The following is a 115,343-nucleotide window of genomic DNA, read 5'->3' as shown; positions in this document are numbered from 1 at the left end:
TAAAATTGCTTTACCAACTATTTATCCGCCAGTAGAAACTAAAAAATAAGCATAATTTTTAATTAAAGTGATAACTAAAATCTATTTTACAACTTCAGCTTTAATTATAAAAATATTTTTTTTAGGCCAATCTCCTTTGTCAACAGGTTGTCTGTTAATTAAATCTACAACATCCATACCTTCTATAACACGACCAAAAGGAGTGTAGTCTTTATCTAAATGATAAGACCCAGGTTTTGTTACCACAATAAAAAACTCATAAGGAGAGGCTAATTTATGCGGGTTATCATTTTCACTGCTAGGCATAGATATCACTCCTCTATGGTGTTTGTGTCCTTTTTTTGTATCAGGAGGTAATAAATATCTGCCAATTTCTCCTCTTTTTTTAGCTGTTTTTATATTATCTGCATTACCACCTTGAATAATAAAATTTTTGACTACTCTATGAAAATAGGTGTCATTAAAATAGCCTTTTTTTGTTAGGTAAATAAAATTAGCTTTGTGGTAAGGTACATTATCAAATAATTGCAAAGTAAAGCTACCAAGGTTTGTGGTAATTTTTACTTTATCTTCTTTTAATGTTTTATTGTATTCATAAAAAAAAGGAATAGCATTTTCCTCGGTAAGTACAAACTTTTCTTCTTTTTTAGTAACTTTAGAACTGTCTATTGCAAGAGTGTCTGTTTTTACTTTAGCATCCTCTGTTTTTTGCTTTTGTTTTGCTGCGTTGTTGCAACTGAATGTTAAAATTAGTAGTAATAGTATAGTGTAAGATAGTACCTTTGTATTCATGAATTTTGATGATTTTACCAAGAGAATTTCAAAAATAAAGAATCTTCCTTTACTAGGTGAAGAATCTCATAATAAAATGGCTCCATCTATTAGAATAGATGAGTTAAGTAGAATGAAAAATCAGCGTGATAAAGCACGTAAAGCAGCTGTTATGGCTTTGTTTTACCCAACAGAAGAAAACAGTACCAACTTGTTGTTAATGCTGCGTAAAACTTATAAAGGTGTGCACTCTAACCAAATTGGTTTTCCGGGTGGTAAGGTAGAAAAAGAAGATAAAAATCTATTAGCTACAGCATTAAGAGAAACGTATGAAGAAGTGGGTGTACCACAACAAAAAGTACAGGTAATGGCAGAGCTATCATCTATATACATACCACCAAGTAATTTTGAAGTGCAACCCTATATAGGATTATACCCTAATCCAGCTCCTTTTGTTATTCAAGAGTCAGAAGTAGAGCATTTAGTAGAGGTTTCTTTGCTAGATTTTATGGATGATAGTAAAATTAGTACTCAAAATTTAACAACTTCTTATGCTGTAAATATAGATGTACCAGCCTTTAAATTAGATGGTTATGTTGTTTGGGGTGCAACTGCAATGATAATGAGCGAACTTAAAGAGCTACTAAAACAATTGTTATAGTTATATAAATTTGTAGATTTGGCAACACAATATTAATTATGGGTTTATTTAAAAAGAATCCTTTTGGGCATATACTATTTTTAAAAAAGTGGTTAATAAGAATTGCGGCTTTATTTACACACCGCAGGTACAAAGGATTTAATAAATTAGAAATAGAAGGATCACAAATACTAAGAGACTTGCCAGACAAAGGCGTACTATTTGTATCTAACCACCAAACATACTTTGCAGATGTAGTTGCAATGTTTCATGTTTTTAATGCCAGTTTAAGTGGTAGAGAAGATAATATTAGAAATATTGGTTACATCTGGAAGCCTAAGTTGAATATGTACTATGTAGCTGCTGCAGAGACAATGAAAAAAAGTCTTTTAACTAAGATTTTGGCTTACGCTGGTTCTATTAGTATACAACGTACGTGGCGTGCAGACGGGCAAGATGTAAAAAGGCAAGTAAAAATGAGCGATATTAGTAATATTGGTACCGCTTTAGATGATGGTTGGGTTATTACATTTCCGCAAGGAACAACCACTCCTTGGAAACCTTTACGTAAAGGAACTGCACATATTATAAAAAAATATAAGCCTATTGTTGTACCTGTTGTAATAGATGGTTTTAGACGTTCTTTTGATAAAAAAGGACTGAGAATAAAGAAAAAAGGTATTTTACAGTCTATGGTTATAAAAGAACCTTTAGATATAGATTATGAAAATGATTCTTTTGAGTCTATTATAGATAAGCTAGGGCACGCTATAGAGCAAGATCCCTCTTATTTAAAAGTAATTTCTAAGGCAGATTTGAAAGCCCTAGAAGAAGAAAATGAACTTAGAAAGTGGAAACTAGATTAATTATTTAGTATTTCATTTTTGTATAAAAAAAACCATCTGATTAATCAGATGGTTTTTTTTGGTTGTATAACAGGGTAGTTTGTTTAAATCTCCATTTTTTTTAATTCGTAGTAGTTTCTGTTTAATTTTTTAAGTAATAACCCGTACAAGAGAAAATAAATTAAAGCAAATACAACAGTAGTTACAACAGCTACAATAACAAATGTTATTGTCATTATGGTTTTAAATTTTTCTGCAGATACGTTTGTAGGCAATTCTTCAGGATAAATTGTGGTGAGCATTACAGGATCAAAATAAACACAAACTGCTTGTGCAAGCATTGTAAACATTAAGGTAGCTAAACTAAAAATAACATAGTGTTTTACCGTTTTTCTAGTCCGTATAATATTTTTCATTAAAGTCTTAGAGTTATCTAAAACAGAAATCTCTTTATATCTTTTATAAAACTGATAAATAAAATAGAATATAACAGTGTATTGTATAACAGACAATGCTATAAAAAATACACCATATGTGTTACCATAATACATTTTAGCAATATGTTCTCTTGTACTAGGGAAAATAAAGAGTAAGTTGGGGAGTACAAATTCCAAAATACTAATTATAAATATCCACTTAACAATAGAGGAAGACTTCTTCCATATCATTTTGTAAATATCATTGTAAGACAATTTAGGAAGTTCGTCTCCCTTTTTTTGCCAATCTTTTTTTAAGATATCCAATTCATCCATACAATTAAGGATTTAAAATGGTTTTTAATTTTTTCTTTATTCTGTTCATCTTTACCCTAGCGTTTACTTCGCTAATACCTAGTGTTTCAGATATTTCTGTATAATCCTTATCTTCTAAGTAAAGAAAAACCAATGCTTTATCTATGTCTCCCAACTGCTTTACAGCTTTGTACATAAGTTTTAGTTGTAATTCTTGTGTTTCATCATATTCATCAGCCTTAATTTTAAAAATTACAGACTCATAACTTTGTGTGCTAACTTTTCTTTTAGATTTTCTATAAAGTGTAATAGCAGTGTTTAAAGCCACTCTATACATCCAAGTACTAAATTTAGAATCACCTCTAAATTTTGGGTACGCTTTCCATAGTTGTATAGTTATTTCTTGAAACAAGTCGTTATGAGCATCCTTGTCATTAGTGTACAGCGTACAGACCTTGTGAACAATATTTTGGTTGTTCTCTAGTTCTGTTACAAATGCATGTTCTAAGTCTTTGCTCACTTTTTTGGTTGGTAGTTGTACTTGTTAGTAGTGGTTATTTATAATTTGTTACATTATAAAGTAAAAATATTATTTTCTAGGATGATAGTTAGCAATTACGCTTGCCAAGTGTGTACGGTCTACGTGTACGTAAACTTCTGTAGTTGTAATACTTTCGTGACCCAACATTTGTTGTATTGCTCTTAAGTCTGCTCCATTTTCTAGCAAATGTGTTGCAAATGAGTGACGTAAGGTATGCGGACTAATTGTTTTTTTTAATTCAATGGTTTCTGCTAATTGTTTAATAATAGTAAAAATCATAGCACGTGTTAATTGTCTTCCTCTGCGGTTTAGAAACAAAATATCTTCAAACCCTTTTTTTATATCTAAATGATTTCTAATTTCATCTTTATATATAGTAATGTACTTTTTATTTATATTACTAATAGGAACAAAACGTTGTTTATCTCCTTTTCCTGTAACTCTAATAAAATCTTCATTAAAGAATAAATCTGATAGTCTCAAATTTGTAAGTTCGGACACACGTAGACCACAACCATATAACGTTTCTAGCATTGCTCTATTACGTTCGCCTTCAGGCTTGCTTAGGTCTATTGCGTCTATCAAAGTGTTAATTTCCTCAACAGACAAGGTATCTGGCAGTTTTCTGCCAATTTTTGGAGCCTCTATTAAATCCATAGGATTGTCTGCTCTATAATCTTCAAAAACTAGGTAATTAAAAAAACTCTTTAGACCAGATAATATTCTTGCTTGTGACCTTGGGTTAATACTGGTAGATATCTCGTATACAAACCTTAGTGTAGTTTCTTTAGTAATAGTAATGGGAGTTTCTGTTATATTTTTTTGCTCTAAAAAGGAAATTAACTTTTCTACATCTAATACGTAATTAGTGATAGAATTCTCCATTAATCCTCTTTCTATTTTTAGATAGTGCTGATAATCAGTTAGTCCCTGTCTCCATTTCATATAGGTTAAAATTAAGTTAATAATTTGGTTAAAAAAAGAGTTTTTTACCGGTCTTTTTTCTTCACAACTGTTTGTTGTTGGTTTACAACAATTACTTACATTTACACAACAAACATTGTAAGTGAACAAGATTAACAATCTATGTTTACTGCATAATTATAAACTAAAAATTAAAATTATTTTTATGAAAAAGTTATTTATTGTAGCTATCACAGCTCTAGGATTTACTTTTGCTGCACAAGCACAAGATGCAGCTACTTCTACTAACGGTGGTCAAACTGCTCAAGGTAAATGGTTAATTGAAGCTAATACTGGTTTTGGTGGTCAAGCTGGAACTCAAGCGGCTAGTACTTCTTTTGGTTTAACATCAGTAGATGGTGAAACAAGATGGTCTTTAGGTGCTGAAGGTGGTTACTTTGTTGCTGATGATTTAGCGGTAAAAGTTGGTTTAGGTTACCAAGACTTAGGGGATGATTCAAGTGCATTTTCTTATAAAGTAGGTGCTAAATATTACATCGCTAGTATGATTCCTGTACAAGTTGATTATACAGGTACTAGTATTAAGGATGCTGACGAAAACCCAAGCTTTTTAGGTTTACAAGGTGGTTATGCTATTTTCTTAGGAGAAAATGTTAGTATTGAACCAGGTTTACGTTATAACATAGCTTTAAATGATGATTCATTTGCTAATGAAGATGTTTTCCAATTAAACATAGGTTTTGCTTTACATTTCTAAATAAAACTTGCTAATAATATTAAAGGCTACCTAATTTAGGTAGCCTTTTTTATTATCAACTGATATTGTTAAATAATCTATAAATTAATATAAATACTACTTTTTCTGTAGGTCGATTAAATTATTTAATTAAGTTTATACTATAATTATAAACTAAAAATTAAAATTATTATTTATGAAAAAGTTATTTATTGTAGCTATTGCAGTTTTAGGATTTACTTTTGGAGCGCAGGCTCAAGAAGGTTTTGGAGCAGGTGTTAATTTAGGTATTCCAATGGGAGATTTGGATGATTTTTATGGCTTTAATGCAGGTGTGGATGTACAGTATTTGGGAGCTGTTTCAGAAACTTTTTACGCAGGTGGTACTATTGGGTATTCTCACTATTTTGGTAAAACTTATGATGCAGGTCCTGGTATTGAAATAGAGCAAGATGATATTCAGTTTTTGCCAATTGCTGCCGTAGCTAAATTTATGATTACAGAAGATTTTTCTATAGGTACAGATTTAGGTTATGCTCTTGGCCTTAAGGAAAATGTAGATGGTGGTTTTTATTACCGTCCTAAATTAGGGTACAGAATTGCAGATTCAATTGAGCTTAATTTATCATATGCCGGTATTAGTTTAGAAGATGATATAAATGCATCTACTTTTAATATAGGATTTATGTTTCAGTTGTAAAAATAACTGATATAGATTATTTAAAAGGAAGCCAATTGGCTTCCTTTTTTTATGCGTAATATTTAGTATTTTTACCATATGAAAATACTTATAATTAACGGGCCAAACCTAAACCTTTTAGGTAAAAGAGAGCCAACAATATATGGTAATACTACTTTTGTAGATTATTTTTCAGGCTTACAACTAACTTATAAAAATATAGAGTTAAGTTATTACCAGTCTAATATCGAAGGTGAGCTTATATCTAAAATACAAGAAGTGGGCTTTAGTTATGATGGTATTGTTTTAAATGCTGCTGCATACACGCATACATCTATTGGTATTGGTGATGCAATAAAAGCTATAGAAACCCCAGTTGTAGAGGTGCATATTTCTAATACATTTGGGCGTGAAGAATTTCGCCATCAATCTTATATATCTCCTGTTGCTAAAGGCGTAATACTTGGTTTTGGCTTACAGAGTTATGATTTGGCTATACAGAGCTTTTTAGCATCAAAATAAATATTCTTAATGCATAAAACATATTTTAACTGGAGTAGTGGTAAAGACTCTGCCTTGGCACTGTATAAAATGCAACAGTCTAAAACACATAAAGTAGATAGACTTGTAACTTCTGTAAATGCTAGTTTTAACAGAGTGTCTATGCACGGTTTACGTTTGCCGCTTTTAGAGGCGCAAGCAAAGGCTATTGGCCTGCCTTTACAGACTATTAAGTTAAATGCAGATGTATCTATGTCTGCCTACAATAAGGTTATGAAAACCGCAATGCAAAGCTTAATTACAGAAGGATATACACACGCAGTTTTTGGAGATATTTTTTTAGAAGATTTAAAAAAGTATAGAGAAGAGAAACTCCAAGAAGTTGGTGTAAAGGGCGTTTTTCCGCTTTGGAAACAAGATACAAAAGAGTTACTAAAAGAGTTGTTGCAATTGGGGTTTAAAGCAATTACAGTTTGTGTAAATGCTAAGTTACTAAATGAGTCCTTTGTTGGTAGAGAGGTAGATGAAAGTTTTTTTAACGATTTACCAGAGAATGTAGATCCTTGTGGAGAAAACGGAGAGTTTCATACGTTTGTGTATGATGGTCCTATTTTTAAAAATCCTGTACGTTTTACAGTAGGGGAGAAAGTACAAAAAGGATATACGCCAACGACTAATAAAGATGACAATTGCTTTAAAAAAGATGAGGATACTACTTGGGATACTTCCTTTTGGTATTGTGATCTTCTTCCTAATAAATAAAAAAAAGCCCTACGCTTTTAATGCTTTAGGGCTAAAATATTTTTCTTCAATATAAAATGTTCCAAAGGGTAGTAGGGAGGCTATAAATAGTATAGCGTATCTTTTTATACCCCATTTTAATTGTCTGCATACAAAAAATGCCAATATAGCGTATGCTATAAATAGTATGCCGTGTGCATTACCAATGTATATGTTAGGATCTTTAATCCCTGCCATATATTTTAAGGGCATACCAACACCAAATAGTAATAAGTAAGATATTCCTTCTAATATTGCAATAAGTCTAAATGCTTTAATCATATTTTAATATTTAAAAAGCCTAAAACCTAAGTGTAAAATACGCTTAGACTTTAGGCTTTGTATAAGTAAGTTTAATTACTACTACAAGTGTATTACCTCGTCATAAGCATCTGCTACGGCTTCCATAACAGCTTCACTCATTGTTGGGTGTGGATGTATAGCTTTTAGTATTTCATGACCTGTAGTTTCTAATTTACGAGCAACAACAGCCTCAGCAATCATATCTGTAACACCAGCACCAATCATATGGCAACCTAGCCACTCACCATACTTAGCATCAAAAATAACTTTAACAAAACCTTCTGGAGTACCAGAAGCTTTAGCTTTACCACTAGCAGAGAATGGGAACTTTCCAATTTTTAAATCAAATCCTTTTTCTTTTGCTTGTTTTTCTGTTAAACCAACAGAAGCAATTTCTGGAATACAGTAAGTACAACCTGGTATGTTACCGTAATCTATAGGCTCTACGTGCATACCTGCTATTTTTTCTACACATAAAATACCTTCTGCAGAAGCAACGTGTGCTAAAGCTGGCCCAGGAGTAACATCTCCAATTGCGTAGTAACCAGGTATGTTTGTTTGGTAATAATCATTTACCATAATTTTATCTCTGTCTGTAGCAATACCAACATTTTCTAAACCAATGTTTTCTATGTTAGTTTTAATACCTACCGCAGATAAAACAACATCTGCCTGTATAATTTCTTCTCCTTTACTAGTTTTAACGTGTACACTAACACCGTTACCAGCAGTATCTACTTTAGTAACTTCAGACGAAGTCATTACTTTTATACCTGCTTTTTTAAAGCTACGCTCTAATTGTTTAGATATATCTTGGTCCTCTACAGGAACTACACTTGGTAAATATTCTACCACTGTAACCTCTGTACCAATAGAGTTGTAGAAGTATGCAAACTCCATACCTATAGCACCACTACCAACAACAACCATTTTTTTAGGTTGTTCTGGTAAAGACATTGCTTCTCTATATCCTATAATTTTTTTACCGTCTTGTGGTAAACTTGGTAATTCTCTACTACGTGCACCAGTTGCTACAACAATATGGTCTGCACTATATTCGGTTTCTTTACCGTCTGCATCTTTGACAGATACCTTTTTGCCAGACTTTAAAGTTCCATAACCGTTAATGACTTCAATTTTATTTTTTTTCATTAAAAACTGAACCCCTTTACTCATACCTTCAGCAACACCTCGGCTACGCTTAATAATAGCACCAAAGTCCTTGTCTACATTATCAGCATTTAAACCGTAGTCGCCCGCGTGCTTTAAATACTCAAAAACCTGAGCAGATTTAATTAATGCTTTGGTAGGGATACAACCCCAATTTAAACATACACCGCCTAAACTTTCTTTCTCTACAATAGCTGTTTTTAAACCTAATTGTGAAGCTCTAATTGCAGTTACATAACCACCTGGTCCACTACCTAAAACAATAACATCAAAATTGCTCATATATATACTTTTTTTGTCTCTAATTTTAATCACACAAATGTACAAAACCAATTATCAATTAGCAATTACCAAAATCTATAAATATGAATAATAACATATTGCTAACTTTTTAGTACTTATCTTTATATTTTACACATAAAAACAATCAATTTTTAAGGGAGAGAATAATAAAATTTAGTTTTTTACGACCCTTTTTTATGTTATAGAAAATTAAACAATTATAATTTCTGATTTATTGTAGTTGGCTTGATGCTGCTTATACCTTTAGTTTTATAACTGCGGATAAAATAAAAACAACTTTTTATACAAGTTTAACAAGTAAGTAACAGTTACTTGCTAAACATTTGTTTGTTAAATTCATCAGATTTTCCTGCTGGTATAGAGAGAGATTGCCATTGCTTACCTTTTAGCATTCTGCCAACGTAAGCAATTTGTGCAATATGCCCAGCGTAGTGAGCTAATTGCCTGCTTACAGCTGCCATAACAGAATGCTCTACAGCTCTAATTTTAATTTTATTGTTAAAATTATCTTCATTAATACTATCTATTGCAGCAAATAAGCAATCCCAGCCTTTGTTCCAATGTACTAGCATTTCTTCTTTATTTTGGTAAGGAGCAACAAACTCGGACTCTCTATTGCGCCATTCTTTTTCGCCATCTTCAGTAAAAAAGTTTGTCCATCTGCTTAACATATTGCCAACCATATGTTTTACAATAATGGCAATGCTATTATCAGCTTCACCATAAGTCCAATGCAAATCTTGGTTGGTAAGTTGGTTAAATGTTTTTTCTGCCATTGTTTTGTTTCGGTGAAACTCAAACAGAATACTTTCTTTATAGTCATCAACAAAACTCATAAATTACTTTTTTAAGACGGATTAAAATTTAAACTAGCAGAGTTTATGCAGTAGCGCTGTCCTGTTGTTTCTTGTGGTCCATCATCAAAAACGTGACCTAAATGTCCGCCACAATTAGCGCAAACAGTTTCAACTCGTGTCATTCCGTGGCTTGTATCCTTTATATATTCAACAGAGCCTTCTATAGCTTTATCAAAAGAGGGCCATCCACAACCACTTTCAAACTTGTGGTCTGCTTCAAAAAGTTTAGCGTTACAACCTTTACAATTGTAGCTACCATCTTTAAAGTGCAGGTTAAATTCACCAGTATGCGGGTATTCTGTCCCTTTATTTCTTAAAACGTTGTAAGATTGCGCGGGAAGTTCAGCTTTCCACTCTTCTTCTGTTTTTTCTACAGTATATTTTTTACTCATTGTTTTGTAGGTGTAAATTTTAAAGCAGCACCGTTAATACAGTGTCTTTCTCCTGTTGTTTTTGGTCCGTCGTTAAAAACGTGACCTAAATGTCCGCCGCAAACAGCGCAATGTTCTTCTGTACGCTTGTATCCAATTTTATAATCAACATCAAAAGCAACATTGCCTTCTATTGTTCTATCAAAACTAGGCCATCCGGTACCAGACTTAAATTTATGTTCACTTTTAAACAAAGGAGTGTCGCAAGCAGCACAGCTATAAATTCCTTTTTCTTTAATTTCTAAAAGATTGCTAGAAAAAGCACGTTCTGTACCTGCTTTGCGTAATACGTTATATTGTAAAGGTGTTAATTCTTTTTTCCACTGAGCATCTGTTTTTTCAATTTTTGCTAAGTCTTGTTTTTTTGTAGCTTCTTTAGTTTTTTGCGAGTTTCCTTTGCAACTTATAAATAGCGCTACTACACTTAAAATTAGTAATTTTTTATACATCATCTTTATATTTTAAGGTTATTCAAATTTAGTCGATTTTAAACGCAATTCCTATCAAATTAAAGACATAAAAAAAGCCCCTACTAGTAATAAGTAGAGGCTTATAATATTGTAAGCTATTCTTATTTTAAAGAAACCTGTATAACATCTTCTTCTTTGGTATCTAAAATACCCATAACATCATTAATATTGCTAGTATCTAATTTGCCGTTAACAGCATCTGCAGGTAAAATAGCAACTCTAAATGTTTGATTGTCTGTGTCACCAGTAGCTAAAGTAGATAAGTCAAAATCAGACTCTAAAAAGAAATTTGCATCTACAAAAGTATGGTCATAATTATAAATTAAAGTACCTCGGTCTAACAATCTAGTTTGGGGCATTAAGCGCCATACATTTATAGGTTGCCCATCAGTACCATCAACTTGTTCCCATAAAATATAAACTAAAACAACATCAGACTCAAAAACTTCTACAGCAGTAGGAAATTCAAAAGTTAATGTGTAATTGTTTCCAATGTTAAAATCTCCAGTAACCTGGTAGACACTGCCAATTGCATCAACTCCGTCTTGTCCGTCAATTCCATCTCTTCCGTCAGAGCCACTGCAAGCTGTTAATACTAATGCAAATATTGCTGCTATTGTTAAGGTAATTTTTTTCATAAGATATCTGTTTTATTTCGTTTTCTTTTTTGATGTTTCAAAAAGCGTTCCAAATTTAAAATTAGAAAATTTATTTTGCATATCAACTAAAGAATTAAGATTATATCTATGATATTATAGCAACATAGAATATTTTTGTATTTTTAAAAGCACACTAAACACATTACTATTATGAAGAAGATATTATTAGTATTAACTATTTTTTTAGCAGTTTCTGCTTGTAAAACAAATCCGTTTACAGGAAAGAAAACATTAAATATGTACCCAAACAGTTCAATATTTCCTACTGCTTTTGCGCAATATGATCAGTTTTTAACTGAAAACAAAACAATAACAGGTACTAGTGAAGCAAGGATGATTGCCTCTGTAGGGCAACGTATAGCTTCAGCAGCAGAACGTTGGTTAACAGCAAATGGGTATCCTGGGTATTTACAGGATTACAAATGGGAATATAACTTGGTAGATGATAATACGGTAAACGCTTGGTGTATGCCAGGAGGTAAAATTGTTTTTTACACAGGTATTTTACCAATTTGTCAAGATGAAACAGGTATAGCTGTAGTTATGGGGCATGAAGTGGCGCACGCGTTAGCAGATCACGGAGCGCAACGTATGTCTGCAGGGCAGTTACAGCAAATAGGTGCTGTTGCAGGTAATGTTTTAATTAAGGATGAAGGAGCAAAAAATACATTTAACCAGGCATACGGTGTAGGATCTCAAGTAGGGGTAATGTTACCTTTTAGTAGGGGTCATGAAACAGAAGCAGATCGTATTGGTTTGCAAATTATGGCAATTGCAGGTTATAACCCAGACGAAGCAGCAGAGCTTTGGAAAAGAATGAAAGCCAATAGTGGAGGACAATCTCAGCCAGAGTTTATGAGTACACACCCATCTAACGATACTAGAATAAGTAATTTAACAGCTTGGGCACCTGCAGCTAAAGAAGAAGCTAAGAAATTTGGTGTAACTACTTTTAAGTAATTGTAGTATAAAAGTAAAATTCATTTATAATTGTATATTAGAGCTGTTCAAAACCAAATTTGAACAGCTCTAATTTTTTTATATGACCAGTATTGCATTAGTAAAAGGAAGTAAAAAGCTATTAAACGCCTGGGCTTTTTATGATTGGGCAAACTCAGTTTACAGTTTAGTAATAGCATCTGCTATTTTTCCTATTTTTTATGGAGCACTTTTTAGAGCAGCAAACATAGAAAAAGTAACCATTTTTGGTGGCGAAATTGCTAGAGCTCCTTTAATTAGTTATACTACATCTTTAGCATTTGTATTTATTGCCATTATTACACCTTTAATTTCTGGCGTTGCAGATTATCTAGGGAATAAAAGAATGTTTATGAAATTCTTTTGCTATTTAGGCGGAGTTTCATGTATTGGTTTGTATTGGTTTTCATTAGATAATTTATACTTTGGTTTGCTTTGTTTTTTTATGGGGTTAGTTGGTTTTTGGGTGAGTTTTGCTATAAACAATTCTTATTTGCCAGATGTTGCCCACCCAGAGCAGATGGATGCTATTAGTGCCAAAGGTTTTTCTATGGGCTATGCAGGCAGTGTTATATTATTGCTTTTTAATTTGTTGATGGTGATGAAACCGGAGTTTTTTGGAATTGAAACAGATTCTGAGGGTATTGCAGAGCTAAAAGCAATGAAATATTCTTTTGTTACTGTTGGTATTTGGTGGATTATTTTTAGTCAATATACATTTTACTACTTGCCTAAAGGAAATAAGCAGGAGGGCGACCGTAAAAATGTAATTTTAAATGGTTTTAAAGAGTTAAAAGGAGTTTGGGGGCAACTTGGTAGTCAGGTAAAATTGAAGCGTTATTTAATAGCTTTTTTTGTATACAGTATGGCTGTGCAAACAGTAATGCTAATTGCTACTTATTTTGGAGAAGAAGAAATTGCTTGGGGGACAGATAAGGAGCGTACAACAGGCCTAATAGTAAGTATTTTAGTGATACAAATAGTTGCTATTCTTGGAGCATTAGTGACAGCAGCAGCATCTAAAAAGTTTGGTAATGTAAAAACACTTGTAGTGGTAAATATATTATGGGTAGTAATATGTATTTATGCATTTTATATGATAACGCCTATAGATTTTTACATAGGAGCTGGTTGTGTAGGCTTGGTTATGGGAGGTATACAAGCGTTGTCTAGGTCTACTTACTCTAAGTTTTTGCCAGATACTAAAGATACTACCTCTTTTTTTAGTTTTTATGATGTTGCAGAGAAAATAGGAATTGTAATAGGAACCTTTTTATATGGTTTTGTAGCACAAGTAACAGGTAGTATGCGTAATGCTATTGTGTTTTTAGCCATATTTTTTATAGCAGGTGTAGTATTGCTTTTACGAGTAGATAAAAAATAAATATTTTAAATCTATTGATTTTAAATAAAAAGGAGGTTGCAAAACGCAACCTCCTTTTTTGTATTATTATTATTATTATTATCCTTTAGAAATACCACCAGAACCAGAAGTTTTACTTTCTATTTTTTTAGGATTCCCTCGGTACCTAATATCACCAGAACCAGATACTCTAGCGTCTATAGTTTCTTTAGCGGTAACTTTAATATCTGCAGAACCAGATACTAATGCTTTTACATAGTCTGCTTCTAAATCATATGCAGAGATATCACCAGAACCAGATACTCTAACAGTAAAGTCGGTTGCAGAGCCACTTAAATTAATATCTCCAGACCCAGACATAGATGCTTTTAGTTCTTTTGTTTTAACTTTTAGGCTTATGTCACCTGAGCCAGAAATACTAGTTTCAAAAGTATTGCTAACTAAGGTTGTTTTGCCAACTATATCGCCAGAGCCAGATAATGTTGCTTCATTTATGTGTTCTACAGGTACAGTAACTAACAATTTGCTGTTTCTAGACGGAGTTAAATTCATTCCTTTTTCAGCCTTAATTACCAGTTTTCCGTTTTTAACTTCTGTTTTAATATGATTAATAATGTTTTCATCTCCTTGGATAGTAATTTTTCCTTCTTTACCATCTATAAGCTCTACATCAAAAAAACCAGATAAAGAAATTGCTTCATAATCTCCAACGTTTCTAGTATCTGTAGTAATATTTCCGTTTCCTTTTACACGTTTTCCCCACTGTGCATTTGCTGCAAAAGTTAAGGTTAGAGCTAGACTAAGTGTTATTATTTTTTTCATTTTAAGTGTTTTTTAGTTTTTATGTATTGATATGCTTCCGTATTCGGTAGCTATGTATACAAAGTTATTGCTGTTTTCTGATCCGCAAGAGCCTTTATAATATTTTTGTGAGTTTTTAACTTCTTTAACATTTATGTTACAATTGTCTACACCGTTTATTCCCCCGTATGAAGATTTAAGTTCAAACTTAAAGTTGTAATTAGGGTTGTGTCCAATTTTTACTCCAGTATAATCAGCATTAATAGTAATGTTGCCAGCGTTTTCTGTGAGCTCAGCAATTTTAATAGAGCCATAGTCTGCATTTAAAGATACGTTGCCATTAATTTTACCTAGCTTAATACTAATATAATCGCCATTACCTTCAATATTTTTTGCCTCGCTTACAGATAAACTCCCGTAATCACTATTGTAAACTAAATTTTCCATTTTGATTATAGAGGCGCTAGTGTAATCTGTATTTAAATCTAAATTACCAGCTTTTGTAATGGTAAAGCCAGAGTAATCTGCATCAATTTTAGCACTATTAATATAATCTATTTCAGATTTAGAAGTGTAATCAAAATTTAAGTTGTTGTTACGCCCTCTAAGTTCGCCAATATCTAGTCTGCCATAATCACAGTTTATAGTTGCGTGCCCATCAATTCTATCTAAAGTAATAGAACCATAGTCATTAGTTAAGTCAATATTATTTTTAACAGGTAGTTTAATGGTGTAGTTAATTTGCATATTAACATTGTTGCTATTACCCCAACCCCAACTACTGGTTTTATTTATATTAGTTTTTGCAGATACGTTGCTACTAGAACCTTTAAAACTAATTGTAATATCATCTAATTTACGCTGTACTTTTTCCTCATTATTTCCACTGGTTTTTATGTGTACTTCTATTTCTATACGGTTTTGATCCCAAGAGGTAATATTTAGGTTGCCGTACTTATTATTTACTTTTAAAAATGCATTTGTATTTACACTAAATTCTTTTTTAATGGTTTTTTCCTTAGTGTATTTTCCCTTGTCATTGTTAGCAATGCTTAAAATAGGAATAGTAAGTAGTAGTAAAGTTATAAACTTATAGTGTAGAGTTTTCATCATTATATTTCTTTAAATTTTTAATAGTATCAATTTGTGCCATTACATCTTTTATAAGATCTATTCTGGTTTGGTAATTGGTAATTATGGCGCTTAGTATTAGTTTGGTGTTACCACCATTTAATAGGTTTTTTTCTAGCTTTTTATAGTCGCTCTCTAATTTATTTAGTTGTATAAGAGTATCATCTATAATTTTTTTTGTGCTAGGGGATGTTTCTTTTTTTAGTTCGTTTACTTGGGTGTTAATTAAGCTGGCAAAATAAAATTTAGTTTCATTTACCTCTGGAGCTATTTCTGCAATTTGCTCGTTAGTGGTTTGCTTTTGGTAAAATAGTGTAAAACCTATTGCACATAAAAATGCTATAGATGCTGCAATTGCAAATAGTTTCCAAGAGAATTTTTTAGGTGTTTTTTTTGTAGCATTAAGCTTCTCTATAAAATTAGCAGTATGTGTAGTACTAGGTTCTTGAGTGTCAAAACTACCTTTTAACTCTTTAAATAAATTATCTATGTCTGTATTGTTTTTCATATGCAAGCGCTAGTTAATTGTTTACGCAAACTTTCTTTAGCTCTAGAAATTGTAGTTCTACAATTTGCATAACTAATATTCATTATTTCACTTATTTCTTCATAGTCATACCCTTCAATTAAATGTAAGGTCAAAGAAATTCTATAGTTGTCTTTTAAATGTTGCATGGCATCCATCACTTTTTGAGCCTTCAACTGTGTTTCACCATCATCTTTTGTACTACTATCATTATCTTTGACCCTGTACATAATATCATCTAAAGCAACTACTGTGTTTTTTTGTTGCTTTCTGTATTGGTAAATACTATTGTTAATTACTATTCGTTTTAACCAAGCACCAAAAGCTACTTCACCTTTATAGGTATGTAATTTTGTAAATGCACTTAAAAACGATTCTTGCATAATATCCTCTGCTTCGGCGCTATGTTTTACAATTCGGTATGCGGTGTTGTGCATTGCTTTATAGTACCGGTTATAGATCTCTAGCTGTGCACTTTGCTTACCTTGCTTGCATTGTAGCAATAAAGTATTGATATGTTCTTTTTGTTGGCTCAAAAAAATGTATGGTTTGTTTTATAGATGATAGATTGATTTAATTGTTACAATTTTTTTTCAATCTGCTTGGTATTGGCATAAGAATTGACTTTATATAAAGGATTAAAGTACGGTACAAGCTACGTTATATAGGCTTTTACTTAGTATTGATAAAAATAAATAAAATTTAATAATAGATTTCTGTTTTTATTTTATGACAGAATGACTGAAATATAACTATGCGAGATTCAGAATTTGACAATTTGGCGCTGCAAGGTATTAATGAGGAGGCGGAGCTTATACCATTATTAACACCTGAAGACGAGGAGGAAATGAGTAAAGAGCAATTGCCAGAAACATTACCAATATTACCATTGCGTAATACGGTATTATTCCCAGGAGTTGTTGTTCCCATTACTGCTGGTAGAGATGCGTCTATACATTTAATAAAAGATGCTAATAACGGATCTAAAGTTATTGGTGTTGTTGCACAAAAAGATGAAGAAACAGAAAATCCAGGTGTAGATGATATACATACTCTAGGTACTGTTGCCAGAATATTACGTGTTTTAAAAATGCCAGATGGCAACACTACGGTAATAATACAAGGTAAAAAAAGGTTTGAGGTTGCAGAAGTATTAACCGAAAAACCTTATATGACCGCTACAGTGCGCGAAACTAAAGAGGTTAGAGGAGAAGAAGAAACTCCAGAGTTTAAAGCTATTATAGAGTCTATTAAAGAGATGGCTTTAAAGGTAATATCAGAAAGTCCAAATATTCCTAGTGAGGCTTCATTTGCTATTAAAAACATAGAAAGTAACTCTTTTTTAATAAACTTTGTATCATCTAACTTAAGGTTACCTGTAAAAGACAAACAAGAGTTGTTAGAGATAGAGAACTTAAAAGAAAGAGCATTAGCTACTTTAAAGTTTATGAATGTTGAAATGCAGAAACTGCAATTAAAAAACGATATTCAGTCTAAGGTACGTACAGATATGGACCGCCAGCAAAGAGAGTACTTTTTGCACCAACAAATGAGAACCATACAAGAAGAATTGGGTGGTGGCGCTACGGCAGAAGATGAGTTGGCAGAATTAAGAGAAAGAGCTAAAAATAAAAAGTTTACTAAAAAAGAAAGAGAGTATTTTAATAAGGAAATTAGTAAAATGCAACGTATGAATCCGCAAGTAGCGGAATATGCCATACAGCGTAATTACTTAGACTTTTTTGTTGATTTACCTTGGGGAGATTACTCTACAGATAAGTTTGACTTAAAAGAGGCTCAAAGAATATTAGATAGAGATCATTACGGGTTAGAAGATGTTAAAAAGAGAATTATAGAGTATTTAGCAGTTTTAAAGCTAAGAAATGATATGAAATCTCCTATTTTATGTTTGTACGGACCTCCAGGTACAGGTAAAACATCTTTAGGTAAATCTATAGCAGAAGCCTTAGGTAGAAGCTATGTTAGAATGTCTTTAGGTGGCTTGCGAGATGAGTCTGAAATTAGAGGACACCGTAAAACATATATTGGCGCTATGCCAGGTAGAGTTTTAAAAAACATTAAAAAGGCAGAGCACTCTAATCCTGTTTTTGTTTTAGATGAAATAGATAAGTTATCTAATAGTCATCAAGGAGATCCTTCTTCTGCAATGTTAGAAGTTTTAGACCCAGAACAAAACAACGAGTTTTATGACAATTTCTTAGAAGTTGGGTACGATTTGTCTAAGGTGATGTTTATAGCAACTGCAAACAACCTTGGTGCAATACAGCCAGCGCTTAGAGATCGTATGGAAATTATAAACGTGTCTGGTTATACTATTGAAGAAAAAGTAGAAATAGCAAAAAGACACTTGTTGCCTAAGCAATTAAAAGAGCACGGTTTAAAAACCAAAGACTTAAAAATAGGTAAGGCGCAATTAGAGAAAATAGTAGAAGGTTATACAAGAGAGTCTGGTGTACGTTCTTTAGATAAGCAAATAGCTAAAATGGTACGTTTTGCCGCAAAATCTATAGCAACAGAAGAAGAATACGAGGTTAAAGTAACCAACGAGATTGTAGAAAAAGTTCTTGGCCCAGCAAGGTTAGAAAGAGATAAGTACGAGAATAACGATGTTGCAGGTGTTGTAACTGGCTTAGCTTGGACAAGTGTTGGTGGAGATATTTTATTTATAGAGTCTATTTTATCTAAAGGTAAAGGAGCTATGAATATTACAGGTAACCTAGGAAAGGTTATGAAAGAGTCTGCTACCATTGCTCTAGAGTACATAAAATCTAATTCAGATTATTTTGGAATTAAAGACGATATTTTTGACAAGTATAATGTTCACATACACGTGCCAGAAGGTGCTACTCCAAAAGATGGTCCTAGTGCAGGGGTAACAATGTTAACTTCCTTAGTTTCTTTATTTACACAACGCAAGGTTAAAAAGAGCCTAGCAATGACAGGTGAAATTACATTACGTGGTAAAGTATTGCCTGTAGGTGGTATTAAAGAGAAAATTTTGGCAGCCAAAAGAGCAAGAATTAAAGAAATAATTTTGTGTGAAGACAACCGCAAAGATATTTTAGAAATTAAAGAAGATTATCTAAAAGGACTTACTTTTCACTATGTAACAGATATGAGTCAGGTTATAGATATTGCTGTAACAGACCAAAAAGTAAAAAACGCAAAGAAAATCTAGTATACCAAAGGCTATTTAATTAAATTTAGATAGCCTTTATTTTAAGCATATTAATATGAAAAAAATTACAATTGCTATAGATGGGTATTCATCAACCGGAAAAAGTACCATAGCAAAACAATTAGCTAAAGCACTGGGTTATGTGTATGTAGATACAGGAGCAATGTATAGAGCAGTAACACTTTATGCAGTAAAAAAAGGTTTTGTGTCAGAAACAAGTGATGATTTTGCTGCATTAATAGCAGATTTGCCTAACATCAATTTAAAATTTGTGCATAATGAAGATTTAGGATTTTCAGAAATGTATTTAAATGATGAAAATGTAGAAAAAGAAATTAGAACTCTTGCGGTTTCTAAATTGGTAAGTAAAGTTGCAGCTATAAAAGAAGTACGTGTAAAGCTTGTAGAAATGCAACAAGCAATGGGTAAGGAAAAAGGTATTGTTATGGACGGCAGAGATATAGGTTCTGTTGTTTTTCCTGATGCTGAGTTTAAAGTTTTTATGACAGCGTCACCAGAAACAAGAGCTCACAGGCGTTACAAAGAATTAATAGACAGGGGAGATGACGTAACATATGATGATGTTCTTAAAAATGTACGTAGCAGAGATCATATAGACTCTACCCGTAAAGAATCTCCGCTTATATTATCTAAAGACGCAATAGAGTTTGATAATAGCGATATGGGATTAGCAGAACAGTTTGAGCGTATGCACAATTACGCATTACGAGTAATAGAAAAACAATAAGCATAAAAAAACGGCAATCTAAATTTAGATTGCCGTTTTCTTTTAAACCGCTGTATTTTATAAATTTGGTATTACCAAAACTTGGTCAGGGTGTATAACATCAGGATTTTTAAGAAGACCAGTATTAGCTTCAAAAATCTGCTTGTATTTCATTGGGTCACCGTAGTAATGCTTTGCAATTTTACTTAAAGACTCTCCACCTTGTACAGTATGTCTGTGGTATACAGATTCATCTGCTACAGTAATGTTAGCTTTAACATCTGCAGGACTATCACCACCAACTTCTTTAATTTTATCCCAAATTAAGTTTTTTTCGTACTGTGTTGCAGCTTGTCCTTTTATTTTTAAAACGCCACCTTCTTCAGTAACATCTCCGTCTTTAATGGCTAATTTTTCACCTAGGTCTAAAACAGACTGGTATTTCGCTTTTACGCTCATAATGTTTATTATTTATAGTTAATTACTAATGCCTAATATAGTAAATATTAGATCAATTGTAAAGTAAAAAATCTAAAAAAGCATGTAGATTTTGTAAATGCCTGAAAATTAGTTAAAAACAGTACTTGTTTTAATAAGTAATAAGTTGTATTTTTGCACCCCTTTTTAACGGTAGTGTAAGAGGAAAAGGGAGTAAACAAAACTTATATAACATCTTTTGCAGTGGAAGTATAACTCTTATAACATTGCAAAATACAAATTTTAATCAGCAAATGGCTGAAGAGAAAAACAACGCCCAAGTAGAGGAATCTACACCGGCAACAGAAGTAAAAGCAGTTACACCTAAGCAAGATCCAAAAGAATTTTTGGCTGAATTTGATTGGGATAAGTACGAAGAAGGAATTGAGCGTGTAGACGATTCTAAATTAGAAGAGTTTGAGGCAATGGTTGCTGAAAACTTCGTAGATACTGCAGATGAAGAAGTAGTTACAGGTAAAGTTGTTCATTTAACTGAGCGTGAAGCTATTATTGATATTAACGCTAAGTCTGAAGGTGTTATATCTTTAAACGAATTCCGTTACAATCCAGATCTTAAAGTTGGTGACAACGTTGAGGTTTTAATTGATATTCGTGAAGACAAAAGTGGACAATTAGTATTATCTCACAGAAAAGCTAGAACAATTAAGGCTTGGGATAGAGTTAATAACGCTTGTGAGAAAGAAGAAATCGTTAATGGTTTTGTTAAGTGCAGAACTAAAGGTGGTATGATCGTAGATGTATTTGGAATTGAAGCATTCTTGCCAGGTTCTCAAATAGACGTGAAGCCAATTAGAGATTACGATCAGTATGTTGGTAAAAACATGGAATTCAAGGTTGTTAAGATTAACCAAGAATTTAAGAACGTAGTTGTTTCTCATAAAGCTTTAATTGAAGCTGATATTGAAGAGCAGAAGAAAGAAATTATAGGTCAATTAGAAAAAGGACAAGTATTAGAAGGTGTTGTTAAAAACATTACTTCTTACGGTGTGTTTATTGATCTTGGTGGTGTAGATGGTTTAATCCACATTACAGATCTTTCTTGGTCTAGAATTAACCACCCTAATGAGGTTGTTGAGTTAGATCAGAAAATGAACGTTGTAATTTTAGATTTTGATGATAACAAATCTAGAATCCAATTAGGTCTTAAGCAGTTAGAGAAGCACCCATGGGAAGCGCTTAGCGAAGAAATGAAAGTTGGTGACAAAGTTAAAGGTAAAGTAGTTGTTATAGCAGATTACGGTGCATTTATTGAAGTTGCTGAAGGTGTTGAAGGTTTAGTACACGTTTCTGAAATGTCTTGGTCTACGCACTTGCGTTCAGCTCAGGATTTTGTAAAAGTTGGTGATGAGATAGAAGCTCAAATCTTAACTTTAGATCGTGATGACCGTAAAATGTCTCTTGGTATTAAGCAATTAACTCCAGATCCATGGACTGATATTGTATCTAAATACCCAGTAAACTCTAGACATAAAGGTATAGTACGTAACTTTACTAACTTTGGTGTGTTTGTAGAAATGGAAGAAGGTATAGATGGTTTAATTTATATTTCTGATCTTTCTTGGACTAAGAAAATTAAGCACCCATCTGAGTTTGTAACTGTTGGTGAAACTTTAGAAGTAGAGGTATTAGAATTAGATGTTGATGCACGTAAACTTAGTTTAGGTCATAAACAAACTACCGAAAACCCTTGGGATAAATATGAGACTGAATTTGCTTTAGACTCTGTTCACAAAGGAACTATTGATGAGATAGTAGACAAAGGAGCAATTGTTAACTTTAACGAAGACATTGCAGCATTTGTACCAACTCGTCACTTAGAAAAAGAAGACGGTAAGAAAATTGCTAAAGGTGAAGAAGCAGACTTTAAAATCATTGAATTCAACAAAGAATTTAAGAGAGTTGTTGCTAGTCATACTGCAATCTTCAGAGAAGAAGAGCAACGTAATGTAAAAGCAGCTGTTAAAAGACAATCTGCTGCAGCTGATGAAGCTAAGCCAACTTTAGGTGATGCTAACGAAGCTTTACAAGCGTTAAAAGATAAAATGGATGCAGCTAACAAAAAGTAAGCTCACATTTTAATAAATTTAAAAGCCTAAACGAAAGTTTAGGCTTTTTTTATGCTTAATTTTTTAAGTTAAATTGTTGATATTGGCTAACGTAACCAACATCAGTCTAAAAAAATAATAGCATAGTAAAAATAAAGAGGTTACTTTCTTTAACTAGTTTACGTATAAATTGCTATTTTTGTGTAACAAAAGCGTTGGTATCCTAACCTATGAGTAAAAAAGTACTACTTTCCTCTAAAGAAATCCAAATCATATTACATAGATTGGCTTGTCAGTTATTAGAAAATCATACAGATTTTAAAGACACAGTCTTAATAGGGTTACAGCCACGTGGTATATATTTAGCAAAAAGACTATCAGATCTTTTAACACAAGAGTATGGTGTTAAAAAAATAGATCTAGGATCTTTAGATATTACATTTTACAGGGATGATTTTAGAAGAGGAGATAAAACCCTAGAAGCAAGTAAAACCCATATTAACTTTTTAGTAGAAGATAAAAAAGTGGTTTTTATTGATGATGTACTTTATACAGGACGTAGCATTAGGTCTGCTTTAACAGCAATACAATCTTTTGGTAGACCTGCAGAAATAGAATTACTAACCTTAATAGATCGTAGATTTAGTAGACACTTGCCAATACAACCTAATTATAGAGGTAGACAAGTAGATGCTATTAACGAGGAAAAGGTACAAGTACTTTGGCAAGAGAATGACGGGCAAGACATTGTCTATTTAATAAATGAATAAAACAACGAAAATGAGCGAATTGAGTGTTAATCACTTATTAGGAATAAAATATCTTAACAAAAACGATATTAATCTCATTTTTGAAACCGCAGACCATTTTAAAGAAGTAATAAATAGGTCTATAAAAAAAGTCCCTTCTTTAAGAGATATTACTATTGCAAATATTTTTTTTGAAAACAGTACCAGAACAAAACTTTCTTTTGAGCTAGCAGAAAAAAGATTGTCGGCAGATGTAATTAACTTTTCGGCATCACAATCATCTGTAAAAAAAGGAGAAACGTTAATAGATACTGTAAATAACATATTATCTATGAAAGTAGATATGGTTGTTATGAGGCATCCAAACCCTGGTGCAGGTGTGTTTTTATCTAAGCACGTAAAAGCTGCAATAATTAATGCTGGTGATGGTGCGCATGAACACCCAACACAGGCATTGTTAGACTCTTACTCTATACGAGAAAAGTTAGGAGATGTAGGAGGTAAAAATGTTGTTATAGTAGGTGATATTCTTCATTCTAGAGTGGCTTTGTCTAATATATTAGCACTTAAATTACAAGGGGCAAATGTAAAAGTATGCGGTCCAAAAACATTAATTCCAAAACACATAGAGTCTTTAGGTGTTACGGTAGAAACAGATTTGCGTAAAGCGTTAAATTGGTGTGACGTAGCTAATATGTTACGTGTACAAAATGAGCGTATGGATATTAGTTATTTTCCAACTACCAGAGAGTACACTCAGCAATTTGGAGTAAACAAAGCTTTGTTAGAAAGTTTAGATAAAGAAATAGTAATAATGCACCCAGGACCAATAAACCGTGGCGTAGAAATTACTAGTGATGTTGCAGACTCTAATCAATCTATAATCTTAGATCAGGTAGAAAATGGTGTAGCTGTACGTATGGCTGTTATTTATTTGCTTGCATCTAAAATAAAATAATTTACTATGGTTTTTGATAAAGATGGTACAACTACAATTGTAGACCAAGAGAATATCTCTTTGGCTAAATTTTTAGAAAATTTAAACAATGCTTACGAGAAAATAAAGAACGATAATATTATTGTAAACCTTTTCTCTTTTTCAGCTTTAACAAGTTCAGATGTGTTAGAGTTTTTAGATTTATCTAACCAGCACAGAGGAGCTAATAAATCTTTTGTTTTGGTTACTAATAAGGTTTCTTATGATGACGTGCCAGAAGAAATATCTGTTGTTCCTACCATACAAGAAGCTAGGGATATTATAGAAATGGAAGAAATTGAACGTGATTTAGGCATCTAATTTTAAATTAAATAATACTTTTTTTAGCAAATAAGCAATGTTTGTTTGTTATAAATACTAACAAACAATAACTACTATTTTGCAATTAACTGTACTAGGTTGCCACGCAGCCACACCACGCACACTGGCAAATCCTACATCTCAGACCTTAGATATAAGAGGGCACCTTTTTTTAATAGATTGTGGTGAGGGTACACAGGTGCAACTTAGAAAAAGTAAGCTTAAATTTTCTAGAATTAAGCATATTTTTATTTCTCATTTACACGGAGATCATTTTTTTGGACTTCCGGGTTTGGTATCTACCTTTAGGTTGTTAGGTAGAGAAAAAGAGTTACATATTTACGGACCAAAAGGGATTAAAGAAGCAATTACAATGTTGCTAAAACTTGGGGATTCTTGGACAAATTATCCGCTGTATTTTCACGAGTTAACTAGCAAAGAATCTACCGTTGTTTTTGAAGATGACAAAGTAAAAGTATCTACCATACCATTAAATCACAGAATTTACACAAATGGTTTCCTGTTTCAGGAAAAAGAAGTAGACCGTAAGTTAAATATAGATGCAGTAGCCTCTTATAAAATTGACAAGTGCTATTATCAAAAAATTAAAAACGGGAAAGATATTACTTTGGATAATGGTACTTTGGTTGCTAATGCAGATTTAACTTTTGATCCGCCTAAACCTAAAAGTTATGCCTTTTGTAGTGATACCGTTTTTGAACCTAGTATAATACCAGTTATAAAAGGAGTAGATGTATTGTATCATGAAGCTACTTTTTTAAATTCTGAAGCAGAATTAGCAACAAAAACAAAACACTCTACCGCAAAACAGGCTGCAACAATAGCTAAGCAAGCTAACGCAGGCGCTCTAGTTTTAGGTCATTATTCTACACGTTACAAAACTACCGAATTGTTTAAGCAAGAGGCAGAAGAAGTATTTACTCCAGTGCTACTAGGGGAAGATGGTAAATCGTTCGATTTTTAAAGGTATACATTGTTATCAATTTTTTAAGTTTTATCTTTGCCGGCTTTTTAAAGGCTAAATAGGCTTAATTTGTAGTGTAAAATTATTACAAAACTACATCACAAATGTCTTGCTTTTAAAAATATAATTTATAGATATGGAGAAGTTAAAAGGAGCGCTATTTGTTTTAATTGGGGCAGCTAGTTATGGTGTGTTGGCAACATTTGTAAAGAAAGCAAATTTAGAAGGATTTAGTACCAGCGGATTAAATACATTGCAATATTTAATAGGTTTTATAGGGGTGGCTTTATTGGCATTACTCAATAAAAAAAATCGCACGGTTGCAAAAACTAAAGAAAATAAAAACGGAAAGCTTAAGCTAGTACTTTTTGGTACAGCAGCAGGTTTAACAAGTTATTTTTATTATTTAAGTCTTAATTATATTCCTGTTTCTGTGGCTATTATTTTTCTTATGCAAGCCATATGGATGGGGGTTGTTTTAGAAATGATTTTAAGTAAAAAAGTAGACAAACTTAAACTGTTTGGTAGTTTATTAGTAATTATAGGAACTTTATTTGCTGTTAATGTTTTTAATGAAAGCAAAGCTATAGATCCAACAGGTTTTATTTTGGGAGTTATGGCAAGTATGTGTTATACTGCTACTTTGTATGCATCTAACACAGTTGCTGTTAGTTTACCTAATATGGTTAGGAGTAAGTATTTAGTTTTAGGTGGTTTGCTAATAGTATTACTTATTTGGAATACAGACTTACTTACGGAGTTTGACTATGCCAGCTTAAGTTTTTGGCAATATGGACTGTTTTTAGGCTTTTTTGGTGCAGTTTTGCCTCCAATAGCCTTTAATAAAGGATTTCCTATTACAGGTATTGGTCTGGGTAGTATTTTAACATCATTAGAAATTCCGGTTTCAATATTAACTGCAAGTATAATTTTGGGCGAAGAAATTAAGGGTATACAATGGATTGGTGTTTTAATTATTATAGTTTCTGTCGCAGTTATTAATTATAAGAGTATTGTTAACGATATTAAAAACAGTAAAAACCAGCCAACTTCTGCTTAAATAATTAGTAAATTTGTAGTTGTAAAATTACAGTTGTTTTATGTTTTAGAACGATGTTATTTACGTTGTAAAATTAGAGATTACACTATGAAAAAGGATTTAGGGAACTACAGAAAATCATACCAAAAAAGTGAACTTTTAGAAGGCGGAGTATCTGACAACCCAATAGAATTATTTCAAAAATGGTTTTATGAAGTAGAAGCTACAGATGGCGTGGAGGAACCTAATGCTATGACAATTTCTACAATTGGTTTAGATGGTTTTCCTAAAAGTAGGGTAGTATTACTTAAAAAATATACATATGAAGGTTTTATTTTTTACACAAATTACAATAGTGAAAAAGGTAAAGCAATAGCAAACAACCCTAATATGTGTGTGTCTTTCTTTTGGCCAAATTTAGAAAGACAGGTTATTATTAAAGGAAAAGCAGAAAAAATAGCAGAGAATTTATCTGATGGTTATTTTGAATCTAGGCCAGATGGTAGTAAACTAGGTGCAATAGTGTCTGACCAAAGTACGGTGATACCTTCTAGAGAGTTTTTAGAAGATAAATTAAAATCTTTAGAGGAAGAGTATAAAGATAAAGAAATAGAAAGACCAAAGCATTGGGGCGGATACATTGTTAAACCTGTATCTATAGAGTTTTGGCAAGGGAGACCAAATAGGTTACATGATAGAATTAGATATGAGTTGCAAGAAGATTACAATTGGAAGATTGAAAGGCTTGCACCGTAAAGGTCTAGAAGTAATTTGTATATTTGCACCCCAATAAAAATGCTGTAATTAATTAAAAATGAAGAAGAAAGTAGCTTTTTACACACTAGGTTGTAAACTTAACTTTTCAGAAACTTCTACCATTGCTCGTAGCTTTGTAGATGAAGGTTTTGATAGAGTAGATTTTGCAGAAGCTGCAGATATGTATGTGATTAATACGTGCTCTGTAACCGAAAATGCAGATAAAAGATTTAAATCTATTGTAAAACAAGCTCAAAAGAAAAATCCAGATGCATTTGTAGCAGCAGTTGGTTGTTATGCACAGTTAAAGCCAGAAGAATTAGCAGCAGTAGATGGTGTAGATTTAGTTTTAGGTGCTACAGAGAAATTTAAAATTACAGACTACATAAACGATTTATCTAAAAACGATTTTGGAGAAGTACACTCTTGCGAAATTGAAGAAGCAGATTTTTATGTTGGTAGTTATGCAATAGGAGATAGAACACGTGCTTTTTTAAAGGTACAAGATGGTTGCGATTATAAATGTACCTATTGTACAATTCCGCTTGCTAGAGGAATTTCTAGGAGTGATACTTTAGAAAATGTTTTAAAGAATGCAGCAGAGATCTCTGAAAAAAACATAAAAGAAATTGTACTTACTGGTGTAAATATTGGTGATTATGGTAAAGGTGAATTTGGAAACAAAAAACACCAACATACATTTTTAGAGTTGGTAAAAGCTTTAGATACTGTAGACGGTATTCATAGACTTAGAATATCTTCAATAGAGCCAAATTTATTAAAAAATGAGACCATAGATTTTGTGTCTAAAAGTAATTCTTTTGTACCTCATTTTCATATTCCTTTACAGAGTGGTAGTGATGCTATTTTAAAATTAATGAGACGTAGGTACTTAACTAATTTATACATAGATCGTGTAGCTAAAATTAGAGAAGTTATGCCACACGCCTGTATTGGTGTAGATGTTATTGTTGGTTTTCCGGGTGAGACAGAAGAACACTTTTTAGAAACGTATCATTTTTTAAATGAATTAGATATTTCTTATTTACACGTTTTTACTTATTCTGAAAGAGATAATACGGTAGCTGCAGAAATGGAAAATGCAGTACCTAAAAATGTAAGAGCTAAGCGTAGTAAAATGTTACGTGGCTTGTCTGTTAAAAAGCGTAGAGCATTTTATGAGAGTCAACTTGGATCTACAAGAACAGTTTTGTTTGAAAGTGAAAATAAAGAAGGTTACATAACTGGTTTTACAGAGAATTATGTAAAAGTTAAGGCACCTTGGAACCCAGAGTTGGTAAACACATTGCATACAATACAACTAACGGAAATTGATGAGGATGGTTTGGTACGATTTGACTTTGTTAAAACCGAAGTTACGGTATAAAAAAAAGGTGCTTTTAAAGTAGAACAACTTTTAAAGCACCTTTTGTGATTTTATTAGATACGTATACCAATAGGTAACATTTCTTTATAGAGTCTTTTGTTTTTTCTTAAAAAGCTAGCGACATCAGGACTAGTAGGAACAACTCGCATATTCTTTTCTTGTATATCGTTTAAAACAGCCTTAATAAAGCCTTCTTTAAATTCAGTTTCGATAATTTCTTCAGGAATAATAAGTTTTGTTAAAAACACTTTACGTTCTTGTGATGAGTATTCTAATTTGGCCAAATGTCCATTAACTCTAGTTTCATACTGACGTAAAAAACTATTGTCTTTAATTTCTACTGCATTCATATAGTATTTATTTTAAATTGAAGTTAAAATATGCGCTATTGTGTTCTAAAATAACGATATTTAGTATCGTGAAATCATTATATTTTTCAGAGAAAAAAATGATAACAACCTAACAAAGTTACGTTAAAAATACGTAAAAACCTAGTTTTCAATTTACTAAAGAAATAGTTGTATTAATATATGGTTAACGTTTACTTAATGCCAGGTATGGCTGCAAACCCATCGATATTTAAAAACATTAAATTACCAGAAGAAAATTTTAATCAACATTTATTAGAGTGGTTTGTGCCTGCAAAAAATATGACATTAGACGAGTACGCAAAGGAGATGTGTACTAAAATTAAAGAAACTAACGTTATATTAATAGGTGTATCTTTTGGTGGTATTTTGGTTCAGGAAATGGCCAAACATATTAAAGTTAAGAAAGTTATAATTATATCAAGTGTAAAAACAAAGTATGAGCTTCCTAAACGTATGCGTTTAGCAAAGTATACCAAGGCATATAAGTTATTACCAACAGGTTTGGTTACTAATATGGAAGTATTAGCTAAGTATGCATTTGGAGAAACGGTAACCAAGCGTTTAGAGTTGTATGAGGAATATTTATCTGTTAACGACAAATATTACATAGATTGGTCTTTAGAACAAATCATAGAGTGGAATCAAGAAAAATATAGTCCAGATTTAGTTCATATACACGGAGATAATGATCCTGTTTTTCCTATAAAACATATAAAAGACTGTATTGTAGTACCAAAAGGAACTCATATTATGGTAATAAATAGATTTAAGTGGTTTAATGAGCATTTGCCACAAATAATTTTAGAATAGATAAGGTATTTAATACCTTTGGTAGCAATTGAATTTAAATAGAAATAGATATAGGATGAAAATAGTAAAAAGTATATTGATGTTTTTGGGAGTGGTTTTAGTGGCAGGCTCTTTAATGTTTGCTGTACAGAGTACTTCTGTAATACCACAGTTAAAAGAAGATGTAGATGTTGTGACACCAGAAAATGGATATAAAGTTACTTCTATTGATATTCCTGCAGATTTAAATTTTGCAGGTGAAGCTGTACCATTAACAGATCCAGAAGTTATGGAGCGTATAGACCGTGAGTTTTTAGTAAATACATACTGGCAATCTAATGCTTTGTTGTTAATGAAAAGAGCTAATAAATACTTTCCTATAATAGAGCCAATTTTAGCTAAAAACGGAGTTCCGGATGATTTTAAGTACCTAGCGGTTGCAGAAAGCGGATTGCAAAATGTAGTGTCGCCTGCAGGTGCAACTGGATTTTGGCAGATTATGAGAGCTACAGGTAAAGAATATGGTTTAGAGGTTAACAGTAATGTAGATGAGCGTTACCACATTCAAAAATCTACAGAGGTTGCTTGTAAGTACTTAAAAAAGTATAAAAATAAATTTGGAAATTGGACTTTGGCAGCTGCTTCTTATAATGCAGGTGCAGGAGCTATTAATAAATATCTAACACAGCAGAAGGTAGATTCTTATTACGATTTATTATTAGGGCAGGAGACAGGGAGATATTTATTTAGGATTATGGCGATAAAAGAAATTTTATCTGCGCCAGAAAAATATGGTTTTGAAATTTCTGAAGATGAAATGTACAAAGCTGTGCCTAGCTTTACGGTAGATTTAGATGTTCCTGTATCTAATTTTGCTGACTTTGCAAATGAGTACGAGATTAACTATAAGATTTTAAAACGTCATAATCCTTGGTTAAGAGAGCCTCATTTAAATAATAACTCTAGAAAAAAGTATACTATTGAAATTCCTAATAAAGGATATTATAAAGTAGATTAAGTAGTTATTTACTATTAATTTAAAAAGCCCATTAAACTTAGTTTAATGGGCTTTTTAAATTAAAAATACTTTTCTATATAATTAGATTTTCTTCATTTGTTGCTTCATCATTTTTATCTGATCTGCAAGCATACCTTGTTTGTCTAATTTTTTAGCTTCGTTTAAAAGCATTGTAGCTTCTCTTTTACGTCTTTTTTGCATTGCAATACCTGCTAAGCTTAATTTAGCCATAGCAACATCATAATCCATTGTTAAGCCTAATTTAAGAGCTTTTTTAAAGTATTTTTCAGACTGAGTTAAATTTGTTTGAGAAAAAATAATTCCGTGTAAGTAATTATAATACCCTTGTTGTTTAACTGTTAAAGCACCTTCAGGATTTTTAATTTTAGTTAACCATTTTTGAGTTCCAGCAAGGTCTTGCTTTCTCATCCTTAAAAAGGCAAGTAAAATAATTTCGTTTCTAAAGTAAAGAAATACAAATACAAGAGAAAGTAAGATAAGGGCAATTCCGTTACCTATGTTACCTTCTATAAATTGATATACTGCGTATGCTATAATTAAGGCTGCTATACCTATTTTAATGTTTTTATTGAACATATTTTATTCTTCTATAGTTTTATAAGTAATTGTTGATGTAATTTTTGTTGGTATTTTTTGATCTCCTAACATTGGTATAGTAGAATTTCCGTTAGATGTTCCGGTAACTTCCATTGTGTTAATAAAACCAGTTTTTGCATTAGCTATTGCTTTAGTGGTTTGCGTACCAGTTAAATCCATATTAGCATTTGCATCTTTAACTGTCATTATAACATCTGCAGTACAGCTTAAAGTGGTTGTGTTAGCATCTTGTGCATCTAAGGTCCACTTGTTTTTAGTATTTAACTTACCAGAGTATTCATTTTCCCAAGTATCTCCAACGGCAACTTTGTTTGTTGCATTAGGGTAAATGTATGTCATTTGTTTAAAGCTATTGGCTAAACCTTCTGTTCCGTATTCTTTTCCTAAAGATGTTTTTACAGTAGCTAAAGTAGTAGCATCTGTAATACCAGAGGCATCCATCATTTTAGTCACTAATTTGTCTCCGCCATCAACATTTGTAATATTACCGTTACTAGCCAATGTAATTTTTACAGGAACATTTAAAATAGAATTAAACATTGTAGACTGTATGTCTCCTGCTTTAACTTCTTTAGCTTTTACATCCATTAAAACTCCTTGTAGGTTAGATGTCATTTTCATATTAAGGTCTGTAAAAGACATTTCAATACTATAAGCACCATCTTTTTTTTCTAAAACCTTCATCTTATACTCGCCAGTAATATCATTGGTAAGCTCGTGAGACATACCTTGCATTTCTTGAGTAATAACTTGTTTAGCATTTTGTTGCACAATAAAAACATCGCCAACAGAAAGTTTGTATTCTAATTTAGTTTGGGCACTAATACCTGTAAAGTATAGAAAAACCGAGGTAAGAAAGAATAATTTTTTCATTTAAAAATAGTGTTATAAATTTGCAAATGCAAAAGTACTAAAAACAAACTAAAATATTTTATTAATTAGGTTTGCTAATGAAAAAACTCTTTGTATATTTGCGCCCAGCTTTTATAGAGCTAATTTTTTAAGATTATACATTACACTATTATAAAGATATTCTATTATGCCGAAAAGAACGTTTCAACCATCAAAAAGAAAGAGAAAAAATAAACACGGTTTTAGAGAGCGTATGGCTTCTGTAAACGGAAGAAAAGTTTTAGCTAGAAGAAGAGCTAAAGGTAGAAAAAAACTTACTGTTTCTTCTGAATTGAGACATAAAAAATAATGATTATAGATATCATAAAATAATAAGGTGTTACTTTTTTAAAGTAACACCTTTTTTTTGACTATACCGTAGCAAACTACGATTTTTAAAATTACACCCAACACAGTAAAAATTAGTTACAATGCCAAAAAGAGAAGACATTAAATCCATTTTATTAATAGGTTCTGGACCAATAGTAATAGGACAAGCGTGCGAGTTTGATTATTCAGGATCACAAGCATTACGTTCTTTACGTGAAGATGGTATAGAGACAATCTTAATTAATAGCAACCCTGCTACAATTATGACAGATCCAACAATGGCGGATCATGTGTACTTAAAACCATTAACTACAAAATCTATTATCGAAATCTTAAAAAAGCACCCTAACATAGATGCTGTTTTGCCAACAATGGGTGGGCAAACTGCATTAAATTTATGTATAGAGGCCGATGAAAAGGGAATCTGGGAAGATTTTGATGTTGAGATTATTGGTGTAGATATTGACGCTATTAATATCACAGAAGATCGTGAAAAATTTAGAGAGTTAATGTTAAAAATTGGTGTTGGTATGGCACCGCAAGCAACTGCAACTTCTTTTTTAAAGGGTAAAGAAATAGCACAAGAATTTGGTTTTCCATTAGTAATTAGAGCTTCTTACACCTTGGGTGGGGCAGGAGCTTCTATAGTGTATAAGCCAGAAGATTTTGATGAATTACTTAGTGTAGGGTTAGAAATTTCTCCTATACATGAAGTAATGATAGATAAGGCTCTATTAGGCTGGAAAGAATACGAGTTAGAGTTGTTACGTGATAAAAATGACAACGTAGTAATTATTTGTGCTATAGAAAATATGGATCCTATGGGGATACATACAGGAGATTCTATAACCGTAGCTCCAGCAATGACACTTTCTGATAAAACGTATCAGAAAATGAGAGATATGGCTATACATATGATGCGTAGTATTGGTGATTTTGCAGGTGGATGTAATGTGCAATTTGCTGTTAGTCCAGATGAAAAAGAAGATATTATTGCAATAGAAATTAACCCAAGGGTATCTAGATCTTCGGCATTAGCATCTAAAGCAACCGGGTATCCAATTGCAAAAATAGCTTCTAAATTAGCTATTGGTTACAACTTAGATGAGTTAGATAATCAAATTACAAAATCTACATCTGCTTTATTTGAGCCTACTTTAGATTACGTTATTGTAAAAATACCACGTTGGAACTTTGATAAGTTTGAGGGATCTGACAGAACTTTAGGTTTACAGATGAAATCTGTAGGTGAAGTTATGGGTATAGGACGTTCTTTTCAAGAAGCATTGCATAAAGCAACACAATCATTAGAAATTAAACGTAATGGTTTAGGAGCAGATGGTAAAGGATATAAAGATTACGATCAAATTATACAAAAACTAACTGTGCCAAGTTGGGATAGGGTTTTTGTAATATACGATGCAATACAATTGGGTATTCCATTGAGTAGAATTCATGAAATTACTAAAATAGATATGTGGTTCTTACGTCAGTATGAAGAATTACATCACCTAGAAAAAGAAATTTCTAAATATACAGTAGAGAGTTTACCAAGAGAGTTGTTGTTAGAAGCTAAACAAAAAGGTTTTGCAGATAGGCAAATCGCACATATGCTAGACTGTTACGAGAGTGAAGTACATACCAAACGTTCTGCTCAGGGCATTAACAGAGTATTTAAACTAGTAGATACTTGTGCTGCAGAGTTTAAAGCAATGACACCATATTACTATTCTACTTTTGAAGCAGAAATAGAAACACCAGATGGTAAGCGCTATGTACAAAATGATAGTGTTGTTACCGATAAAAAGAAAATTGTTGTACTTGGTTCTGGACCAAACAGAATAGGGCAAGGTATAGAATTTGATTATTGTTGTGTGCACGGTGTTTTAGCAGCTGCAGAGTGTGGTTATGAAACAATTATGATTAACTGTAACCCAGAAACGGTTTCTACCGATTTTGATACTGCAGATAAATTATACTTTGAGCCTGTTTTTTGGGAACACATTTATGATATTATTCAGCATGAGAAACCAGAAGGTGTAATTGTACAGCTAGGTGGACAAACAGCATTGAAGCTAGCTGAAAAATTATCTAAATACGGTATAAAAATATTAGGAACTAGTTTTGAGTCTCTAGATTTAGCTGAAGACAGAGGAAATTTCTCTAAAATGTTATTAGAAAATAATATTCCTTTTCCAAAATATGGTATAGCAGAAACTGCTGATGAGGCATTGACACTAGCAGACGAATTAGATTTTCCTTTGTTAGTTAGGCCATCTTACGTATTAGGAGGTCAGGGAATGAAAATTGTAATTAACAAAGCAGAGTTAGAGGAGCACGTTGTTAACCTATTAAAATCTATACCAGGTAATAAGCTATTATTAGATCATTATTTAGATGGAGCAATAGAAGCAGAAGCAGATGCAATTTGTGATGGCGAAGATGTTTACATAATTGGTATTATGGAGCATATAGAGCCATGTGGTGTGCATTCTGGAGATTCTAATGCTACATTGCCTCCTTTTAACTTAGGGGAGTTTGTAATGCAGCAAATAAAAGATCATACTAAAAAAATTGCTTTAGCGCTTAATACGGTTGGTTTAATAAACATACAATTTGCTATTAAAGATGATATGGTTTACATTATAGAAGCTAACCCTAGAGCGTCTAGAACGGTACCTTTTATAGCAAAAGCATACAAAGAGCCTTACGTTAATTATGCTACTAAAGTAATGTTAGGAGATAAAAAAGTAAAAGACTTTAATTTTAACCCTCAGTTAGAAGGTTTTGCAATTAAGCAACCAGTATTCTCTTTTAATAAGTTTCCTAATGTAAATAAAAACTTAGGTCCAGAGATGAAGAGTACAGGAGAAAGTATTTTATTTATAGATAGTTTAAAAGACGATGATTTTTATAACTTATATGCAAGACGTAAAATGTATTTAAGTAAATAAGCAATAGATTTAATTATAAAAAATCCCTATTAGATTTATTCTAATAGGGATTTTTTTTTAATCATAAATAAACCCCAACAGGGAGAGGAAAAATTCCTCGTCCCAAAGTGGGGTTAGTGTTGCATTTTTAATACTGTATGCTTTTTAATTATTTAAAGGAAGTATTTTGTAGATAGACTTTTCTCCTTTAGTAATTGTTTTAGCTAGTGTTTCAAAAGATTCTTTTTCTGGGTCATCAGCATTCCAGTCTTTACGTCCTTTATCAAAATCTTCATAATAAGTATCCCAATTGTCATATTTAGTTTTGGCAATAGCTAATACATCTGCTAAAATAGCTGTAGATTCTTCTTTTGTTAAAAAGTTTGCAGAGTAGCCCATTGCTACATTGTTAGTAATTCTAGCATAATCCCAAGACTTGTATGCGTAATCTCTTGTTTTTAAATCTTCTAAAGTTTCTAATAAAGATTCTTTACTAGTTATACCCCAAGCATTTTTTAATACTCTTTTTGCACCAGAGCTATCAGATTTTTCAAAAGGAAATTCAAATATTTCTTTGTAGCCAACAACTAACTCCTCATTTGTAGAGTAACCAGCATTGGTCATCATAGATTCTACATCACTAGATCCACCATATCCGTGAATAAAATAAATACCACCAAGCATAAAACTACTTAGTTTTTCATCTTTTAATTCGGTTTTTGTTCCACAAGAGACAATACTTAATAGTATTACAGTGCACAATGCAAACAATTTAAATTGTTTTGTATTTTTCATAATAAATAGTTGTTTGGTATCTATATTATAACTTAATAGGATACTTATTTTTATGCTAAAATACAGTCTAAGTTTAGTGTAACTTTCTCTAAATATATATCCGCTCTAAATTAACTTATATTCGTTTAGATTTGAGCCTTTTTGTGTTGCTTTAGTATGTATTTAATGTAAAACGGTATATTATGGTGTTAATCTAATTTTACTTATTGATTAAGTAAGCGTTCTACAAAGTCATTTTTACGACGTGCAGAAACAGGTATTTTTTCTCCAGATTTTAGAAAAATATAACCGTTTTTATCATATTTGTCTATAAAACTTAAATTTACAACATATGATTGATGCGTACGCATAAAGTTTTTTTCAGGAAACTGATTTTCAAATTCCTTTATTGGTTTAGATGCTATATAAGATTTACCATCACTTAAATAAAAGGTAGTGTAACCTTTGTCTGATTTGCAATGTGTTAAATACCTAAACTCAATTACCTGTAGGCCTTCTTGTAAACGTAAAACTAACTTTTCTTTTTTACGTTCTAGCATTTCACTTTTTACAATTTCTAATTGTTCATTAGCTATTTCTACATTACTATCTATGGCCTTATCAATAGCGGCTTCTAACTCATCTATATCTACAGGTTTTAAAATATAATCTACCGCTCCGTTTTTTAGTGCTTGCAAAGCATACTGTTCATACGCAGTAATAAAAATAACATTGTAACTTAAATTTGTAGTTTGCTCTAAAAAATCAAACGCATTACCATCTAATAGATTAATGTCTAAAAAAATAAGATCTGGTTTACAAGCGTTAGCAACAACTACAGCTTCTTTTACAGATTCGCATTCACCTAAAATGGTAACTTCTTTATCTAGAGAGGTTATCATTGCCAATAATCCTTTTCTAATATATAATTCGTCTTCTACAATTAAAGCTTTAAGCATCTTCTTTTTCTATTTTGTAAGGCAAAGTAAGTGTTACTATTGTACCTTGTTCATTAAATTGTGACCTGTCTTCTATGGTTAAGCCTGTTTCTACTCTTAACTCTTTAGACATAATTTTTAAACGTTCTGCAGATATTTGAGTAGATACTGATTTTTTACTTTTCCTTTTATTAGTACTTGTTTTATTTATACCTAAGCCATTATCTATAATAATACAGCTAAGTTTAGAATCTTTAAAGTGAATTAAAATTGATATTTCTGCATTTTCAAAATTATTATTAAATCCGTGCTCAATAGCATTTTCTACAAAAGGCTGCATTAACATTGGAGGTATAGAAATGATAGATGTATCTATATTTTCATCAATATTTAAAGTATACTTAAAACTATTTTCTCTACTCATATTTTGCAAATCAATATAGTTCTGTAATGCCTGTAACTCTTCTTTTAATGACACAAGTTTTTCTCTAGAGTTTTCTAAAATTATACGTAATAGTTTAGAGAATTTAGATAAGTAAATAATGGCTTTTTTATCTTCTTTATTTAATATCATTCCTTGTATAACAGACAAGCTATTAAATATAAAATGCGGAGTCATTTGTGAACGTAACAACCTTTGTTCTGTTTGTATTTGTACGTGTGCATTTATAATGTTACGGTATTTAAAAATAAATAACACAGCAAACAATACTACAACTAGTATAACAAGTATAAAAGCGCCCCAAATTTTTTGTTTTTCGGCTAAAGCTAATCTGTTATCTATAATTTTAACTTGTTTTTTTAGAGTAGTTTCTCTGGTGTTGGCAAATTCTAATTGTTTAGATGATGTTTCTAAGGCTTTTATTTTTTCACTAATTTTTTGCTTAAAAATAGCTTCGTTTAAACTTTCAATTCTAGCTAAATAAGTTACAGCTTTTTCTACATTATTTTGATTTTTATACATTAAAAAGTAGTGAGAATAGATACTTTTTTGGTTGTAAAGTGATGTATTGTCAGATATAGAAGTAACGGCAGAGTCTAAATATACTTCTGCTTCTTTATATTTTTCTTGTTTTAAATATGCAAAACCAATATTAGAATAGTGTACACTACGGTTATTTTTTGATTTTTTTATAGACTTTTTTAAATAAACAATTGCTTCATCCCATTTTTCTAAACCCATTAAAGTTAGAGCATAGTTATTGGTAAATAGTGAAAGCTTCCTATACTTTGGTAGTGTTATGTTGTTATAAATATCATGAGCTTTTTTGTATTGGTTATTATGGTAATACATCATCCCCCATTTAAAACACAGTTTTTGAAACTCAATGGAATCTTTTTCTCTAAAAACAGGAGCTACTTTTTCACAATATTCAATTCCTTTTGTAATATCATTTAAGTCAATAAGGTTTTCTGCCATTAAATTAAAAGCTCTAACCAAATTGGTAGTATCTTTTAGTTTCATAGCTTTTTCTGTCATTTTATTAGAAAAAACCAAGCCATTAGAATACTGTCTGGTTCTTCCGTAGGACTTTGTTATATAAAATAACTCATCTAAATTAAGTTCTTTAAACTCACTTTTTTTGGTAAGTGTATCTATAACAGCTTCAAATTCTCTGGCTTCAAAAAGCTCTTTTGGAGATTGTTGAGCTTTTAAACCCGTATATATCAGGGAGCACAACAAAAATGTTATAATAAACTTTAACTTATTCATAAAATGGTAGGCTGTTACTTTTTCTTTAAGTGATAAAAATAGAATTAATTTTTAGATACTATTAGATTAATAATGGTGTTTTTGGTTTGATGTTCATTTAATTGTAAACTTCCTGTTCTATGTTACTTTTTTTGTATGCCTTAACAGCAAAAAATATAAATACCAGTGTAATAACACTTCCAAGAATTAGACTATTGGTAGCTCCTAAAGACTCAGAAATTGATATCAATATTTTTTTTAAACCTCTTCTAGATCCAGATACAGCAACATTTTCACCAGCTTCTAATTTTAGGGCACTATCATATAAAGCAAAAGTTAGTAATGCCGCAACCAAACTGTATAAAGCTGGTTTAACCCAAGCTTTAGTTTTTTTCTGAACTTTGTTTTTAGATAAATTTGTTTTAGAAACTAATGTATTTAAGGTGTTTTGGTATTCTTCCTCTGATGTAAAATCTAAATACGCTTTTTCATTTTTCCCTTTTTCTATAAAAAAGACCTGAAAGCCCATATCTTCCTTAAAAGGAACAATTTTTATAATATCTGTATATGTAAAAGTATGTTGCGTGTTAAGTAGCCCTTTTTTATCTGAGTCTAGCTCAGTATTAAAAGCTTCTAACGTTTTATAGTCTTCATCAGAGAGTCTAACTTTAGATTCTGTAAGTAATATATTTTTAATGTACGTAGCCTTTGTATTAATTATAAACTGTTGCATAAAATTTAATCTTTTAATTTAAGATAAATGTATATGTTACCATTTACATATGTAAACGCTAGTTTATATTTGCTAGGTTTTAGCGCATATTTGTAAAGCTTACTTTAATAGTATCTTTACGTTTTCTTTTTCTAAAGAGTCTAAAAAATCTTCTATTTTAAAGTTTGATGATTCAAACGTATTACTTCTTTTAAAAGCCTGTTCTTTACGTCTAATACTACGTGCAAACCTACGTATACCTTGTTTATCTTCTACTAAAAGTCCTGGAACCACTAAGCTTTTACCATCTTCATCTTTTGCAACCATTGTAAAGTATGATGAGTTGCAATGTTTTTTTACACCAGTGGTAATATTTTCAGATTCTACCCTAACGCCAACAACCATAGAGGTTCTTCCTGTGTAGTTTATAGATGCTTTTAGAGTTACCAATTCGCCAACCTCTATAGGATTTAAAAAATCTACTCTGTTAACAGATGCTGTAACACAGTAACTCCTAGAGTGTTTAGATGCACAAGCAAAAGCAATTTGATCCATAAGGTTTAAAATGTAACCACCGTGTACTTTGCCGCCAAAATTAGAGTGCGCAGGTAACATTAATTCAGTTATAGAAACTTTAGATTCGTTTACAGTTTTAAATTCGCTCATATATTTAGTTTCTAACGTGTGGAGATTGTTCTTTTGTTACCTCTGTAATAAAATATTTAGTATCACCCAACCAAGCAAAAGTAGCATAGCGTTCTACATAAGTTACTTTTACATAGTTACCTTGGTAGTCTTTTAGTTTCTCTATAATATCTGTGTCTTTGTCTAAAACCGAAAAAGAAAATATTTGTGCTCCAGAAATACCTTGACTAATTTCTCCTTCCCAAGTTTTTACAATTACACCTTTGTGGCTAAATTTAATTAACTCACCAGATCTGTAACCTTCACTAATTGGTACATAGTAGATAAATGCATATATGGCTGCAAATGCAGCAATTATAATTAATATGGTAATTGCTAAAGCTTTTTTCATTAGGTAAAGTTATATGGTTATTGTGTGTTTAATTATTTAAGATCTTCGTGATTATCAAGAGCACGTTTTAATATAGGCTCTGGAATAGATTTTTTTGCTTTTGCGCCCATTTTTTTAAGCTTTTCTATAGATGTAATAATGTTCCCACGGCCTTCTACCAATTTGTTCATAGCCCCTTTGTATTCATTTTTAGCCTCATCCATTTTTTTGCCAACTTTGGTTAAGTCACCAACAAAACCTTCAAACTTATCATATAAAGCACCAGCTTGTCTGGCTATTTCTATGGCATTACGCTGTTGCTTTTCATTATTCCACATAGTATCTATAGTACGCAGTGTAGCTAATAAGGTAGCAGGTGTAACAATTACTATATTCTGCTCAAAAGCTTTGTTGTAAAGGTTGTTATCGTTATTAATAGCAACGGCAAAAGCAGGCTCTATAGGAACAAAAAGCAAGACAAAATCTGGGCTTTCCATTTCGTATAAATCTTCATACTTTTTGGCAGACAGTTGGTCTACGTGCTTACGTAAAGAAAGGATGTGTTCTTTTAAAAACTTCTCTTTTTCGGTTTCGTCATCAGCATTTACAAAACGCTCATAGGCAGTTAATGATACTTTAGAATCTACCACCATTTTTTTATTATCTGGTAAATTTATTATAACATCTGGTAATACTCTAGACCCATCTTCTCTGGTAAAACTCTGTTGTACGCTATACTCTCTGTCTTTTTCTAATCCAGATTTTTCTAGCACACGTTCTAATACCAATTCTCCCCAATTACCTTGCATTTTACTATCACCCTTTAAGGCTTTAGTTAAGTTTTCTGCTTCTTGAGTAATTTTAAGGTTCTGACTTTGTAAGTTTAATAGCTGTTCTTTTAAGGCAGAATGTATACTAATATTTTCTTTTTGACTTTCATCCACTTTTTTCTCAAACAATAGAATTTTTTCCTGTAGTGGATGTAAAATATTTTTGATGTTTACCTGATTCTGCTCTGTGAACTTGGTGCTTTTTTCATCTAAAATTTTATTTGCTAAGTTTTCAAATTCCTTAGTAAATTTTTCTTGAAGCTGTTCTACTTCTTGTTTTTGCTCTGTATTTTTAAGCTGAAGATTTTCTAAATCTGCTTGGTACCTAGTAATTTGGTTACTGAGTTGTTCTTTTTCTTCGCGTAACGTATTTTTTTCGTCCTCTAAAGAGACAACTTTATTTTCTAAAGTTGTTAAATTCTGATTTAGAATAGATTCTCTTTCTAATATAGCACTTTGGCTAGATTTTGTTTTTAGGTTCTGAATGTAGTTTCCTAAAAAGTAACCAGCAACAAGGCATATAACTGCAACTAAAAAGTATATCAAAAAATCGGTCATAAGGTGTATAGTGTCTATAAAAAAGTAAAGATAAAGGTTTTGTTTGTTGTTTTCTTTAAAGCCTAATAGAAGTAATTAACATCTAATGGCAAAAAAGTTATTTTCAGTTTTATAAAGTGTTTGTTAAGAAACTAAACAACCTTAAAGCTAGCGGTATTTTCATCAAAAACTATAGTGTCTTTGGGAAACAGCGCATTAAACTTTTTAGCAGCTATTAAATCTTTTGGTGTTCCAAAATGACTAGTGTTTTTATCTAGAATTAAAATTTTATCGCACAATTGCAAAGCAACTTCAATTTCGTGGGTTGTAAATAATATTGTCTTTTTGGTTTTGTGGGCTATATTTTTTAATAGTTTTAAAATAGTTGCCTTGTGATACAAATCTAGATGAGATGTTGGTTCGTCTAATAAAATAATAGAGGTGTCTTGTGCCAACGCTCTTGCAATCATTACTTTTTGTAATTGTCCGTCACTAAGTTCGTAACATTTTTTATGTTGCAATTCTTCAATTTGTACTAAAGAAATGGCCTCTGTAATTTTATCTTTGTCAGTATTTGTAAGCGTACCAATCCAATTAGTGTATGGTTGTCTTCCTAAAGCAATAACTTCTAAAACAGTTAAGTTTTTAGAGGCTATTTTCTCTGTTAACACAACACTTATTTTAGCAGCTAAATGCTCGGGTTTATAGTCGCTAATTTCTATATTATCTATAGAAATACTACCATTAAGTTTAGGTTGTACCTTACCTAAAGTACGTAGCAAAGTAGACTTTCCTATACCATTTACACCAACAATAGCCGTTAACTCTCCTTTTTGTAAAGCAAAATTAATATCCTTAGAAATAACATTTTGTTGTTTCTTAGAGCTGTAACCTATGCTTAGGCTTGTTACTTTTAGGGCTATATGTTGTTGTTCTTTTTTGATGTTTTTTATTTTAAATAATAGACTAGATTAAAGTTATGGAGGAAAATAATTTTTCAGTTAAAAATTAAATATTCTTTTCAATATAATTATTGAAACTTTTAAATGGAATAATAGATTCAATTTTAGAGATGGACTTTAGTTTATGTACTAAAGCAAATAAGCAAACTGTAATTAAAGCTGCAAATACAATTGCTATTTTTGTGGTTCCCATATCAATTATTGGTAATAAAATAATATTAGGAACGTATATGTAATCTGAAAGTTGATTTTCAATAATATGAGCAGAGTAAAAAGAATATCCAAAAATTAAACTTACAATCAAAACTGCAAACATTTGTGATTTAGCGTATATGAATACATTTGGTTTTTTACTTTTATATTCGGCATTATGAATATCACTTTTTAAATAGCTAAATACCTCTTTTTTTATTTTTTCGTCTTTAATAACTATTTCTTCTTCGGATTCTTTTCCATAATAAATTGAAATTTTGTTTTTACCTTCTTGTGTTTCAATTTTTTTAATATATGAATAAGGGATACTAAAAATCGCTTTTAAAAATGAAAAATCAGTAGTTTCAGAATTTAACTTAGATATATCTTTATCATTTGGATTACCAATAAATATACAACTGTCTTTTATTAAAATAAGTTTATTGTATTTAGCATTTTCTTGCTTCCAAAATTTAAACATAGTTTTTGAATTTTTGCTAAAATACCATTTTCTTTTTACGTATTAACAACCAAATTACTACAGGCGCACCAACAATAGATGTAATAGCGTTTATAGGTAATACATAAGCGCTAGATGGTAATTGCGCAATAGTATCGCACAGGAGCATTAAAATGGCTCCGTAAAGTAGTACTGCTGGTATTAGTGTTTTATGATTTGTAGTATTAAATACTTGTCTGGTTAAATGTGGTACAGCCAAACCTATAAAAGCAATAGGACCCGCAAAAGCAGTAATACCACCAGCTAATAAACCTGTTGCTACAATAATTAAAAAACGTTGTTTTTTAATATGTACTCCTAGACTACGCGCATAGTTTTCGCCCAATAAAAAAGCATTTAAAGATTTTATGGTAAAAATACTTATAATGATTCCTGTACCAACTATAGCTCCTAGCAAACCTAATTGTGACCAAGATAAATTACCAAGGCTACCAAAAGACCAATAAATATACTGTTGTAATTGTTCTGCATCTGTAAAATATGACAACACACTAACAATTGCAGCGGTAATGCTACCAAACATTAAACCAATAATTAAAAGTGCCATAGTGTCTTTTACCTTAGCGGCAACAATCATTACCGCTAATAAAACAAAAAAACTGCCTGTGCTAGACGCTATAGCTAAAGTTACATTACTTACAACGCCAAATGTAAAAACACCAGAAAGTAGGGAAGCTCCCATAATTAAAATAGCAGCACCTAAACTAGCACCAGAACTAATACCCAAAACAAAAGGTCCTGCAAGCGGATTTCTAAACAATGTTTGCATTAACAAACCACTTAATGCCAGGCCACTACCAGTTAATATGGCGGTTATTGCTTTTGGTATTCTGTAGTTCCTAATAATATAGCCCCAAGATTCTTTTTGCAAATCGCCTCCAAAAATAGCACTCATAGTATCTGTAAAAGGTATGGTAACAGACCCAAAACTAATGCTAATGCAAAAACATATTACAAGTAAAACAAGTAATAGTATAAATGCTAATGTGTATTTTTTTTGATGCAACACGTTATTGTAGAGGTTTAAAAAATGTAGTCTTATAGTCTGGTAAAACGTCTGGATGAAAAATAGAAATTAGGTCTTTTAAAACCAAGTCTGGCCTGTTAGGAGCAAGCTCAAAAAACAAGACACCGCCAGTTTCTCCTTTAACTAAAGTAATAGTATATATTTTTTTATTCTTATACGCATCAAACTGAGTATAATGCGCACTAGATTCTGCAACTTCTTTATAACTAGAGTTGCTAGATGGTGATATCCAAAAATCGGCTTTGCCAGCTTTATCAAAAACACTTTCTATACTTAAACCAACACCACCAGTTTCTTGCAAATCACTCCACAAATAATTAGCGTTTGCATCTTTTAAAAACTGAGCCATCCAGCTTTTTCCGCCAGCCACGTGCCATAAATCTTTATACAAGCCACCAGTTAAAACACTTGGTCTGTTAGTTGCCTTTTTTGCTAATGCTTTGGCATCATTATAGTTGGTTTCAATAGTTTTAAAAATTGAATCGGCTTTAGCCTCTGCATTAAAAAACGGAGCAAAAAACTTAATCCATTCTGCTTTGCCAAGCGGAGTTTCCTCTGTCCAATCGCCATTAAAAACAACAGGAATATTAGAGCGTTGCAAAGTACTGTATGTTTTATTGTTGTTATCTATGCCAAAACCAACAACAACATCTGGATTTAATGCAATAACCATTTCTGTGTTTAAAGATTGATTAACGCCTAATTCTTCAATTTCTCCCTCTTTAATTAATGTTCTGGCAGTAGTAGAAGAGATGTAGTCTGTGTTAGGAAAACCAACTAATTTATCTAAAACACCAAGAGACTCTAATGCCGGTATGTGTGTTGTAGATGTTACAACTAGCTTCTGTACAGGAACAGTTACAATAGCGTCATAATCATCTTTATTCAAGGTAATTGTGGCTGCTTTATCTTTAGGAATTAAGGCATATGTAAAAGCAGATTCTGCTTTTGGCCAAGGAGAGGTAATTTTTAAAATAGTAACACCATTTGCCTGCTTTTCTATGCTAAAACCTTTTGCGTAACTAAGGTCTGCTTTAGTTGGTTTTGCTGTAGTTGTAGGTAATGGTTGTTGTGTTTTTTCTTTGCAAGAAGCAAGTATTAAAAAACAACTAAAAAGGGCAATTTTTAAAATTTTCATCGATAGCGAATTAAAGTCCAAAAGTAGTGTAATTTAAATTTGAATAAAAAAATTGAGTAAAAAGGATTACTTTTGCGCCGAATTTTGGTTCTACTATATAGCGTAGTAAGATTAAAAGGGAATTTGGTGCAAATCCAAAACTGTTCCCGCAACTGTAAGCTTAGTTTACCAAGGGTAAATGCTTTTTGTAACTACAGATCCACTGTCTTGTATTTTATTAAGATGGGAAGGAGAGCAAAAAGACGCAAGTCAGGAGACCTGCCATATTCAAAACAACTAATGTTAAACTTTCGGGATAAAAGTTTACGTATGGGTACAGACATACGCAGAAATTAATATAATTTCTACTCCCGTTTTTATTAATGAAACACAAAAATGAACAAAAAAATTATTGGTTTATGTGCGGCTGTATTGGCTAGTGCAACTGTTGTGGCACAACAGGAACAAGAAGAACAAAAGGTTCAAAAATTAGATGAAGTTGTAGTAAGTGATTCTCGTTTTGAATTGAAAAGAGAAAACTCTGGTAAAACAGTTATTAAAATTACAGCGGAAGAGTTAAAAAGAAATCAAGGTAAAACGGTAGCAGAAATTATAAACGCAAAAAGTGGATTTTCTATTGCAGGTAGTACAAGTAGGCAAGGTACTGTTTTAGGTGTATTTGCGCGTGGTGGTAGAGGAAGACAAGTATTGGTTATTGTAGATGGTGTTAGGGTGTCAGACCCATCTTCAGTAGGGCAAGAGTACGATTTAAGATTACTTACCGCAGCAAATATAGAGTCTATAGAAATTATTAAAGGAGCGGCAAGTACACTTTACGGTACAAATGCAGCAACCGCAGTAATTAATATTACTACTAAAAAAGCAGCTAAAGATGCTATTTCTGGTAATTTTCAGGCAAGTGTTGGTACAAACCAAACAGCAGTAGATCAAAATTTTGATGTTAATGATTTTGCCAATAGTGCGCGTATAAGTGGTACTTTAGATAAGTTTACATATAAAGTTGGTTTTTCTAATAGATATTCTGATGGGTTATCTGCTATAGTTACTCCAGAGAATGAAAAAGATGATTTCTCTAACTACAGCACAGATGTAAATTTAGGATATGCTTTTTCTGATAAATTTTCTGTGAATGTTTATGGTAACCAAACAAAAAATAGTGGTGAGTATGATGAGTCTTTTGGAATGTTAGATGCTCCTTATTCTTTTGTTAGTGATCAAAAAAGAGCAGGCTTATCATCAACTTATAAATATAATAAAGGTTCTGTTGTTGTTAATGGTGCTTACAGTGAGTACAGCTCAGAAAACAAATCTGCTTTTCCTAGTGCTTATGAAGGCAAAAACATAGTAGTAGACGTATACAACAAGTACAATTTTAATGATGCTTTTTATACTGTTTTAGGATTAAATTATATTAATGATGAAACTGAATATGCAGAAGTACAAGATTTTTCTATTGTAGATCCATACGCTAATGTTGTATATGTATCAGATTTTGGATTAAACTTAAATGTTGGTGCTCGTTTAAATAACCATTCTGAGTATGGTTCTAATTTTGTTTACAACGTTAACCCATCTTATGTCATTAAAAACACAAATGGTTATGTTAAACTGATGGGTTCTTATGCAACATCTTACATTACACCAAGCTTAAACCAGTTATTTGGTAACTTTGGAGCTAATCCAGATTTAGATCCAGAAGAAGACCGTACAATTGAGGGTGGTTTAGAATATGCAGTAAATGACAAATTAAGAGTTAGTGCTTTATATTTTAATAGAAAGGAAGAAAATTTTGTTTTTTACGGAGCAACAGGTTATGACAATGCAGAAAATACAATTGAAGCAAAAGGGGTAGAAGTAGAGTTAGATTATACACCAGTTAACGCTTTAAATATTGGAGCAAATTATACATTTACAGAAAGAGAAGGTGATGCAGGTATACGTTTACCAAAACATAAAGTAAATGCTTTTGCAAACTACAATTTTTCAGACCGTACAAACGCATCTTTAAATTACACAATGGTAGGTAATAGATCAGATTCTGATTTTGCAACTTTCCCAGCTACAAATGTAAACCTACACGCTTACACGCTTTTAGATTTATACATCTCGCATACACTTATAAATAACAAATTAACTGTATTTGCTAATGCAAGTAACTTGTTAAATGAAGAGTATACAGAAATATTAGGTTTTACAACAAAAGGAGCTAACGTAAGGTTAGGGTTAAACCTTACTTTATAAATTAGATGTAATACAATATAAAAAAGGCTCACTATTTAGTGAGCCTTTTTGTTTTTAATACCGAGTTATTGAAGCTAAACTATTTACTAGTAGGCTTAATATCATTTGGCATTATATACATTTCTGAACTAAACTTAGGGTATGTAACACCTTTTGTAACTTTAGCAGCGTTTGTATCTTTTTGTAAATCAAATTTACCAGCTGTACCAAGCATATCATCTAAAGCAGCACGTAGTAAAGCTTCTGTGGTATCACCAAAAGGTTTTATGTTTTTGTAATATTGGTATTCTTTAATTTCTACATCAGGTACAAAACCATCTCCATAATCATTATTTCCTTCTTTGTTAAAAATTTGAAAAACAATTGGTTGCATTCCAATAGTATGCTTACTACTTCTGTTATTTGTATCTGTGTACGGTTCTGTGTTAGAGTTGCCAGGAGCATCTACAACTGTAATAGAGCCTTCATTTTTACCCTTTGTTTTTTCGCCAATAACTGTAACTGGTATATAAGGCCTAAGGCCGTTTATAATCATTTCACTAGCAGAAGCTGTTTTTTCTGTACCTAAAACATAAAGTCTTGTAATACCAGTTAACCTATTCATATCTGTTGCCCCTGTGTATGCGCCAGTAGTTTTATCATATAAAAAAACATCTTCAAAAAATGGATACGTGCTACTATTGGCTGCATCTCTTTTTGCATTGTACTTTAACTCTGCAAAAATTTCACCATTAACAGTATTTGTTTCCGCAGTAGCCTCACCGTAAATCATACTAGCTAATAGTGCAGATGTCAATACAGAACCACCACCATTGTATCTAAAATCTAAAATAAGTTCATTAACGCCAGCAGCTTTTAATTCTCCAAAAGCATCGTTTAATTCTCCGTTGTAAGATCCTTTAAATCCTTCATAAACAATATACCCAATTTTGCGTCCGCCTTCTTCAATAACACTAGTATGGTGTACAGGGTTTATAGATAAGGTTGCAGATGTAATTGATTTTTCTTCAGTTGGTGTTATTACGTCAGTCTCAGAAACAGTAGCTAAACCTAAAGTTACACTTTCTTGAGTGTACAGTTTATTTACATTAGTAATAGATTGACTTGTTAATTTGCCTTCTTCATTAATAGTTAAATCTCCACCATCAAATGTAGAAATGATATCTCCTCTCTTTAATCCTGCAGCCTCAGCAGGTGAACCAGCCGCAACAGATCCAATAACTTGTACTACTTTATTAGTTGTACCAACTCTTACTAAAGGCCCCCTAGTAATACCGTAAGTAGTACTAATACCATTAAAACTAGCTAATTGCTCTGCAACATCATCAATATACCAAGAGAAATCATCTTTTTCATCGTATTTTAAAGCCTTAAATAAATCTTCAGGAGTGCTGTAGTTATTTAAATAAGAGTAAAAGGCATCTTGGTCGTCATCTTTAGTGTCTGCTAAAGCAGTAACATCTGGTTGCCAATAGTACCAGTGGTTTAATCCTTTCCAGATAAACTCGTTTATTTCATTATTTAAAGTTATTGCTTTTGGTGTTTCTCCTCCGTCATCATCATTTTTATCACAGGATGCTAAAAATAAAAACAACCCAGATAATAGAATTACTGTTTTTTTCATAATAGTTATTTATTTAGTGTAAGAACATAGCTAGTCGCAACTATTGTTCCATAATTTTACACATATATTAAGTATATGTTACATACGTTATATATAGTGTGTCGGTTTACAATGCTGTAAATTACTGACATCTTTTACAAAAAAAAATTTTTTTGTAACAAAAATCATTCTATGTCGTCTTGCTTATATAAACCTAGTAATAGTGTTTGTAACAACAACCAAACTAAAAAATGAAACAATCAGAATTTCTAAATGTAGTATTACCTTTTAAAGATAAGCTCTTTAGGTTAGCTAAGAGATTGCTTGTTTCTACAGAGGAAGCAGAAGATGCCACCCAAGAAATACTATTAAAATTATGGTCTAAAAACGACCGAATGAAAGAGTATTCTAATGTAGAGGCCTTTGCTATGACAATGACAAAAAACTTTTGTCTAGACCGTTTAAAGTCTAAACAAGCAAGTAATTTAAAGTTGGTACATAGTAATTATACAGATAGTAATTCTTCTTTACAACGCCAAGTAGAAGCGCAAGACAGTGTTAATTGGGTAGAAAAAATAATGGAGAGTTTGCCAGAGCAGCAAAAAATGGCACTGCAGTTAAGAGATGTAGAGCAGTACAGTTTTGACGAAATTGGAAAATTACTAGAAATGACACCAGCAGCAGTTAGAGTTGCATTGTCAAGAGCAAGAAAAACAGTGAGACAAAAATTAATGGAAAAACATAATTATGGAATTGCATAATATTGAAAAATTATTAGAAAAGTATTTTGAGGCTACCACAACGGTTGCCGAGGAAGAAGCAATTAAAGCCTATTTTTTAAAGGGTGATGTTGCTCCGCATTTACAAGAGTACACAGCAATGTTTACTTATTTTTCTAACGCCAAAGAAGAAACTTTTACCAAGCAGGTACCATTAAAACCTAGAAAAAGAAATTATAAATGGTTATCCGTAGCAGCAGTAGCAGTTTTAGCATTAGGCATATATTTTGGTAATGATTACCGTGAGCAAAAAGAAGCTGAATACGTTTTACAAGAAACTGAAAAAGCATTTAGCCTTATAGCTCAAAACTTAAACAAAGGCACCGAAAAACTGGTTTACCTTAACAAATTTGAAGAAGCAACAAACAAGATTTACAAAACAAATTAAAAATTAAATTATGAAAAAATTATTAATTATAGCAGTACTAACTGCACTACCATTTACAGGGTTTTCACAGTCAATTTTTGACAAGTTCGAGGATTTAGATAACGTATCATCTGTTATTGTAAATAAAAGTATGTTTAATCTATTAACAAAGATAGATGTAGACGTAGATGATAAAGATACCCAAGACTTTATTGATATAGGAAAAAGTATAAGTAGCTTAAAAGTTTTTATTACAGAAGATAAAGCTATTGGAGCAGATATGCTTACCACAATGAAATCTTACTTAAAAACAGCATCTTTAGAGGAGCTAATGCGTGTAAAAGATAAAGACGCTAATATTAAGTTTTATATTAAAAGTGGTAAAGATGAAGATCACGTAAGCGAACTTTTAATGTTTGTAAGTGATGTAAAAGGTGCTAAAATAGATAATCGTAAAATAGAAACCGTTCTAGTATCTATTACTGGAGATATAGATTTAAATAAAATAGGTTCATTAACAAGTAAAATGGGCTTACCAGAACAATTAAACGAAGTTAAAAAGTAATAACATTTACAATCATCAAGGCTAAAAAAATAGCCTTGATGATTTACACAACTAAATAACAATCAATATGAAAAATAGTATAAAATATATAGCAGCAGCATTAACCTTGTTGGTTACATTAGGCTCTTGTTCTTCTAGTCAAAGTTTACAAGAATATTATGTAGATAGTAATGAAAACGAAAACTTTATTTCTTTTGATATTCCTACAAGTATATTAAATATCGCATCGGCAGATTTATCTCCAGAAGAGAAAAAAGCAGTAGAGTCTATTAAAAAAGTAAATGTTTTAGCATTTAATAAAACTACAGATAATGTAGCGTCATATAAAGTAGAGAAAACAAAAGTAAACTCAATTTTATCTAATAAAAAATACACTCAGTTAATGAAAATTAACTCTAAAATGGCAAAAGGTGTAGTTAAGTTTACAGGAGAAGAAGATGCTATAGACGAGGTAATTGTTTATGGGTATAAAGACGATAAAGGTTTTGCCTTAATACGTGTAGTAGGTGATAATATGAATCCTGCTTATTTAGGTAAATTTATTAGTGCTATGGAAAAGTCTAATGTAGATGAAGGAGCATTTAAAGACCTAGGTAAGTTGCTTAAAAGTTAATATTAATACCTTTTTATTTTGTTACAAACCCTGTTTAACATTGTTAAGCAGGGTTTTTTATTAAAAAAAGCATTTATGTTAGTAATTGTTAATCTAGATTTATTTTTATGTTAGATACATTTTATATCTTGTACCCAACATTAACTATTTAAACATTAACAATTATGGAGAATCCAGAAAAATGGATGAATTTAGCAATCGAGAAAGTAATGGATTATGGCCCAAAAATTATTATGGCTATAATTATTTATCTTGTTGGTTCGTGGCTTATTAAGAAACTAGTAGGTGTAGTTAGAAAAGTAATGTCTAAAGGCAATTACGATGAATCTTTGCAAAAGTTTTTACTAAACCTAGTAAGCTGGGGATTAAAAATCTTTTTAATCATTACAGTTATTTCTACACTAGGAGTAGAGACTACAAGTTTAGCAGCCGTTATTGCAGCAGCAGGTTTAGCTATTGGTTTAGCATTACAAGGCTCTTTAGGTAATTTTGCAGGAGGCGTTTTAATTATGATTTTTAAGCCTTACAAAATTGGAGACTTAGTAGAGGCGCAAGGTGTATTAGGTTCTGTAAAAGAGATTGAAATTTTTACAACTAAATTAATTACACCACAAAACAAATTAGCAATAGTACCAAATGGTGCAATGGCTAACGGTAACATTATTAATTATACTGCAGAAGGTAAAATGAGAGTAGATACTACTGTTGGTATTGGTTACGGTGAAGATATGAAAAAAGCAAAACAAGTGCTTTTAGAAATGTTACAAGCTAACCCTAAAGTATTAAAAGACCCAGCACCATCTGTAAATGTAGAGGAATTAGCAGATAGCTCTGTAAACCTAGCAGTGCGTCCTTTTTGTAAGCCAGAGGATTACTGGGATGTATATTTTGCAACTATTGAAGGCTCTAAAATAGCGTTAGATAATGCTAAAATTGAAATTCCTTACCCACACGAAGTACAAATTAACAAATAAGACAATTTGTTTTTTAATATATAAAGACCGCTATATGCAGTCTTTTTTTTGTTCAAATTTAAAAGAACAAAAACAGTAGATAATGTTATCAACAATTAATAGTAATCGTTAATAATAAGTTAATATTAGAGCACTTTTTTTGGTTTTATTTAGTAGTAGTTTTATGGGGAATAAACCTATATAAAAAATGATGAAAAATTACCTTAAAGTATTCGTTTCCATTGGAATGCTACTTTTGACAGCCTTAGGCTACTGTCAAGTGCCAGCCTATTACAACGGAACAGATGTTACCCAAACAGGTGGTAACTTAAAAACCGACTTATCAAACTTAGTTACAACAACACAAAATACTGTACTAAGTTACACACCAGGCGTGTGGGAAGCTTTAAAACAAACAGACTTAGATCCGGCAAACTCTAATAATGTATTGTTAGTTTATGGTTATAATTATGCAGATGGTAACACAACTACAGACCGTACTAGAAGTAAAAACAGAAATGGTGGTGGTGTTGGCGATTGGAACAGAGAACACGTTTTTCCAAAGTCATTAGGAAATCCTAATCTAGGAACGTCGGGTCCGGGATCAGATGCTCACCATTTAAGATCATCAGACGTGCAGTTTAATTCATTACGTAATAACCATCCATTTGGTGCTGGTAGTGGTAATGCAGGTTTAATGAGCGGTAACAATTGGTATCCAGGAGATGAGTGGAAAGGTGATGTTGCTAGAATGATATTGTATATGTACATACGTTACGGCAACCAATGTTTACCAACAGCAGTAGGTACAGGTGCAACTACGTATAGTGCAGATGTTCCAGATATTTTTTTAGAGTGGAATGCACAAGATCCGGTTTCTCAAGTTGAAATTAACAGAAATGTATTGTTAGAAGGTATACAAGGAAATAGAAACCCTTTTATAGATAATCCTGCTTTTGCAACTGCTATTTGGGGAGGACCACAAGCAGAAAACAGATTTAACAATACAAGTTCAGATACAGAAGCTCCAACTGCACCTTTAAATTTGGTTGCAGCAAATACAACAGAAACAGAGACACTATTAAGTTGGGATGCTGCTACAGATAATGTAGGTGTTACAGCGTATCAAATTTTTAATGGAACTACTTTAGCAGGTGTTGTTAGCGGTACATCATACCAAGTAACAAACTTAGTAGCTAACACCTCTTATGCGTTTGCAGTAAAAGCAATAGACGCAGCAGGCAACACATCTGTAAATAGTAATACGGCTTCTGTTACAACTTTAGAGGGTACAGTAGTTACACCACCAACAGGAGATTATATTGTTTTTCAAGGATATGAGAGCACTGCTACAGATAACTGGAACTATACAGCATCACCAAATAATTGCAATGATGGTGGTAGTGATGTTTGGGATGTGGTTACAAGTGTAGGATCAATAAGCACACCAAGTACAGGTGCTAATTTTTTTGGAATTAGAGATTTAGAAGGTAATTGTGGTACAGCAGATGGCGGTACATTAACTTTTGATGCTGTAGATGTTTCTGCTTTTACAGACGTGAGTTTATCATTTGCAGTAAATGTTGTTGGTTATGATGTTACTAATGGCGATACAATTAGCTATGAAATTTTTCACGATGGTACATCTCAAGGGGTACAAGTTGTAACAGTTGGTAGTCCGTATAGCACTACAGGTTGGGAGCAAATTACAGCTTTAGTTCCTAATACGGTTTCTTCAGTAAGTTTGCAGTTATTTGTAAAACAAAACGGAGGAAGTGATTATGCAGGTTTTGATGATGTTCGTTTGGAAGGAACTTCTTCTACACCAGTAACTCCATCAATCTTAATAAATGAAATAGATGCAGACACACCAGGTACAGATACACAAGAATTTGTAGAGTTGTTTGATGGTGGAACAGGAAATACTTCTTTAGATGGCCTTGTTATGGTTCTTTATAATGGCTCTAACAACTTAAGCTATGCAGCTTATGATTTGGATGGATACGCTACAGACGCTAATGGTTATTTTGTAATAGGTAATGTAGATGTGCCAAACGTAAGTTTAGTTATGCCAAGTAACGGATTACAAAATGGTGCAGATGCAGTTGTAATATATACTGGTGATGCTTCAGATTTTTCAAACGGATCTGAAATCTCAACAGATAATATAGTTGATGCTGTTGTGTATGATACTAACGATAGTGACGATGCAGAGTTGTTAGTGTTGTTAAACGCTGGTGAAGCTCAGGTAAATGAGGGCGGAGCAGGAGATAAAGACAATCATTCTTCTCAACGTATATTAAACGGAGCAGGAGGAGCACAAAACACTTCTACTTTTGCACAAGAAGCACCAACACCAGGAGCTGCAAACGGAGAGGTTGTAGTTGTACCACCAGCAGAAGCATCAATATTAATAAATGAGTTAGATGCAGATACAGCAGGTACAGATACGCAAGAGTTTGTAGAACTGTTTGATGGTGGAGCAGGAAATACTGCTTTAGATGGTAAAGTGTTGGTTTTTTATAATGGCTCTAACAACCAGAGTTACGCAGCTTATGATTTAGACGGATACACAACTAATGCAAACGGATATTTTGTAGTTGGTAACGCAGATGTACCAAATGTAAATATTGTAATACCAAGTAACGGATTACAAAACGGTGCAGATGCTGTTGCTTTATATACTGGTGATGCTACAGATTTTCCAAACAATTCAGAAATAAGTACAACAAACCTTTTAGATGCTTTAGTGTATGATACTAACGATAGTGATGATGATGAGTTGTTGGTATTGTTAAACGCAGGTGAGGCACAAATAAATGAAGATGGCTCTGGTGATAAAGATGCACATTCTTTACAACGTTACACTAATGGTTCTGGAGTTGCATTAAGCACTGCTACTTATGTACAGGCTTTACCAACACCAGGAACATCTAACACAAATGCTACTGAGCCAATTACCTTAGTTATTAATGAGGTAGATGCAGATACCGCAGGTACAGATACACAAGAGTTTGTAGAGTTGTTTGACGGTGGTAAGGGTAATACAGCTTTAGATGGTTTTGTTTTAGTACACTACAACGGTTCTAACAACCAGAGTTATGCGGCTTATGATTTAGATGGATACGCAACTAATGCAGAAGGTTATTTTGTAATGGGTAATGTAGATGTGCCAAATGTAAGCTTAGTTATACCTAGTAATGGTTTGCAAAATGGTGCAGATGCAGTTGCTTTATATGCAGGTAATGCATCAGACTTTAGTAATGCGACTGTAACCACAAATGGTTTAATAGATGCTTTGGTGTATGATACTAACGATAATGATGCTACAGAATTATTAGTTCTTTTAAACCCAGGTGAAGCTCAAATTAACGAAGATGAATTAGGAAATAAAGACGGACATTCATCACAACGTTTCCCAAACGGACAAGGCGGAGCAAGAAACACAACAACGTATACACAAGCTATACCGTCTCCAGGTACAGAAAACGGAGCTGTTATTCCACCACCAGCAGTTATTAGTATTGCAGATGCAAGGAATGTTGCAGATGGTGAAGTTGTTACTGTAACAGGAGTATTAACCGTTGCAGATGCTTTTGCTGGTTCTGCTTATATACAAGATACAACAGGAGCAATTGCTATTTTTGATGAGTTGGTACACGGAGATGGTGTTTTTACGGTAGGTGATTCTATTACTGTAACAGGTAAAAGATCTGCTTTTAATGATCAATTACAAATAGCAACAGTTACCAATGTAGAAAATAATGGTATACCTACAAATACAATAGAGCCAGTAACTATTACTTTGGCAGAGTTGGCTAATCATCCAGCAGAATTAGTAAAAGTTATTAATCCTACTTTTCCTAAGCCAGGAGATATATTGTTCGGAAATTCTAACTACACTATAACAGATGCATCTGGTAACGGATCTTTAAGAATAGATAACGATGTAGAAGCTATAGTTGGTTTAGGTCAGCCTAATATATGTACAGAAATAACAGGTGTAGTTGGTCGTTTTTATGAAAATTACCAGTTACTACCAAGATCTGCAGAAGATATGCCTTGTGCAGGAGAATATGTGCCACCAACAATTCCTGTGCAAATAGGAAAAGACAAAACATTAGATGTTGTGGCTTGGAATATAGAGTGGTTTGGAGATGAAGCAAACTCGCCAGCAGCTGGCAACCCAATGTCTGATGCAATACAGAAAGACAGTACAAAGTCTATAATTAAAAAATTAAACGCAGATATTTATGCTGTAGAAGAAATTGCAGATGAGGTTTTATTTGCTCAAATGGTAAGTGAACTCCCTGGTTACGACTATGTACTTTCACCGGCAGTTTCTAGACCTAACGATTCAGGTGTTAGTCAAAAATTAGGATTTATTTACAATACGTCAACTGTAAATGTAGTAGACACAAAAGTATTGTTACAAACTATTCATCCATTATACAATGGTGGAGATGATTCTGCTTTGGTAAATTATCCAAGTACAACAGACCGTTTTTATGCTAGTGGACGTTTACCATTTTTAATGACGGCAGATGTTACTATTAATGGTACTACAGAGCAAATAAATGTGGTAGCATTGCACGCAAGAGCTAACAGTGGTACAGATGCACAAGGTAGATATGATATGCGTAAGTATGATGTTGAGGTATTAAAAGATACTTTAGATGTACAATATGCAGATAAAAAACTTATTCTATTAGGTGATTATAATGATGATGTAGATACAACAGTTGCAGATATTACAACAACTACAACATCTAGTTTTAATGCTTATGCAACAGATGAGGTTAATTATAATATAGTTTCAAAAACATTAAGTAATCAGGATTTTAGATCGTATGTTTTTAGAGAAAATATGATAGATCATATTACTATTACAAACGAGTTAAATGACAACTATATAGCAGAATCTGTACGTGTACATTATGAGTTTTATGATAGTGATTACCCAAACACAGTATCAGATCACTTTCCGGTATCTGCGCGTTTTCAGTTAAAGGGCCTAGAACTAGTAAGTATATCTACAACAAATGTTACTTGTGGTTCTGCTACAGATGGTACTGCTACAGTAGTTGTAGAAGGTGGTGCAAAACCATATTCATATGACTGGAGTAATGGTGACACTACTGAAGTAGCAACAAACTTAGAAGCTGGTACGCACAGTGTAATTGTTACAGATGCTTTAGGAAATGAGGTTACTGAAGAATTTAGTATTACAGCACCAGAGGCAATAACGGTTTCTGTTTCTGACGACACTAAAGTTTACTTAGGTTTTGACTCTTGTACTACACTAAGTGTTAGTAATATTGAAGGTGGTGTAGCTCCTTATAGTTACGAATGGAGTAACGGAGAAACTACACAAGACATAAAAGCGTGTCCTGAGGCTACAACAACATATATTGTAACTGTTACAGATGCTAATGGATGTTCTGTTACTGCAGATGTTACAGTAGAAGTAGAAGATGTAAGGTGTGGTAATGCGTACAGGCCAGGAGTTGAGGTTTGCTACAGAGGAAAATCGTACTGTATGTCTAAATGGGCAGCAGCAGTTTTTATAAAGTATTACGGAGCAACACTAGGTGCTTGTGATGCAGTAGAGCAGGTATCTATTACAAATTTAAGATTGTATCCAAATCCCTTCAGAAACTATTTAAATATTCAATTAAATAGTAATATAGAAACTAGAGCAGACTTTGTTATCTATAACTTTTATGGTAGAAAAGTCTTTAGTTCACAAGAAAAGCTTAGAGCAGGCAAATCTAACTTAACGTACAACTTAAGTTATTTAAGACGCGGAAAATACTTTTTAAAAGTAAGAGTAAATGGTATAACGCAAAAAGCAAGGTTGCTTATTAAGCGTTAAGCAAATAGTTAAGAAATATAAAAACCCATCAATTTAAATATTGATGGGTTTTTGCTTCATATAAGTTATTAAATAAACGGCTATTAAATACCAGTATAGTTACTTGGTGTAATAGCTTTTAATTCAGTTTTAATAGCATCAGAAACTTCTAAAGTATCTATAAAGTTAGCTATAGATTTCTGATTAATTTTTTCATTTGTCCTAGTTAAACCTTTTAATGCTTCATAAGGGTTAGGGTAAGCCTCACGACGTAAAATAGTTTGTATAGCCTCTGCAACAACAGCCCAATTGTTTTCTAAATCTTGCTCAAACTTTTCTTTATTTAACAATAATTTATTTAATCCTTTTAGAGTAGAACCAAAAGCAATTATAGTGTGTGCAAAAGGTACACCAGCGTTTCTAAGTACAGTGCTGTCTGTTAAATCTCTTTGTAATCTAGAGATAGGTAATTTGGCAGATAAGTGCTCAAAAATTGCGTTAGCTATACCTAAGTTTCCTTCAGAGTTTTCAAAATCTATAGGGTTAACTTTGTGTGGCATAGCAGAAGAACCAACTTCACCAGCTTTAATTTTTTGTTTAAAGTAATTCATAGACACGTATGTCCAAAAATCTCTGTCTAAATCTATAATAATAGTATTTATACGCTTAAGCGTATCAAACAAAGCCGCCATATGGTCATAATGCTCTATTTGTGTAGTTGGGAAAGAGTGTTGTAAGTCTAACTTTTCTTGTACAAACTGTTGTCCAAATGCTCTCCAATCAATATTAGGGTAGGCAACTTTATGTGCATTAAAATTACCAGTAGCACCACCAAATTTAGCCGCACTTGGTACATCATTTAATAAATTAAATTGTTCTTTTAAACGAACCACAAAAACCTCTATTTCTTTTCCTAAACGAGTTGGAGAAGCTGGCTGTCCGTGGGTTCTTGCAAGCATAGAAACCTCTGCCCATTCTGTAACTAATTCTTCTAATTTTTCTACAACATCAAAATACATAGGAACGTAAACCTCGTTCATTGCCTCTTTTATAGAAAGCGGTATAGCAGTGTTGTTAATGTCTTGCGATGTTAAACCAAAGTGTATAAACTCTTTGTATTCTTCTAAACCTAACTTGTCAAATTCTTTTTTAATAAAGTACTCAACAGCCTTTACATCATGGTTGGTAACCTTTTCTATTTCTTTAATAGCTTGTGCATCTTCAGTAGAAAAGTTTTTGTAAATAGAACGTAAGTTTTCAAACAAAGCAGTATCAAAAGATTCTAATTGCGGTAACGGAATTTCGCATAAAGCAATAAAATATTCAATTTCTACTCTAACTCTGTATTTTATCAATGCTTCTTCAGAGAAAAAAGGACCTAGAGCATCAACTTTGTTTCTGTATCTTCCGTCTATAGGAGAAATAGCATTTAATTGGTTTAAAGACATCTGTTTTTGTATTGATTTTTAAAAGCTGCAAAGGTAGTTAAAAGTTGACTTATATGCCTATTAGTTAAGCTGTTTTATGTATCAGTTTTAAAACCAAAATAACATCAAACTAAAAAAGAGATTATTTAATTTTTGCCAACGTTAAACGGGCTCTAGCTTTGTATGCTGCAGTTCCTGTATTGTAATTTTTTTCTAATACACTACATAAATCTGGGTGTATCCAGGCATACTTTTTTCCTAGTAGAAATAGGCTTGTCATTGAGTAGGCTTGTGTAGCAACTTTGTGGTCGCCAATTAACCAGTCAAAACAAGCAGAAGTAATTAGTTCTAGATGTTTAGTTTTGAGTGTTTGTTGAATGGAGTTTTCTTTTTTTGAGAAATATTGTAACATCAAAATTTCACAAATTTTAGCACAAGGTCTAATACTAGATTCTAATTTTAAAGATTTTAATCCGTTTAAAAATGTAGTAATTACCGGAAAAATAATACTATTATTCTCTTTAAAAGCAAACTCTAATACCCAGGCAGCTTTACAAGAAATAGGATCGTTTACGTTTAAAACAATACTAAGTAAATCTGTAACCAAACTAGGCTCTTTTAAAATAACACCAGAAATTTGTTGTCTTTTTTCTCTAGAGTGATTTACACTACTTTTTAACCACGAATATAATTCTGTTTTAGTCACAAAAAATTGTATTTTGCTTGTTATAAATTTTAGATTGATGAAATTACTAAAAAAAATAATACTTGCCTTACTAGTTATTTTAATTGCAATGCAATTTTACAGACCAGAAAAAAATAGCTCAGAAACAGATTTAAAAACTGCCTTTTTAACAGAAACAAATCCGTCTAAAGAAGTACAAAAAATACTAGCAACTAGTTGTTATGACTGTCATAGTAACACCACAGCATATCCTTGGTATAATAATATTGCGCCAGTTTCTTATTGGTTGTCAGACCACGTAAAAGACGGTAAAAAACATTTAAATTTCTCGGAATGGGAAAATTACTCCATAAAGAAAAAAGACCATAAACTTGATGAGGTATTAGAAACTGTAGAGAGCGGAGAAATGCCTTTAAAAGAGTATACTTGGACGCATACCGAAGCTAATTTAACAGAAGCACAAAAACAAGCTTTAATTAATTGGGTTAAAAATACTAGAGCTCTGTATCAATTAAAGTTGAAACAAGAGTAGGTAAGCCATTAACGGCAGTTTTATTTATAATTGTAAGGCTGTTAAAATCACTCTGTTTAATACTTGGGTTGGGATCTATAAAATAAATGGGAGTACCATTATTTGCATAATGCACTAAACCAGCAGCCGGATATACTTGCATAGACGTACCAATTATAATAAGTATGTCTGCGGTTTTTGTTATTTCTGCTGCTTTTTGTAATAAAGGAACCTCTTCTCCAAACCAAACAATATGTGGTCTTAATTGCTTGTTTGTTGACGATAAGTTACCTAAAACCAAATCTTTTTTCCATTCTAGTACCTCATTTTCATTTTTTGTGCAACGTACTTTTAATAATTCGCCATGTAAGTGAACCACGTTTTTGTTGCCTGCACGCTCGTGTAAATCATCTACATTTTGGGTAATTACAGTTACATTAAAGTGCTCTTGTAACTTTGTAATAGCTAAATGTGCTTTATTAGGTTTTACGGTTAATAATTGTTTTCTTCTTTGGTTATAAAAATCTAAAACTAACTCAGGATCTGCAGCAAATCCCTGCGGAGAAGCTACTTGCATAACATCGTGACCTTCCCACAGACCATCAGCATCTCTAAATGTTTTAATACCACTTTCTGCGCTAATTCCGGCTCCAGTAAGTAAAACAATGTTTTTCATTTGTAATAGTTTTTTATAAAATTAAACTTTTCTTTTTATATTGGTCTTTATGACAGACACTAAACTATTAACTTATTTAGAAAACATAATAAGCGAAGAACGTAAAGAACGCTTTTTAGACATTTTAAAAGACAGAACAAATTACATAACAGTAGCTATAGAAGACGTTTTTCAAATGCATAATACCAGTGCAGTTATTAGAAGTTGTGATGCTTTTGGTGTACAAACGGCACATTTAATAGAAAGTAAATACAGTGAACCTTTAGATAAAAATATAGCTATGGGAGCCCAACAATGGGTTAGCACACCAAGATATAATACTACTACAGAGTGTATAGATACGCTGCGTAAAGATGGCTACAAAATTATAGCAACTTCTCCGCATACAGACTCTCACTTATTAGACGATTTTAAGATTGATGATAAAATTGCTTTGTTTTTTGGTACAGAAAGAAGTGGTTTAAGTCAAGAAGTATTAGACAAGGCAGATGGTTATGTAAAAATACCAATGGTTGGTTTTAGTGAGAGTTTAAATATATCTGTATCTGCTGCCATAATTTTGCAGCATATGACTACCGAATTAAAAAAAGAGGTTAAAGATTGGGAGCTTACACCAGAAGAAAAAGTAGCAATTAGGTTAGACTGGACAAAAAAATCTATAAAAAGTATAGATGATATTTTAGAACGTTATTATAAAGAAAATACACAGTAAAGCTCTAAAGTATTACCTACAGTAAGTTATGCTATTTTTTTGTATATTTAATTACCAACCAAACCTTTAGCAAAATGATGATAGCTGTTTATGTACTAGCCGGTTTAGTAGCACTTATAATAATTTTAGCAGTAATAGCACCAAAAACATTTAATGTTTATAGGTCTATAGATATACTAAAGCCTAAAGAAGAAGTTTTTAATTATATTTTATTACTAAAAAACCAAGAAATATGGTCTCCTTGGGCTAAAAAAGACCCTAATATGGCACGTAAGTACACAGGCACAGATGGTCAAATTGGTTTTGTGAGTTACTGGAACGGAAATAAAGAAGTAGGAGAAGGTGAACAGGAAATTACCAATATTATTGATGGTGAGCGTATAGAAGGCGAGTTGCGTTTTTTTAAACCATTTAGGTCCACCTCTAATTGTTATTTTAATGTCTATAATTTAGAGGATACAAAAACCAAAGTTACTTGGGGTTTTTCAGGTAAAAATGCATTTCCTATAAGTATTGTTATGCTTTTTATAAATATGGATAAAGCAGTAGGTAAAGATTTTGAAGAAGGTTTATTTGCTTTAAAAACAGAGTTAGAGAGTTAGTCTATCTATTTGTTTTTGGCACAATCTTCAAGCTTTTTCATTGTTTTTTTAGCAATTTCTATACTTCTTAAGTGGTAGTATTTTTTTGCTTCAGTTAAAGACTCATCTAAAAGTTTAAGCTCATTTTTTTCATATATAGCTAAGGCTGTAGCATAAGCTTGTTTGCAGTTATCTTTTTCTACCGTCATTGCCATCATAGATTTTTCTACAGGAATTAAAATACTATCTACGGCAGCATAAATTTTAGCATTTTCATTTGCTTTGGTAGTGTTATTAGAGATAGTTTTTTTACTGTAATCTGCTATCTTTTTTATACTAGAATTAATGTTTTCTGTAGCACTTTCTAATATTGCTTTTGCCGCAGATAAAGAGGTAGTGTGGGTAACATCTTTTAGTAAATTTAAGCCTTCAGTAATTTCTTTAGTAGCAGTAGTACACCCACAATCTTTTAATTGTTTGTCTAACTTTTGTAAAGTTTTAATGGCTTTGTAAGTATGAAATTTAACAGTGTTTATATCTTGAGATTTCTCTGCGTCACTTGTTTGTTTTAATGCAAATCCTAAATTAGAATTTACCAAATCACAAGCAGTATTTGTAACAAAAGAAAACAACAATAAAGCTGTTAATAGTAGGAATGTATTTTTTACTTTTCGTCTCATTTTTAAGGTTTTGGGGCACCCTTAAGTACAGATTCAGTTGCAAGATAACACCTAATGTATTGATAACCTTTTATTATCGTTAAAGAGACAAAAAAACCTATTCATGTGTTATAAAGCAGGAAAACATCAATAAAATATAGTATATTCAGTCTCTTAAAATACTAAACCTTACACAGTGCGCAACGTAGATATAAAAAATTACAAGGTAACAGAAGAGGTAAAACTTTCTAATAAACCTACATTAGAAACCTTTGGAGAATCTGATAAAAAACTAAAGAAAGAGTTAGAAGATATTAGAGAAGAATTAGGCGATTTTCAAGACACATTGTACGCCCACGGTAAATACAGTGTTTTAATTTGCTTACAAGGAATGGATACTGCTGGGAAGGATAGCTTAATTCGTGAAATTTTTAAAGATTTTAACGCTCGTGGTGTTGTGGTGCATAGTTTTAAAGTGCCAACAGAATTAGAGCGTAAGCATGACTATTTGTGGAGGCATTACATAGCATTGCCTGCAAAGGGTAAATTTGGGGTTTTTAATAGAACACATTATGAAAATGTTTTGGTAACGCGCGTACACCCAGAGTATATTATGGGAGAGCATATACCAGGTATACATAGTGTAGATGATATTGATGATGCTTTTTGGGCAAAAAGATTTGAGCAAATAAATAATTTTGAAAAGCATATAGCAGAAAACGGAACGTTAATTTATAAGTTTTACTTGCATTTATCTAAAGAAGAACAGCGCCAAAGGTTAATACGTAGGTTAGATTTAAAAGAAAAAAACTGGAAATTTTCACCTGGAGATTTAAAGGAACGTAAACTTTGGGATACCTACCAACATTGCTATGAGGATGCAATAAATAAGACATCTAAAACACACGCGCCTTGGTATGTTGTACCTGCAGATAATAAAAAAGGAGCTAGAGTAGTTGTGGCATCAATATTATTACAAGAATTAAAAAAGTATAAAGATATTAAGGAGCCAGAATTAGACGATGAAATTAAGGCTAATCTAGAAATGTATAAAACACAATTAGAATCTGAATAGAATGAAAAAGATAACCTTATTATTCCTTTTTGTTTGTACCACAATTTTAGCACAAACAGAAGATGAAAAACAACTAAGATCTATATATGATGCAGCATTAACAGATGGTATGGCTTATAATTGGCTAGATCATTTATCTAATCAAATTGGAGGTCGTTTGTCTGGTTCTGTAGAAGCACAACAAGCTGTAGATTACACTAAAAAAGAATTAGAAAACCTAGGGGTAGACCGTGTGTATTTACAGCCAGTTATGGTTCCTAAATGGGTACGTGGTTTGCCAGAGTATGCAAACATACTGTCTGAAGATGGTAGAAGTACAAATGTACCAATTTGTGCCTTAGGAGGTTCTGTTGCAACATCTGCTTTAGGTTTAAAAGCAGATGTGATAGAAGTAAAGGGTATTGAAGAATTACAAGATTTAGGAAAGGATAAAATAGAAGGGAAGATTGTGTTTTTTAATAGACCAATGAACCCAAAGGATATTGTGACTTTTACCGCATATGGAGGTTGCGTAGACCAACGTTATTCTGGAGCAGCAGAGGCAGGTAAGTATGGAGCAGTGGGAGTAATTGTTAGGTCTGTTAACTTACGTTTAGATGATTATCCCCATACAGGTTCTATGAGTTATGGAGATACACCTGTAAAAAACAGAATTCCTGCAGCAGCAATTAGCACCAATGGAGCAGAGCTATTATCTACAGCCTTAAAACTAAATCCAAAGACAAAGTTCTTTTTTAAGCAAAATTGCAAACAGTATAATGATGTACAATCTTATAATGTTATAGGAGAAATAAAAGGCAGTACTTATCCTAATGAAATTATTGTAGTAGGCGGACATTTAGATTCTTGGGATTTGGGTGATGGTTCTCATGATGATGGTGCAGGAGTGGTACAAAGTATGGATGTACTTCGTTTAATAAAGGCATCTGGTTACAAACCAAAACGTACCATAAGAGCTGTATTGTTTATGAATGAAGAAAATGGTTTGCGAGGAGGTAATAAATACGCAGAAGTAGCTAAAAGTAAAAGAGAAAATCACATTTTTGCTTTAGAAAGTGATGCTGGTGGGTTTTCGCCAAGAGGATTTTCTTTTGACTGTTCTACAGAGAATTATGAGCAGATAAATAGCTGGAGGAACTTATTTAAACCTTATTTAATTCACTTGTTTGAAAAAGGTGGTAGCGGAGCAGATGTTGGTCCGTTAAAAAAAGACAATATTGTTTTAGCAGGTTTGCGCCCAGATTCTCAACGTTATTTTGACCATCACCACGCAGCTAATGATACATTTGAGCACGTAAATAAGAGGGAGTTAGAATTAGGAGCAGCTACAATGACAAGTTTGGTGTATTTGTTTGATAAATACGGTATTGTATCATCAAAAAAGATAAAAGGATAATAACAAATTCTTAAACGTCTGGGCTTTTGTTAACAAAAAACAATGACTATCTTTGCGGCTCATAAAAAATAAGCGATATGCAAGACGGAATTTACGCAAAATTCAATACTACTAAAGGAGAAATTTTAGTAAAATTAACGCACGATAAAACACCAGGTACAGTTGGTAACTTTGTAGCCTTAGCAGAAGGTAACTTAGAGAACTCTGTTAAGCCTCAAGGAACACCATATTATAACGGATTAAAATTTCATAGAGTTATACCAGATTTTATGATACAAGGTGGTTGCCCATTAGGAACAGGTACTGGAGATGCTGGTTATAAGTTTGATGATGAGTTTCACCCAGATTTAACACATTCTGGTCCTGGAGTATTATCTATGGCTAATGCAGGTCCTGGAACAAACGGGAGTCAGTTTTTTATAACTCACATTGCTACACCTTGGTTAGATAACAAGCACACAGTTTTTGGAAACGTAGAGAGCGGACAAGATGTTGTAGATGCTATTGCGCAAGATGATACTATTGAAAGTTTAGAAATAGTTAGAGTTGGTGCAGAAGCAGAAAAATGGAATGCTGTTGAAGCTTTTAGAACTTTTGAAGGTTCTAGAGAAAAAAGATTAGCAGAAGAAAAAGCTAATGCAGAAGCTGAAATGGAAAAATTAGCAGCAGGTTTTGAGTCAACAGATTCTGGACTACGTTACAAAATTATTCAAACAGGTAGTGGAGCACAAGCAGAAAGTGGTAAAACAGTATCTGTACATTATGAAGGTTCTTTAACTAGTGGTCAAGTTTTTGACTCATCATACAAAAGAAACCAACCAATAGATTTTCAATTAGGAGTAGGACAAGTAATTCCAGGTTGGGATGAAGGTATTGCTTTATTAAAAGTAGGAGACAAAGCGCGTTTTGTTATACCATCTAATTTAGCATACGGTAGTGCAGGAGCAGGCGGAGTTATACCTCCAAATGCATCACTAATTTTTGATGTAGAATTAATGGATGTAAAATAGTTTTAAAAACTACTACGCATAATTTTTTTTAAGGCCTCTCTTTTCTAAAGAGAGGTTTTTTCGTTTATATAAAAAACTACCATTTACACTTACAGTAAGTAAAATAATATTTACAACAATTAGTACAGATAAAATAAGAAAAAAAGTAATCATACTTATATAGGTTAATTTGTTCAAATTAAGGTTTATACTTACATAACAATTATGTTAACAAAAACCCTACCAACTTTCTTCATATAACTTAGGGGGTGTTAATTATATGTACTTCTTTAGGTAGATTCACATTTGTTAAAAGGGTTGCGTAAAAAGTTAATTTAATTGTAATTTTTGCGTAATTTTGCATCTAATTGTAAGCAAATTAGGTGTTTAATAAAGTATTTGTTGGTATGAAAAGTAGTACGCTAGAATCATTAAAATATCCAATAGGACATTTTTCGTGTCCTACTGAAATTTCTACTCAGGAAATAAATAAATGGATAACTGTTTTAGAATCTTTTCCAGTTAAGCTTACAAATATTGTATTAAATTTAAATGAAGAACAATTAAATACACCTTACAGACCAAACGGATGGACGGTTATACAATTAGTGCACCATATAGCAGATAGTCATCACAATAGTTATACGCGTTTTAAATGGGCACTTACAGAAGATGCACCTGTTATAAAAGCATATGAAGAAAAAGATTGGGCTAATTTGGTAGATGCTTCTACATCACCAGTAATATTGTCTTTAAATTACATAACTGCACTACACGCAAAATTGGTTTATTTATTAAAGGGGTTAACAGATGATCAACTAAACAGATCTTTTATTCACCCTTATGGCAAAACAAAAGTTACAGTAGCAGAAAATATTGGTAGTTATGCTTGGCATAGCAACCACCACTATGCACATATAAAAAACTTATGTGAAAGAGAGGGGTGGTTTTAAATTACTTCCATTTAATATTACAACCTATACTTGGTTTTTGCTCCGGATTAATAAGCTCTCCTTTGTATAAAGCATCTAAAGCATTTCTTAAGTCATTTCCGTTTAGTGGTATTCCGTTTCCTGGTCTAGAATCATCTAATTGTCCGCGATACACTAATTTTAAATCAGAATTAAAAAGATAAAAATCTGGAGTACAAGCAGCATCATAAGCTTTTGCTATTTCTTGGCTTTCATCATACAAATAAGGAAAACTATACTTATTTTCTATAGCAACCTTTGCCATTAGGTTTGGAGCATCTTGCGGGTAGTTTATGACATCGTTACTTGAAATTGCAACAAAATTAAAACCTTTACTTTTATAATCATTAGCAATTTTTACAAGCTCTGGATTTACGTGAATTACAAAAGGGCAATGATTACAAATAAAGGCAATTACAGTGCCTTTTTCTCCTTTACAGCTATCTAAAGCAATAAATGTATCTGTTGTAGTGTCTAAAAGATTAAAATTAGGAGCAACCGTTCCTAAAGCTAACATATTACTTGGTGTACGAGCCATTTTGTTTTATTTAAATGTAGCTGTTAAAATAACTATATTTGAATGGTAAAGGTAAAAATAATAGATATGAAAGAGCAAATTACGTGGTCAGATTTTTCTAAAATTGATATGCGTGTAGGAACTATTATTGATGTTAATGATTTTCCTGAAGCACGTAACCCAGCGTATCAATTAAAAATAGATTTTGGTGAAGAAATTGGTGTTTTAAAAACATCTGCACAAATAACATTGCGCTATACTAAAGAACAGCTGCTAAACAGGCAAATTATGGCAGTTGTAAACTTCCCTAAAAAACAGATAGCTAATTTTATGAGTAAATGTTTAGTTATGGGAGCAGTAGAGGGTAAAGATGTAATATTATTAAGCCCTGATGCTAAAGTGCCAAACGGATTAAAAATAGGATAGTTACTTAACAAAAAAATCTCGAGTTGTTAGCCCGAGATTTTTATAGTTGATTAGAACTTTTACATCATTTTACCAAAATAAATGGCATTCATTAAAAGTTTGTTAGTGCCAAACCAAAAGGCTCTAAAATTAGTGTTATCTGTAAATAAAATAACTTGTCCTTTACCATAACCATTTGTTTTAAACGGAACACTATTTTTTAGCACAGCTAAATTTTCTTTAGAAATATAGCCGCTTAATAAAGGGTTGTTAGTGTATTGTATAGGGTTGTTATAACTATTCTTATCTGGAGTAATGTAAATGTTAGTATTCCTAAATAGTGGTAGTTTATCGTTTTTATACCCGTAATTTATAGGATGAGAACGGTCTAGCTTTGCTTCAAAAATTGCACCACCGGTTACTTGTGCGCCTCTAAAATCTCTACGTTTATCAAAAGGAATATTTTTGGCTACAATAGCAGAATCCTTTTTAAAATCTATTTTTAAAAGCTCGTTAGAATTTAACCAGTATGCAGCATTTCTGTATCCAATTAAAGTGCCGCCAGCTTTAACCCAATCTTTAATTTTAGCAACAGAACTTTTGTCTAAAGCGCTACCATAAACACTAGGTATAATAAGAGCTGTATATCTACTTAAATCTACTCTAGAAAAATAATCTGTATCTAGTTTGGTAATTTTCATATTGTAACGCTGGTCAAACAAGTGCCATATTTCTCCTGCATCTGCATAGGTTACACCACTACCAACTAGTAAGCCTACTTGTTGTTTTTTAATAGGATCAAACTCATTACTACCTAAATCTATTCCTTTAGTTAAACCTGTACCCACAGCAGTCACTTTTAAATTGTTTTCTTCTGCTATTTGAAGCATAAACTGTTGCATCTCTGCTTTATTAAGACGTTGGTTTTGTACAGGAACCATAATAGTACCATAATCATAGCTTTTACCCTCTACAGTAAAGGGCTCTTTACCAACTTTTACTCTAAGGCCAGCCTCTAAAATAGTATTTAATGCTCTAGGGCTGTAATACTCATTCCACTCAAATAAATAAGCGTAATTACTATTTCCTGTTAAACTACCAATTAAAGGTTTAAGTTCTTTTATTTCCTCACCTAAATTACTAAGACTAGTAGTTTCTGTGTAATCTAAATTAAAAGCTAATGGGAATGTCCAGGCAGAAATATCATAAAATAAACTATCTGTAAATGTTGTTCTTTTTTCGAACATTGCATTTATAAGTTTATAATTTTTTTGGTTCATAGGAACAACATAACTAGCTCCTCTTTTGTAGTTTTTGCCGTTTATAGAAACATCAGTTTTTAAGTGGTTAAATTTAATGTTATGTCTTTTTAATATGTCTGCTAAGTGCCAAGTTTTAGAGGCGTCTTTATTGTCTCCAAAAATAATAGCTTTTGTTTTACTTTTTGCTGCTTGAGATTTAGCATTTTTATAAAATTGCTGCTGGTACCCTAATATTTTAGAACGCATATTATATGCAGCTTCTATTGTAGATAAGGCTGCTGTAAACTGGTTTCTAATTGTAAAAGGGAAAGTAAGTATACCATTTTCACTTTCTTGTACGTGGCCACGAGAACTACCTTGCTCAAATAAAATGCCAATGCTACCGTTAACGTCAGGAAAAGTAGATCCTTTACCATAATAATAGTCATCATAATTTTCTTCAGAATAATATAAAGAACCAATTTTGTCAAAAGCTTTGGCGTGATAAGTTCCAATTTCTGCTGTTAACTCTTGATTTATTTTTGGAGTTAATGGGTGTACTCTTGTAGGTTCTCCTGGTTGAAAAAAGAATGTTGAGTTTGTACCCATTTCATGATGGTCTGTTAAAATATTAGGCAACCATTTATGAAATGTAGTAATCCTTGCTTGGCTTTCTGGTAATTGTACAGGTAACCAGTCACGGTTCATATCAAACCAATAGTGATTAGTACGTCCGTTTGGCCAAGTTTCATGATATTCTCTATCATTACCATCTGGATTCAAATTTTTGCTTTTGTTGCTGTTTGCCCAATGTGCAAAACGTTGTATACCGTCTGGGTTAAAAGCCGGATCCATTAGAATAACTAAGTTATTTAGTTGTTCTTCAATTTCTTTGCCTTGTGCAGCTGCTAAATAGTAAGCATATGCTAAACCTGCATTTGCACCACTTGGCTCATTACCATGAATAGAAAAACCTTGGTAAACAACAATAGGTTGGTTGCTGGTATTTGCTCTGCTATTTGTATTAGCAATGTGAGCTTGTCTTATGTTTTCTAAATTAGCTTGATTTTTAGCAGAAGTTATAGTTAATAATAATATAGGTCTGCCTTCATAAGTTTCACCTCTATTTTCTATAGTAATACGATCACTAGCCTTTGCTAATGCTTTCATATAAAACTGCAATTTATCATGAGATACGTGCCACTCACCAACTTCATGACCTATAATATCTATTGGTTTAGGAATGTTTGGGTTGTATGTTACGTTTTGTGGTAGGTAATAATTTAAGTCTAGTTTTTCTTGTGCTTGGTTTAGTTGAAACACTAGAAAGGCTAGTAAAAAAAGTCTTTTTTTCATAGGTGAGTTAGTTTTTGAAAATAAAAAAAGCGACCCTTTTAAAGGGTCGCTTAAAGATACATTTTTTTTAGAATTTAAATGTCGTCAAAGCTTACGTTTGTAAAGCTACTTGCTGTTGCAGTTTCTTCAACTACGTTAGAATGTTCTTCTTTTTTAAAATCTTTTTGGTGTCTGTCAGAAATTACTTCCTCGCCTTTTTCTTCAATAATGTAGTCCATCATTTCATTTAAAATCTCTTTAAACGGAGTAAAATCTTCTTTATACAAGTAGATTTTATGTTTTTTATAATGGAAAGATCCATCATCATGTGTAAATTTTTTACTCTCAGTAACCGTTAAATAATAATCTCCAGCCTTAGTACTCCTCACATCAAAAAAATAAGTCCGTCTACCGGCTCTTAGTACTTTTGAATAAATCTCTTCCTGATCCATTAGTTCTTTTTCACTCATTGTTATAGTTATCTTGTTAGTGTAATGTTATCATAGTATTCCTCAAAAATGGAAAAAAAATAACTAATTGACAACATTTTTCTAACTTTCTTTCTCAGAGAGTTGACTATTATAAAGAGCTTTGTAATAGCCGTCTATCTCAAATAATGAGTTATGAGTTCCTTCTTGAACTACTTTTCCGTGATCTAAAATTATAATTTTGTCTGCATTTTTTGCAGAAGATACTCTATGACTTACTATTAGAGTAGTTTTGTTTTTAGATGCTGTTTTAAGATTGTTTAATATTTTTTCTTCAGTTTCTGTATCTACAGCAGAAAGGCAGTCATCAAAAAGGTAAATTTTAGGATCCTTTAGTAGTGCTCTGGCAATAGATACACGTTGTTTTTGGCCACCACTTAGGGTAATGCCTCTTTCACCTAATACAGTGTCGTACTTTTCTTTAAAGTTCATAATATTTTTATGAACAACAGCTTTTTTGGCTACAGCAATTATTTCATCATCTGTAGCATTCTCTTTACCAAATTTAATATTATCTTTTATAGAGTCAGAAAATAAGAAAGCATCTTGTGGTACAGCACCAATATTTTGCCTTAAACAATCTAGGTTTACATTTTTAATAGGAGTATCATCTATAAGTATATTACCAGAAGAAACATCGTATAACCTAGCAATAAGGTCTAAAATAGTAGACTTTCCACTACCTGTTTTACCTATAATGGCTACTGTTTCTCCAGGATTTATAGTAAAAGAAACGTTGTTTAAAGCGGTAATGTTAGTATCGTCATAAGTAAAACTTACATTTTTAAACTCTATTTTACCATTAATCTCCATAAGATTAGTCACGGTATTTTTAATCTCAGGCTCTTCTTGTAAAAACTCGTTTATACGTTCTTGTGATGCTTCTGCTCTTTGTATTATAGACGTTAACCAACCAACAATAGCAACAGGCCACGTAAGCATATTTACATAAATAATAAATTCAGCAATAAGGCCAATACTTTCTATTTCTCCGTTTAAATATTGTTTACCACCAACATAAATAACAATAATATTACTAATACCAATTAGTAAAACCATTAGTGGAAAAAACCAAGCATTTATTTTAACCAAAGACATACTTTTATCTTTGCCCTCATTAGCTAAAGACACAAGTTCTTCATTGGTACGGTTTTCTATACCATATGCTTTAATAACAGATATACCAGAGAAAGATTCTTGTGCAAACGTAGAAAGTTTACTTAAAAACTGCTGTACAACCGTACTACGTTTGTGTATAAGTTTACTTATTTTATAAATTAAAACAGATAAAATAGGTAGTGGTATAAGCGTGTAAATAGCTAGTGTAGGAGCTTTAGAATACATTATGGGTATTATGCAGGCAAACAATGTAATGGTGTTCATCCCATACATTAATGCAGGTCCGCAATACATTCTAACCTGACTAACATCTTCGCTAATCCTGTTCATTAAATCTCCAGTTCTATTCTTTTTGTAAAAATTAAGACTTAGCTTTTGGTAGTGGTCATACACTTCGTTTTTTAAGTCATACTCTATGTGTCTAGATACGTTTATAATGGTTTGTCTCATTAAAAAAGTAAAAAAACCAGATAATAAAGCAGCTCCTAAAATTATAAGTATATAGTCTAGTAAGTGTCCTTTAACTAATTCTATAGATATATTATCTTGATTAATAAATTCTTTTACAACGTTAATAGATTTGTTTACGTAAGGAGGCATTACTAATGAAAATACACGTGCAATTACAGTAATAATAATACCAATAGTAAGTTTAAGCCAATATTTTTTAAAGTACTTATTTATATGTTTTAACTCTTTCATTTACTTTTAAGGATAGTGGTGTTGTACTAAGTTGGCAAAGATAGGTTTTTGAAGTATAACCTTATGTTATCATTATCATAAGATAAAAACTTACTACAATTGGTACATTTGAAAAATATAATAGTACTTTTGCAAAATATAATTTTTAACAAATTAAAGTTCTTTTTCAATGCTAACAAGAAGGCATATTAGGGTTAAAGTAATGCAATGCATCTACGCCCTCACTCATTCACAAGATGACACACTAGAAAAACAAGTAAAGTTTTTAAAGTACAGTGTGGATAGTATGTATACATTATACTTACTAATGTTAAGTTTGTTGGTAGAACTGCAAAAAAGAGCAGAAGAGCAAGCAGATATTACGGCCAAAAGTTATTTGGGTAACGTTTCTGATGCTTATCCAGACCGCAAAAAATTTGTAAACAATAAAGTGTTGTTGCAAATAGCAGACAACAAGTTACTACTTGAAGAATTGTCTAGCAGAAAATTAAATGACTGGTACTTAAACGAGGAGTACATTAGGTTAATTTACAAAGAGGTAATAGAAAGTGAATATTATACAACTTATATGACTAGTAAAACTAGTAGCTATGAGGAAGATAAAAATTTACTTGCAGATCTTTTTAAAAATGTAATAGCGCCTAATGAAAAAATTTACGACTATTTTGAAGACGATAAATTAACGTGGGTAGATGATATTCCTATTGTAAATACTTTTGTTTTAAAGCTAATAAAAAAAGCTAAACCGGAAGCTATAGAATCTTACTTTTTGCCAGAGCTTTTAAAAGAAGACGATGATATGGTTTATGCAAAGCAATTGCTTACTAAAACACTTTTAAATGATGCGGAATATGTTAAAGAAATTGTAGGTAAAACTCCAAATTGGGATAAAGACCGTATTGCAGATATAGATGGTATTTTACTTAAAATGGCAATTTGTGAGCTTTTAAATTTCCCTTCTATTCCAGAGAAAGTAACTATAAATGAGTTCTTAGAGATTGCTAAAGAATACTCTACACCTAAAAGTAGCATTTTTATAAATGGTATTTTAGATAAGCTTGTACGTGAGTATAAAAGTGAAGGAAAGTTAAAAAAAATAGGTAGAGGTTTATTATAAAAAATATTCATTAATTTTGTGTAAACAAAATAAAAACTAGAATTATGAAAAAAATTATTTTACTATTTGGAGTAGCTGTGTTTGCTATGTCATTTACAGCTTGTAAAGACAATGCTTCTAATAAAATAATTATGGCGAATGTAGATAATGCTGCAGAGAGAGATAGCAATGCTAAAAACTTGCCAGAAATGAGTTTTGATAGAACTGAGTTTGATTTTGGTACTATAACACAAGGAACTCCACAGCAAACAGTTTTTACATTTACTAATACTGGTACAGCACCTTTAATTATTACAGATGCAAAAAGTACTTGTGGATGTACTATTCCAGAATATCCAAAAAACAAAGCAATTGCTCCAGGAGAATCTGGTGAGTTGTTAGTTAAGTTTAACGGATCTGGTCAAAACCAAGTAACTAAAGCAGTAACAGTAACTGCAAATACAGCAAAAGGAAGAGAAACTTTACGTATCAAAGCTTTTGTTAACCCTAAAAATGGTGCAGCAGCGTCTATACCAACAAAATAAAGAATGGATCAAATATTAGAGCAATACCCATTTCTACCAATGGTAGGAATATTTATAGTAGCATATTTTTTTATGATACGTCCGCAAATGAAGCGTTCTAAAGACGAGAAAAAATTTGCTACAGAATTAAAAAAAGGAGATAAAGTTATTACCAAAAGCGGAATGCACGGTAAAATTTTTGATTTAAATGATAAAGATATGTCATGTATAATTGAGACTATGTCTGGTAAAATTAAGTTTTCTAGATCAGCAATTTCTATGGAAATGAGCAGAAAATTAAATGAACCAGTAGCAGAAAAAAAGTAGTACTTTAATTAGTATAAATTAAAAAGCATCGATTTTATATCGATGCTTTTTTTGTTTATTTAAGTTGCTAATACTACTATTTAGTAGCTGTAAGCTCGCATATTTTTACTATAACCTCTACAGCTTTTTCCATACTTTCTACAGGAACATACTCGTATTTACCATGGAAATTATGTCCGCCAGCAAATATATTTGGGCACGGTAGTCCCATATAACTTAGTTGTGAGCCATCAGTACCACCACGTATAGGCTTTATAATTGGTGTAATATTTAAGGCTTCCATAGCTTCTTTTGCAGTTTCTACAATATGGTATACAGGCATTACTTTTTCTTTCATATTAAAGTACTGGTCTTTAATAGATAGTTTTATGCAGTTGCTGTATTTTTCATTTAATCTAAAAACTATAGTTTCTAGTGCTTTTTTACGGTCTTCAAAAGAGTTTCTGTCATGGTCTCTAATAATTAGTCCTAATTCAGCATTTTCAATCTCTCCTTTAATAGTATGTATATGATAAAAACCTTCTCTACCAGAGGTATGTTCAGGAACCTCTTTGGTAGGTAAAGCAGCCATAATTTCTTGAGCAATACCAATGGCGTTTATCATTTTTCCTTTAGCATAACCTGGGTGTACGCTTTTACCCTGTATTGTAATGTTAGCACCAGCAGCATTAAAGTTTTCATACTCTAACTCGCCAATTTGGCTACCATCCATAGTATATGCCCATTCTGAACCAAATTTTTCAACATCAAATTTATGTGCACCACGACCAATTTCTTCGTCAGGAGTAAAACCAACTCTAATTTTACCGTGCTTAATTTCTGGGTGAGCAATTAAAAATTCCATTGCTGTAACAATTTCTGTAATTCCTGCCTTATCATCTGCACCTAAAAGCGTAGTACCATCTGTAGTCACAAGGGTCTGACCTTTGTATTGTAATAAATCTTCAAAATAATCTGGAGATAACACAATGTTTTTATCAGCATTTAAAACAATGTCTTTACCGTCATAATCCCTAATTATTTGCGGATTAACGTTTGTTCCAGAAAAATCTGGAGTAGTATCAAAATGTGCAACAAAACCAATTGTAGGCACTTCTTTATCTATATTGCTAGGTAGTGTTGCCATAATGTACGCATTGTCATCAATAGTAACGTCTTCCATTCCTATTTCTTTAAGTTCTGTAACCAACTTATTTGCTAAGTCCCATTGCTTGGCAGTACTAGGAGTTGTGTTAGAACTGGCATCGCTTTGCGTATCAATTTTTACATAACCTAAAAATCTATCTAAAATATCTTGCATAAGTATATAATTTACTCAAAAGTACTCTTTATTTCGATTTTTAAAGATAATAAAGGCAGTGTATTTAGTTAGAAAAATTGTAAAAACTGTTAATAAAAACCAATTGTAAAATAGTTCTACATCTTGGTAGTTTGTATTTTTGCCAAAATTTTAAAATTCTATGTACAAAGCTATTATTAGGCCGTTGTTTTTTTTGATGGATCCAGAAAAGGTGCATCATTTATCATTTTCATTAATCAAGTTTTTTTCTAAAATAGGTTTTGGAGGTTTATTTAGAGCAATGTACGTAGTTGAAGACAAGCGTTTAGAAAAAGAGGTCTTTGGTATTAAATTTAAAAATCCTGTTGGTTTAGCTGCTGGTTTTGATAAAGATGCCAAATTGTATAAAGAGCTATCTAATTTTGGTTTTGGCTTTATAGAAATAGGAACTTTAACTCCTAAACCACAGTCTGGAAATCCTAAAAAACGCTTGTTTAGGTTAAAAGCAGACAAAGCTATTGTAAACCGTATGGGGTTTAATAATGGTGGGGTTTTAGAGGCTGTAGAGCGCTTAAAAGAACAGCATAATGTATTAATTGGAGGTAATATTGGTAAAAACAAAATTACTCCTAATGATGGTGCAGTAGAGGATTATTTAATTTGTTTTGAAGCGCTGTATCCGCACGTAGATTATTTTGTTGTAAACGTAAGTTCTCCGAATACACCAGGGTTAAGAGAGTTGCAAGATAAAGAGCCTTTAACAAATTTATTAAATGCATTAGTTACAGAGAATAAAAAATATGTAACACAAAAAGGAGTAAAGGCTAAGCCTATTTTGCTTAAAATTGCTCCAGACTTAACAGATGAGCAATTGTTAGATATTATAGATATTGTAGCAATTACTAAAATTAATGGAGTTATAGCAACCAATACAACCATAGAACGTAACAACTTAAAATCGCCAGAAAGTGTTACTAAAGAAAATGGTGGTTTAAGTGGTAAGCCATTAACTAATAGAAGCACAGAGGTTATTAGGTTTTTAGCCGATAAAAGCAACAAAGCCTTTCCTATTATTGGAGTAGGAGGTATACACTCTGAAAAAGATGCATTAGAAAAATTAGATGCAGGAGCAGACTTAATACAAATATGGACAGGTTTTATTTATGAAGGTCCAGGTCTTGTAAAAAGAATAAATAAAGCAATTTTAGCTAAAAGTTAGTTGGTCCAATAGTCTAACACAAAAACATCGTCTAAAATAGGAGTAAGTAGGGTTACAAACGCCTTATGGTCTGGGTGAGGTAAGTAAACAGCGCGGTCTTCTTCGCTTTTAAAAGTAACAAAAAAGCAGTGTGTAAATCCTTTGCTTAAGCCTTCAGGACTATTATTTAGTCCCCATTCATAATCTTTTATTTCTGATATTTTAGATGGTAGCGCACTAAAAGCTTCTTCAACAGCAGTAATTTGTTGTTTTGTGGCATCAGCTTTAAATTTAAAAATTACCACGTGTCTTAATACGCTATCTTTAGGTGTAGTTATCATTTTGTTTGTGCTTTTATTGTTAGTACTAGTGCTTGCATAGCTGGTGATACATAGACTAAAGAAAAGTAGTAGAATTATATTTTTCATTGTTTAGTATTTTCTCTAAAGATAAATATATAGAATGTATACTATAATAAAATTTGTACTTTTCATTTTTAAATAACTAAGATTTTGAATTACGATATACTTATTGCCTTTATGTCTGCCACCGCAGTGTTAGCTTTTTTTCCTGGGCCAGATAATATATACGTGTTAACACAGAGTTTGGTTAACGGTAAAAAATCTGGTTTAGCAACTGTTGCTGGCCTAATTTCGGGATGTTTAGTACATACAACCTTGCTAGCTTTTGGTGTATCTGCAATAATTAAAGACAATGATAATCTATTTTTAGGAATTAAAATATTTGGAGCATGTTACCTGTTTTATATTGCTTATAAAGTTTTTAAGAGTGATGCTCATCTTATTTTAGGAACCGGTAATGCACCCAAAAAAAGTGCATTCTCTTTGTTTAAGCAAGGTTTTGTAATGAATGTGCTAAACCCTAAAGTTGCATTGTTCTTTTTGGCTTTTTTTCCTGGCTTTTTGTTTAGTGATACTTTAAGTTCAGTAATTCAATTTTATATTTTAGGATTGATTTTTATGCTGGTCTCTTTTTTGATTTTTGCATTAATAGCTGTTTTAGCTGGTTCAATTTCTAGTTATATAGCTAAGAATGATAAAGTTGGATTGTTTTTTAAATGGATACAAATTGTAGTTTTTATAGGCTTAGGAATTTATATTCTTTTATCGGATAAATAATAGTAATTTTGAAGAAGTCAACAATTAATTTATGTCTGCTACAGTTAAAATAACAGAATGCCCAAGAGATGCAATGCAAGGAATAAAAGATTTTATTCCAACAGAGTTAAAGGTAAAATACATACAGTCTTTGCTAGACTGTGGTTTTGATACTATAGACTTTGGTAGTTTTGTGTCGCCCAAAGCAATTCCGCAAATGGCAGACACCGCAGAGGTTTTGGCAAGCTTGGACTTATCTAGAACTCAGAGTAAACTATTGTCTATAGTAGCCAACGTGCGTGGAGCACAAGATGCTACTAAACATAAAGAAATAAACTATTTAGGTTATCCTTTTTCTATTTCAGAAAACTTTCAGATGCGTAATACGCATAAAACAATTGCGCAATCTGTAGAAACTCTAAAAGAGATTTTAGACATTGCTAATACTGCAAATAAAGAGGTTGTTACTTATATTTCTATGGGCTTTGGTAACCCTTATGGTGATCCTTGGAATGTAGAAATTGTTGGTGAATGGACAGAGAAATTAGCAAATATGGGAGTTAACATCATCTCATTATCAGATACAGTTGGTTCTTCTACTCCGGACGTCATAGATTATTTATTTTCTAATTTAATACCTAAATATCCAGACATTAAATTTGGTGCTCATTTGCATACTACACCAACCAAATGGAAAGAAAAAGTAGCAGCAGCTTATGATGCTGGCTGCGTTAGATTTGATGGTGCAGTGCAAGGTTTTGGTGGTTGCCCTATGGCAAAAGACGATTTAACTGGTAATATGCCTACCGAAAAAATGCTATCTTATTTTACGGCAGAAAAAGTAAATACCAATGTTAATTGGATGGTCTTTGAGGCTGCATATAATAAGGCAACAGAGCTGTTTTCTAAGTTTCATTAATTTTCTTTTTTTATTGGTTTTATCTCTATTAATTTTCTAGCGAAAAACACTTTGTTTTTATTTATTCTAAATAAACATTGTTTTGTAATGATCTATTAAAGATATTTGCAAAAAAAAATAATTAAACACTTTTAGTATGAGGTTAAATAAAGTTTTCGTTGGTTTATTTGTAGCAAGTGCAATTTTTACTTCTTGTTCTTCAGATGATAATGGAGATGATACATCAGGAGGAAAAAATGTAGTAGCTCCTGCTACTTATGTTTTTGAAAATAATGGAGAGAGTTCTGTAGATTTTGGTGGTCAAACTACTAGAATTAAAATGGGACAAGAGTTTATCTCTGCTCTTAAAGACAATAGTAAAACAGAAGCAGAATTAGATGCAATGTTTGCTCATCAAGAGGGAGCTGCAGATTTTTCTGATGAAGATTTAAATAGCTCAGGAAAAAGTATTCGTAGTAAAGTAGCTGCATCTGCAGACTATTTTTCAGCTAACACAACAGCTTCTATGGCTATAAAAGAGCAATTAGATTTATGGATTAGTGAGCAAGTTACAGATGTTTTTCCTAATTGGGATGTTGATGCTGTTGCAGGTAGTGCAGGTAAAATACAACAAGCAGGTGGTGGTTCTACAAGATATGTTAACGGTAAAGGTTTAGAGTATAACCAAGCAATTGCAAAATCTATTATTGGTGGTTTAATGGTAGACCAAATGCTAAATAATTACTTAAGTACTGCTGTTTTAGACGAAGCAACAAATATTGAAGATAATGATGCAGGTACATTGGTAGATGGTAAAAACTACACTAATATGGAGCATAAGTGGGATGAAGCTTATGGATATTTATATGGTAATGAAGATACTCCTGCAACACCAGAATTAGGAAAGGATAGTTTTTTAAATGAGTATTTAGGGAAAGTTGAAGAAGATGCAGATTTTGCAGGAATAGCTAATGATGTTTACGAAGCTCTTAAATTAGGTAGGGCTGCAATTGTAGCTAAAAATTACGTTGTTAGAGATGAGCAGGTAGAAATTATTAGAGAAAAAATATCTAAAGTAATTGCAGTACGTGCTGTACATTACCTACAATCAGGAAAAAATAATTTAACGAGTGATAAAGCTTCTGCTTTTCACGGTTTATCTGAAGCTTTTGGATTTATTAATAGCTTACGTTTTACAAGAGATAACCTAACAGGTTCTCCTGTTTTGTCTTCTACAAAAATTGATGGGTATATGGATACGTTAATGGCTGATAATGGCTTTTGGGATGTTACACCAGCTACATTGGATATGATTTCTGATGAGATTTCTGCTGCATATGGTTTTACTAAAGAACAAGCCGCAAATTAGAAGTATATATAGCTAAATAGCTGATTTTAAAAAAGTAGTCACATAATAGTTATTTTATGACTACTTTTTTTTATTTTTGCCTTTTATTTAGAATAAATAAAATTAAGGAGAATGAAGAGAGTAGGTTTTATTTTATTGATAGCATTAGTGTTTAATGCTTGTAGTAGTTCATCAGATGATGGATCTGATTTGCCAACAGGAGGAAAAGATGATTTTAATAGAGGCGAGTTATTAGTTAATGTTGCAGATAATATTATTATTCCTGCTTATGAAGATTTATCTACTAAACTTAATGATTTAGAAGATGAAAAAGATAATTTTATAGCTACGCCTTCAGAAGCTAACTTAGTTACTTTAAGAGAAAAATGGTTGTCTGCATACAAGGTTTGGCAATCTGTAGAATTATTTAATATAGGTAAAGCCGAAGAAATTAACTACGGTTTTCAAATGAACATATACCCAACTACGGTAGAGGATATAGAAAGCAATGTTAGTTCTGGAACTTACGATTTAACGCATCCTAATAATAATGATGCAGTTGGTTTCCCAGCTTTGGATTATCTATTAAATGGTTTAGCAGACACAGACGCAGAGATTGTAGAAAAATATACAAATGCTACTTCTGGTTCTGGATATAAAACTTATTTATCTGACTTGGTAATCCAAATGAATACATTAACCGATACTGTGTTAAACGATTGGAAAAATGGGTTTAGAGATACTTTTGTAGCAAGCACAGAAAATACAGCAACAAGCTCATTTAACAAGTTAGCAAACGATTTTGTTTTCTATTTTGAAAAAGGATTAAGAGCTAATAAAGTAGGTATTCCTGCAGGTGTTTTTTCTACAGATCCGTTACCAACTAAGGTAGAGGCGTTTTATAATAGTGAAGTTTCAAAAGAATTATTGGTAGAGGCTTTAAGTAGTGTAAAAGACTTTTTTAATGGTAACGCATATAATGCAACTACATCTGGTATAGGTTTTTCAGATTACCTAGATTATTTAAATAATATTACTGAGGGAGAAGATTTAAAAACCATTATTAATAGTGGTATAGATACGGCAAATGCTGCTATTCTAAATTTAAATGCAAGTTTATCTGAACAAGTAGAGACAGATAATAAAAAAATGACAGAAGCTTATGATGCTTTACAAAGAGTTGTTGTTTTAATAAAAGTAGATATGTTGCAAGCTTTTAGTGTAAGTGTAGACTATACTGATGCTGACGGAGATTAATGCAATAAAAAATTAGTAATTAAAGATTCTCTAAGATGTTTAGAGAATCTTTTTTTGTGTTTATATGGTAAGTAATTTTAAAACATATTTAAATAAGACTAGTCACGCTGCTCCTTTGGTAGTGTTTAGGATATGTTTTGGTTTATTAATGCTGCAAAGCATAGTTAGGTTTTGGGCTAAAGGGTGGATTTATGATCTTTACATTCAACCTAAATTTCACTTCACATATTATAATTTTGAGTGGGTTAAACCTATAGGTAATTACACATATCTTCTTTTTATTATTTGTGCCGTTGCAGCAATTTTAATAACTATAGGATATAAATATAGGCTTGCTGTTTTTTTATTCTTTATAAGCTTTACATACATAGAGTTAATGGATAAAACTAGCTACTTAAATCATTATTATTTTGTTAGTGTTTTAAGTTTTTTAATGTTTTTTATACCTGCAAATGCATATTTTTCTGTAGATGCTTTAGTAAGAAAAAAAGCATTTAAATACGTTCCTAGTTATACCATAGATAGTATTAAACTTTTGTTAGGTATAGTATATTTTTATGCTGGTTTGGCAAAAATAAATTCAGATTGGCTTTTTAGAGCTATGCCACTAAAAATATGGTTGCCTTCTAAATATGATATTCCTGTTATAGGAAACTCTTTATTACAACAAGAGTGGATGCATTATTTTATGAGTTGGTCAGGAATGTTGTATGATCTTTTTATTCCGTTTTTATTGCTTTACAAAAGAACAAGAATCCTAGCCTTTGTTGCTGTTGTAGTTTTTCATTTGTTTACAAGAATATTGTTCCCAATAGGAATGTTTCCGTATATAATGATTGTAAGTAGTCTTATTTTTTTTAGTGACAACTTTCACATAAAAATCATCAATTACATAAAAAAAATTATTTCTAAGTTACCTGTTGCTATAAATAAAAATATAGCTGTTGTAATGGATAAAAATATATTTTCTATCAATAAAAAGAGATTAACATTAGGCTTTTTAGCTGTGTTTTTTTTCATTCAGTTATTGCTGCCATTTAGGTATTTATTGTATCCTGGAGAGCTTTTTTGGACAGAGGAAGGATATCGTTTTTCATGGCGTGTAATGCTTATGGAAAAAATGGGCTATGCTAATTTTAAAATTGTAGATAGTAAAACTAAAAAGCAATTTTATGTAAATAATGCAGACTTTTTAACGCCTTTTCAAGAAAAGCAAATGAGCACTCAACCAGATTTTATTGTGCAATACGCGCATTATTTGGGAAATCATTTTAAAAAACAAAACCATAATAATATTCAGGTTTTTGTAGAGAGTTATGTAGCATTTAATGGCAGATTAAGCAGACCGTATATAAATCCTAAGGTAGATTTATATAAAGAAAAAGATTTATTAAAACACAAAACGTGGATTTTACCATTTAACGATGAAATTAAAGGATTTTAAAATAGTATTACTACTTATATTTTGTAACGCATCTCTTTATGCTCAGTATAAAGTTTCAGGAACCGTTACATCTAAAGAAAATAATTTACCTATAAATGGTGTAGAAATTTATAATAAAGCCAAGGGTAAGCTTTCTGTTACCAATAACAAAGGTTATTATGAGTTTACTACAGATGATAAACAATTAGAAATTGTGTTTTTTTCTTATGAGTATAACATAGAAGAAGAAATAGTAAAAGTGGTAGGTAACACTGTCTTAAACAAACAACTAACTGCTGTAGAAATAGAATTAACTGAAGTTGAAGTTGTAGCAAGAAAAGCTCAAATTTTTAACTTAAAGCGGTTACAGGATGTTGTGGGTACATCTATATATGCAGGTAAAAAAACAGAGGTTGTTTTGGTAGGCGAGTCAGTAGCAAATTTAGCATCTAATAATGCTAGGCAAATATATAGTCAGGTTGTTGGTTTAAATATTTTTCAGAATGATGACGCTGGTTTGCAATTAAATATTGGAGGTAGAGGATTAGATCCTAATAGAACATCTAACTTTAATACAAGACAAAATGGGTATGATATTAGTGCAGATGTTTTAGGGTATCCAGAGAGTTATTATACACCACCAGCAGAAGCTTTAGAAGAAATCCAGATAATTAGAGGTGCTGCTTCTTTACAGTACGGAACTCAGTTTGGCGGACTGGTTAATTTTATTACAAAAAAACCAAATCCGACTAAAGAAATAGAAGTTTTAACAAGGAATACTATTGGTAGTAACAATTTATACACAAACTACACTAGTGTAAACGGAACTAAAAATAAGGTTAGTTATTACGCAAGTTTTAACTTTAAGGAAGGAGATGGTTTTAGGCCAAATTCATACTTTAACTCTAAAAACGCTTTTTTACATTTAGGGTATCAATTAAATACTAAAACTAAGTTAGAGGCAGAAATAACGTACTTAGACTATTTAGCGCAGCAAGCAGGTGGTTTAACAGATGCTATGTTTGCAGAAAACCCATACCAAAGTAATAGAGCAAGAAACTGGTTTGCTGTAAATTGGTTATTGTATAGCATAAAACTAAAACATAAGTTTACAGAAAATGCAAGTTTGTCGTTTAACATTTTTGGATTAAATGCATCTAGAAACGCTTTGGGTTTTAGAACCAATAGAGTAGACCAAGTAGACACAAATGAAGAAAGAGATTTAATAACTGGTGACTTTAAAAATTTTGGGTTTGAAACTAAGTTTTTAAACAAATACAGCTTATTTGGTAAAAAGGCAACTTACTTGGTAGGTGCTAAGTTTTATAAAGCAAACAATACATCTGTACAAGGACCAGGAACAAATGGGAGTGATGCTAACTTTTCTTCAGCAATAACAGATTATCCAAATTACGCAGCACAGTCTAATTATAAAAACCCAAATTTAAATGTTGCTTTTTTTGCAGAAAATATACTTTATATAAAAGATAATTGGTCTGTTACACCAGGCGTACGTGTAGAATATATAAAAACGGAAAGTGATGGTTTCTTTAAAAATATAAATTCAGATGCTGCAGGTAACGTTATTTTAAATGAGACAGTAGAAAGCAGTGATAGCAACACTCGTTCTTTTGTATTGTTTGGTTTAGGGTCTAGTTACAAATTAAATGACTACGTAGAAATTTATGGTAATGCATCTCAAAACTATAGATCAGTAACGTTTTCAGACTTAAATATTGTTAATCCTTCTTTTATAATAGGAGATTTATCTGATGAAAAAGGATATACCTTAGATCTTGGTTTTAGGGGTAACTATAAAAATTACATCTCTTACGATGCTGGTATTTTTGGTCTTTTTTATAATGATAGGATAGGTTTGTTAACAAAGGAATTAGATGATGGTAGCGTAAAGCAAGAAAGAACCAATGTGGGTGATGCACGTATTGTAGGAGTAGAGTCTTTAGTAGATTTTAATTTTAAAAAGATATTAAAAATGAATAGTAATTATAGCTTTAACTATTTTATTAATTCATCTATAATAAAATCTGAATACACAAAGTCACAACAAAACGGAATTAAAGGAAAAAGTGTAGAATTTGTACCAGATTTTAATTTTAAAACAGGTGTAAAATTTGGATATAAAAATCTATTATCTAGCATACAATACACAAGCTTAACAGAGCAATTTACAGATGCTAGTAACTCCAGGGAAGCTAGTTTAAGTGGTGTTAATGGTGTATTGCCAAAGTATAGTGTTTTAGATGTTTCCTTATCATATACCTACAAGTTTTTAAAGTTAGAAACAGGAATTAATAATGTATTAGATAAAAAATACTTTACAAGAAGGGCAACTGGGTATCCAGGACCAGGTATTATACCTTCATCAAACAGAAACTATTACGCTACATTGCAAATGAAATTTTAATTTTTATAATGACCTACAACGGACTACTAAGTACTTTTCCATCAGAAATTAAGCTGTTTATAGGAGCTTTTGTGGTAATCTTATCTATTGGTTTTTATACAGGTCTTTTATTTATTAATGAAACCACAGCAGCAAAACCAGCAGGCATTACAGAAAACTATTTAGGTAATGAAGAAGATGAAAATGCAGATGTGATGAAGTTTAAGAAAAGTAAGCGAGAAATGCTTACCACTGTGCATACACATATATTGTCTATGTCTTTTATCTTCTTTTTGTTAGGAGTTTTGGTATGGCTTACAAAACTTCCTAAAAAGCTAAAGCTGTTTTTAACAATGGAGCCATTTTTATCTGTATTACTAACATTTGGTGGTATTTATGTGCTTTGGTCTGGCATACTTTGGATGAAATATGTTATTATGATATCTGGTATATTAATGACCATTACCTTTACAGCTTCTGTAATGCTTGTTTTGTATCAATTGTGTAAAAAGCAAACTACAGCCTAATTTATATCGTATAGTTTAGTAGATTTATACTACTATGCGTTACTTTTTAATTCTATTTTTTTTCTTTTTCTATGTCGATAGCTCTGCTGCTGAGTGGAAGAGTATTAAGCAATATCAGAAAATAACCGGAAGAAATACACTTTTGCCTAAAGATTGGCTTAAAAAAGACAGATTAAAAAATACGATTACTTGGCAACAGGCAAATAGCTTCAACCTAAAAAGTAATTTATTTTTAGAATATCAAACTATAAAACAAAGGAGAGATTTTTACAAATGGTATGCAATATCTGTAGAAGAAAAAGGGCATAAAGTTGTTTGGCCAAGAATGGCTCATTTTATTTCTACTAAATTAAACTTAGCAACTAGTTTTCCTTATAAATTGTTTCTAAAAAAAGATGTTTTAGTTTCATCAAAAAAAGGAAGTGAAAAAGTATTTAATTCGGCTTTTAAAAGTATGTATAATTTGTATGTAATGCCTACTACTTTCAGTACAGCAGAAAGTCTTGCTTGGGATAAAACTATTTTGCACAATGAGCAGTATTTATGGATAGAGTATATTTATACAGAAATGAGTGCTAAAACCTTTAAAAGAATAGAGCGTATAGCTAAAGGGAAATCTTTTTTTGCTTTGGTTGTGCCTAAAAAAATACGCTTTAAAGGAGACTTATTAAAACCAATAGACAGGTATACCTATGCTATGCAAACGTTAAGAAAACATTGTGAAAACTCTTATTGGTAAATATGTGGTTGTTTACATATATAAATTGTATATTTGCACGCAATTAATCCTTAATTGCTATGCAAGCTCACCTAAATAAAATTGTTGGAGAAGGTCTTACTTACGATGACGTACTCCTAGTTCCTGCTTTTTCAGAAGTACTTCCAAGAGAAGTTAGTATAAAAGCAAAATTCACTAAAAATATAACTATTAATGTACCAATTGTCTCTGCGGCAATGGATACCGTTACGGAATCTCGTATGGCCATTGCAATGGCACAAGAGGGAGGTATTGGTGTGTTACATAAAAATATGACTATTGCAGAGCAAGCTGCTAAGGTGCGTAAGGTTAAGCGTGCAGAAAGTGGTATGATTATAGATCCGGTAACTTTACCGTTAGATTCTGTAGTGCGAGATGCAAAAGCCAATATGAAAGAATTTAGTATTGGTGGTATTCCAATAGTAGATAAAGAAGGCAAGTTAATTGGTATTGTTACCAATAGAGATCTTCGTTTTGAAAAAAATAACGACAGGCCAATTTCAGAAGTTATGACTTCTAAAAACTTGGTAACTGTTAGTGAAGGTACCTCTTTAGCACAAGCAGAAGATATTTTACAAGAAAATAAAATTGAAAAATTACCTGTTGTAGATAAAGACAACAAATTGGTAGGTTTAATTACGTTTAGAGATATTACAAAACTTACGTTAAAACCAATTGCAAATAAAGATACATACGGTAGGTTAAGGGTTGCTGCTGCTTTAGGTGTTACTGCAGATGCTGTAGAGCGTGCAGAGGCATTAGTAAATGCAGGTGTAGATGCAGTAATTATAGATACGGCTCACGGACACACAAAAGGTGTTGTAGCTGTGTTAAAAGAGGTGAAAAAGAAATTTCCAGACTTAGATGTTATTGTTGGTAACATAGCAACTGCAGAAGCTGCTAAATATTTGGTAGAAGCAGGTGCAGATGCTGTAAAAGTTGGTATTGGACCAGGATCTATATGTACAACAAGGGTTGTTGCAGGTGTTGGTTTTCCTCAGTTTTCTGCAGTATTAGAGGTTGCTGCAGCTATAAAAGGTAGTGGAGTTCCTGTAATTGCAGATGGCGGAATTAGATATACTGGTGATATACCAAAAGCTATTGCTGCTGGTGCAGATACTGTAATGCTAGGTTCTTTATTGGCAGGTACAAAAGAATCTCCAGGAGAAACTATTATTTACGAAGGAAGAAAATTTAAGTCATACCGCGGAATGGGTTCTGTAGAAGCTATGAAACAAGGTAGTAAAGACCGTTACTTTCAAGATGTAGAAGACGATATTAAAAAACTAGTGCCAGAAGGTATTGTGGGGCGTGTACCTTACAAAGGAGAGTTGTATGAGAGTATTCATCAATTCGTTGGTGGTTTACGTGCAGGTATGGGCTACTGTGGTGCTAAAGATATAGAAACACTTAAAGAAACAGGTAAATTTGTTAAAATTACCGCTAGTGGTATTAATGAGAGTCACCCACATGATGTTACTATTACTAAAGAGTCTCCTAATTATAGTAGATAAATTTTAGTTTATATGATATAAATGCAGCATAGCTTTTTTAGTTATGCTGCATTTTTTTTGAGTAAAATTTCCTTTGTATTTATATTAATCGTAATATTGCAATAAACAAATTAAGTTATGGGTTTAGCAAAGACAGAAATATTTACAGAAGACCAAAATCAGGTAGCAATTTACGCTAAAGCCTTTAGTCACCCAGCACGTGTAGCAATTTTACAACACTTATTTAAAATTAATACCTGTATCTGTGGAGATTTAGTTGGAGTTATTGGTTTGGCACAACCAACCATTTCTCAGCATTTAAAAGAACTAAAATTATTAGGTTTAATAAAAGGTAATGTAGAAGGTACAAGTGTTTGTTATTGTATACACCCTGAGAATTGGACAAAAATGAAAACTGTAATGAATAAGTTTTTAGATCAAGATTTAGAAATAGACAACGGTTGTTGTTAAGTATAATTTAAAATAGAATTAATATGAAATTATCAGAAGTAAAAGCAAATTTAAAGAGTTTAGATAAAATTGCCTTTCAATTACCTAATGGTGATTTAGTACCTAGTCATTTCCACGTCACAGAAGTAGGTAAGGTTACAAAAAACTTTATAGACTGTGGTGGTACGGTTAGGAATGAGGAAGCTGTAAGTTTTCAGTTATGGAACGAGCAAGATTATGATCATAGATTGCATCCAGAGAAATTAGTGAACATAATAGAATTGTCTGAAAAAGTTTTAGAAATTGAAGATTTAGAGGTAGAAGTAGAGTATCAAGGAGATACTATTGGTAGATACGGATTAGATTTTGATGGAACTAACTTTTTACTTACATCAAAATTAACAGATTGTTTAGCAAAAGATAAATGTGGTATTCCAGAGAAGAAAGAAAAAGTAAAATTAGCTAGCATACAAGCATCTGGTAATAGTTGTGAACCAAATTCTGGTTGTTGTTAGAGTTAACCAATTAAAAACTTAAAATGATGTTTGAAGAAATTAATTCCTTTATTAATAATTTAAAAGAAGTAAAAGTTAGTAATGAGCGAAAAGCTATATTAAAACCATTGACAGACTTTGTGCAGGCTAAAGTAGAAAAAGACGAAGAAGTACGCTTAAATTTTATTTGTACGCACAACTCTAGAAGAAGTCACTTATCTCAGGTATGGGCACAAACAATGGCAGCTTATTTTAATGTTAAAAATGTTACTTGTTATTCTGGTGGTACAGAAGCTACAGCACTTTTTCCTATGGTGGCAAAAACGCTAAGTAATACAGGTTTTAAAATTGAAAAACTATCAGATACTAACAATCCGGTTTATAGCATAAAGTATGCAGCAAATGCACAACCAATTATTGGTTTTTCTAAAAAGTATGATGATTCTTTTAATCCAGAGTCACAGTTTGCAGCAATAATGACGTGTTCACAAGCAGATGGTGGTTGTCCTTTTATAGCAGGAGCAGAAAAGCGTGTTCCTATAACTTTTGAAGATCCAAAAGTTTTTGACGGTACACCACAGCAAGCAGAAAAATACCAAGAGAGAAGTTTACAAATAGCTTCAGAAATGTTTTATTTATTTTCAAATATTAAGAAATAATGGCTAATAAAAAATTAAGTTTTTTAGATAGTTATCTAACCTTGTGGATTTTTATAGCAATGGTTTTAGGTGTTGGTATAGGCTACTTTGTGCCTACTTTTCCAGAAATTATAGATTCTTTTAGTGTAGGAACAACTAATATTCCTATTGCTATAGGGTTAATTATAATGATGTATCCTCCGTTGGCAAAAGTGAATTATGCCTTGTTACCAAAAGTGTTTAAAAACACAAAAATACTATCAATTTCATTAATTCTAAATTGGATTATTGGGCCTGTACTAATGTTCTTTTTGGCTATAATTTTTTTACAAGACTATCCAGAGTATATGGTTGGACTTATTTTAATAGGTTTAGCACGTTGTATTGCAATGGTGCTTGTTTGGAACGATTTAGCAGAGGGTAGCAGCGAGTACGGAGCTGGTTTAGTAGCTTTAAATAGTATTTTTCAGGTGTTTGCATATAGTTTTTATGCGTGGTTGTTTATTACTGTTTTACCTCCTTATTTTGGTTTTGAGGGTGCTATTGTAGATATTTCTGTTGGTGAAATAGCAGAGAGTGTTGCTATTTATTTAGGTCTTCCGTTTTTATTAGGAATTTTAAGTAGATTAATACTTGTAAAATTAAAAGGAGAAGAATGGTACAATACTAAGTTTATACCAACCATTTCACCGCTTACATTAATAGCTTTACTTTTTACAATAGTTTTAATGTTTTCTTTAAAAGGAGAATTAATAGTAGAAATACCTATGGATGTTGTAATTATTGCAATTCCGTTATTAATATACTTTACATTAATGTTTGTTATTGGTTTCTTTTTTACAAAAGCAACTGGTGCAAGTTATGATAAAACTACGGCTGTGGCATTTACAGCTGCGGGTAACAATTTTGAGCTTGCAATTGCTGTAGCAATTGCTGTTTTTGGACTAAATTCTGGTCAGGCTTTTACAGGTGTAATAGGACCATTGGTAGAAGTACCAGCTTTAATATTGTTAGTTAGGGTGTCATTCTGGTTTAGAAAAAAGTATTTTGCTAAAGTATAAAAATAGATAGTAAAACTATATTTTACGTAACTTAGTCTCTAAATTAAATGTAGATGAAAAACGTTGTTTTGTTATTGGTTTTGGTTATAACTTTTGGTTCTTGTACAGAGTCAAAAGAAACTACTGCTGCAAGTACGGTAAACTGGAAAAAAAGAAACGTAGATTATAAAATTTCAGATTCTTTAAAGTCAGGTAAAACATATTTATCTGTTTACTCACAAGTTTACAGTCAGTCAGAGCATACAACGCATGACTTAACAGCAACAGTAAATATGCGTAATACAAGCAATACAGACACGTTATATATTTTAAATGCAGAATATTTTAATACAGCAGGTAAATTAATACGTAATTACAATAGTAAACCAATTTACGTAGCACCAATGGAGAGTGTTGCAATTGTTATAGATGAACATGATAAAGAAGGAGGAACAGGGGGGAACTTTGTTTTTAATTGGAAAATAAATAAGTTAACTAGTAAACCCCTTTTTGAAGGTGTATTTATCTCTACAAAAGGGCAGCAAGGACTTTCTTTTGTTACTCAAGGTAAAGAGCTGTAGAATACTAAAAATGTAGCATAAAAAAAGCACTCTAAATTAATTTAGAGCGCTTTTTTGTATTAATAAGATATTGTTATTCCGCTTTAGTATCGTACTCTGCCCATTTTTTAGTTTTGTGTATATCTTCACCAAAATACTTGGCTATTTTTAAAAATGGTTTAGGTTTTTGGTATCCTGGTACAGGAGAAAGCATTTGTTGTTTTTCGTCTAAGAAAATTGTTGTTGGGTAACTCATTTTACCTTGCATTAAAGCAGCAGCAAACTCGTGATAACCACTTCTTCCAGAGGCAACAAATTTATATGTATTTCCCTTGTACTCTAAAGGTTCTTTACGTTCACCATCTAGCTTAACCATATAATAGTTTTTAGCCATGTATTTAGCTACCTCAGGATTTTGGAACGTATCGGCATCCATTTTTTTACACCATCCACACCAATCAGTGTAAACATCTATAAACATTTTTTTAGGCTCTTTGTCTGTTTTAGCAAGTTCTACAGCTTCTTCCCAGCTTAACCACTTTACTTCTTGTGCATTTGTAGTAAAAGATGAAAATGCTAAAAATAGAATAGCACAAATTTGTATAGTATTTATAGATTTTAATTTCATAGTATGTATTTTGTTTTTAGTCTGTCAACCTTAAAAAAGCTAACGAAAAATATAAAAAATTATTATGCAAAGATAGTGTACTCCCTGTTTACCGTGATACAATTTAACAGAAACAAGGGTGATATAGGTTTTATATGCGTCATAAATTTGCAGTATAATTAGCAAAGTTAAAATGAATATACAAAATATTTTTCCGTCATTATTGGTAGAAACACCCAAAGTTATTTTAGATAAAATTATAGCTCATAATGCTATAGATAATCAGCAAAACAAGGCTACAGTATCTTTAAATTTAAGTTCTAGTGTTTATATAGAAGGTACTCCAATTAAAATAAATACAGAAAATAATATTTTAGTCATTATTTCTGATGAAGAAATTAGCTATGTGCAAATGGCGCAAATAGATTGTATACGTATTAATAATTTTACACGTTTTGTAGATCTTTTAACAGATGACACTTATTTTGAGGTGAAAGATGAATTGGTACCTACACCATTAGAATTAAAAAGAAAACAAAGAGAAATAGAAGAGTTTTTAGAATCCACATTTGGTGTTAAATTAGTTAACACAGCTTTAGAAGAAATAAAAGAGTCTAAGATTGAAAAGTACCAAATGCAAGAGTTTTTTTCTAGTTTACTACAGAGTATAAAAAACATTGGAGGGTATAAAAATGGTAAAGAAGCGTTAGAAATGGTAAGTGTATTAACAATAGCGTCTACCAACAATAAATTAAATGTAAAGAAAAATACAGAAGGCAATTTAGAGCTAGAAGTAAATTTTAAACAAAAATTTGAAACTAATTTTAGAGAGCAATTAGAAAATAGGTTAGAAGAAAATTTGTAAGTTTAGTTAGTGTTTTAAAAGGCAAAAGCCACTGTTTATTTAACAGTGGCTTTTTCTTTTTTAGCAAATAGGTTTTTTACATCTACTTGGTTCTTTATAAGGTCATCTAGTGTTTCTCTTTCACGTATTAGAATAGCTTCACCTTTGTGCCATAACACTTCTGGTGGTCTAAATCTAGAGTTGTAATTACTTGCCATTGTAAAACAATATGCACCAGCATTTCTAAAAGATAGAATATCACCTTCAGATATTTCGTTAATTCTACGGTTACTGGCAAAAGTATCGGTCTCGCAAATATAACCCACAACAGAGTAGTAACGTTCTCTGCCTTTTGGGTTAGATATATTTTCAATCTCGTGTGAAGATCCGTAAAGCATAGGTCTAATTAAGTGGTTAAAGCCAGAATCTATACTAGCAAATACAGTAGAAGTAGTCTGTTTAACTACGTTTACTTTAGCTAAAAAGAAACCAGACTCACTCACTAAAAATTTACCAGGTTCAAAAGCTAAGGTTAACTCTTTACCATATTCTTTACAAAAGGCATTAAATTTTGCACTTAATTTTTGTCCTAACTCTTCAACATTAGTTTCTATATCACCAGTTTTGTAAGGTACTTTAAAGCCGCTACCAAAATCTATAAAATCTAAGTTTTTAAAGTTTTTAGCAGTTTCAAAAAGTATTTCAGATGCGTATAAGAAAACATCAATATCTAAAATATCACTACCAGTATGCATATGTATACCGTTAATATTCATTTTAGTTAGGTCTACAATACGTAACAAATGGGGAATCTGGTGAATACTAATTCCAAATTTAGAATCTATATGACCTACAGATATGTTAGAGTTACCACCAGCCATAACGTGCGGGTTAATTCTAATACACACGGGTATGTTTGGGTGTTTGCTTCCAAACTGTTCTAATACAGACAAGTTGTCTATGTTAATACGTACACCTAATGCAGCAGCTCTTTCAATTTCTTCTAAAGAAACTCCGTTTGGTGTGTATATAATAGACTCTGGCTTAAAACCAGCTAAAAGTCCAAGTTCTACCTCTTGTATAGAAACAGTATCTAAACCGCTACCTAAAGAATTCATTAAGCGTAAAATAGATATGTTAGACAATGCTTTAGCAGCATAGTTAAGTTTTAATTTTTTAACACCCTTAAAAGCATTTGTTAGTCTTTGATATTGGGAAATAATTTTTTCCGAATCATAAACATAAACGGGATCTCCGTATGTTTTTGCAATTTTTAATAAATCGGATGCTTGCATAACTGTAATTGTTTATTTTTATAAGACAAAACTAAGATAGTTATTTCTAGGTTCAAAAAATATAGTTGCATTATTATTAAAAAATAACAATTTGTTATATATGTAACATTATTGTGTTTTATTTCGATGTATCACTATAATAATAGGAAGCTAACCTAAAATTAATTAGAGAAATTGACCTTGGTTTCTTATTTTTGTACCAGAACAAAATATACCTAATATATATGAACCTTCACGAATATCAAGGAAAAGAGATTTTAGCAAGCTTTGGCGTACGTATACAACGCGGAATAGTTGCACATAATGCACAAGAAGCTGTTGCTGCTGCAAAGCAACTTACACAAGAAACTGGTACTGGATGGCATGTTATAAAAGCACAAGTGCACGCTGGTGGTAGAGGTAAAGGTGGGGGAGTTAAACTTGCCAAAAATTTAAACGAAGTAGAAGAAATTGCAGGTAACATTATTGGGATGAACCTAATTACACCACAAACTTCTGCAGAGGGTAAAAAAGTTCACCAAGTATTAGTAGCAGAAGATGTTTACTATCCAGGCGAAACTGAAACATCAGAATTCTATATGTCTGTATTGTTAAACAGAGCTACTGGTAGAAATATGATTATGTATTCTACAGAAGGTGGTATGGATATAGAAGAAGTTGCAGAAAGTACTCCGCACTTAATTTTCACAGAAGAAATAGATCCTGCAACAGGTTTACTAGGTTTTCAGGCACGTAAAATTGCTTTTAACTTAGGATTATCTGGTTTAGCATTTAAAGAAATGACAAAATTTGTTGCTTCTTTATACAAGGCTTATGTAGAGAGTGATTCTAGTATGTTTGAAATTAACCCAGTTTTAAAAACATCAGACAATAAAATTATGGCTGTAGATGCTAAAGTATCTATAGACGATAATGCATTATACAGAAGAAAGCAATACGCAGAAATGAGAGATTTGCGTGAAGAAAACCCTATAGAGGTTGAAGCTGGAGCATTAGGATTAAACTATGTAGATTTAGACGGTAACGTTGGTTGTATGGTTAATGGTGCTGGTTTAGCAATGGCTACTATGGATTTAATAAAGCAAGCAGGTGGTGAGCCAGCTAACTTTTTAGATGTTGGTGGTACTGCAGATGCTGCACGTGTAGAGGCTGCTTTTAAAATTATATTAAAAGATCCTGCTGTAAAAGCAATCTTAATTAATATTTTTGGTGGTATTGTACGTTGTGACCGTGTTGCACAAGGTGTTATAGATGCTTATAAAAATATGGGAACTATAAATGTGCCAATTATTGTACGTTTACAAGGTACTAATGCAGATATTGCTAAAGAATTAATAGACAATTCTGGTTTAGATGTACAGTCTGCTGTACAGTTCCAAGAAGCTGCAGATAAAGTAAAAGAAGTTTTAGCTTAAGCTAAAAAAAGTTATACTAAAAAAGGGACAATCTTTAGATTGTCCCTTTTTTTATACTTTAAAAAAAATATTATTTTTTCTTATTCTTATATTTTACGCTGCTAAGATCTTGAGACTTATTTTTTTCTCTAACCTTATCTTTGTAAATAGGTTTAGGTTTGTTGTTGGCGTATATTTTTTTCTTTGGTAAGCTAGTTTTTCCTTTTTTAGCTAAAGCTTCAGCAGGAGTAGATGGGTTATCCTTAGAACCTCGTAAATAAATTACAAGTCCGTTTAAAAAGTTACGTAGTATTTGATCTCCGCACTCCATATATTTAGGATGATCTTCTTTTCTAAAAAAAGCACCAAGTTCACTTGTAGTAATTTTAAAATCTACTAATTTTAATATTTCTACAATATCATCATCACGTAACATAAGCGCGACTCTTAATTTTTTTAGAGTATCATTATTCGTCATAAAAAATATTATTTTGCACAAAGTTACATTAAATATACCATTGATACATTATTGAGTATCAGTTATACATTTTCTATGCATTTTCTTGTCTGTTTTTTATAAAATGCACTATATTGCTGTCCAGAAATTTTGCTATGTCTATAGAAACCAATTATTTAAAAAAACTAAGTGTATTGCTAGATTTAATAGATTTAGCAAAGGTAGACGGATTAGTACAGTCTGAGTACGACTTTTTACTAGAAGTAGCAGAGGATTTAGGTGTAGACGCAGTTGTTTTAGATTCTCTTTTTGAAGCAAAAATAGAGCGAATTAAGCCAGGCACAGAAGCAGAAAAGGTTAATCATTTTTTTAACTTAGTTAAATTAATGAATGTAGATGAAAAACAATCTATATTAGAAATTAATAAATTACACAAATTAGGATTAGGTATGGGGTTGTCTCCAATGGCCATACAACAAGTGCTATCTATTATGCACAATTACCCTAATAAGGAAGTACCATTAAGTATAATAGAAGAAGCTTTTAAAGCACAACAGAACTAAAAATCACCCTATTTTAAATAGTAATAACAGTGGCTATACCATTCTTTATTGTTTGGTTTGGCTTATTTTGACGTGTTTATACAAAAAAAAACAAGCCATTTTGTCATTAGTACACAGTGTTTGAGTGTCAAAAAGTCATTGTTTGTGTATTGGTACAACATTTGAAAAGTAACATAACAAGAATAAATATTAAAATTTAAAATTGTTAGTTATGAGTTTAGTTAAAAGAAATACAGTTTTTCCTTCATTATTAAATGAAATATTAAATACAGATTGGTATGGTGGTTTAGAGAATAATTCACCTAATACAGCACCAGTTAACATTAAAGAAAACGAAAAAGATTATACCATAGAGTTACTAGCTCCAGGTAGAGAAAAAGAAGACTTTAATATAGAAGTAGATAAAAATATTTTATCTGTGTCTGTAGTAGATGAAAAAGTAAATACAGATGTAAAAGAGAAGTTTTCTTTAAAAGAATTTAGCGTAAAAAGTTTTAAAAGAACCTTTAGTTTACCAGATACTATTAATGAAGATAGTATTAATGTAACCTATAACAATGGAATTTTAAAATTTACATTACCTAAAAAAGAAGAAGCATTACCTAAGCCAAAAAGGCTAATAGATATTGCATAATAAGTTTTAAATATTGTTTTACACGCTAGGTAAAACAATATTAGATTTGGTTGGTTAGTTTTTGTAAAATGCCCCAAGCTTGGTTGCTTAGGGCATTTTTTTATTTTTCTTGTAATGCTTTTATTTCATCTCTTAATTTAGCAGCTTGCATAAAATCTAATTCTTTAGCAGCTTTTTCCATAGCCTTACGTTTTTCACGAACCATTTTTTCTTTTTGGTCTGTAGTTAAATACGCCATATCTGGTTCTGCAGCTCTTGCTTCTTCTTTTTCAAAATGATAAGTAGAAACAGAATTTTGAGATAAAGCACTATCCAAACTCTTATTTAAAGCCATAGGCTTTTTATTATGTTTGGTGTTGTAAGCAATTTGTCGCTCTCTTCTGTAGTTGGTCTCATCAATGGTTTTTTGCATACTAGCAGTAATTTTATCAGCATACATAATAGCCTTGCCATTTACATTTCTTGCAGCTCTACCAACTGTTTGCGTTAAAGAACGTGCACTACGTAGAAAACCTTCCTTATCAGCATCTAAAATAGCAACTAAAGACACCTCTGGTAAATCTAACCCTTCTCTTAAAAGGTTTACACCAATAAGCACATCAAATAAACCTTTACGTAAATCTTGCATAATTTCTACTCGCTCTAGAGTGTCTACATCACTGTGTATATAACGGCAACGTACACTAATACGGTCTAAGTATTTAGCCAATTCTTCTGCCATACGCTTGGTAAGTGTAGTAACTAAAGTACGCTCATCTTTTTCAATACGTAAGTGTATTTCTTCTACCAGATCATCTATTTGGTTTAAACTAGGTCTTATTTCTATAATTGGGTCTAACAGGCCAGTAGGTCTAATTACTTGCTCTACATACACGCCACCACTTAATTGTAATTCATAATCTGCTGGTGTAGCACTTACGTGTATTACCTGGTTTTGTATCATTTCAAACTCTTCAAACTTTAAAGGTCTGTTATCCATAGCAGCAGGCAATCTAAAACCATATTCTACCAAGTTTTCTTTTCTACTTCTGTCTCCACCATACATAGCGTGTACTTGTGGTACAGTAACGTGACTTTCGTCTATGACCATTAAATAATCATCCGGAAAATAATCTAACAAGCAAAAAGGTCTAGTTCCTGGTAGTCTACCATCTAAATATCTAGAGTAGTTTTCTATACCAGAACAATAGCCAAGTTCACGTATCATTTCTAAATCAAACGTAGTACGTTCCTCTAAACGTTTCGCTTCTAAATGTTTACCAATTTCCTTAAAATAATCAACCTGTTTAACCATATCTGCTTGTATAGCGTGTATGGCATTTTGTAAAATATCTGGCGATGTTACAAACATATTAGCAGGGTAAATTGTCAAGTTTTCATACACCTCTAGAACCTTATTATGCAAAGGATCAAAAGCTTCAATTTCTTCAACTTCATCACCAAAAAAATGAATTCTAAATGCGTGGTCTGCATAACTAGGAAAAACATCTACCACATCTCCCTTAACTCTAAAATTACCATTTCTAAAATCTTCTGTAGTTCTAGAGTATAAACTTTGTACTAATTGGTGTAAAAATTTAGTTCTAGAAATAACCTGATCTTTTTTTATAGAAATTACATTTTTCTGAAACTCCACAGGGTTACCAATACCATACAAACAAGATACAGACGCAATAACAATAACATCTCTACGCCCAGAGAGTAGGGAAGATGTTGCACTTAAACGCAATTTTTCTATGTCCTCGTTTATAGACAAATCTTTCTCTATAAAAGTACCTGTAGTTGGTATGTATGCCTCTGGCTGGTAATAATCATAGTAAGACACAAAATACTCTACAGCATTTTCAGGAAAAAACTGTTTAAACTCAGAGTACAACTGTGCTGCCAGCGTTTTATTGTGTGCTAAAACCAAGGTGGGTTTTTGTACCTTTTCTACCACATTTGCCACCGTAAACGTTTTTCCAGAGCCTGTAACTCCTAATAGAGTTTGGTGTTTTTCTCCTTCATTTACCCCTTTAACCAACTCCTTAATTGCTTGTGGTTGGTCACCAGTAGGTTCAAATTTTGATACAACTTTAAATTTCATAGATTAAAAGTAACAAATACCGCAATAAAAGCATACAAATAAGTAATGTATTTTGGGCGCTCGGGCGGGCTTTACGCTATACTCCGTTTTGCTTATCGGCAAATACGTGGTGCCGCTTCAATCCCTAGCGCAGCTTATCGTTTTAAAGAAAAATGACCGTTAAAGTCTCTGCCATTTTCAAGTTTAGCTCTAAACCAATAGTCAGACTCAGGAACCGGAATCCCTTTGCTATCGCCACCCCAACCGCTAGAACTGGGGTCTATTTTAGCAACAAGCACACCATATCTATCAAAAATATAAATATCGCTCTTAGCTAAAAAAGTAGAACTAATACCACTAATTTGCCAAGTATCATTAATAGCATCACCGTTAGGTGTAAACGTTTTAGGGTAGCCAATTACAGAAACTTCAAAAGGAGCTGTAGTTCCGCATCCTTTTTTATCTCTAACAAAAACCTCTAAAATACCTGTAGGCACATTAGTAAAAGTGTTGCTATCTTGGTATGGACCAAGTAGATCTAGAATTGCATATTCGTAATCACCATCACCAGTAACAATAATACTAATACTATTGTTGTTACTTAAATCCTTAACCTCTACATTAGTAATTACAGCTATGTTAGACGGCGTAACTTTAAACTCTTTAGTATTAACACAATTTAGTGTACCACCATTGTAACTGTAACCAACCTCTAATCTGTAGTTTCCAACAGCAGTAATAGTTGCGTTTGCTGTATTAGAGATTAAATTTTCAGTGCCATTAGCTTCAATTTTTAACCATTGGTACATATCAAATCCAACTTCTGCATTTAGTTCTAAAACAGGATTGTCTGTACATAAAAAATACTCGTCATTAATAACAACTTCTGGAGTAGGTTGTACAATTAAAGTAATTTCTTCTACGCCTTGGCATTGATTACTAGCTTCTAATCTGGCATATAAAGTTGCCGAAGTAGAAATATAATCCTCACCAGAAATAGGATTAAACTCTAAAGAAGCATCTTCAATAGAAGCATAAAAACTAACTTCTAGTCCAGGGTAATCTTTAGTTTTTATAGCGTCTAGGTTAAAAGAGCCTGTCTTTTCTGTATCTAAAGCATCAACATCACACGCATAATATGGTAATCTAGTTGGTAAACTGCTTGTGGTAGGTTGTACTTCTAAAATTAACTCTGCGAAAACAACACAGTTGTTTTCGTTAGTAACACTGGTATATATGGTTTGCTTAGTAGCCGTTGTGTTTCTGTAACCAATTGGGTTTGTAATTGGAATGTTAGTATCACGATCTGTTATTGATGCGTAAAAATTGACCGTATTTTCTGCAATACCATTGGAGATATCAAAACTAGCTTGCTCTAGATTAAAACTAGCAAAACCATCTGTAGAATTGCTATCTAAATCGCACTGTGTTAAAGTAGTGTTTAAGGCAATAGGTAATGTGTTAATATTTACTTGTGCTTCTCCAATTATAGGACATTCTGATGGGTCTGCTGGAGTAACTTCTAATGCATATTTTCCGGCATCTGCTAAAGTTGCGTTAGTAATGTTTAATATATTACTATTATTTATTATTGGTACTCCGTTTAAAGACCATGCGTAAGTTGCTCCAGGGAAATTATCTACTTCTAGTGTAAAATTATCTGTTTCACAAATAGTTAAAGACGGACTAGTACTTCCGTCTGTATTTTTAACTAAATCTTCTTTAGCAAAAAAAGACTGTATAAAAGGAGGTAATCCCTGTGTAGCTAATTTTCCTTGTAAGTTTACAGCATTGTGCTGGTAACCAGCGGTAGTGCCTAATTGATTGGGGTTGTTAATAACACCTAAATACTGTGTTCCTTGGTCGTAAGAGTTTGCAATGGTTCTGTAAATTTTACCATTTTCGGCCAATTGCAAAGCGCCACGGTAAATGTTTCTATTGTCTAAAATAACTTCACTAGAAGAGATGTTTGCGGCTGTTAAATTGTATTGTAAAAGGTTAGATGTTTCTGTGACTAAACCTTGTTGGGCATTGTAAGTGTGTACGTAAAGCAACTCGTTGTTAGGCGAAAATTCTAGACCGTATGGATCTTTATTTGGAGCATTAATGTTTATACGTTGTTCATTACTTAGTACACCAGTATCTGCATTAAAATCGTATAAATATAAACCTTGGCTTACGTTAGCTGATGCCATTTTTGTACCATCTGCAGATAGTTTTAAATAACCTCTTTTGTCTGTTATAAAACTATTTACTTTAGATTTTACAGAGGTCGTCACAACACCAGTGTCATTTACTTCAAAAGCGTGAAAAGTATCAAAAACCCCCTCGCTACCATCATTGGTAGCATAGGTAATTACCCAAACAGATTTATCAAAACAATCTTTAAGAACCGCTGTAATTTTCTCGGAGCAATAATCTAAAAGTCGAACGTTTTTAGACTTAACAGCTCCTTTTCCTCCATCTAAAGACATATCTACAGTAGAATAATTAAGGCCATAATCTGGATCTGCTTCAAAAACACTAGTATCTACAGTAAAAATGTAAAAAATATTAGTGTCTTTTTGGTTGGGAACAATTAATGCCGACTGAGAACTAGATGGGTCTCCGTACAAGCCAGTACCATTTTGCATAAGAACATGGTCTTTGGTATATACTCGTATGCCATCTGTGTAAAATAATAAATTACCAGTGTCGTCAGATATTGTAGCACAACCTTCAGTAGTATTTAATTTACCATCTGTAACAGCGGTAACGCTACCATCATTATTAAAACGCAAACCAGCACCTTCTCCAAAATACCAGTTAGAAGCCTGAGTTTGGCCAAAAGAAAGTAAGGGCAACAGCAGAGCCATTGCAAGGAGTTTTGTGGTTGGTTTCATAAAAGCGTTCTCTAAAACGCTTAAATATACTTATAAATCTCTTTTTTTTAACAAAGTATATGATAAATATATAAAAATAGCGGTCCAGCATAATACAATTACCAATTGTAAAGGTTGCACACTATAATCTCTAGATATATCCTCACCAACTTGCTGCGCTGCAGACTTAATAACATTTAACCTACTAAAAGGTTCTGTAATGGTACTCCACATAGATCCAAAAGGAAAAAAGCTAGTTACATTATCTGCTAATTCTTTAGAGTATTTAGATGCTAAGTATGTGTAAGGGATAATTTCTGCTCCAATAAACCAGATAAATAAAAAGCCTAATGCAAAAGCAGAACGTTTTACCAATACAGCAACAAAAAAGCAGAAAGAGAAAAAACCAATAAGTTTTACAAAGTATGCTACCAAATATTCTAAATCAGAAAAAATAATTGAAGCTTCATTAAAATCTGAATAAATTAAACCCAGAAATAATGAAATAAGGAATATAAAAATAGTAGATGCTAAAGAGAATACACCTATTGTTAAAAATTTTGAGAGTATTAATTCTTTTTTAGATAAGCCGTCTATTAAGTTTTGTTTTATTGTTTTGTTGCTATATTCATTAGCAATCATAGAGACTATAACAATGGCTAAAAAGAGTTTTAAAAAGGCGGCCATGAACGTGTTAAAATGCCATATGTAAGGAAAATTGAAAATACCAACATCCGCAATATGAAATTTTAAAGGACCAAAATCTACCTTTATCATAGATATACCAGCTATAAGTATCATTAATATAAAGTAAGCAAGTATTAAAACTTTACTAGCTCTATTATTCCATAATTTTATAAATTCTATTTGTAGTAAACGTAACATATTTTTTAGTTTTTTTGATTGGAGTGATTAGTTAGATTGATTTTTAGTAAGCTCTAAGAATTGTTCTTCTAAGCTTTCTTTACGTTTAACTAAGTGTGATAAATTTATTCCGGCAGTAAAAAGCTCTTTATTTAATTGTGAAGCACTTAATTCTGTTTTTAAATTTGCAGTTATAAGTCCGTTTTCTTCAGTAATAGAGCTAAAGTTTGAATTTGTTTTTAAAAATGATAACAGTGCTTCATTATCTTCAGCTTTTAGTTCAAAAAAGCCATAACTAGCAATCATTTCATCTACACGACCCGAATATAATTTTTCTCCTTTTCTTAAAATAACAACGTGGCTACATACTTTTTCTACTTCATCTAAAAGGTGTGAGGCAAGTAAAATTGTAGTTCCTTGCGCAGCAATAACCTTTATGATTTCTCTAATTTGATGAATTCCTTGTGGGTCTAAACCATTTGTAGGTTCGTCTAAAATAAGTATTTCAGGATCGTTAAGAAGGGCAGAGGCAATAGCTAATCTCTGTTTCATACCCAATGAGTAGGTTTTAAACTTACTATTTTTACGGTCTAAAAGTCCAACCAATTCTAGTTTTTCTTCGATTTTAGCTTCATCTACCTCCTTAATTTTACAAACTAATTTTAGGTTTTGAACGGCCGTCATATATGGATAAAAATTTGGTCGCTCTATAATAGCGCCAACTCTTTTTAATGCTTGGTGTGTATTTATGCTCCCATCAAACCAACTAAAATCTCCAGAAGTTTTGTTAACTACATTTAGTACAATACCAAGTGTTGTAGATTTACCACTACCATTAGGACCTAAAATACCATAAACATTTCCTTTTTCTATAGTAAAAGATAAATCTTTTACTGCGGTTAAATAACCAAATTTTTTTGTGAGATTTTTTACTGTAAGTATTGTTTCCAAGAGTAGCTGGTTTTAATGATTGTTACGGTCATAAGACGAGCTACCTAAGAATTTGTTACAAAACCTTACAAATTGTTTTTATAATATATTATTTATGAATTAATTTAACTTAACTCTATGTGTAATTCTACGGTTTGTAATAACAGTTTTAGGCCTACCAAGTATTACAATAGTTGGGTCGTCTGGTTCTCCATCTCCATTATTGTCTACGTTGGCACTTTCGTTAGGATCATCAGAAGTATCAGAAATAACAAAACCATTTGGCAGTTCTCCTTGCGCAGTTGCGGTATTAGTAACTAAAAGAGACATTAGCTCTGTATTATTTATAGCGTGTGTTAAAGTAAAGCTAGTAGATTCTGAGGGTGCTAACGTAGCTACAGCTGCCGGACTAATACTTCCAGAATCAGCAATAGGATCTGTAATAGTTACATTGGTTAGGGTGCTTGGTCCGTTATTAGTTACAGTTAGCAAATACGTAATTTTTTCGTTTAAAGAATCATAAGATCCGTCTGGAGCAGGTAAAGCAACTTTTGTTATTGTGATTTCATTATTATTAATGGTAACAGTTTCCGTCATATCATCAGTAGTTGTATTACTATCTGTCTGATCTTGAGAGTTTGTAACTGTGTTTGTGTAAGATGAAACAGTTGTGTTAAAAGGTAATTCACCTGCTTGTACTTCTAATGTTATAGAAACTAATTCACCTTTGGTTAGTGTACCTATTGTCCATTCTGGAGCAGACCAAGAACCAACAGTTGGATTAGCTGATAACAGGGTTAAACCAGCAGGAATAACATCTGTTATTTTTAAGTTGGTAACATCGTTAATACCAAGACTTTCAACAGTTATTTTATATTCAAAAATATCTCCTTCTAATATAGAGCTTACATTAGCTGTTTTTTTAACAACTATATCTGGTAAGCAATAATAAGCCGCTGTTGGTTGTGAGTCATATGTACAACCTCCTTTGGTTACTCTTACAAAATAGTCTCCAGCTTCATTAGGCGTATAGCTAGAAAATATTGCTCCAGGTACAGCAACACCATTCTGGTACCATTGGTATGCATCAAAATTCGCATCTACAACTTGTATTATAGAGCCAGGCAAACAGCCACCACCAGTAACTTGTAAGTCTACTTCTGGGACAGTATCAAATCCAGAAAAATAGCCTGCAATACCTCTTGCGCCATTAAACCCTAAAAAACCTACGGCAATAGGTCCTGTAGATTGTACAGAAACATTACCTTTTAAGTTAGGAACATAAAATGTTTTCCAATCAGGTGAACCAGCTACGGCAGATGATGCTGGTAATGTTACATTGCCATTACCATCTGTTACGCTAATGTTACCATCCGGAGTAGAGGTAGAGGCTATAATGGTTACACCACCATTCATTTTAACACCAGCGGCATCTTTAATATCTGGAATATTATTTAAATTATCTGGTAATAAACAGTTTACTGGCGCAACAAAGTTTAAACCTACTGTTACTATAGAGCTGTCTCCAGCTAAGGATTGATAAGCATATGCATCTTTAGATGTTGTTACAAACATATTTCCACCAGCAGCATTACTAGAATAATAACTATCTGGAATTTCAAAATAATCTCCGTTGTTTATGGTAGCAATAGGTGTTGTAGAGCCATTTACAAATATATCAGTACTATTTTGTGTACCAATGATTATTGGTTTTTCTGTTTCACTATTACCATTACCCCTTATAAAAACATATTCTTTTCCTATTTTATTTTGTGGTACAGGTTGGTCTATTGCAGCATCTCTACTAGAACTATTGTTTCTTACAGCAATGTTAAGTCCACCATTACTAATAACAATATCTTTTGTAGATTGTATTGTAGCTCCTAACCATCCATCTACATTTGCTGTAGTTTGCTTAACGTATGCTTCAAAAACAAATGACTCGTTTTCATTTAATGTAATTTGGTAGGTGTCATCTGTAATACCACCTGCGTTACCACCAAGTCTAAACTCACTATTAGGGTCATACCCAGATAAGGTAACTACGGTATTATCTTCTGTAGCCATTATACCTAGTGCATTAGTTAAGCTATTATGCTTTCCTCTGTTAGGTATACCTCCCCACTTAAAAATTTGTCCCATTGCTTGCCTACCTTTACTAGTAAGTGATGTGGATTGAGAACTAGAACTACCTCTATAATTTATATAAAACTTTTCTCCGCCTGGGGACTCAAAGCGTAAGCCACTTTGTGTTAATACAACCCCAGTGTTAGCATTTTTTACTAATGTAATATTATTATCTCCATTTGGTAAATTATAAGTTGCAGGAGCTGTATTAGAAACTGTTAAATTTGCTATTGGAGCGGCAATAGTACCTTGGTAAACGTTTACAGTAAAAGCTGTAGTTTCTGGAGTAGATAAATATACAACCTGCTCTCTAACAGCTTGATTATTTCCTCCTTGTTTTAAAGGTGGCAGATAATGTAAATCACTTAATTGAGCGTAACCAAAATAGTTAAATATTAAAAATAGCAGTATGCTAAATTTTTTTATAGATTTAATGTTGTTCATTTTTATTTTTATAGAATATTGTAAAAGAACAAATACTACAATGATTATCTAAATTTATGTTGTATAGCTACAACTTATTGTTGTAATATGTTAAAATTGGTAGTTAATAAATATATTTTTTTCCTTTTTTATCTCAACTATTTACTTATTTTTATTAAAAACGAAATATAAAATGTCAGAAGAGAAATTAATGTCTAAAAAGAAACCTGCATATCCGGTTAATAGCCAGTTAGATGCCTATTTAGAACATTATAATAGAAAAATGGAGATTCCTATTTTTTATGAAGATTTATTACGTTTTTCTGGTTCTGTAGTTGTTTATGATTCAGATGATAACGATACCTTGTGGGTACGTGTGTACTACTCTGAGTTTGATAGAGCAGAGATAGATTTAAGCTTAAAAAAAGTATATTCAATATTACTTTCTGATGGAGGAGATAATATAATACAGTACTTAAATGTAGATGCTGTGGATTTTTGCACCTTTGGAAACTCTAAGCCTTTTAGAATAAAAGTGCGTAATATTTTGAATGATAACTTTACATATTTTTATATTAAAAAAACTGATGCATCTAGAATTTATGGATTAGAACTAGAGCATATGTTATCACCTTATAATCTTAACTTTTTAGTATATAAAGATACTTTAATTGAAGAGCATATATCTGGCATTCCAGGAGATGTTTTTATAAAAGATATGTTACCAAACTGTAGTGAGTCTGAAAAAGCGCAGCTAGCAAAAGAGTTTGTAAAGTTTAATGAGCGTTGTATGATTAGGCTTTTAGGAGATATGAGGTCTTACAACTATGTAATTGTACCTGTACATGATTTTGACCAAGTTGTTTATCGTATTAGAGCAATAGATTTTGATCAGCAATGTTTTGAAGGGAAATTAAAAGTTTACAGACCACAGTTCTTTAAAGAAAACTTTCAGATGGTAGAGTTGGTGCGTAAAAAACTATTAATAAGTTCTGTAGATCAGTATAAATTAGAAGAACGTTCTATAGTAGCAAAACGAATAAAAAGTTCTGGTAATAGAATAAAAAAACTTAGAAATATTTGTAAAAAGGACACAATTTCTACTCCAGAAAACATAAAACTTTTACGAAAAGAAATTTATGAATTGACATTAGATATGCAATTTAAAAAATGCAGAAAGATGGGAAGAGTTTTAGATTTGGCATTGGATTTTGTTAAGCGAAATTACGAAGATGTGAGTATGAAACAAATAATGGAGAATAGGATTAAAATAGATTAATCTTATGCTCCATTAGATATAAATAATAAGCTAAAACTACTTATTTGCTAGTTTTAGTTTTTTTCTTCTTTATTAAAATATACTAAGTAATAGTACATTTGACGTTCTTCATCCCAACCTTTTTCTACAAATTTTTCTGCAGACTCTGGGTTTATAAAGTCCATTTTTATCTGAATATTTGTGTCTAAATTAATAACATTTTTAATTTTTTTACGAACATCAGAAACGGCTTTGTTAGCTATATTAAAGTTAGATACGTCTTCTACGCTAAATTTAGGTCCTTTTTCTTCCTTGTAATGTTTAAACTCTGGTATTAACTCAGGGTTTTCCATTACCTCATTCAAGAATTCAGTTTCTTCAAAGTTATCGTTTTTTGCAAAGTGGTTTACAGCTTTATTCATAAATAAAACTTCTTGCTGTTTGTCTTCAGCAGGTAAAACAACATCCTTTGCAAAGTTTTGACAAAATTTTAAATAATTTTTAGTGTAAAATGTTTCATCAGCAAGGGCATCAACCCCTAAAAAGTTTTCTAACCAATACTTTGTATCATAACGGTTACTATCTACAGACAAAACTTTGTAACCTTCTTCTTTATGAGAATTAAAAACAATACAACCTTTATCTAGCTTGTTAATGTTTATTCCTTGTAAAATATTAATATCTATATTTTCACCATCTTCTATTAGCTGTAGAAAATCGTGCTTAAGCTCGCTTTTAAATATACCAATAGCATCTATTTTTTTATTATCTAGTAATACATCTGTTAGGTGAGTTACATAAAGCTCTCCACTTTTAATATGCGGATGATTGGACTGCTCAAAAAGGTGTGTAGCTATTTTTTTAGAAACAGAATGACAGCTTTCTGGAGCTTCAAAAATTTCTACGGCTAATTTATATATTTCATTAAACTCTACATCTACCTCGTTTGTAAACTTAAAATAGTTTTCTTCTTTTTCTCTAAATGGTTTAAAAAAGTACTCTTTTAAAAGACCAGTAGTCTCATCATTTAAAGAAAATGGTTGGTTAGATAAAAACGCGCCTTCGCCTTTATTTTTATTACCAACACGGTGTATAGAAATACTTTCTATTTGAGTAGAATATAAATTTATCAATGGTATATAGTTTTATAATTAGTTATAGTAAAAGTATGCTTTTTGTTTTAGAAACCTAGTTCCAATTTTCGTCAAAATCTAAATCTTCGTAGCTTCCTAAGTCATCTTTATAATCTTCATCAAAATTTTCAGCTTCAGGATTTTCAGCTTCAAAATTCTTTTCAGGTGGACTGTCTGGTAATTCTCCAAAGCTAAATAAAACATTAGGGTATGTTGTGCCATCGTCACTCTCAACAATATCAGCAAGTTCAACAAAGAAAGTCCACATACTTAAAAAGTCATACACATAAATTAATTTAGGTGTTTTCTCTGTAAGTATATCTTCTAAAAAAGTTTCGTTCATTAGCTTAACTTCAGAACCGCTTTCACTCATATCAAACAGAGCTATTTCTTCATCTTGGTTCCAATCTTCATCACAAGTATAAAAAGATGCCATTTCGCTTCCTAAAAAACCAAAAGCCTGCGTAATAGCATTATGCAAATCTTCTAGTGTGTTGCTATCTTCAATTTCTAAATCTCGGAATACATCATCCTTAGCATCTAAGATAATTCTTATTTTATAAATCATTTTTTAAATTTTGCGGGTTGCAAAGTTACAAAGTTTTATCTCTTTTACTTGTATTTACTAGTTCTAATACCATATAAAATTGCACACCAAATAGGATAGAGGCTAAAACTAAGTGAAGTGTTTGACTACCAAATGGAAAATCAACATAATTCATAGCAACACCGGTAGCAATCTCTAATACTAATAGTAGTAAAACCCACTTTATTTTAGTAAGGTTTAATTTTAATTTACTAATTCTATAAAAAATAAAAATATTTAATAATGTTACTATTATAGAAAATGATCTGTGTACATAAAATGTAATAGTTACATTATCTAACCAAAGGTTTTTAGCAGTTTCACCTACTATATCTACTTGGTCATCTACCATTTGCCTAACTTGTGTACCTAAAACTATTTGTATTAAAGTTAACACCAAAGCAACAATAATTAATTGTTTTGTTTTTTTGTCTTTAGCAATTAAGCTCGATGTTCTTTTTACAGTATATATTAAATACAATAGCATAGCAACAATAGCCAATGCCATTACCATATGTACAGTTATTTTTACAGGGTTTAAAACTGAATACACTACAGTAGCTCCAAGCCAAGCCTGAAAACCCATAGCAAAAACTATAGCCCAAGATAATAAGGTTACTATTTTCCTTGTTTTCCAATACTTAAATGATAAAAAGGCTAAAATAAGAGTGGCTAAACCAGCCAAAGCACCAAAAAGTCTATTAATATATTCTATCCAAGTATGTGTTGCATTAAAAGTAGCATAGTTATGTTTTGTGTAAGCATCCCAATTATTTGAGCTAAACTGAGCTTTAGATGTAAAATCTTTACTAGCTATTTGCAATGTTTTATCTACAATAATAACTTCCCCTTTTTTAAAAAAAGAAAAAGGTTGCCATTGTAACTCTGCTATGTCTGTTGGAGGTATGTACTGCCCAAAACATTTTGGCCAGTCTGGACATCCCATTCCACTACCTGTCATCCTTACTACTGCACCAGCAATAATTACAAGGTAAACGAGTATTAAAGATATTTTTGCTGTTTTTAGAAATGTTTTCTGCATTTTTTGGAAGTCTATAATATACTGCAAAAATACGCCACTTTTGGCTTTTAATAAAGCTTAAAAAGCTAATAAATGTTTTACTTATCAATCTTTAATTTTTTCACTGTACCGTTCTGTATTCTTCTAACCTTAACATTTTGGTTATTAGTTGTTTTTTTAATGGACTAATTTTACGGTTTTTTAAACTTTTTTTTAACATAGCAACTCTTGTTTAGTTAACGTATGTTCATATCTTTGAGCCATAATATAATTTTGTGATTATTATTAAATAATCACCCCCCATATTAACAACCTATTTACTATGAAAAAGATTACAAAAAAGGAATTATTTTTTGAAAAGACACTTAAACTAATAAGTGAAAAAGGATTTAAGGCAACTACAATGCGTGATATTGCGCATGAGTTAAATTTTGAAGTTGCTAATGTGTACAATTACATAGATTCTAAAGAAGCTTTATTAGAGAATTATATTTTTGGTACTTTAGAAGAATTTACTATATACTTAAATAATATAGTAGAATCCTCCTATTCACCTATAGAGAAGTTAAAATTTGTAATTTCTAAACACTCTCAATATGCGATAGCTAAACCTTATGAAATTGCACTTTTTGTGTATGAATGGCGTAACTTAAAAGGAGAAAAGCTAGAAGAGTTTAAAGCAAAAAGAGAAAGTTATATGAATACTGTTCGTGGAATTATAAACGAGGGTATATCTGAGGGTTCTTTAAGACCTATGGATGGTGAGTTTGCTACATTTATGTTTTTTTCATCAATGCGATGGTTGTTTAGTATGATAACCAATGATGATATAAAAGTAAACCCAATAGAGATAGAGAAGCAGTTAACAGATTTTATATTTAAAGGGATAGAGAATAAATAAACACTTATAGTTTATTATAAAAAAAGAGGAAGCTTTAGCTTCCTCTTTTTTGTTTGTTGTTGTTTTAGTTTTTAATTACAATAAACTCAGATCTTCTATTTTGTTGGTGTTGTTCTTCGGAGCATTTGCTATTAGAATCGCAGTTGTTAGTTAGTTGAGATTCCCCAAAACCTTTGCCTGACACACGCTCAGGCGCAATACCATTGTCTAATAAATACTTTACCGTTTCTTTTGCTCTTCTGTTAGATAATGCTTGGTTGTAAGCAGTAGTAGCTCTAGCATCAGTATGTGATCTAACTTCAATAACCACCTCTGGATATTCTTTAAGGTATGCAAATACTTGTTGCATTGTAATTTGCCCGTCAATCCTAATAAACGATTTATCAAGGTCAAAATAAATAGGGTCTAATTTTAAGTACTTAGTTAAATCTGTACCAATAGGGGCAGCCCTTTTAATAGGATTTAATTTTACAATAACAGGATCTAGTTCTTTATTACGTTCTATAGCAAAAGAGGTAGTTCCGTTTTCAAACTCTATTTTCTGTCCCAGTAGGGTATAGGTATCCTCCCAGCAAATATCATCAATTGTAAAGTTTCCTTTTTTATCAGTTTTAGTTTCAAAAACCAAAGTGTTTTCTTTGTCTTTTACTAGCACAGCAGCGTCTGCAATACTAGCACCTGTTTTAAGATTAACAGCAGTACCTGTAATTGTATTATAGCAATTAAGGTTTAGTTCTTTTGTTTGAACAAAGCTATAAATATCATCATACCCTTTACCACCATCACGGTTAGAAGCAAAGAATCCTTTTAGAGAATCTTCATCAAAAATGAAAGAGAAATCATCTTGTTTACTGTTTACAGGTTTACCAATGTTTAAGATGTAAGAATCGTTAAAATTATCAGTAATTTGGGTAGCAAAAATATCTAACCCACCAAGTCCAGGGTGCCCATCAGAGGCAAAATATAATATATTGTTTTTAGAAACAAACGGAAAAGTTTCTCTAGATTCTGTGTTAATTTTATTACCAAGATTTAGAGGAGCACTAAAGGAGCCATCAGCAATAATATCTACTACATACAGATCAGACATTCCACGCGTACCAGGCATATCCGAAGCAAAATATAATTTCGTTTCATCTGGCGATAGGGCAGGGTGTGCTACAGAATACTCATCACTATTAAAAGGTAATTCTGTAATTTTTTTCCATTGGTCACCAACTTTTGTAGCTCTGTATAATTTAAGTCTACTAACGCCATCTTTATCGCGGGCAAACCTTCCGTTATCAGAGTTGTTTCTGGTAAAATACATAGTGTTACCATCTTTAGTAAAAATAGCTGAAGACTCGTGTGTTTTTTTATTTAGTTTACGGTCTAATTTATCTGCATTAAAAGGAGTTCCTTCTTCATTAATTTGTGCAGCATACAGGTTTAAAAAGGGTTGGTTGTTCCATTGGTGAATAGAATTACGTACCGTACCAGTATCTCTAGCTGAAGAGAATACTAGTTTGTTATTATAATAAGCCGGAGAAAACTCAGATACACTAGAGTTTATCTCTAGGTTTTTTAGATTGTAACGCCCAGAGTTTTTTTCAATTACTTGTAAATAATTGGTGTTATTTTCAAACAAGGTAGCTCTAGAATCGTACTGTTTAATTTGATCAAACTTACGCATCCAAGTATCAGATTTTTGATATTCACCAATAGACTTTAGTGATAATGCATATTTGTATACCTCTTCAGGATCTACGTTCGCATCTTGAAGATTTACTAGTTTTTTATACCATTTAGCAGCATTTTCATACCTAGCATTAAGGTAATTAGAGTTAGCAAGTTTTCTGTAAATAGTTTCAGAGCTGTATCCAAGATCAATTAACCTTTGGTATACATCAATAGCCTCCGCATATTGGTAGCTTTCAAACTTATCATCTGCTCTTTGTTGTTTTTTAGACTGTGCATTAGTGAGTGCACAACAAAA

The 115,343-nt window shown here is 31.9% G+C and carries 114 protein-coding genes and 1 riboswitch (1 of these 115 running past the window's edge); of the genes, 62 read left to right on the top strand and 52 right to left on the bottom strand.

The features are described 5' to 3' along the window. Positions 1 to 49, top strand: the 3' end of a protein-coding gene (locus Q4487_RS13305) for a trimeric intracellular cation channel family protein (RefSeq protein WP_100895447.1). It extends 572 nt beyond the left edge of the window; only the last 49 of its 621 coding nucleotides appear in the window; its start codon lies beyond the left edge, outside the window; the stop codon is at positions 47 to 49. 32 nt (positions 50 to 81) lie between these two features. On the opposite strand, the gene Q4487_RS13300 is transcribed toward Q4487_RS13305, so the two are convergent. Further along, a complete protein-coding gene (locus Q4487_RS13300) occupies positions 82 to 792 on the bottom strand; it encodes a peptidylprolyl isomerase (protein WP_303543484.1) in 711 nt (236 codons plus the stop codon). On the opposite strand from Q4487_RS13300, the gene Q4487_RS13295 reads away from it, so the two are divergent. Next, on the top strand, positions 791 to 1,432 hold the full coding sequence (locus tag Q4487_RS13295) for a CoA pyrophosphatase (RefSeq protein WP_303543486.1): 642 nt from the start codon (positions 791 to 793) through the stop codon (positions 1,430 to 1,432). The genes Q4487_RS13300 and Q4487_RS13295 overlap by 2 nt on opposite strands. Positions 1,433 to 1,470: 38 nt before the next feature. Further along, entirely contained in the window at positions 1,471 to 2,277 is an 807-nt protein-coding gene (locus Q4487_RS13290; protein WP_100895449.1) for a 1-acyl-sn-glycerol-3-phosphate acyltransferase, read from the top strand. A gap of 83 nt (positions 2,278 to 2,360) precedes the next feature. Here Q4487_RS13290 and Q4487_RS13285 read toward each other — a convergent pair whose 3' ends face one another. From Q4487_RS13285 to Q4487_RS13275, 3 genes are all read right to left on the bottom strand, one after another. Then, positions 2,361 to 3,008, bottom strand: coding sequence for a hypothetical protein (locus Q4487_RS13285; protein WP_303543488.1), 648 nt, complete (start codon positions 3,006 to 3,008; stop codon positions 2,361 to 2,363). A 4-nt stretch (positions 3,009 to 3,012) separates the two neighbouring features. After that, positions 3,013 to 3,507: an RNA polymerase sigma factor gene (locus Q4487_RS13280; RefSeq protein ID WP_100895451.1), complete on the bottom strand. Its 495-nt coding sequence runs from the start codon at positions 3,505 to 3,507 to the stop codon at positions 3,013 to 3,015. Positions 3,508 to 3,576: 69 nt separating this feature from the next. Continuing rightward, the gene (locus tag Q4487_RS13275; RefSeq protein ID WP_303543490.1) at positions 3,577 to 4,473 is read right to left on the bottom strand and encodes a site-specific tyrosine recombinase; all 897 of its coding nucleotides are present in this window, start codon (positions 4,471 to 4,473) and stop codon (positions 3,577 to 3,579) included. A 184-nt stretch (positions 4,474 to 4,657) separates the two neighbouring features. Here Q4487_RS13275 and Q4487_RS13270 point away from each other — a divergent pair, with 184 nt between their 5' ends. From Q4487_RS13270 to Q4487_RS13255, 4 genes are all read left to right on the top strand, one after another. Then, the gene (locus tag Q4487_RS13270; protein ID WP_303543493.1) at positions 4,658 to 5,209 is read left to right on the top strand and encodes a hypothetical protein; all 552 of its coding nucleotides are present in this window, start codon (positions 4,658 to 4,660) and stop codon (positions 5,207 to 5,209) included. Positions 5,210 to 5,384: 175 nt separating this feature from the next. After that, the gene (locus tag Q4487_RS13265; RefSeq protein ID WP_100895455.1) at positions 5,385 to 5,888 is read left to right on the top strand and encodes an outer membrane beta-barrel protein; all 504 of its coding nucleotides are present in this window, start codon (positions 5,385 to 5,387) and stop codon (positions 5,886 to 5,888) included. Positions 5,889 to 5,966: 78 nt separating this feature from the next. Further along, a complete protein-coding gene (gene aroQ / locus Q4487_RS13260; protein WP_100895456.1) occupies positions 5,967 to 6,389 on the top strand; it encodes a type II 3-dehydroquinate dehydratase in 423 nt (140 codons plus the stop codon). Between the two features lie 9 nt (positions 6,390 to 6,398). Continuing rightward, positions 6,399 to 7,130 carry a diphthine--ammonia ligase gene (locus tag Q4487_RS13255; RefSeq protein ID WP_303543496.1) on the top strand — a complete coding sequence of 244 codons (732 nt, stop codon included), beginning with the start codon at positions 6,399 to 6,401 and terminating at the stop codon, positions 7,128 to 7,130. 9 nt (positions 7,131 to 7,139) lie between these two features. Here the strand turns inward: Q4487_RS13255 and Q4487_RS13250 are convergent, their stop codons facing one another. The 6 genes from Q4487_RS13250 to Q4487_RS13225 form a co-directional block, all read right to left on the bottom strand. Beyond that, positions 7,140 to 7,430 carry a DUF3817 domain-containing protein gene (locus Q4487_RS13250; protein WP_100895458.1) on the bottom strand — a complete coding sequence of 97 codons (291 nt, stop codon included), beginning with the start codon at positions 7,428 to 7,430 and terminating at the stop codon, positions 7,140 to 7,142. 81 nt (positions 7,431 to 7,511) lie between these two features. Continuing rightward, positions 7,512 to 8,903, bottom strand: coding sequence for a dihydrolipoyl dehydrogenase (gene lpdA / locus Q4487_RS13245; RefSeq protein WP_100895459.1), 1,392 nt, complete (start codon positions 8,901 to 8,903; stop codon positions 7,512 to 7,514). 329 nt (positions 8,904 to 9,232) lie between these two features. Beyond that, complete coding sequence (locus tag Q4487_RS13240) at positions 9,233 to 9,760, bottom strand: DUF1572 family protein (RefSeq protein ID WP_303543500.1); 528 nt, start codon at positions 9,758 to 9,760, stop codon at positions 9,233 to 9,235. A gap of 11 nt (positions 9,761 to 9,771) precedes the next feature. After that, positions 9,772 to 10,173 (bottom strand): peptide-methionine (R)-S-oxide reductase MsrB, encoded by a 402-nt coding sequence (gene msrB, locus Q4487_RS13235; protein ID WP_303543502.1) that lies wholly within the window; start codon positions 10,171 to 10,173, stop codon positions 9,772 to 9,774. Next, positions 10,170 to 10,661, bottom strand: coding sequence for a peptide-methionine (R)-S-oxide reductase MsrB (gene msrB, locus Q4487_RS13230; RefSeq protein ID WP_303543658.1), 492 nt, complete (start codon positions 10,659 to 10,661; stop codon positions 10,170 to 10,172). The genes msrB (Q4487_RS13235) and msrB (Q4487_RS13230) overlap by 4 nt, the downstream gene beginning before the upstream one ends. A 122-nt stretch (positions 10,662 to 10,783) precedes the next feature. Further along, positions 10,784 to 11,320 (bottom strand): collagen-like protein, encoded by a 537-nt coding sequence (locus tag Q4487_RS13225; protein WP_303543504.1) that lies wholly within the window; start codon positions 11,318 to 11,320, stop codon positions 10,784 to 10,786. A 171-nt stretch (positions 11,321 to 11,491) separates the two neighbouring features. On the opposite strand from Q4487_RS13225, the gene Q4487_RS13220 reads away from it, so the two are divergent. Together Q4487_RS13220 and Q4487_RS13215 are read left to right on the top strand one after the other, a co-directional pair. Then, on the top strand, positions 11,492 to 12,301 hold the full coding sequence (locus tag Q4487_RS13220; RefSeq protein WP_303543506.1) for a M48 family metallopeptidase: 810 nt from the start codon (positions 11,492 to 11,494) through the stop codon (positions 12,299 to 12,301). 82 nt (positions 12,302 to 12,383) lie between these two features. Then, positions 12,384 to 13,703, top strand: coding sequence for an MFS transporter (locus Q4487_RS13215; RefSeq protein ID WP_303543508.1), 1,320 nt, complete (start codon positions 12,384 to 12,386; stop codon positions 13,701 to 13,703). Between the two features lie 78 nt (positions 13,704 to 13,781). On the opposite strand, the gene Q4487_RS13210 is transcribed toward Q4487_RS13215, so the two are convergent. The 4 genes from Q4487_RS13210 to Q4487_RS13195 are packed head-to-tail and all read right to left on the bottom strand — an operon-like array spanning position 13,782 to position 16,676. Further along, positions 13,782 to 14,504, bottom strand: a complete 723-nt coding sequence (locus Q4487_RS13210) for a head GIN domain-containing protein (protein WP_303543511.1) — start codon at positions 14,502 to 14,504, stop codon at positions 13,782 to 13,784. Between the two features lie 12 nt (positions 14,505 to 14,516). After that, on the bottom strand, positions 14,517 to 15,593 hold the full coding sequence (locus tag Q4487_RS13205) for a hypothetical protein (protein ID WP_303543660.1): 1,077 nt from the start codon (positions 15,591 to 15,593) through the stop codon (positions 14,517 to 14,519). Further along, the gene (locus Q4487_RS13200) at positions 15,574 to 16,122 is read right to left on the bottom strand and encodes a hypothetical protein (RefSeq protein WP_303543513.1); all 549 of its coding nucleotides are present in this window, start codon (positions 16,120 to 16,122) and stop codon (positions 15,574 to 15,576) included. Before Q4487_RS13200 ends, Q4487_RS13205 begins: the two co-directional genes overlap by 20 nt. Further along, entirely contained in the window at positions 16,119 to 16,676 is a 558-nt protein-coding gene (locus Q4487_RS13195) for an RNA polymerase sigma factor (protein ID WP_100895468.1), read from the bottom strand. Before Q4487_RS13195 ends, Q4487_RS13200 begins: the two co-directional genes overlap by 4 nt. Before the next feature lie 218 nt (positions 16,677 to 16,894). Between Q4487_RS13195 and lon the strand changes: the two genes are divergently transcribed. Together lon and cmk are read left to right on the top strand one after the other, a co-directional pair. Further along, positions 16,895 to 19,339: an endopeptidase La gene (lon, locus tag Q4487_RS13190; RefSeq protein WP_100895469.1), complete on the top strand. Its 2,445-nt coding sequence runs from the start codon at positions 16,895 to 16,897 to the stop codon at positions 19,337 to 19,339. A 55-nt stretch (positions 19,340 to 19,394) separates the two neighbouring features. Further along, positions 19,395 to 20,087 carry a (d)CMP kinase gene (gene cmk / locus Q4487_RS13185; protein ID WP_303543516.1) on the top strand — a complete coding sequence of 231 codons (693 nt, stop codon included), beginning with the start codon at positions 19,395 to 19,397 and terminating at the stop codon, positions 20,085 to 20,087. A gap of 57 nt (positions 20,088 to 20,144) precedes the next feature. Here the strand turns inward: cmk and Q4487_RS13180 are convergent, their stop codons facing one another. Continuing rightward, the gene (locus tag Q4487_RS13180; RefSeq protein ID WP_100895471.1) at positions 20,145 to 20,525 is read right to left on the bottom strand and encodes a LysM peptidoglycan-binding domain-containing protein; all 381 of its coding nucleotides are present in this window, start codon (positions 20,523 to 20,525) and stop codon (positions 20,145 to 20,147) included. Positions 20,526 to 20,797: 272 nt separating this feature from the next. On the opposite strand from Q4487_RS13180, the gene rpsA reads away from it, so the two are divergent. The 8 genes from rpsA (at position 20,798) to mtaB (ending at position 28,822) form a co-directional block, all read left to right on the top strand. After that, the gene (gene rpsA / locus Q4487_RS13175) at positions 20,798 to 22,630 is read left to right on the top strand and encodes a 30S ribosomal protein S1 (protein ID WP_100896843.1); all 1,833 of its coding nucleotides are present in this window, start codon (positions 20,798 to 20,800) and stop codon (positions 22,628 to 22,630) included. Between the two features lie 209 nt (positions 22,631 to 22,839). Continuing rightward, a complete protein-coding gene (pyrR, locus tag Q4487_RS13170; protein WP_303543525.1) occupies positions 22,840 to 23,379 on the top strand; it encodes a bifunctional pyr operon transcriptional regulator/uracil phosphoribosyltransferase PyrR in 540 nt (179 codons plus the stop codon). A 10-nt stretch (positions 23,380 to 23,389) separates the two neighbouring features. Further along, positions 23,390 to 24,316: an aspartate carbamoyltransferase catalytic subunit gene (locus Q4487_RS13165; protein WP_100896844.1), complete on the top strand. Its 927-nt coding sequence runs from the start codon at positions 23,390 to 23,392 to the stop codon at positions 24,314 to 24,316. A 6-nt stretch (positions 24,317 to 24,322) separates the two neighbouring features. Then, positions 24,323 to 24,655, top strand: coding sequence for a ribonuclease Z (locus tag Q4487_RS13160; protein WP_100895473.1), 333 nt, complete (start codon positions 24,323 to 24,325; stop codon positions 24,653 to 24,655). 79 nt (positions 24,656 to 24,734) lie between these two features. Then, a complete protein-coding gene (locus Q4487_RS13155; protein ID WP_303543528.1) occupies positions 24,735 to 25,640 on the top strand; it encodes a ribonuclease Z in 906 nt (301 codons plus the stop codon). A gap of 136 nt (positions 25,641 to 25,776) precedes the next feature. Further along, positions 25,777 to 26,700, top strand: coding sequence for a DMT family transporter (locus Q4487_RS13150; protein ID WP_100895475.1), 924 nt, complete (start codon positions 25,777 to 25,779; stop codon positions 26,698 to 26,700). Positions 26,701 to 26,787: 87 nt separating this feature from the next. Then, positions 26,788 to 27,435, top strand: a complete 648-nt coding sequence (gene pdxH, locus Q4487_RS13145) for a pyridoxamine 5'-phosphate oxidase (RefSeq protein WP_303543531.1) — start codon at positions 26,788 to 26,790, stop codon at positions 27,433 to 27,435. Between the two features lie 58 nt (positions 27,436 to 27,493). Further along, entirely contained in the window at positions 27,494 to 28,822 is a 1,329-nt protein-coding gene (gene mtaB, locus Q4487_RS13140; protein ID WP_100895477.1) for a tRNA (N(6)-L-threonylcarbamoyladenosine(37)-C(2))-methylthiotransferase MtaB, read from the top strand. Between the two features lie 53 nt (positions 28,823 to 28,875). Here the strand turns inward: mtaB and Q4487_RS13135 are convergent, their stop codons facing one another. Then, complete coding sequence (locus Q4487_RS13135; protein ID WP_100895478.1) at positions 28,876 to 29,172, bottom strand: N-acetyltransferase; 297 nt, start codon at positions 29,170 to 29,172, stop codon at positions 28,876 to 28,878. Between the two features lie 180 nt (positions 29,173 to 29,352). Between Q4487_RS13135 and Q4487_RS13130 the strand changes: the two genes are divergently transcribed. Both Q4487_RS13130 and Q4487_RS13125 read left to right on the top strand, forming a co-directional pair. Then, positions 29,353 to 30,003 (top strand): alpha/beta hydrolase, encoded by a 651-nt coding sequence (locus tag Q4487_RS13130; protein ID WP_303543535.1) that lies wholly within the window; start codon positions 29,353 to 29,355, stop codon positions 30,001 to 30,003. Positions 30,004 to 30,058: 55 nt separating this feature from the next. Continuing rightward, positions 30,059 to 31,000, top strand: a complete 942-nt coding sequence (locus tag Q4487_RS13125; protein ID WP_100895480.1) for a lytic transglycosylase domain-containing protein — start codon at positions 30,059 to 30,061, stop codon at positions 30,998 to 31,000. Positions 31,001 to 31,081: 81 nt separating this feature from the next. On the opposite strand, the gene Q4487_RS13120 is transcribed toward Q4487_RS13125, so the two are convergent. Then, the gene (locus tag Q4487_RS13120; RefSeq protein ID WP_100895481.1) at positions 31,082 to 31,597 is read right to left on the bottom strand and encodes a hypothetical protein; all 516 of its coding nucleotides are present in this window, start codon (positions 31,595 to 31,597) and stop codon (positions 31,082 to 31,084) included. A 3-nt stretch (positions 31,598 to 31,600) separates the two neighbouring features. Continuing rightward, positions 31,601 to 32,491 carry a DUF6263 family protein gene (locus Q4487_RS13115; protein ID WP_303543538.1) on the bottom strand — a complete coding sequence of 297 codons (891 nt, stop codon included), beginning with the start codon at positions 32,489 to 32,491 and terminating at the stop codon, positions 31,601 to 31,603. 166 nt (positions 32,492 to 32,657) lie between these two features. On the opposite strand from Q4487_RS13115, the gene rpmH reads away from it, so the two are divergent. Together rpmH and carB are read left to right on the top strand one after the other, a co-directional pair. Next, positions 32,658 to 32,819 (top strand): 50S ribosomal protein L34, encoded by a 162-nt coding sequence (gene rpmH, locus Q4487_RS13110; protein ID WP_013619748.1) that lies wholly within the window; start codon positions 32,658 to 32,660, stop codon positions 32,817 to 32,819. A gap of 121 nt (positions 32,820 to 32,940) precedes the next feature. Continuing rightward, entirely contained in the window at positions 32,941 to 35,793 is a 2,853-nt protein-coding gene (gene carB, locus Q4487_RS13105) for a carbamoyl-phosphate synthase large subunit (protein WP_303543540.1), read from the top strand. Between the two features lie 144 nt (positions 35,794 to 35,937). Here the strand turns inward: carB and Q4487_RS13100 are convergent, their stop codons facing one another. The 11 genes from Q4487_RS13100 to Q4487_RS13050 all read right to left on the bottom strand — a co-directional run bounded on the left by Q4487_RS13100 (position 35,938) and on the right by Q4487_RS13050 (position 46,110). Next, positions 35,938 to 36,567, bottom strand: coding sequence for a DUF1266 domain-containing protein (locus Q4487_RS13100; protein WP_100895484.1), 630 nt, complete (start codon positions 36,565 to 36,567; stop codon positions 35,938 to 35,940). Between the two features lie 203 nt (positions 36,568 to 36,770). After that, on the bottom strand, positions 36,771 to 37,505 hold the full coding sequence (locus tag Q4487_RS13095; RefSeq protein WP_100895485.1) for a LytTR family DNA-binding domain-containing protein: 735 nt from the start codon (positions 37,503 to 37,505) through the stop codon (positions 36,771 to 36,773). Further along, on the bottom strand, positions 37,498 to 39,198 hold the full coding sequence (locus Q4487_RS13090; RefSeq protein WP_303543546.1) for a histidine kinase: 1,701 nt from the start codon (positions 39,196 to 39,198) through the stop codon (positions 37,498 to 37,500). The genes Q4487_RS13095 and Q4487_RS13090 overlap by 8 nt, the downstream gene beginning before the upstream one ends. Positions 39,199 to 39,295: 97 nt before the next feature. Further along, a complete protein-coding gene (locus Q4487_RS13085) occupies positions 39,296 to 39,910 on the bottom strand; it encodes a hypothetical protein (RefSeq protein WP_303543548.1) in 615 nt (204 codons plus the stop codon). A gap of 99 nt (positions 39,911 to 40,009) precedes the next feature. After that, positions 40,010 to 40,555 (bottom strand): acyl-CoA thioesterase, encoded by a 546-nt coding sequence (locus Q4487_RS13080; protein WP_303543550.1) that lies wholly within the window; start codon positions 40,553 to 40,555, stop codon positions 40,010 to 40,012. 4 nt (positions 40,556 to 40,559) lie between these two features. Then, the gene (locus Q4487_RS13075; RefSeq protein ID WP_100895489.1) at positions 40,560 to 40,925 is read right to left on the bottom strand and encodes a 6-phosphogluconate dehydrogenase; all 366 of its coding nucleotides are present in this window, start codon (positions 40,923 to 40,925) and stop codon (positions 40,560 to 40,562) included. A gap of 32 nt (positions 40,926 to 40,957) precedes the next feature. Further along, positions 40,958 to 42,292 carry a DNA recombination protein RmuC gene (rmuC, locus tag Q4487_RS13070; RefSeq protein WP_303543553.1) on the bottom strand — a complete coding sequence of 445 codons (1,335 nt, stop codon included), beginning with the start codon at positions 42,290 to 42,292 and terminating at the stop codon, positions 40,958 to 40,960. A 131-nt stretch (positions 42,293 to 42,423) separates the two neighbouring features. After that, a complete protein-coding gene (locus tag Q4487_RS13065; RefSeq protein WP_368411508.1) occupies positions 42,424 to 43,122 on the bottom strand; it encodes an ABC transporter ATP-binding protein in 699 nt (232 codons plus the stop codon). Between the two features lie 157 nt (positions 43,123 to 43,279). After that, positions 43,280 to 43,906, bottom strand: coding sequence for a hypothetical protein (locus tag Q4487_RS13060; RefSeq protein WP_303543555.1), 627 nt, complete (start codon positions 43,904 to 43,906; stop codon positions 43,280 to 43,282). A 16-nt stretch (positions 43,907 to 43,922) separates the two neighbouring features. Beyond that, a complete protein-coding gene (locus tag Q4487_RS13055) occupies positions 43,923 to 44,954 on the bottom strand; it encodes an iron ABC transporter permease (RefSeq protein WP_303543557.1) in 1,032 nt (343 codons plus the stop codon). A gap of 1 nt (position 44,955) precedes the next feature. Beyond that, on the bottom strand, positions 44,956 to 46,110 hold the full coding sequence (locus Q4487_RS13050) for an ABC transporter substrate-binding protein (protein ID WP_303543558.1): 1,155 nt from the start codon (positions 46,108 to 46,110) through the stop codon (positions 44,956 to 44,958). A gap of 68 nt (positions 46,111 to 46,178) precedes the next feature. Further along, positions 46,179 to 46,391: riboswitch (cobalamin riboswitch) on the top strand. Between the two features lie 94 nt (positions 46,392 to 46,485). On the opposite strand from Q4487_RS13050, the gene Q4487_RS13045 reads away from it, so the two are divergent. Beyond that, positions 46,486 to 48,351: a TonB-dependent siderophore receptor gene (locus tag Q4487_RS13045; RefSeq protein WP_100895494.1), complete on the top strand. Its 1,866-nt coding sequence runs from the start codon at positions 46,486 to 46,488 to the stop codon at positions 48,349 to 48,351. Positions 48,352 to 48,430: 79 nt separating this feature from the next. On the opposite strand, the gene Q4487_RS13040 is transcribed toward Q4487_RS13045, so the two are convergent. Further along, positions 48,431 to 49,975 (bottom strand): S41 family peptidase, encoded by a 1,545-nt coding sequence (locus tag Q4487_RS13040; protein ID WP_303543561.1) that lies wholly within the window; start codon positions 49,973 to 49,975, stop codon positions 48,431 to 48,433. A gap of 230 nt (positions 49,976 to 50,205) precedes the next feature. Here Q4487_RS13040 and Q4487_RS13035 point away from each other — a divergent pair, with 230 nt between their 5' ends. The 6 genes from Q4487_RS13035 (at position 50,206) to Q4487_RS13010 (ending at position 59,106) form a co-directional block, all read left to right on the top strand. Beyond that, complete coding sequence (locus Q4487_RS13035; RefSeq protein WP_100895496.1) at positions 50,206 to 50,715, top strand: RNA polymerase sigma factor; 510 nt, start codon at positions 50,206 to 50,208, stop codon at positions 50,713 to 50,715. Further along, complete coding sequence (locus tag Q4487_RS13030) at positions 50,702 to 51,121, top strand: hypothetical protein (RefSeq protein ID WP_100895497.1); 420 nt, start codon at positions 50,702 to 50,704, stop codon at positions 51,119 to 51,121. The genes Q4487_RS13035 and Q4487_RS13030 overlap by 14 nt, the downstream gene beginning before the upstream one ends. A 10-nt stretch (positions 51,122 to 51,131) precedes the next feature. Beyond that, positions 51,132 to 51,665 carry a DUF4252 domain-containing protein gene (locus Q4487_RS13025; protein WP_013619732.1) on the top strand — a complete coding sequence of 178 codons (534 nt, stop codon included), beginning with the start codon at positions 51,132 to 51,134 and terminating at the stop codon, positions 51,663 to 51,665. 67 nt (positions 51,666 to 51,732) lie between these two features. Further along, positions 51,733 to 52,278: a DUF4252 domain-containing protein gene (locus Q4487_RS13020; protein ID WP_100895498.1), complete on the top strand. Its 546-nt coding sequence runs from the start codon at positions 51,733 to 51,735 to the stop codon at positions 52,276 to 52,278. Between the two features lie 164 nt (positions 52,279 to 52,442). Further along, on the top strand, positions 52,443 to 53,252 hold the full coding sequence (locus Q4487_RS13015) for a mechanosensitive ion channel family protein (protein ID WP_100895499.1): 810 nt from the start codon (positions 52,443 to 52,445) through the stop codon (positions 53,250 to 53,252). A gap of 187 nt (positions 53,253 to 53,439) precedes the next feature. Continuing rightward, on the top strand, positions 53,440 to 59,106 hold the full coding sequence (locus Q4487_RS13010; protein WP_303543566.1) for an endonuclease: 5,667 nt from the start codon (positions 53,440 to 53,442) through the stop codon (positions 59,104 to 59,106). Between the two features lie 83 nt (positions 59,107 to 59,189). Here Q4487_RS13010 and purB read toward each other — a convergent pair whose 3' ends face one another. Continuing rightward, positions 59,190 to 60,533 (bottom strand): adenylosuccinate lyase, encoded by a 1,344-nt coding sequence (purB, locus tag Q4487_RS13005; RefSeq protein WP_303543568.1) that lies wholly within the window; start codon positions 60,531 to 60,533, stop codon positions 59,190 to 59,192. Positions 60,534 to 60,654: 121 nt separating this feature from the next. After that, the gene (locus Q4487_RS13000; RefSeq protein ID WP_303543570.1) at positions 60,655 to 61,218 is read right to left on the bottom strand and encodes an adenylosuccinate lyase; all 564 of its coding nucleotides are present in this window, start codon (positions 61,216 to 61,218) and stop codon (positions 60,655 to 60,657) included. A 37-nt stretch (positions 61,219 to 61,255) separates the two neighbouring features. Between Q4487_RS13000 and Q4487_RS12995 the strand changes: the two genes are divergently transcribed. Then, on the top strand, positions 61,256 to 61,729 hold the full coding sequence (locus tag Q4487_RS12995) for a heme-binding domain-containing protein (protein ID WP_303543572.1): 474 nt from the start codon (positions 61,256 to 61,258) through the stop codon (positions 61,727 to 61,729). On the opposite strand, the gene Q4487_RS12990 is transcribed toward Q4487_RS12995, so the two are convergent. Then, positions 61,692 to 62,384 carry an NAD-dependent deacylase gene (locus Q4487_RS12990; RefSeq protein WP_303543574.1) on the bottom strand — a complete coding sequence of 231 codons (693 nt, stop codon included), beginning with the start codon at positions 62,382 to 62,384 and terminating at the stop codon, positions 61,692 to 61,694. The two genes, Q4487_RS12995 and Q4487_RS12990, sit on opposite strands and share 38 nt — an antisense overlap. 49 nt (positions 62,385 to 62,433) lie before the next feature. Here Q4487_RS12990 and Q4487_RS12985 point away from each other — a divergent pair, with 49 nt between their 5' ends. Then, positions 62,434 to 63,096, top strand: coding sequence for an RNA methyltransferase (locus Q4487_RS12985; protein WP_100895505.1), 663 nt, complete (start codon positions 62,434 to 62,436; stop codon positions 63,094 to 63,096). A gap of 77 nt (positions 63,097 to 63,173) precedes the next feature. Next, entirely contained in the window at positions 63,174 to 63,698 is a 525-nt protein-coding gene (locus Q4487_RS12980; protein ID WP_303543666.1) for an SRPBCC family protein, read from the top strand. Positions 63,699 to 63,703: 5 nt separating this feature from the next. Here Q4487_RS12980 and Q4487_RS12975 read toward each other — a convergent pair whose 3' ends face one another. Beyond that, positions 63,704 to 64,357 carry a hypothetical protein gene (locus Q4487_RS12975; RefSeq protein ID WP_157811117.1) on the bottom strand — a complete coding sequence of 218 codons (654 nt, stop codon included), beginning with the start codon at positions 64,355 to 64,357 and terminating at the stop codon, positions 63,704 to 63,706. 175 nt (positions 64,358 to 64,532) lie between these two features. On the opposite strand from Q4487_RS12975, the gene Q4487_RS12970 reads away from it, so the two are divergent. The 4 genes from Q4487_RS12970 (at position 64,533) to Q4487_RS12955 (ending at position 68,749) form a co-directional block, all read left to right on the top strand. Next, positions 64,533 to 65,411, top strand: coding sequence for a PPK2 family polyphosphate kinase (locus Q4487_RS12970; RefSeq protein WP_303543577.1), 879 nt, complete (start codon positions 64,533 to 64,535; stop codon positions 65,409 to 65,411). A 1-nt stretch (position 65,412) separates the two neighbouring features. Continuing rightward, on the top strand, positions 65,413 to 66,807 hold the full coding sequence (locus Q4487_RS12965) for a M20/M25/M40 family metallo-hydrolase (protein WP_303543580.1): 1,395 nt from the start codon (positions 65,413 to 65,415) through the stop codon (positions 66,805 to 66,807). A gap of 77 nt (positions 66,808 to 66,884) precedes the next feature. After that, positions 66,885 to 67,817 (top strand): peptidylprolyl isomerase, encoded by a 933-nt coding sequence (locus Q4487_RS12960; RefSeq protein ID WP_100895510.1) that lies wholly within the window; start codon positions 66,885 to 66,887, stop codon positions 67,815 to 67,817. A gap of 386 nt (positions 67,818 to 68,203) precedes the next feature. Then, on the top strand, positions 68,204 to 68,749 hold the full coding sequence (locus Q4487_RS12955) for a YfiT family bacillithiol transferase (protein ID WP_303543582.1): 546 nt from the start codon (positions 68,204 to 68,206) through the stop codon (positions 68,747 to 68,749). A 1-nt stretch (position 68,750) separates the two neighbouring features. Here the strand turns inward: Q4487_RS12955 and Q4487_RS12950 are convergent, their stop codons facing one another. Then, positions 68,751 to 69,305: a thioredoxin family protein gene (locus Q4487_RS12950; protein ID WP_303543584.1), complete on the bottom strand. Its 555-nt coding sequence runs from the start codon at positions 69,303 to 69,305 to the stop codon at positions 68,751 to 68,753. Between the two features lie 66 nt (positions 69,306 to 69,371). On the opposite strand from Q4487_RS12950, the gene Q4487_RS12945 reads away from it, so the two are divergent. Beyond that, positions 69,372 to 69,710: a tRNA-binding protein gene (locus Q4487_RS12945; RefSeq protein WP_303543586.1), complete on the top strand. Its 339-nt coding sequence runs from the start codon at positions 69,372 to 69,374 to the stop codon at positions 69,708 to 69,710. 59 nt (positions 69,711 to 69,769) lie between these two features. Here Q4487_RS12945 and Q4487_RS12940 read toward each other — a convergent pair whose 3' ends face one another. The 3 genes from Q4487_RS12940 to Q4487_RS12930 all read right to left on the bottom strand — a co-directional run bounded on the left by Q4487_RS12940 (position 69,770) and on the right by Q4487_RS12930 (position 74,574). Beyond that, positions 69,770 to 72,286 carry a M14 family metallopeptidase gene (locus Q4487_RS12940; protein WP_303543588.1) on the bottom strand — a complete coding sequence of 839 codons (2,517 nt, stop codon included), beginning with the start codon at positions 72,284 to 72,286 and terminating at the stop codon, positions 69,770 to 69,772. A 74-nt stretch (positions 72,287 to 72,360) separates the two neighbouring features. Continuing rightward, positions 72,361 to 72,735 (bottom strand): PUR family DNA/RNA-binding protein, encoded by a 375-nt coding sequence (locus Q4487_RS12935; protein WP_100895513.1) that lies wholly within the window; start codon positions 72,733 to 72,735, stop codon positions 72,361 to 72,363. 81 nt (positions 72,736 to 72,816) lie between these two features. After that, a complete protein-coding gene (locus tag Q4487_RS12930) occupies positions 72,817 to 74,574 on the bottom strand; it encodes an ABC transporter ATP-binding protein (protein ID WP_303543590.1) in 1,758 nt (585 codons plus the stop codon). Between the two features lie 169 nt (positions 74,575 to 74,743). Between Q4487_RS12930 and nusB the strand changes: the two genes are divergently transcribed. From nusB to yajC, 3 genes are read left to right on the top strand one after another with little or no spacing between them, the layout of a single operon-like run. Beyond that, on the top strand, positions 74,744 to 75,691 hold the full coding sequence (gene nusB / locus Q4487_RS12925) for a transcription antitermination factor NusB (RefSeq protein ID WP_100895515.1): 948 nt from the start codon (positions 74,744 to 74,746) through the stop codon (positions 75,689 to 75,691). A 44-nt stretch (positions 75,692 to 75,735) separates the two neighbouring features. Then, positions 75,736 to 76,215 (top strand): DUF1573 domain-containing protein, encoded by a 480-nt coding sequence (locus Q4487_RS12920; RefSeq protein WP_100895516.1) that lies wholly within the window; start codon positions 75,736 to 75,738, stop codon positions 76,213 to 76,215. 3 nt (positions 76,216 to 76,218) lie between these two features. Continuing rightward, positions 76,219 to 76,521, top strand: a complete 303-nt coding sequence (gene yajC, locus Q4487_RS12915) for a preprotein translocase subunit YajC (RefSeq protein ID WP_100895517.1) — start codon at positions 76,219 to 76,221, stop codon at positions 76,519 to 76,521. 76 nt (positions 76,522 to 76,597) lie between these two features. Here yajC and pepT read toward each other — a convergent pair whose 3' ends face one another. Continuing rightward, a complete protein-coding gene (pepT, locus tag Q4487_RS12910; protein WP_303543593.1) occupies positions 76,598 to 77,821 on the bottom strand; it encodes a peptidase T in 1,224 nt (407 codons plus the stop codon). 160 nt (positions 77,822 to 77,981) lie between these two features. Between pepT and Q4487_RS12905 the strand changes: the two genes are divergently transcribed. Continuing rightward, a complete protein-coding gene (locus Q4487_RS12905; RefSeq protein ID WP_303543595.1) occupies positions 77,982 to 79,019 on the top strand; it encodes a quinone-dependent dihydroorotate dehydrogenase in 1,038 nt (345 codons plus the stop codon). Here Q4487_RS12905 and Q4487_RS12900 read toward each other — a convergent pair. Beyond that, a complete protein-coding gene (locus Q4487_RS12900) occupies positions 79,016 to 79,426 on the bottom strand; it encodes a Dabb family protein (RefSeq protein WP_303543597.1) in 411 nt (136 codons plus the stop codon). The two genes, Q4487_RS12905 and Q4487_RS12900, sit on opposite strands and share 4 nt — an antisense overlap. Before the next feature lie 84 nt (positions 79,427 to 79,510). Here Q4487_RS12900 and Q4487_RS12895 point away from each other — a divergent pair, with 84 nt between their 5' ends. The 14 genes from Q4487_RS12895 (at position 79,511) to Q4487_RS12830 (ending at position 93,426) form a co-directional block, all read left to right on the top strand. Beyond that, on the top strand, positions 79,511 to 80,137 hold the full coding sequence (locus Q4487_RS12895; RefSeq protein ID WP_303543599.1) for a LysE family translocator: 627 nt from the start codon (positions 79,511 to 79,513) through the stop codon (positions 80,135 to 80,137). A 31-nt stretch (positions 80,138 to 80,168) separates the two neighbouring features. Beyond that, on the top strand, positions 80,169 to 81,035 hold the full coding sequence (locus Q4487_RS12890) for a hydroxymethylglutaryl-CoA lyase (protein ID WP_303543601.1): 867 nt from the start codon (positions 80,169 to 80,171) through the stop codon (positions 81,033 to 81,035). 136 nt (positions 81,036 to 81,171) lie between these two features. Further along, a complete protein-coding gene (locus Q4487_RS12885) occupies positions 81,172 to 82,383 on the top strand; it encodes a DUF4856 domain-containing protein (protein ID WP_303543603.1) in 1,212 nt (403 codons plus the stop codon). Positions 82,384 to 82,494: 111 nt separating this feature from the next. Beyond that, entirely contained in the window at positions 82,495 to 83,619 is a 1,125-nt protein-coding gene (locus Q4487_RS12880; protein ID WP_303543606.1) for an imelysin family protein, read from the top strand. 64 nt (positions 83,620 to 83,683) lie between these two features. After that, the gene (locus Q4487_RS12875) at positions 83,684 to 85,063 is read left to right on the top strand and encodes an HTTM domain-containing protein (RefSeq protein ID WP_303543608.1); all 1,380 of its coding nucleotides are present in this window, start codon (positions 83,684 to 83,686) and stop codon (positions 85,061 to 85,063) included. Further along, entirely contained in the window at positions 85,044 to 87,467 is a 2,424-nt protein-coding gene (locus tag Q4487_RS12870; RefSeq protein WP_303543610.1) for a TonB-dependent receptor, read from the top strand. The genes Q4487_RS12875 and Q4487_RS12870 overlap by 20 nt, the downstream gene beginning before the upstream one ends. Before the next feature lie 8 nt (positions 87,468 to 87,475). Next, positions 87,476 to 87,973, top strand: coding sequence for a hypothetical protein (locus Q4487_RS12865; protein WP_303543612.1), 498 nt, complete (start codon positions 87,476 to 87,478; stop codon positions 87,971 to 87,973). A gap of 34 nt (positions 87,974 to 88,007) precedes the next feature. After that, positions 88,008 to 88,712 (top strand): Insecticidal toxin complex protein, encoded by a 705-nt coding sequence (locus tag Q4487_RS12860; RefSeq protein ID WP_303543614.1) that lies wholly within the window; start codon positions 88,008 to 88,010, stop codon positions 88,710 to 88,712. A 59-nt stretch (positions 88,713 to 88,771) separates the two neighbouring features. After that, positions 88,772 to 90,244 (top strand): IMP dehydrogenase, encoded by a 1,473-nt coding sequence (guaB, locus tag Q4487_RS12855; RefSeq protein WP_100895528.1) that lies wholly within the window; start codon positions 88,772 to 88,774, stop codon positions 90,242 to 90,244. A gap of 117 nt (positions 90,245 to 90,361) precedes the next feature. Then, complete coding sequence (locus Q4487_RS12850) at positions 90,362 to 90,694, top strand: helix-turn-helix transcriptional regulator (RefSeq protein ID WP_303543617.1); 333 nt, start codon at positions 90,362 to 90,364, stop codon at positions 90,692 to 90,694. Positions 90,695 to 90,717: 23 nt separating this feature from the next. After that, a complete protein-coding gene (locus Q4487_RS12845) occupies positions 90,718 to 91,188 on the top strand; it encodes a DUF6428 family protein (protein WP_303543618.1) in 471 nt (156 codons plus the stop codon). Positions 91,189 to 91,211: 23 nt separating this feature from the next. Then, a complete protein-coding gene (locus Q4487_RS12840) occupies positions 91,212 to 91,826 on the top strand; it encodes a low molecular weight phosphatase family protein (protein WP_303543620.1) in 615 nt (204 codons plus the stop codon). Then, positions 91,826 to 92,866, top strand: a complete 1,041-nt coding sequence (gene arsB / locus Q4487_RS12835; RefSeq protein ID WP_303543622.1) for an ACR3 family arsenite efflux transporter — start codon at positions 91,826 to 91,828, stop codon at positions 92,864 to 92,866. Before Q4487_RS12840 ends, arsB begins: the two co-directional genes overlap by 1 nt. A gap of 53 nt (positions 92,867 to 92,919) precedes the next feature. Then, positions 92,920 to 93,426, top strand: a complete 507-nt coding sequence (locus tag Q4487_RS12830; RefSeq protein WP_303543624.1) for a DUF3124 domain-containing protein — start codon at positions 92,920 to 92,922, stop codon at positions 93,424 to 93,426. A 73-nt stretch (positions 93,427 to 93,499) separates the two neighbouring features. On the opposite strand, the gene Q4487_RS12825 is transcribed toward Q4487_RS12830, so the two are convergent. Further along, positions 93,500 to 94,033 (bottom strand): DUF255 domain-containing protein, encoded by a 534-nt coding sequence (locus tag Q4487_RS12825; RefSeq protein ID WP_303543626.1) that lies wholly within the window; start codon positions 94,031 to 94,033, stop codon positions 93,500 to 93,502. A 172-nt stretch (positions 94,034 to 94,205) separates the two neighbouring features. On the opposite strand from Q4487_RS12825, the gene Q4487_RS12820 reads away from it, so the two are divergent. Further along, positions 94,206 to 94,877 (top strand): hypothetical protein, encoded by a 672-nt coding sequence (locus tag Q4487_RS12820; RefSeq protein WP_303543628.1) that lies wholly within the window; start codon positions 94,206 to 94,208, stop codon positions 94,875 to 94,877. Positions 94,878 to 94,912: 35 nt separating this feature from the next. On the opposite strand, the gene lysA is transcribed toward Q4487_RS12820, so the two are convergent. Then, positions 94,913 to 96,151 (bottom strand): diaminopimelate decarboxylase, encoded by a 1,239-nt coding sequence (gene lysA, locus Q4487_RS12815; protein ID WP_303543630.1) that lies wholly within the window; start codon positions 96,149 to 96,151, stop codon positions 94,913 to 94,915. Between the two features lie 224 nt (positions 96,152 to 96,375). Here lysA and sucC point away from each other — a divergent pair, with 224 nt between their 5' ends. Then, positions 96,376 to 97,566 (top strand): ADP-forming succinate--CoA ligase subunit beta, encoded by a 1,191-nt coding sequence (gene sucC / locus Q4487_RS12810; RefSeq protein WP_100895537.1) that lies wholly within the window; start codon positions 96,376 to 96,378, stop codon positions 97,564 to 97,566. A gap of 70 nt (positions 97,567 to 97,636) precedes the next feature. On the opposite strand, the gene Q4487_RS12805 is transcribed toward sucC, so the two are convergent. Further along, positions 97,637 to 98,023 (bottom strand): DUF1456 family protein, encoded by a 387-nt coding sequence (locus Q4487_RS12805; RefSeq protein ID WP_303543632.1) that lies wholly within the window; start codon positions 98,021 to 98,023, stop codon positions 97,637 to 97,639. 134 nt (positions 98,024 to 98,157) lie between these two features. Between Q4487_RS12805 and Q4487_RS12800 the strand changes: the two genes are divergently transcribed. Then, positions 98,158 to 98,565: a TerB family tellurite resistance protein gene (locus Q4487_RS12800; protein WP_303543634.1), complete on the top strand. Its 408-nt coding sequence runs from the start codon at positions 98,158 to 98,160 to the stop codon at positions 98,563 to 98,565. A gap of 211 nt (positions 98,566 to 98,776) precedes the next feature. Further along, the gene (locus Q4487_RS12795; RefSeq protein ID WP_303543636.1) at positions 98,777 to 99,199 is read left to right on the top strand and encodes an Hsp20/alpha crystallin family protein; all 423 of its coding nucleotides are present in this window, start codon (positions 98,777 to 98,779) and stop codon (positions 99,197 to 99,199) included. Positions 99,200 to 99,299: 100 nt separating this feature from the next. On the opposite strand, the gene uvrB is transcribed toward Q4487_RS12795, so the two are convergent. The 5 genes from uvrB to Q4487_RS12770 all read right to left on the bottom strand — a co-directional run bounded on the left by uvrB (position 99,300) and on the right by Q4487_RS12770 (position 108,490). Continuing rightward, the gene (uvrB, locus tag Q4487_RS12790; RefSeq protein ID WP_303543638.1) at positions 99,300 to 101,285 is read right to left on the bottom strand and encodes an excinuclease ABC subunit UvrB; all 1,986 of its coding nucleotides are present in this window, start codon (positions 101,283 to 101,285) and stop codon (positions 99,300 to 99,302) included. 134 nt (positions 101,286 to 101,419) lie between these two features. Then, positions 101,420 to 104,146, bottom strand: a complete 2,727-nt coding sequence (locus tag Q4487_RS12785; RefSeq protein ID WP_303543640.1) for a T9SS type B sorting domain-containing protein — start codon at positions 104,144 to 104,146, stop codon at positions 101,420 to 101,422. Positions 104,147 to 104,176: 30 nt separating this feature from the next. Beyond that, on the bottom strand, positions 104,177 to 105,010 hold the full coding sequence (locus Q4487_RS12780; protein WP_303543641.1) for an ABC transporter permease: 834 nt from the start codon (positions 105,008 to 105,010) through the stop codon (positions 104,177 to 104,179). Between the two features lie 27 nt (positions 105,011 to 105,037). Then, entirely contained in the window at positions 105,038 to 105,940 is a 903-nt protein-coding gene (locus tag Q4487_RS12775; protein ID WP_100895545.1) for an ABC transporter ATP-binding protein, read from the bottom strand. Positions 105,941 to 106,039: 99 nt separating this feature from the next. Then, entirely contained in the window at positions 106,040 to 108,490 is a 2,451-nt protein-coding gene (locus Q4487_RS12770; protein ID WP_303543644.1) for a DUF11 domain-containing protein, read from the bottom strand. A gap of 172 nt (positions 108,491 to 108,662) precedes the next feature. Between Q4487_RS12770 and Q4487_RS12765 the strand changes: the two genes are divergently transcribed. After that, entirely contained in the window at positions 108,663 to 109,748 is a 1,086-nt protein-coding gene (locus Q4487_RS12765) for a hypothetical protein (RefSeq protein WP_100895547.1), read from the top strand. A gap of 53 nt (positions 109,749 to 109,801) precedes the next feature. Here the strand turns inward: Q4487_RS12765 and Q4487_RS12760 are convergent, their stop codons facing one another. From Q4487_RS12760 to Q4487_RS12750, 3 genes are read right to left on the bottom strand one after another with little or no spacing between them, the layout of a single operon-like run. Continuing rightward, positions 109,802 to 110,860 carry a nucleoid-associated protein gene (locus Q4487_RS12760; RefSeq protein WP_100895548.1) on the bottom strand — a complete coding sequence of 353 codons (1,059 nt, stop codon included), beginning with the start codon at positions 110,858 to 110,860 and terminating at the stop codon, positions 109,802 to 109,804. 55 nt (positions 110,861 to 110,915) lie between these two features. Continuing rightward, positions 110,916 to 111,428 carry a hypothetical protein gene (locus Q4487_RS12755; RefSeq protein WP_100895549.1) on the bottom strand — a complete coding sequence of 171 codons (513 nt, stop codon included), beginning with the start codon at positions 111,426 to 111,428 and terminating at the stop codon, positions 110,916 to 110,918. A gap of 25 nt (positions 111,429 to 111,453) precedes the next feature. Further along, on the bottom strand, positions 111,454 to 112,488 hold the full coding sequence (locus Q4487_RS12750) for a heme A synthase (protein ID WP_303543647.1): 1,035 nt from the start codon (positions 112,486 to 112,488) through the stop codon (positions 111,454 to 111,456). Between the two features lie 301 nt (positions 112,489 to 112,789). Between Q4487_RS12750 and Q4487_RS12745 the strand changes: the two genes are divergently transcribed. Next, positions 112,790 to 113,368, top strand: a complete 579-nt coding sequence (locus tag Q4487_RS12745; protein WP_303543649.1) for a TetR/AcrR family transcriptional regulator — start codon at positions 112,790 to 112,792, stop codon at positions 113,366 to 113,368. A gap of 64 nt (positions 113,369 to 113,432) precedes the next feature. Here the strand turns inward: Q4487_RS12745 and Q4487_RS12740 are convergent. Then, positions 113,433 to 115,343: OmpA family protein (locus Q4487_RS12740; protein ID WP_303571895.1), on the bottom strand; the 1,911-nt coding region annotated here is incomplete at its 5' end.

Source organism: Cellulophaga sp. 3_MG-2023 (assembly GCF_030546975.1).
GTDB lineage: Bacteria > Bacteroidota > Bacteroidia > Flavobacteriales > Flavobacteriaceae > Cellulophaga.
Note: the sequence above shows the minus strand (reverse complement) of the source record. Positions and strands in the feature narration are given on the sequence as shown.

Bases quoted from the DNA above. Each gene is read 5' to 3' on its own strand.
- Q4487_RS13295 (WP_303543486.1), top strand. From the start codon at position 791: ATGAATTTTGATGATTTTACCAAGAGAATTTCAAAAATAAAGAATCTT.
- Q4487_RS13300 (WP_303543484.1), bottom strand. From the start codon at position 792: ATGAATACAAAGGTACTATCTTACACTATACTATTACTACTAATTTTA.
- Q4487_RS13290 (WP_100895449.1), top strand. From the start codon at position 1,471: ATGGGTTTATTTAAAAAGAATCCTTTTGGGCATATACTATTTTTAAAA.
- Q4487_RS13285 (WP_303543488.1), bottom strand. From the start codon at position 3,008: ATGGATGAATTGGATATCTTAAAAAAAGATTGGCAAAAAAAGGGAGAC.
- Q4487_RS13275 (WP_303543490.1), bottom strand. From the start codon at position 4,473: ATGAAATGGAGACAGGGACTAACTGATTATCAGCACTATCTAAAAATA.
- Q4487_RS13270 (WP_303543493.1), top strand. From the start codon at position 4,658: ATGAAAAAGTTATTTATTGTAGCTATCACAGCTCTAGGATTTACTTTT.
- Q4487_RS13265 (WP_100895455.1), top strand. From the start codon at position 5,385: ATGAAAAAGTTATTTATTGTAGCTATTGCAGTTTTAGGATTTACTTTT.
- aroQ (WP_100895456.1), top strand. From the start codon at position 5,967: ATGAAAATACTTATAATTAACGGGCCAAACCTAAACCTTTTAGGTAAA.
- Q4487_RS13255 (WP_303543496.1), top strand. From the start codon at position 6,399: ATGCATAAAACATATTTTAACTGGAGTAGTGGTAAAGACTCTGCCTTG.
- Q4487_RS13250 (WP_100895458.1), bottom strand. From the start codon at position 7,430: ATGATTAAAGCATTTAGACTTATTGCAATATTAGAAGGAATATCTTAC.
- lpdA (WP_100895459.1), bottom strand. From the start codon at position 8,903: ATGAGCAATTTTGATGTTATTGTTTTAGGTAGTGGACCAGGTGGTTAT.
- Q4487_RS13240 (WP_303543500.1), bottom strand. From the start codon at position 9,760: ATGAGTTTTGTTGATGACTATAAAGAAAGTATTCTGTTTGAGTTTCAC.
- msrB (WP_303543502.1), bottom strand. From the start codon at position 10,173: ATGAGTAAAAAATATACTGTAGAAAAAACAGAAGAAGAGTGGAAAGCT.
- msrB (WP_303543658.1), bottom strand. From the start codon at position 10,661: ATGTATAAAAAATTACTAATTTTAAGTGTAGTAGCGCTATTTATAAGT.
- Q4487_RS13225 (WP_303543504.1), bottom strand. From the start codon at position 11,320: ATGAAAAAAATTACCTTAACAATAGCAGCAATATTTGCATTAGTATTA.
- Q4487_RS13220 (WP_303543506.1), top strand. From the start codon at position 11,492: ATGAAGAAGATATTATTAGTATTAACTATTTTTTTAGCAGTTTCTGCT.
- Q4487_RS13215 (WP_303543508.1), top strand. From the start codon at position 12,384: ATGACCAGTATTGCATTAGTAAAAGGAAGTAAAAAGCTATTAAACGCC.
- Q4487_RS13210 (WP_303543511.1), bottom strand. From the start codon at position 14,504: ATGAAAAAAATAATAACACTTAGTCTAGCTCTAACCTTAACTTTTGCA.
- Q4487_RS13205 (WP_303543660.1), bottom strand. From the start codon at position 15,593: ATGAAAACTCTACACTATAAGTTTATAACTTTACTACTACTTACTATT.
- Q4487_RS13200 (WP_303543513.1), bottom strand. From the start codon at position 16,122: ATGAAAAACAATACAGACATAGATAATTTATTTAAAGAGTTAAAAGGT.
- lon (WP_100895469.1), top strand. From the start codon at position 16,895: ATGCGAGATTCAGAATTTGACAATTTGGCGCTGCAAGGTATTAATGAG.
- cmk (WP_303543516.1), top strand. From the start codon at position 19,395: ATGAAAAAAATTACAATTGCTATAGATGGGTATTCATCAACCGGAAAA.
- Q4487_RS13180 (WP_100895471.1), bottom strand. From the start codon at position 20,525: ATGAGCGTAAAAGCGAAATACCAGTCTGTTTTAGACCTAGGTGAAAAA.
- rpsA (WP_100896843.1), top strand. From the start codon at position 20,798: ATGGCTGAAGAGAAAAACAACGCCCAAGTAGAGGAATCTACACCGGCA.
- pyrR (WP_303543525.1), top strand. From the start codon at position 22,840: ATGAGTAAAAAAGTACTACTTTCCTCTAAAGAAATCCAAATCATATTA.
- Q4487_RS13165 (WP_100896844.1), top strand. From the start codon at position 23,390: ATGAGCGAATTGAGTGTTAATCACTTATTAGGAATAAAATATCTTAAC.
- Q4487_RS13160 (WP_100895473.1), top strand. From the start codon at position 24,323: ATGGTTTTTGATAAAGATGGTACAACTACAATTGTAGACCAAGAGAAT.
- Q4487_RS13150 (WP_100895475.1), top strand. From the start codon at position 25,777: ATGGAGAAGTTAAAAGGAGCGCTATTTGTTTTAATTGGGGCAGCTAGT.
- pdxH (WP_303543531.1), top strand. From the start codon at position 26,788: ATGAAAAAGGATTTAGGGAACTACAGAAAATCATACCAAAAAAGTGAA.
- mtaB (WP_100895477.1), top strand. From the start codon at position 27,494: ATGAAGAAGAAAGTAGCTTTTTACACACTAGGTTGTAAACTTAACTTT.
- Q4487_RS13135 (WP_100895478.1), bottom strand. From the start codon at position 29,172: ATGAATGCAGTAGAAATTAAAGACAATAGTTTTTTACGTCAGTATGAA.
- Q4487_RS13130 (WP_303543535.1), top strand. From the start codon at position 29,353: ATGGTTAACGTTTACTTAATGCCAGGTATGGCTGCAAACCCATCGATA.
- Q4487_RS13125 (WP_100895480.1), top strand. From the start codon at position 30,059: ATGAAAATAGTAAAAAGTATATTGATGTTTTTGGGAGTGGTTTTAGTG.
- Q4487_RS13120 (WP_100895481.1), bottom strand. From the start codon at position 31,597: ATGTTCAATAAAAACATTAAAATAGGTATAGCAGCCTTAATTATAGCA.
- Q4487_RS13115 (WP_303543538.1), bottom strand. From the start codon at position 32,491: ATGAAAAAATTATTCTTTCTTACCTCGGTTTTTCTATACTTTACAGGT.
- rpmH (WP_013619748.1), top strand. From the start codon at position 32,658: ATGCCGAAAAGAACGTTTCAACCATCAAAAAGAAAGAGAAAAAATAAA.
- carB (WP_303543540.1), top strand. From the start codon at position 32,941: ATGCCAAAAAGAGAAGACATTAAATCCATTTTATTAATAGGTTCTGGA.
- Q4487_RS13100 (WP_100895484.1), bottom strand. From the start codon at position 36,567: ATGAAAAATACAAAACAATTTAAATTGTTTGCATTGTGCACTGTAATA.
- Q4487_RS13095 (WP_100895485.1), bottom strand. From the start codon at position 37,505: ATGCTTAAAGCTTTAATTGTAGAAGACGAATTATATATTAGAAAAGGA.
- Q4487_RS13090 (WP_303543546.1), bottom strand. From the start codon at position 39,198: ATGAATAAGTTAAAGTTTATTATAACATTTTTGTTGTGCTCCCTGATA.
- Q4487_RS13085 (WP_303543548.1), bottom strand. From the start codon at position 39,910: ATGCAACAGTTTATAATTAATACAAAGGCTACGTACATTAAAAATATA.
- Q4487_RS13080 (WP_303543550.1), bottom strand. From the start codon at position 40,555: ATGAGCGAATTTAAAACTGTAAACGAATCTAAAGTTTCTATAACTGAA.
- Q4487_RS13075 (WP_100895489.1), bottom strand. From the start codon at position 40,925: ATGAAAAAAGCTTTAGCAATTACCATATTAATTATAATTGCTGCATTT.
- rmuC (WP_303543553.1), bottom strand. From the start codon at position 42,292: ATGACCGATTTTTTGATATACTTTTTAGTTGCAGTTATATGCCTTGTT.
- Q4487_RS13060 (WP_303543555.1), bottom strand. From the start codon at position 43,906: ATGTTTAAATTTTGGAAGCAAGAAAATGCTAAATACAATAAACTTATT.
- Q4487_RS13050 (WP_303543558.1), bottom strand. From the start codon at position 46,110: ATGAAAATTTTAAAAATTGCCCTTTTTAGTTGTTTTTTAATACTTGCT.
- Q4487_RS13045 (WP_100895494.1), top strand. From the start codon at position 46,486: ATGAACAAAAAAATTATTGGTTTATGTGCGGCTGTATTGGCTAGTGCA.
- Q4487_RS13040 (WP_303543561.1), bottom strand. From the start codon at position 49,975: ATGAAAAAAACAGTAATTCTATTATCTGGGTTGTTTTTATTTTTAGCA.
- Q4487_RS13035 (WP_100895496.1), top strand. From the start codon at position 50,206: ATGAAACAATCAGAATTTCTAAATGTAGTATTACCTTTTAAAGATAAG.
- Q4487_RS13030 (WP_100895497.1), top strand. From the start codon at position 50,702: ATGGAATTGCATAATATTGAAAAATTATTAGAAAAGTATTTTGAGGCT.
- Q4487_RS13025 (WP_013619732.1), top strand. From the start codon at position 51,132: ATGAAAAAATTATTAATTATAGCAGTACTAACTGCACTACCATTTACA.
- Q4487_RS13020 (WP_100895498.1), top strand. From the start codon at position 51,733: ATGAAAAATAGTATAAAATATATAGCAGCAGCATTAACCTTGTTGGTT.
- Q4487_RS13015 (WP_100895499.1), top strand. From the start codon at position 52,443: ATGGAGAATCCAGAAAAATGGATGAATTTAGCAATCGAGAAAGTAATG.
- Q4487_RS13010 (WP_303543566.1), top strand. From the start codon at position 53,440: ATGATGAAAAATTACCTTAAAGTATTCGTTTCCATTGGAATGCTACTT.
- purB (WP_303543568.1), bottom strand. From the start codon at position 60,533: ATGTCTTTAAACCAATTAAATGCTATTTCTCCTATAGACGGAAGATAC.
- Q4487_RS12995 (WP_303543572.1), top strand. From the start codon at position 61,256: ATGAAATTACTAAAAAAAATAATACTTGCCTTACTAGTTATTTTAATT.
- Q4487_RS12990 (WP_303543574.1), bottom strand. From the start codon at position 62,384: ATGAAAAACATTGTTTTACTTACTGGAGCCGGAATTAGCGCAGAAAGT.
- Q4487_RS12985 (WP_100895505.1), top strand. From the start codon at position 62,434: ATGACAGACACTAAACTATTAACTTATTTAGAAAACATAATAAGCGAA.
- Q4487_RS12980 (WP_303543666.1), top strand. From the start codon at position 63,174: ATGATAGCTGTTTATGTACTAGCCGGTTTAGTAGCACTTATAATAATT.
- Q4487_RS12975 (WP_157811117.1), bottom strand. From the start codon at position 64,357: ATGAGACGAAAAGTAAAAAATACATTCCTACTATTAACAGCTTTATTG.
- Q4487_RS12965 (WP_303543580.1), top strand. From the start codon at position 65,413: ATGAAAAAGATAACCTTATTATTCCTTTTTGTTTGTACCACAATTTTA.
- Q4487_RS12960 (WP_100895510.1), top strand. From the start codon at position 66,885: ATGCAAGACGGAATTTACGCAAAATTCAATACTACTAAAGGAGAAATT.
- Q4487_RS12955 (WP_303543582.1), top strand. From the start codon at position 68,204: ATGAAAAGTAGTACGCTAGAATCATTAAAATATCCAATAGGACATTTT.
- Q4487_RS12950 (WP_303543584.1), bottom strand. From the start codon at position 69,305: ATGGCTCGTACACCAAGTAATATGTTAGCTTTAGGAACGGTTGCTCCT.
- Q4487_RS12945 (WP_303543586.1), top strand. From the start codon at position 69,372: ATGAAAGAGCAAATTACGTGGTCAGATTTTTCTAAAATTGATATGCGT.
- Q4487_RS12940 (WP_303543588.1), bottom strand. From the start codon at position 72,286: ATGAAAAAAAGACTTTTTTTACTAGCCTTTCTAGTGTTTCAACTAAAC.
- Q4487_RS12935 (WP_100895513.1), bottom strand. From the start codon at position 72,735: ATGAGTGAAAAAGAACTAATGGATCAGGAAGAGATTTATTCAAAAGTA.
- Q4487_RS12930 (WP_303543590.1), bottom strand. From the start codon at position 74,574: ATGAAAGAGTTAAAACATATAAATAAGTACTTTAAAAAATATTGGCTT.
- nusB (WP_100895515.1), top strand. From the start codon at position 74,744: ATGCTAACAAGAAGGCATATTAGGGTTAAAGTAATGCAATGCATCTAC.
- Q4487_RS12920 (WP_100895516.1), top strand. From the start codon at position 75,736: ATGAAAAAAATTATTTTACTATTTGGAGTAGCTGTGTTTGCTATGTCA.
- yajC (WP_100895517.1), top strand. From the start codon at position 76,219: ATGGATCAAATATTAGAGCAATACCCATTTCTACCAATGGTAGGAATA.
- pepT (WP_303543593.1), bottom strand. From the start codon at position 77,821: ATGCAAGATATTTTAGATAGATTTTTAGGTTATGTAAAAATTGATACG.
- Q4487_RS12905 (WP_303543595.1), top strand. From the start codon at position 77,982: ATGTACAAAGCTATTATTAGGCCGTTGTTTTTTTTGATGGATCCAGAA.
- Q4487_RS12900 (WP_303543597.1), bottom strand. From the start codon at position 79,426: ATGAAAAATATAATTCTACTACTTTTCTTTAGTCTATGTATCACCAGC.
- Q4487_RS12890 (WP_303543601.1), top strand. From the start codon at position 80,169: ATGTCTGCTACAGTTAAAATAACAGAATGCCCAAGAGATGCAATGCAA.
- Q4487_RS12885 (WP_303543603.1), top strand. From the start codon at position 81,172: ATGAGGTTAAATAAAGTTTTCGTTGGTTTATTTGTAGCAAGTGCAATT.
- Q4487_RS12880 (WP_303543606.1), top strand. From the start codon at position 82,495: ATGAAGAGAGTAGGTTTTATTTTATTGATAGCATTAGTGTTTAATGCT.
- Q4487_RS12875 (WP_303543608.1), top strand. From the start codon at position 83,684: ATGGTAAGTAATTTTAAAACATATTTAAATAAGACTAGTCACGCTGCT.
- Q4487_RS12870 (WP_303543610.1), top strand. From the start codon at position 85,044: ATGAAATTAAAGGATTTTAAAATAGTATTACTACTTATATTTTGTAAC.
- Q4487_RS12865 (WP_303543612.1), top strand. From the start codon at position 87,476: ATGACCTACAACGGACTACTAAGTACTTTTCCATCAGAAATTAAGCTG.
- Q4487_RS12860 (WP_303543614.1), top strand. From the start codon at position 88,008: ATGCGTTACTTTTTAATTCTATTTTTTTTCTTTTTCTATGTCGATAGC.
- guaB (WP_100895528.1), top strand. From the start codon at position 88,772: ATGCAAGCTCACCTAAATAAAATTGTTGGAGAAGGTCTTACTTACGAT.
- Q4487_RS12850 (WP_303543617.1), top strand. From the start codon at position 90,362: ATGGGTTTAGCAAAGACAGAAATATTTACAGAAGACCAAAATCAGGTA.
- Q4487_RS12845 (WP_303543618.1), top strand. From the start codon at position 90,718: ATGAAATTATCAGAAGTAAAAGCAAATTTAAAGAGTTTAGATAAAATT.
- Q4487_RS12840 (WP_303543620.1), top strand. From the start codon at position 91,212: ATGATGTTTGAAGAAATTAATTCCTTTATTAATAATTTAAAAGAAGTA.
- arsB (WP_303543622.1), top strand. From the start codon at position 91,826: ATGGCTAATAAAAAATTAAGTTTTTTAGATAGTTATCTAACCTTGTGG.
- Q4487_RS12830 (WP_303543624.1), top strand. From the start codon at position 92,920: ATGAAAAACGTTGTTTTGTTATTGGTTTTGGTTATAACTTTTGGTTCT.
- Q4487_RS12825 (WP_303543626.1), bottom strand. From the start codon at position 94,033: ATGAAATTAAAATCTATAAATACTATACAAATTTGTGCTATTCTATTT.
- Q4487_RS12820 (WP_303543628.1), top strand. From the start codon at position 94,206: ATGAATATACAAAATATTTTTCCGTCATTATTGGTAGAAACACCCAAA.
- lysA (WP_303543630.1), bottom strand. From the start codon at position 96,151: ATGCAAGCATCCGATTTATTAAAAATTGCAAAAACATACGGAGATCCC.
- sucC (WP_100895537.1), top strand. From the start codon at position 96,376: ATGAACCTTCACGAATATCAAGGAAAAGAGATTTTAGCAAGCTTTGGC.
- Q4487_RS12805 (WP_303543632.1), bottom strand. From the start codon at position 98,023: ATGACGAATAATGATACTCTAAAAAAATTAAGAGTCGCGCTTATGTTA.
- Q4487_RS12800 (WP_303543634.1), top strand. From the start codon at position 98,158: ATGTCTATAGAAACCAATTATTTAAAAAAACTAAGTGTATTGCTAGAT.
- Q4487_RS12795 (WP_303543636.1), top strand. From the start codon at position 98,777: ATGAGTTTAGTTAAAAGAAATACAGTTTTTCCTTCATTATTAAATGAA.
- uvrB (WP_303543638.1), bottom strand. From the start codon at position 101,285: ATGAAATTTAAAGTTGTATCAAAATTTGAACCTACTGGTGACCAACCA.
- Q4487_RS12785 (WP_303543640.1), bottom strand. From the start codon at position 104,146: ATGAAACCAACCACAAAACTCCTTGCAATGGCTCTGCTGTTGCCCTTA.
- Q4487_RS12780 (WP_303543641.1), bottom strand. From the start codon at position 105,010: ATGTTACGTTTACTACAAATAGAATTTATAAAATTATGGAATAATAGA.
- Q4487_RS12770 (WP_303543644.1), bottom strand. From the start codon at position 108,490: ATGAACAACATTAAATCTATAAAAAAATTTAGCATACTGCTATTTTTA.
- Q4487_RS12765 (WP_100895547.1), top strand. From the start codon at position 108,663: ATGTCAGAAGAGAAATTAATGTCTAAAAAGAAACCTGCATATCCGGTT.
- Q4487_RS12755 (WP_100895549.1), bottom strand. From the start codon at position 111,428: ATGATTTATAAAATAAGAATTATCTTAGATGCTAAGGATGATGTATTC.
- Q4487_RS12750 (WP_303543647.1), bottom strand. From the start codon at position 112,488: ATGCAGAAAACATTTCTAAAAACAGCAAAAATATCTTTAATACTCGTT.
- Q4487_RS12745 (WP_303543649.1), top strand. From the start codon at position 112,790: ATGAAAAAGATTACAAAAAAGGAATTATTTTTTGAAAAGACACTTAAA.